General features: G+C 65.1%; 73 protein-coding genes and 1 other RNA gene (1 of these 74 cut by a window edge). 27 read left to right on the top strand and 47 right to left on the bottom strand.

Features of this window, described 5'->3' with window-relative positions:
* Positions 1 to 727: 727 nt before the first annotated feature.
* The 8 genes from FHY18_RS21510 to FHY18_RS21475 all read left to right on the top strand — a co-directional run bounded on the left by FHY18_RS21510 (position 728) and on the right by FHY18_RS21475 (position 10,396).
* The gene (locus FHY18_RS21510) at positions 728 to 1,513 is read left to right on the top strand and encodes a flagellar brake protein (protein ID WP_259159910.1); all 786 of its coding nucleotides are present in this window, start codon (positions 728 to 730) and stop codon (positions 1,511 to 1,513) included.
* Between the two features lie 121 nt (positions 1,514 to 1,634).
* A complete protein-coding gene (locus FHY18_RS21505; RefSeq protein ID WP_046962576.1) occupies positions 1,635 to 2,117 on the top strand; it encodes a chemotaxis protein CheW in 483 nt (160 codons plus the stop codon).
* Between the two features lie 313 nt (positions 2,118 to 2,430).
* Positions 2,431 to 2,814 (top strand): hypothetical protein, encoded by a 384-nt coding sequence (locus FHY18_RS21500; protein ID WP_003486337.1) that lies wholly within the window; start codon positions 2,431 to 2,433, stop codon positions 2,812 to 2,814.
* Between the two features lie 82 nt (positions 2,815 to 2,896).
* Positions 2,897 to 5,272: a methyl-accepting chemotaxis protein gene (locus FHY18_RS21495; protein WP_259159898.1), complete on the top strand. Its 2,376-nt coding sequence runs from the start codon at positions 2,897 to 2,899 to the stop codon at positions 5,270 to 5,272.
* Positions 5,273 to 5,487: 215 nt separating this feature from the next.
* Complete coding sequence (locus tag FHY18_RS21490) at positions 5,488 to 6,354, top strand: CheR family methyltransferase (RefSeq protein WP_259159895.1); 867 nt, start codon at positions 5,488 to 5,490, stop codon at positions 6,352 to 6,354.
* The gene (gene cheD / locus FHY18_RS21485; RefSeq protein WP_024937701.1) at positions 6,351 to 6,947 is read left to right on the top strand and encodes a chemoreceptor glutamine deamidase CheD; all 597 of its coding nucleotides are present in this window, start codon (positions 6,351 to 6,353) and stop codon (positions 6,945 to 6,947) included. Before FHY18_RS21490 ends, cheD begins: the two co-directional genes overlap by 4 nt.
* Entirely contained in the window at positions 6,944 to 8,020 is a 1,077-nt protein-coding gene (locus FHY18_RS21480) for a chemotaxis response regulator protein-glutamate methylesterase (protein WP_259159885.1), read from the top strand. Before cheD ends, FHY18_RS21480 begins: the two co-directional genes overlap by 4 nt.
* Before the next feature lie 6 nt (positions 8,021 to 8,026).
* Positions 8,027 to 10,396 (top strand): EAL domain-containing protein, encoded by a 2,370-nt coding sequence (locus FHY18_RS21475; protein WP_259159883.1) that lies wholly within the window; start codon positions 8,027 to 8,029, stop codon positions 10,394 to 10,396.
* A gap of 324 nt (positions 10,397 to 10,720) precedes the next feature.
* Here FHY18_RS21475 and FHY18_RS21470 read toward each other — a convergent pair whose 3' ends face one another.
* The 4 genes from FHY18_RS21470 to FHY18_RS21455 all read right to left on the bottom strand — a co-directional run bounded on the left by FHY18_RS21470 (position 10,721) and on the right by FHY18_RS21455 (position 15,072).
* Positions 10,721 to 11,566: an alpha/beta fold hydrolase gene (locus FHY18_RS21470; protein WP_259159881.1), complete on the bottom strand. Its 846-nt coding sequence runs from the start codon at positions 11,564 to 11,566 to the stop codon at positions 10,721 to 10,723.
* A gap of 194 nt (positions 11,567 to 11,760) precedes the next feature.
* On the bottom strand, positions 11,761 to 14,352 hold the full coding sequence (gene acnB, locus FHY18_RS21465) for a bifunctional aconitate hydratase 2/2-methylisocitrate dehydratase (RefSeq protein WP_259159879.1): 2,592 nt from the start codon (positions 14,350 to 14,352) through the stop codon (positions 11,761 to 11,763).
* Between the two features lie 64 nt (positions 14,353 to 14,416).
* Positions 14,417 to 14,827, bottom strand: coding sequence for a type II toxin-antitoxin system VapC family toxin (locus FHY18_RS21460; RefSeq protein WP_011259444.1), 411 nt, complete (start codon positions 14,825 to 14,827; stop codon positions 14,417 to 14,419).
* The gene (locus tag FHY18_RS21455; RefSeq protein WP_104535509.1) at positions 14,824 to 15,072 is read right to left on the bottom strand and encodes an AbrB/MazE/SpoVT family DNA-binding domain-containing protein; all 249 of its coding nucleotides are present in this window, start codon (positions 15,070 to 15,072) and stop codon (positions 14,824 to 14,826) included. The genes FHY18_RS21460 and FHY18_RS21455 overlap by 4 nt, the downstream gene beginning before the upstream one ends.
* A 147-nt stretch (positions 15,073 to 15,219) precedes the next feature.
* Here FHY18_RS21455 and acnA point away from each other — a divergent pair, with 147 nt between their 5' ends.
* Positions 15,220 to 17,988, top strand: coding sequence for an aconitate hydratase AcnA (gene acnA / locus FHY18_RS21450; protein ID WP_259159861.1), 2,769 nt, complete (start codon positions 15,220 to 15,222; stop codon positions 17,986 to 17,988).
* Positions 17,989 to 18,282: 294 nt separating this feature from the next.
* On the opposite strand, the gene FHY18_RS21445 is transcribed toward acnA, so the two are convergent.
* Complete coding sequence (locus FHY18_RS21445; RefSeq protein ID WP_259159859.1) at positions 18,283 to 18,729, bottom strand: nuclear transport factor 2 family protein; 447 nt, start codon at positions 18,727 to 18,729, stop codon at positions 18,283 to 18,285.
* 97 nt (positions 18,730 to 18,826) lie between these two features.
* Here FHY18_RS21445 and FHY18_RS21440 point away from each other — a divergent pair, with 97 nt between their 5' ends.
* Together FHY18_RS21440 and FHY18_RS21435 are read left to right on the top strand one after the other, a co-directional pair.
* Positions 18,827 to 20,509 (top strand): long-chain fatty acid--CoA ligase, encoded by a 1,683-nt coding sequence (locus FHY18_RS21440; RefSeq protein WP_259159856.1) that lies wholly within the window; start codon positions 18,827 to 18,829, stop codon positions 20,507 to 20,509.
* 472 nt (positions 20,510 to 20,981) lie between these two features.
* A complete protein-coding gene (locus FHY18_RS21435) occupies positions 20,982 to 21,851 on the top strand; it encodes a crotonase/enoyl-CoA hydratase family protein (protein WP_259159853.1) in 870 nt (289 codons plus the stop codon).
* A 53-nt stretch (positions 21,852 to 21,904) separates the two neighbouring features.
* On the opposite strand, the gene FHY18_RS21430 is transcribed toward FHY18_RS21435, so the two are convergent.
* From FHY18_RS21430 to FHY18_RS21410, 5 genes are all read right to left on the bottom strand, one after another.
* On the bottom strand, positions 21,905 to 24,085 hold the full coding sequence (locus FHY18_RS21430; protein WP_259159851.1) for an ATP-binding protein: 2,181 nt from the start codon (positions 24,083 to 24,085) through the stop codon (positions 21,905 to 21,907).
* Positions 24,086 to 24,089: 4 nt separating this feature from the next.
* The gene (locus tag FHY18_RS21425) at positions 24,090 to 25,226 is read right to left on the bottom strand and encodes a two-component system response regulator (RefSeq protein WP_005993831.1); all 1,137 of its coding nucleotides are present in this window, start codon (positions 25,224 to 25,226) and stop codon (positions 24,090 to 24,092) included.
* Between the two features lie 139 nt (positions 25,227 to 25,365).
* Entirely contained in the window at positions 25,366 to 26,883 is a 1,518-nt protein-coding gene (gene lysS / locus FHY18_RS21420) for a lysine--tRNA ligase (RefSeq protein ID WP_259159845.1), read from the bottom strand.
* Between the two features lie 194 nt (positions 26,884 to 27,077).
* Positions 27,078 to 28,203 (bottom strand): peptide chain release factor 2 gene (gene prfB / locus FHY18_RS21415; protein WP_104581439.1). Its coding sequence is split into 2 segments (ribosomal slippage): positions 27,078 to 28,127 and positions 28,129 to 28,203, totalling 1,125 coding nucleotides; the frame shifts between segments, so codons are not numbered across the junction.
* A 241-nt stretch (positions 28,204 to 28,444) separates the two neighbouring features.
* Positions 28,445 to 29,395 (bottom strand): LytTR family DNA-binding domain-containing protein, encoded by a 951-nt coding sequence (locus tag FHY18_RS21410; protein ID WP_259159843.1) that lies wholly within the window; start codon positions 29,393 to 29,395, stop codon positions 28,445 to 28,447.
* Between the two features lie 157 nt (positions 29,396 to 29,552).
* Here FHY18_RS21410 and FHY18_RS21405 point away from each other — a divergent pair, with 157 nt between their 5' ends.
* Positions 29,553 to 30,764 carry an acyltransferase family protein gene (locus FHY18_RS21405; protein ID WP_259159841.1) on the top strand — a complete coding sequence of 404 codons (1,212 nt, stop codon included), beginning with the start codon at positions 29,553 to 29,555 and terminating at the stop codon, positions 30,762 to 30,764.
* A gap of 245 nt (positions 30,765 to 31,009) precedes the next feature.
* On the top strand, positions 31,010 to 32,047 hold the full coding sequence (locus tag FHY18_RS21400; protein WP_259159839.1) for a DUF1176 domain-containing protein: 1,038 nt from the start codon (positions 31,010 to 31,012) through the stop codon (positions 32,045 to 32,047).
* A gap of 797 nt (positions 32,048 to 32,844) precedes the next feature.
* Here FHY18_RS21400 and recJ read toward each other — a convergent pair.
* From recJ to FHY18_RS21330, 14 genes are all read right to left on the bottom strand, one after another.
* Positions 32,845 to 34,584: a single-stranded-DNA-specific exonuclease RecJ gene (gene recJ / locus FHY18_RS21395; protein ID WP_259159838.1), complete on the bottom strand. Its 1,740-nt coding sequence runs from the start codon at positions 34,582 to 34,584 to the stop codon at positions 32,845 to 32,847.
* Positions 34,581 to 35,501, bottom strand: a complete 921-nt coding sequence (locus FHY18_RS21390) for a phosphoglycerate mutase (protein WP_259159836.1) — start codon at positions 35,499 to 35,501, stop codon at positions 34,581 to 34,583. Before FHY18_RS21390 ends, recJ begins: the two co-directional genes overlap by 4 nt.
* Positions 35,502 to 35,519: 18 nt before the next feature.
* Positions 35,520 to 35,984 carry a transcription elongation factor GreA gene (greA, locus tag FHY18_RS21385; RefSeq protein WP_181112888.1) on the bottom strand — a complete coding sequence of 155 codons (465 nt, stop codon included), beginning with the start codon at positions 35,982 to 35,984 and terminating at the stop codon, positions 35,520 to 35,522.
* Positions 35,985 to 35,992: 8 nt separating this feature from the next.
* The gene (gene carB, locus FHY18_RS21380; protein ID WP_259159833.1) at positions 35,993 to 39,235 is read right to left on the bottom strand and encodes a carbamoyl-phosphate synthase large subunit; all 3,243 of its coding nucleotides are present in this window, start codon (positions 39,233 to 39,235) and stop codon (positions 35,993 to 35,995) included.
* A gap of 8 nt (positions 39,236 to 39,243) precedes the next feature.
* On the bottom strand, positions 39,244 to 39,687 hold the full coding sequence (locus FHY18_RS21375) for a hypothetical protein (protein WP_259159832.1): 444 nt from the start codon (positions 39,685 to 39,687) through the stop codon (positions 39,244 to 39,246).
* Positions 39,687 to 40,811, bottom strand: coding sequence for a glutamine-hydrolyzing carbamoyl-phosphate synthase small subunit (gene carA / locus FHY18_RS21370; RefSeq protein WP_259159830.1), 1,125 nt, complete (start codon positions 40,809 to 40,811; stop codon positions 39,687 to 39,689). Before carA ends, FHY18_RS21375 begins: the two co-directional genes overlap by 1 nt.
* Before the next feature lie 238 nt (positions 40,812 to 41,049).
* Positions 41,050 to 41,766, bottom strand: a complete 717-nt coding sequence (dapB, locus tag FHY18_RS21365; protein ID WP_259159828.1) for a 4-hydroxy-tetrahydrodipicolinate reductase — start codon at positions 41,764 to 41,766, stop codon at positions 41,050 to 41,052.
* A gap of 288 nt (positions 41,767 to 42,054) precedes the next feature.
* A non-coding RNA gene (locus FHY18_RS21360) (sX9 sRNA) lies at positions 42,055 to 42,131 on the bottom strand.
* A gap of 64 nt (positions 42,132 to 42,195) precedes the next feature.
* The gene (locus tag FHY18_RS21355; RefSeq protein ID WP_259159827.1) at positions 42,196 to 42,915 is read right to left on the bottom strand and encodes an MOSC domain-containing protein; all 720 of its coding nucleotides are present in this window, start codon (positions 42,913 to 42,915) and stop codon (positions 42,196 to 42,198) included.
* Positions 42,912 to 44,114, bottom strand: a complete 1,203-nt coding sequence (locus FHY18_RS21350; protein ID WP_259159825.1) for a PLP-dependent aminotransferase family protein — start codon at positions 44,112 to 44,114, stop codon at positions 42,912 to 42,914. Before FHY18_RS21350 ends, FHY18_RS21355 begins: the two co-directional genes overlap by 4 nt.
* A gap of 222 nt (positions 44,115 to 44,336) precedes the next feature.
* Positions 44,337 to 44,837, bottom strand: coding sequence for a nuclear transport factor 2 family protein (locus FHY18_RS21345; protein WP_259159823.1), 501 nt, complete (start codon positions 44,835 to 44,837; stop codon positions 44,337 to 44,339).
* Between the two features lie 62 nt (positions 44,838 to 44,899).
* Positions 44,900 to 45,154, bottom strand: a complete 255-nt coding sequence (locus FHY18_RS21340; RefSeq protein ID WP_259159820.1) for a DUF6587 family protein — start codon at positions 45,152 to 45,154, stop codon at positions 44,900 to 44,902.
* Position 45,155: 1 nt separating this feature from the next.
* Entirely contained in the window at positions 45,156 to 47,015 is a 1,860-nt protein-coding gene (locus FHY18_RS21335; RefSeq protein ID WP_259159818.1) for a ferrous iron transporter B, read from the bottom strand.
* Positions 47,012 to 47,260, bottom strand: coding sequence for a FeoA family protein (locus FHY18_RS21330; RefSeq protein WP_259159917.1), 249 nt, complete (start codon positions 47,258 to 47,260; stop codon positions 47,012 to 47,014). Before FHY18_RS21330 ends, FHY18_RS21335 begins: the two co-directional genes overlap by 4 nt.
* 116 nt (positions 47,261 to 47,376) lie before the next feature.
* Here FHY18_RS21330 and FHY18_RS21325 point away from each other — a divergent pair, with 116 nt between their 5' ends.
* The 5 genes from FHY18_RS21325 (at position 47,377) to FHY18_RS21305 (ending at position 51,082) form a co-directional block, all read left to right on the top strand.
* Entirely contained in the window at positions 47,377 to 48,174 is a 798-nt protein-coding gene (locus FHY18_RS21325; RefSeq protein WP_259159915.1) for an enoyl-CoA hydratase-related protein, read from the top strand.
* A 46-nt stretch (positions 48,175 to 48,220) separates the two neighbouring features.
* The gene (locus FHY18_RS21320; protein WP_259159816.1) at positions 48,221 to 49,117 is read left to right on the top strand and encodes a hydroxymethylglutaryl-CoA lyase; all 897 of its coding nucleotides are present in this window, start codon (positions 48,221 to 48,223) and stop codon (positions 49,115 to 49,117) included.
* A gap of 139 nt (positions 49,118 to 49,256) precedes the next feature.
* Positions 49,257 to 50,027, top strand: a complete 771-nt coding sequence (locus FHY18_RS21315) for an SDR family NAD(P)-dependent oxidoreductase (protein ID WP_259159814.1) — start codon at positions 49,257 to 49,259, stop codon at positions 50,025 to 50,027.
* A 108-nt stretch (positions 50,028 to 50,135) separates the two neighbouring features.
* Positions 50,136 to 50,702 (top strand): elongation factor P-like protein YeiP, encoded by a 567-nt coding sequence (yeiP, locus tag FHY18_RS21310; RefSeq protein ID WP_005993551.1) that lies wholly within the window; start codon positions 50,136 to 50,138, stop codon positions 50,700 to 50,702.
* Positions 50,702 to 51,082: a hypothetical protein gene (locus tag FHY18_RS21305; protein ID WP_259159806.1), complete on the top strand. Its 381-nt coding sequence runs from the start codon at positions 50,702 to 50,704 to the stop codon at positions 51,080 to 51,082. The genes yeiP and FHY18_RS21305 overlap by 1 nt, the downstream gene beginning before the upstream one ends.
* A gap of 248 nt (positions 51,083 to 51,330) precedes the next feature.
* On the opposite strand, the gene FHY18_RS21300 is transcribed toward FHY18_RS21305, so the two are convergent.
* Genes FHY18_RS21300 through FHY18_RS21290 form a run of 3 tightly spaced genes read right to left on the bottom strand, consistent with a single transcriptional unit; the run spans position 51,331 to position 54,944 of the window.
* Complete coding sequence (locus FHY18_RS21300; RefSeq protein WP_259159804.1) at positions 51,331 to 53,202, bottom strand: DUF4105 domain-containing protein; 1,872 nt, start codon at positions 53,200 to 53,202, stop codon at positions 51,331 to 51,333.
* Positions 53,199 to 53,492 carry a DUF2388 domain-containing protein gene (locus FHY18_RS21295; protein ID WP_046962540.1) on the bottom strand — a complete coding sequence of 98 codons (294 nt, stop codon included), beginning with the start codon at positions 53,490 to 53,492 and terminating at the stop codon, positions 53,199 to 53,201. The genes FHY18_RS21300 and FHY18_RS21295 overlap by 4 nt, the downstream gene beginning before the upstream one ends.
* 33 nt (positions 53,493 to 53,525) lie before the next feature.
* The gene (locus FHY18_RS21290; protein ID WP_259159802.1) at positions 53,526 to 54,944 is read right to left on the bottom strand and encodes an FAD-binding oxidoreductase; all 1,419 of its coding nucleotides are present in this window, start codon (positions 54,942 to 54,944) and stop codon (positions 53,526 to 53,528) included.
* A gap of 208 nt (positions 54,945 to 55,152) precedes the next feature.
* Between FHY18_RS21290 and serA the strand changes: the two genes are divergently transcribed.
* Positions 55,153 to 56,394, top strand: coding sequence for a phosphoglycerate dehydrogenase (serA, locus tag FHY18_RS21285; RefSeq protein ID WP_259159800.1), 1,242 nt, complete (start codon positions 55,153 to 55,155; stop codon positions 56,392 to 56,394).
* A gap of 234 nt (positions 56,395 to 56,628) precedes the next feature.
* Here serA and FHY18_RS21280 read toward each other — a convergent pair whose 3' ends face one another.
* Positions 56,629 to 57,177, bottom strand: a complete 549-nt coding sequence (locus FHY18_RS21280; RefSeq protein ID WP_259159799.1) for an NUDIX hydrolase — start codon at positions 57,175 to 57,177, stop codon at positions 56,629 to 56,631.
* Between the two features lie 178 nt (positions 57,178 to 57,355).
* Between FHY18_RS21280 and FHY18_RS21275 the strand changes: the two genes are divergently transcribed.
* The 6 genes from FHY18_RS21275 to FHY18_RS21250 all read left to right on the top strand — a co-directional run bounded on the left by FHY18_RS21275 (position 57,356) and on the right by FHY18_RS21250 (position 64,587).
* Entirely contained in the window at positions 57,356 to 58,828 is a 1,473-nt protein-coding gene (locus FHY18_RS21275; RefSeq protein ID WP_259159797.1) for an amino acid permease, read from the top strand.
* A gap of 73 nt (positions 58,829 to 58,901) precedes the next feature.
* Positions 58,902 to 60,332, top strand: coding sequence for an amino acid permease (locus tag FHY18_RS21270; protein WP_259159795.1), 1,431 nt, complete (start codon positions 58,902 to 58,904; stop codon positions 60,330 to 60,332).
* Between the two features lie 741 nt (positions 60,333 to 61,073).
* Entirely contained in the window at positions 61,074 to 61,727 is a 654-nt protein-coding gene (locus FHY18_RS21265) for a methylthioribulose 1-phosphate dehydratase (protein WP_064508792.1), read from the top strand.
* A 35-nt stretch (positions 61,728 to 61,762) separates the two neighbouring features.
* Entirely contained in the window at positions 61,763 to 62,329 is a 567-nt protein-coding gene (locus FHY18_RS21260; protein ID WP_259159791.1) for an acireductone dioxygenase, read from the top strand.
* 2 nt (positions 62,330 to 62,331) lie between these two features.
* Positions 62,332 to 63,030, top strand: a complete 699-nt coding sequence (gene mtnC, locus FHY18_RS21255; protein WP_259159790.1) for an acireductone synthase — start codon at positions 62,332 to 62,334, stop codon at positions 63,028 to 63,030.
* Positions 63,031 to 63,546: 516 nt separating this feature from the next.
* Positions 63,547 to 64,587: a C13 family peptidase gene (locus tag FHY18_RS21250; protein WP_259159914.1), complete on the top strand. Its 1,041-nt coding sequence runs from the start codon at positions 63,547 to 63,549 to the stop codon at positions 64,585 to 64,587.
* A 485-nt stretch (positions 64,588 to 65,072) separates the two neighbouring features.
* Here the strand turns inward: FHY18_RS21250 and FHY18_RS21245 are convergent, their stop codons facing one another.
* The 11 genes from FHY18_RS21245 to hisS all read right to left on the bottom strand — a co-directional run bounded on the left by FHY18_RS21245 (position 65,073) and on the right by hisS (position 75,985).
* The gene (locus tag FHY18_RS21245; protein WP_259159788.1) at positions 65,073 to 66,659 is read right to left on the bottom strand and encodes a calcineurin-like phosphoesterase family protein; all 1,587 of its coding nucleotides are present in this window, start codon (positions 66,657 to 66,659) and stop codon (positions 65,073 to 65,075) included.
* Between the two features lie 160 nt (positions 66,660 to 66,819).
* Positions 66,820 to 67,440, bottom strand: coding sequence for a bifunctional phosphoribosyl-AMP cyclohydrolase/phosphoribosyl-ATP diphosphatase HisIE (gene hisIE, locus FHY18_RS21240; RefSeq protein WP_259159787.1), 621 nt, complete (start codon positions 67,438 to 67,440; stop codon positions 66,820 to 66,822).
* The gene (gene hisF, locus FHY18_RS21235; protein ID WP_259159786.1) at positions 67,430 to 68,206 is read right to left on the bottom strand and encodes an imidazole glycerol phosphate synthase subunit HisF; all 777 of its coding nucleotides are present in this window, start codon (positions 68,204 to 68,206) and stop codon (positions 67,430 to 67,432) included. The genes hisIE and hisF overlap by 11 nt, the downstream gene beginning before the upstream one ends.
* A complete protein-coding gene (hisA, locus tag FHY18_RS21230; protein WP_259159784.1) occupies positions 68,200 to 68,934 on the bottom strand; it encodes a 1-(5-phosphoribosyl)-5-[(5-phosphoribosylamino)methylideneamino]imidazole-4-carboxamide isomerase in 735 nt (244 codons plus the stop codon). Before hisA ends, hisF begins: the two co-directional genes overlap by 7 nt.
* Positions 68,931 to 69,533: an imidazole glycerol phosphate synthase subunit HisH gene (gene hisH / locus FHY18_RS21225; protein WP_259159782.1), complete on the bottom strand. Its 603-nt coding sequence runs from the start codon at positions 69,531 to 69,533 to the stop codon at positions 68,931 to 68,933. Before hisH ends, hisA begins: the two co-directional genes overlap by 4 nt.
* Positions 69,530 to 70,657: a bifunctional histidinol-phosphatase/imidazoleglycerol-phosphate dehydratase HisB gene (hisB, locus tag FHY18_RS21220; RefSeq protein WP_259159781.1), complete on the bottom strand. Its 1,128-nt coding sequence runs from the start codon at positions 70,655 to 70,657 to the stop codon at positions 69,530 to 69,532. The genes hisH and hisB overlap by 4 nt, the downstream gene beginning before the upstream one ends.
* Complete coding sequence (gene hisC, locus FHY18_RS21215; protein WP_259159779.1) at positions 70,654 to 71,742, bottom strand: histidinol-phosphate transaminase; 1,089 nt, start codon at positions 71,740 to 71,742, stop codon at positions 70,654 to 70,656. The genes hisB and hisC overlap by 4 nt, the downstream gene beginning before the upstream one ends.
* A complete protein-coding gene (hisD, locus tag FHY18_RS21210) occupies positions 71,739 to 73,034 on the bottom strand; it encodes a histidinol dehydrogenase (RefSeq protein WP_259159777.1) in 1,296 nt (431 codons plus the stop codon). Before hisD ends, hisC begins: the two co-directional genes overlap by 4 nt.
* The gene (gene hisG, locus FHY18_RS21205) at positions 73,031 to 73,945 is read right to left on the bottom strand and encodes an ATP phosphoribosyltransferase (RefSeq protein WP_259159776.1); all 915 of its coding nucleotides are present in this window, start codon (positions 73,943 to 73,945) and stop codon (positions 73,031 to 73,033) included. The genes hisD and hisG overlap by 4 nt, the downstream gene beginning before the upstream one ends.
* 9 nt (positions 73,946 to 73,954) lie before the next feature.
* On the bottom strand, positions 73,955 to 74,281 hold the full coding sequence (locus FHY18_RS21200) for a YerC/YecD family TrpR-related protein (RefSeq protein ID WP_259159774.1): 327 nt from the start codon (positions 74,279 to 74,281) through the stop codon (positions 73,955 to 73,957).
* A 294-nt stretch (positions 74,282 to 74,575) separates the two neighbouring features.
* The gene (hisS, locus tag FHY18_RS21195) at positions 74,576 to 75,985 is read right to left on the bottom strand and encodes a histidine--tRNA ligase (protein ID WP_259159772.1); all 1,410 of its coding nucleotides are present in this window, start codon (positions 75,983 to 75,985) and stop codon (positions 74,576 to 74,578) included.
* A gap of 247 nt (positions 75,986 to 76,232) precedes the next feature.
* Between hisS and FHY18_RS21190 the strand changes: the two genes are divergently transcribed.
* Complete coding sequence (locus tag FHY18_RS21190; protein WP_259159913.1) at positions 76,233 to 76,856, top strand: helix-turn-helix domain-containing protein; 624 nt, start codon at positions 76,233 to 76,235, stop codon at positions 76,854 to 76,856.
* A 212-nt stretch (positions 76,857 to 77,068) separates the two neighbouring features.
* Here the strand turns inward: FHY18_RS21190 and FHY18_RS21185 are convergent, their stop codons facing one another.
* Positions 77,069 to 77,812: a murein L,D-transpeptidase catalytic domain family protein gene (locus tag FHY18_RS21185; RefSeq protein WP_259159771.1), complete on the bottom strand. Its 744-nt coding sequence runs from the start codon at positions 77,810 to 77,812 to the stop codon at positions 77,069 to 77,071.
* A gap of 103 nt (positions 77,813 to 77,915) precedes the next feature.
* Positions 77,916 to 79,220: a threonine synthase gene (thrC, locus tag FHY18_RS21180; protein ID WP_259159770.1), complete on the bottom strand. Its 1,305-nt coding sequence runs from the start codon at positions 79,218 to 79,220 to the stop codon at positions 77,916 to 77,918.
* Positions 79,221 to 79,378: 158 nt separating this feature from the next.
* On the opposite strand from thrC, the gene FHY18_RS21175 reads away from it, so the two are divergent.
* Positions 79,379 to 79,693 carry an EthD family reductase gene (locus FHY18_RS21175; RefSeq protein WP_259159769.1) on the top strand — a complete coding sequence of 105 codons (315 nt, stop codon included), beginning with the start codon at positions 79,379 to 79,381 and terminating at the stop codon, positions 79,691 to 79,693.
* Positions 79,694 to 79,767: 74 nt separating this feature from the next.
* On the opposite strand, the gene FHY18_RS21170 is transcribed toward FHY18_RS21175, so the two are convergent.
* From FHY18_RS21170 to FHY18_RS21145, 6 genes are all read right to left on the bottom strand, one after another.
* Entirely contained in the window at positions 79,768 to 80,742 is a 975-nt protein-coding gene (locus tag FHY18_RS21170) for a homoserine kinase (protein WP_259159912.1), read from the bottom strand.
* A gap of 11 nt (positions 80,743 to 80,753) precedes the next feature.
* Complete coding sequence (thrA, locus tag FHY18_RS21165; protein ID WP_259159768.1) at positions 80,754 to 83,261, bottom strand: bifunctional aspartate kinase/homoserine dehydrogenase I; 2,508 nt, start codon at positions 83,259 to 83,261, stop codon at positions 80,754 to 80,756.
* Positions 83,262 to 83,946: 685 nt separating this feature from the next.
* Positions 83,947 to 84,447, bottom strand: a complete 501-nt coding sequence (locus FHY18_RS21160; protein ID WP_259159767.1) for a TspO/MBR family protein — start codon at positions 84,445 to 84,447, stop codon at positions 83,947 to 83,949.
* A gap of 144 nt (positions 84,448 to 84,591) precedes the next feature.
* The gene (locus FHY18_RS21155) at positions 84,592 to 84,885 is read right to left on the bottom strand and encodes a hypothetical protein (RefSeq protein WP_259159765.1); all 294 of its coding nucleotides are present in this window, start codon (positions 84,883 to 84,885) and stop codon (positions 84,592 to 84,594) included.
* A 113-nt stretch (positions 84,886 to 84,998) separates the two neighbouring features.
* Positions 84,999 to 85,412 (bottom strand): hypothetical protein, encoded by a 414-nt coding sequence (locus FHY18_RS21150; protein ID WP_259159763.1) that lies wholly within the window; start codon positions 85,410 to 85,412, stop codon positions 84,999 to 85,001.
* A protein-coding gene (locus tag FHY18_RS21145; protein ID WP_259159762.1) for a hemagglutinin repeat-containing protein crosses the window boundary here: on the bottom strand, positions 85,409 to 89,121 show its end. It continues 9,745 nt past the right edge of the window; the window shows 3,713 of its 13,458 coding nt (coding positions 9,746-13,458); its start codon lies beyond the right edge, outside the window; it ends in the stop codon at positions 85,409 to 85,411. Before FHY18_RS21145 ends, FHY18_RS21150 begins: the two co-directional genes overlap by 4 nt.

Genomic DNA, 89,121 nt, shown 5'->3' with positions numbered 1-89,121 from the left:
CGCTCGCGGGACACGCCGTGAACCCGTCCATGGGGGCTCGATGGCGGCATCCATGCCGCCAACGGTCCCGCAATCGGCGAGGACACCGCACCAGAAAGTTTGCAGGTCGCTTCGTTGAAAGCCTGCCCACTACCCAGACTGCATCGAGATGCTGATCGCACGCGCCGTTATCGAAACAGCGCAGGTCATTCACTGCTCGCAACCATGCACACCGACCATCATGACCGGTCTTTGCCCGCCCACCGTCGCGGGACCCTTGGCGGCATGGATGCCGCCACGGAGCTTACAAGGACGTACTTGCAGCGTGTCCCGCGATGGTGGGCGGGCAAGGGCCCTGCAGCAAAGGCGCAGCAGTGAGGGCACGGTGCCCTCGCCGCTCGCGGGACACGCCGTGAACCCGTCCATGGGGGCTCGATGGCGGCATCCATGCCGCCGACGGTCCCGCAATCGGCGAGGACACCGCGCCAGAAAGTTTGCAGGTCGCTTCATTGAAAGCCTGCCCACTGCCCCTGACTGCATCATGCTTGCCGAAGAACGAAGAGATCGCGCCAGAAGCTTGGTGATTGCTCCGTCGAATGCTCTGCCCACTGCCCATCGCGACCGCCCTCCCAGCGATAGGCAGACGGGTTGTGTCAGCGGCACTTAAAGATTTGGGTTTGCCGCCGATATCAAGGCGACGCCGGGACAACCCCCCGGGCGTCTTCCCGCTACCACTGTGCTTGTGCCCATGTCCCAAGGCGATACCTCCGAGCTGGACCACGACGCCGATCACCTTGCCGAAGGTGACGAACGCTATCTGCTGCGCAACAAGCGGCAGATCCGTGGTTTGCTGCGTCAGCTGCTCGATCAACGCGCCGTGGTGACCATGCACGTGGCCGGTCGCGACATGGCCGTCCCCACCGCCGTGCTCGAGGTGGACGAAGACGACGACTGCGTGATTCTGGACGGCAGCCACAACGACACTTCCAACCGCGCCATCGAAGACGCCAAGTATTTGCTCTGCTATGCGCAGCTGGAGCGGGTCAACGTGCGCTTTCGGCTGGAAAAGGCCGAGCGCATCGAACGCGACATCCATGTCGCCTTCCGCGCCGACCTGCCCGAGGCGATGTACCACATGCAGCGCCGCGAGTCGTACCGGCTGGAAACGCCGATCACCGACTCGCCGGTCTGCATCATCCGCCAGGACGAAGCCCAGGGCGGCAATCTCAACCTGCAGCTGCGCGTGATCGACATCAGCAGCGGCGGGCTGGCGGTCTCGCTCACTGCCGGCATGCCCTTGCTGGAACCGCAGCACACCTACCGCAACTGCACCCTGCAGCTGCCTGACACCGCGCCGATTTCGCTGCCGCTCACCGTCTGCAGCCAGCACAAGCAGACCCTGCCCAACGGCAGCGAAGGCTTCCGCGTGGGCATGCAATTCAGCGACCTGCCGCGTGGCGCCGACGAAACCATCCAGCGCTACATCTTCCGGGTCGACCGCCAGCGCAATGCGCGCAAGAGCGGCGTGTTCTGAACCCGACCGCACTGCGGCAGCCATGCACCTAAAGTTGCGCAGCGCCGCGCCGATGTTGCTATGGCAGCCTTTTCAACCTCGTGCCGCAACCTGACACTCAGCCGAAACGCCCGGAGTTTTCATGAACGACAAAAGCACTGCCACCGGCACCGGTGGTGAATTCCTCAGCTTCGCCCTGGGCGAAGAGCACTACGGCGTGGACATCCTGAAAGTGCAGGAAATCCGCGGCTACGACTCGGTCACCCGCCTGCCCGACGCGCCCGACTACATCAAGGGTGTGATCAACCTGCGCGGCACCATCGTGCCGGTGATCGACCTGCGCCTGAAGCTGCGCCTGAAAGAAGCGCGCTACGACGCCTTCACCGTGATGATCGTGCTCAACGTCGAAGACCGCGTGGTCGGCATCGTGGTGGACAGCGTCTCGGACGTGATCCCGCTCAACGACGACCAGATCCGCCCCACCCCCGAATTCGGTGCCTCGGTCGACACCCGCTTCATCTCGGGCATCGGCACCCAGGACGATCGCATGCTGATCCTGCTGGATATCGAGACCTTGCTGGACAGCACCGAGCTGGGCCAGCAGCTGACTGAAGAAGCCGCCTGATTCAGGGTGGTTGCGTGCGGCGACCTGCGGTCGTCAGAGGGATGCGGTGATCGGCAAGCGCGGCGATGCAACATGTATGCATCGCTGCGCTTGCATCTCCGGCAGCCATCTGACGGCCGCAATGATTTATGCCCTAAGCGCATACCACCATCCGGTGTCGGGAGCTTCCCGACACGCGACGCACCGCTAAATAGAAGTGCGATGCAATTCACGTTTTTTGGATTCAAGTTGAACCCCAGCTAGCCGATAGCTGAATAGAAGCCCGCGTTCATAAGCGGGTCACCGTTCGACTTTCGATTCTGGAGAATCCCCAATGAAGTTCCTGCTCTCGCTCCTCCCCGTCGCTGCTCTCGTGATCGTTGCTCCCACGCTGTCGGCCCAGTCGCAGGAAATGATTCCGCCGGAGATGGCCACCCGCTTCGTCGGCAAGGACGGCATGGTCTGCGGCAAGGTCGAAAAGGCCAAGTACGCGCAGAGCTCGGAGGGTGAGCCCACCTTCCTGTACATGGGCGGCATGTTCCCGCGCCACACCTTCTCGGCCCGCATCGACGGCGCCAACCGCGGCAAGTTCAGCTTTGCCCCGGAAACCCTGGAAGGCAAGGACGTCTGCGTCCTCGGCAAGATCCAGCGCGACAGCTCGCGCGCCGAAATCGAAGTCAGCTCGCCGGCCAGCCTGAAGCTCGCCACCATCAAGTAATCGCATCACACATCGCCACGCCCATGCGTGGCGATGTGCTGTCTGGATTATGCGGACTGACTTCTACGGGGGAATCGTGTCAATGCAATGGATCAATAATCTGAAATTGATGCCGCGGCTGATGCTGGCGTTCGGCATCGTGCTGCTGATCATGCTGGTGCAGGGAATCATCGCGTACTCGGGCCTGGCATCGCTCAACAACGTCACCCGCGACCTGGCCGGCAACACCATGTCCAGCGTGCGCGAAGCCGGCGACCTGCGCGGCATGCTCGGCGAATACCGGAATGCGTCTTATCAAAATCTGGTACGTGCCAGCGATGCGGTCAAGCAGGAAGCCAAGGTCCGCGCCAAGCGGCTGCATGGCGAAATCGAGGCGACGATCAAGGGCTACCCCCGTCTGATCGAAAGCCCGCAACAGAAGAAGCTGTTCGACGTGTTCGTGGCCGACTGGAAGAAGGCTTCGGCTTCGTACGCCAGCGTCGACGAAATGATCGAGCTCAATCTTCCCGACGATGCCATCGACACCTTTGTCGGCGAGACCCGCACCCTGCACAACAAGGCCAAGGATTCGCTGGCTGCATTGATCGCCGAAGACAACCTGCTGGCGCAGGCGGCCAAGACCAAGGCCGAAAAAGTCCACGCCACCTCCGTCTCGCTGACCGTGATGGTGTTGCTGATCGGCATCGCCGGCGGCCTCGGGCTGGCGTTCCTGTTCGCCCGTTCCATCGTCAAGAGCATGCGCGGCGCGGTCACCACCGCTACCGAGATCGCCGGCGGCAAGCTGGATGGTCAGATCAACGTGCAGGGCCAGGACGAAGTGGGTGAGCTGATGCGCTCCATGCAGCGCATGCAGCGCGACCTGAAGGAGCGCATCGAACGCGACCAGAAGATCGCCGACGAGAACCTGCGCATCCGTACCGCGCTGGACAAGTCTTCAACCGGCACTTTCATCACCGATCCAGATCGCGTGATGATCTACGCCAACGACGCCTTCAAGAAGATCGTGACGCAGTACGAAAGCAGCATCCGACTGGCATCGCCCGAGTTCGATGCGGGCAAGGTCATCGGCCAGCACATCAGCTACCTGGGCCTGTCGGATGCGACCGTGCGCAAGGCCATCGCTGCGCTGGAACGCGACGGCGTCACCAGCTTCGAAGAGCGCTTCGGCGAAGTCGTGCTGGCGCAGACCGTCACCGGCATCAAGAACGAGCAAGGCGAGACCACCGGCGAAGTCTGCGAGTGGCGCGATCGCACCATCGAAGTCCAGGTCGAAGAAGAAGTCGCCCGCATCGTGCGCGCCGCTGCCAGCGGCGACATGAGCGGCCGCGTCGAAACCGACGGCAAGCAGGGCTTCTTCCTGCAGCTGGCGCAGCAGCTCAACGGCTTGCTGGATGCAAACGCCGGCAGCCTGGAGCAGATCTCCGCGTTGTTGTCCGCACTGTCGCGCGGCGATCTGACCGTGCGCATGCACGGGCAGTTCAGTGGCGTGTTCGCGCAGATGCGTGACGATGCCAATGCCACCGCCGAACAGCTTGCCGACATCGTCGGGCGCATCAAGGTCTCTTCCAGCGCAATCAACTCGGCAGCCGGCGAAATCGCCTCGGGCAATAGCGACCTGTCGCACCGCACCGAACAGCAGGCCGCCAACCTGGAAGAAACTGCCGCCTCGATGGAGGAGCTCACCTCCACCGTCAAGCAGAACGCCGAAAGCGCACGTCAGGCCAATCAACTGGCCATCGGCGCGACCGGTGTGGCATCGCAGGGCGGCGAAGTGGTGTCGCAGGTGGTCACCACCATGTCCGGCATCGAAGCCTCGTCCAAGAAGATCGCAGACATCATCTCGGTCATCGATGGCATTGCGTTCCAGACCAACATCCTGGCGCTGAACGCCGCGGTGGAAGCGGCACGTGCCGGCGAACAGGGCCGCGGCTTTGCCGTGGTGGCCTCGGAAGTGCGCACCCTGGCACAGCGCTCGGCCGGTGCGGCCAAGGAGATCAAGGGACTGATCGACGACTCCGTGCACAAGGTGGCCGAAGGCTCGGCGCTGGTGCGCAAGGCTGGCGCGACAATGGCCGAGATCGTGGCCAGCGTGCAGCGCGTGACCGACATCATGGGCGAGATCTCTGCCGCCTCGCAGGAGCAGTCGGCCGGCATCGAACAGGTCAACCAGACCATCACCCAGATGGACGAAACCACCCAGCAGAACGCCGCGCTGGTGGAAGAAGCCACCGCCGCCGCCCGCTCGATGGAAGAGCAGGCCGGTCACCTGGCCGAAGCGGTGTCGGTGTTCAAGCTGGACGAGTCGGCCGCGGTTGCGCAAGCACGTGTCCGCCCGGTGGCCTCGCGTCCGGTTGCGGTCAAGACCGCGGCCAAGCCGGCCGTGCGTGCAGCTGCAGCGCCAGCGCGCACTGCCAAGCCACAGGCCGCACTGGCCGACGGTAACTGGCAAGAGTTCTAATAAGTTACCGCTGTCGCCCGCAACGCCCCGGCAATGCCGGGGCGTTGCGTTTCTGCCTCTCGCAACGACAGGCAGTCTTCATCCCGGCGCCTGGTCCCTGCACGCCGCCGCACCGCATCGTCGATGCGACACCGAGCCCAACCTTGGCGATCGACGGATTGGCGCTTCAGTTGCACCGCTACATGGCCGATATCCAGTGATAGCTCACGACGTGTATGGATATGACGACTACGACTCCCGCTTCAGACACGCGCGAATTCGACTTCGGCGACCGCGACTTCAAGCGCGTTTGCGACCTGATCTACCAGCGCGTCGGCATCTCGCTGGCGCCGGCCAAGCGCGACATGGTGTACGGCCGCCTGTCGCGCCGCCTGCGCGTGCTCGGGCTGCGCTCGTTCCGCGACTATCTGGACCAGCTGGAAGCCGGCAACGACGAAGAGGAATGGCAGGCGTTCACCAACGCACTGACCACCAACCTGACCTCGTTCTTCCGCGAGCCGCACCACTTCGACAAGCTGCGCGAAGAGCTGCAAAAGCGCGCTTCGCAGGCACCACTGAAGATCTGGTCGTGCGCCGCTTCCACCGGCGAGGAGCCCTATTCCATCGCCATCACCGCCTGCGAAGCCTTCGGCACGCTGACCCCGCCGGTGAGCATCGTGGCCACCGACGTCGACACCCAGGTGCTGGAAACCGCCTCGCGCGGCGTCTACGCCATCGACCGCGTCGCGTCCCTGGATGCGGCGATCAAGCGCAAGTACTTCCAGCGCGGCAGTGGCCCCAACGAGGGCAAGTGCCGGGTGATCCCGGCGCTGCGCCAGCTCATCGAATACCGCCAGTTGAACCTGCTGGCACCGCGTTACGACGTCGGCGGCCCCTACGCGGCGCTGTTCTGCCGCAACGTGATGATCTATTTCGACAAACCGACCCAGCGCGGCATCCTGTCGCGTCTGGTCAGCCACATGGGCGACGACGGTCTGCTCTACACCGGGCATTCGGAGAATTACCTGCACGCGGCCGACCTGATCCAGCCGTGCGGACGCACGCTGTATCGGCGCGCACCGCGTTCGGGAGCATCTGCATGAGTACCGCCGTGCAAGTCGACGACGTGATGCGCTACCGCGATTCGCGGTTCCAGACCATCACCGCCAAACTGCTGCCTACCCAGTATCTGGTGGTGGACGACGACACCGCGTTGACGACCACCTTGGGATCGTGCGTTGCGGCCTGCTTGCGCGACCCGGTGCTCAAGATCGGTGGCATGAATCACTTCCTGCTGCCCGAAGGTCAGGTCGGCGACGGTGCACCGGCGCGCTACGGCAGTTATGCGATGGAGTTGCTGATCAACGACATGCTCAAGCGCGGCGCGCATCGCAAACGCATCGAAGCCAAGGTCTTCGGCGGCGCCAACGTGCTCAAGGGCTTCACCAGCAACCCGGTCGGCACCCGCAACGCCGAATTCGTGCGCCAGTACCTGCAGGCCGAGCACATTCCCATCATTGCCGAAGATCTGTGCGGCATCCATCCGCGCAAGGTGTGGTTCTTCCCGACGACCGGCCGGGTGGTCGTGCAGCGTTTGCCGCACGCGCACGAAGCCGAAGTCGCCGCCGCAGAATCGGCCGTGCGCGCCCGTCTGTCCAAAGCACCGGTCACCGGTGGAGTGGAGTTGTTCGAATGACGCTGGAAACTCCCGTTCGTGTCCTGATCGTCGACGACTCGGCGGTCGTCCGCCAGATGCTCACCGAAATCCTCGCGCGCGATCCCGGCATCGAAGTCATCGGCTCGGCCGCCGACCCGATCCTGGCACGCGAAAAGATCAAACGCCTCAACCCGGACGTGATCACGCTGGACGTGGAAATGCCGCGCATGGACGGGCTGGTGTTTCTGGAAAACCTCATGCGCCTGCGGCCAACGCCGGTGGTGATGATCTCCTCGCTCACCGAGCGCGGCGCCGATACCACCTTGCAGGCCTTGTCGCTGGGTGCGGTGGACTTCGTGTCCAAGCCCAAGATCGACGTCGCACGCGGGCTGGAAGGCTATGCCGAAGAAATCGTCAGCAAGGTCAAGATGGCCGCCAAGGCCAAGGTCAGCGCGCTGCATCGCCCCAGCACGCCCAAGGTCACCCTGGACATGCAATCGGCACCGGTGCCCGGCAGCGCGCTGCGTTTCCGCACCACCGACCGCCTGATCGCCATCGGCGCCTCTGCCGGCGGCACCGAGGCGCTGCGCGTGGTACTCGAACACATGCCGGCCGATGCGCCGGCGGTGGTGATGACCCAACATCTGCCGGCCAGCTTCAGCACCGCCTTTGCCGAACGCCTCAATCGCCATTCGGCGATGTCGGTACGCGAGGCCAGCGACGGCGAAGCGATCCTGCCCGGCCACGCCTACCTGCCGCCAGGCGGCCAGCACCTGCGCATCATCCGCGACGGTGCCCGCTGGCGTTGCCGCATCGACGACGGCCCGCCGGTCAACCGCCACAAGCCGGCGGTGGACGTGCTGTTCCGCTCGGTTGCCGCCAACGCCGGCCCGAACGCGGTCGGCGCCATCCTCACCGGCATGGGCGACGACGGTGCGCGCGGCCTGCTGGAAATGCTGCAGGCCGGCGCACCCACGCTGGTGCAGGACGAAGCCAGCAGCGTGGTCTGGGGCATGCCCGGCGCTGCCTACAAGCTGGGTGCCGCCCAGGAAGTGGTGCCGCTGGACCGCGTCGCCGAACGCCTGATCGCCTTGTCGGCACAGGCGCGCTGATCGCCCATGCGCGTCCCGCCCCCGCATCCGACCGATCCGCCGCCGCACGCCGGTGCGCCGGACCTCGTCCCGAGCACGGCGACGGATGCGTGGGCGACGGCGGACCTGGTCGGTGACACTTCGTCGGTCAGCGCATTCGAGGATGCGCGCACGGCCGGGCCGGTCAGGCCCGGCCCGCTCACCGCCGGCATGGCCAAGCCCGGCGAAGCGCCCGACGACCGCCGTTCGCGCCTGCTGGCCGAAGCGCTGGACGGCAGCAGCAGCGCCATCCTCATCTGCGATCTGCAATCGCGCCTGCTCTACGCCAACGATGGCTTCCAGCGCATGTTCGGCTACACCGAAGCCGAACTGGTCGGCCAGCGCCCGTCGGATGTGTTGACCCGCGCGCAGAGCGACCAGAGCGAGGTTGCGCGCATCCGCGATCGCGCCGATGCCCTGCAGCAGACCCGTGCCGACCTGCTGGTCTATCGCAAGGACGGCTCGCCGTTGTGGATCTCGCTCAACTTCAACCCGATCTACGACGCCCGGCATAACCCATCGCATTACGTGGCGGTGCTGACCGACATCACCGACACCAAGATGCACGAGGTGCTGCAGCACCGCGTGCTGGAAGCGCTGGTGCAGGAGCGCCCGCTGATCGAGGTGATGACGCTGATCTGCAGCGAGGTAGAACGCATCGCACCGGAAGTGTTGGCCACGGTCATGAGCGCCGACAACCAGGGCTGCCTGCACTCGCTGGCCGCACCCAGCCTGCCGCCCGAATACGCCGATGCCGTCAACGGCCTGAAGATCGCACCCGGTGCAGGTGCCTGCGGCACCGCTGCCTGGCGTGGCCGTGCGGTGATGGTGGAAGACATCGCCACCGACCCGCTGTTCGCCCCCTACCGCGAGCTGCTCATCCCGATGGGTCTGCGCGCCTGCTGGAGCACGCCGATCCGCTCCAACAGCTCGCGCGTGCTTGGCACCTTTGCGCTGTATTACCGCAAACCCCAGCGCGCCGACGCCTGGCATGTGCGGCTGACCGAGCTATGCCAGCAGCTGTGCACGCTGGCGCTGGAGCGCGAGCAGATCCGTCAGCGCGTGCATCAACTCGCCTTCTACGACGCGCTGACCGGCCTGCCCAACCGCATCATGTTCAGCGCGCGCGCCGAGCAGGCGCTGACCCAGGCCGAATACGCCGCCGAACCGGCCGCGCTGATGTTCATCAACATCGACCGCTTCAAGCTGATCAACGACAGCCAGGGCCATTCTGCCGGTGACGGCCTGCTGCGCGACATCGCGCTGCGCATCGGCGAACAGCTCACCGCCACCGCCATGCTGGCACGCGTGGCCGGCGACGAATTCGCACTGGCCCTGCCGCAATGCAGCGCCGAACAGGCCAGCGCCGCGGCCGAGCGCCTGCTGGGCAGCATCGCCGGCCCGCTGTCGGTGGGCCACATGACCGTGCATCCGTCGGCCAGCATCGGCGTGGCGATGTTTCCCGAAGACGGACGCGACATCAACATCCTGCTACGGCATGCCGATCTGGCGATGAATCGCGCCAAGAAGGAAGGCGGCGGACGCTTCCGTTTCTTCAGCTCCGACATGAATCGCATGGCGCAGGAGCGCGTGGCGCTGGAAGCGGAGCTGCGTCAGGCCATCGGCCGCGACCAACTGCAGCTGCACTACCAGCCGCAAATGCATAGCGCAGCACCGCACGCGCTGTACGGCGTGGAAGCGTTGCTGCGCTGGAATCATCCGCAACTGGGCGCGATTTCGCCGGCACGGTTTCTGCCTGTCGCCGAAGAGCAGGGCATGATGCCGCAGCTCAACGCCTGGGTGCTGCGACGGGCCTGCGAGCAGGTGGCCGACTGGCGTCTGCGCGGCGTGCCGGTCACGCGCGTATCGGTCAATCTGTCGGCCAGCGGCTTCGAAAGCCCGCGCATGCTTCCCGACCTGCTTCGGTTGATCGCCGACACCGGCGTGCAAGCCTCCGACCTGACCCTGGAACTGACCGAGAGCGTAATGCTGTCCGGCCAGCCGGGCGTGCTGGAAAACCTGCACGCCATCCGCGAAGCCGGCATCTCGTTATCGTTGGACGACTTCGGCACCGGCTATTCCAGCCTGAGCCATCTGCATCGCCTGCCGATCGACGAGCTCAAACTGGACATGAGCTTCGTCCGCGATATCGAACACAGCGAAGACGCGCGCGCACTCACCACCTCGGTGCTGCGCATCGGCGAGCACCTGCGCAAGCATGTCGTCGCCGAGGGCGTCGAAAACGAAGCCCAGCGTCTGTTCCTGGCCGACCTGGGCTGCGAAGTCCTGCAGGGCTACCTGTTCTCGCGGCCCCTCCCGGCCCCGGCACTGGAAGCCTGGCTGGGCGCGCAACCCTGACAACACAATTGCCGAACGACCACAGCTGGGAGCTCCCTTCCAGCCAGGAAGGAAAGTCCATCGCGTGGCAAATAATGCGCCCTCCCCCTGCGGGGAGCGCTTCGAGCCCTCTACTGCGGGAGAGGGGTTGAGGTGAGGGTATGGCCACCCACACATCCTGCAGCGCACGTCCCCTCATCCGCCCTTCGGGCACCTCCTCCCGATGGGAGAAGGAAATATCGTCGCGGCAACTGCTGCGCTTCAAGCCCCTCTCCTGTCAGTAAAGAAGGCAGGAGTTGAGAAGAAACCACGTACCTCATTCCACGTCAGCCGAGGCCATTGCCCTCATCCCGCACGCCTCAGCTCCACCTCGGTCTCACCCACCGTCCGCTTCAACCAACCCAGCAACTGCGCGTTGACGAAGGCCGGATTCTCCAGCGATGCGATATGCCCGGCATCGGGCACCAGCTCGTAATCGCAGCAGATCGCCTCGGCCATCATCCACAACTCTTCCGGCGGCCGCGCAACATCTGCGTCGCCACCGAGCAGGAAGGTATTGGCCGGATCCAGCGCAGACATCGCCTCCAGGCGATCCGCACGCCCGAAGATCAGCCGCCCCAACGGCACGATGGAGGTGCGCAGCTGCTCGGCCGTCATCGCCGCCAGGCGCTGCGCAAACGCAGCCGGCAACGCCGAGGTCAGATCGATGCCGGGGCGGAAGAAGATCGGCACGATCGCGTCGATCAGCGCAGGCGTTACCTGCCCCGCCACCTCGATCGCATCCAGCATTCCAAAGTAGCGTGTACGCGTGGCCTGCGGCTCCGCGCCCAGGAAGGTGTCCATCAACACCAGGCTACGCACGCGCTTCGGCGCCATCAGGGCGAGCTCGGCGCCCCACATGCCACCCACCGACAGGCCCACCACCGCACACTGCGGCAGCTCCAGTGCGTCCAGCAGGCCAAGCATCTGCCGGGCAAGATCATCGATTGCCTGGGTGCCTTGCGGCAATGCGCCCGATTGCCCGTGCCCCCACAGCTCCGGAACAATCACCTGGTAGTGCTGCGAAAGCGCCTGGATCTGCGGCTCCCACATCGCTGCGTCCCACAGGTAGCTGTGGCCGAGCAGAATCGGAAACCCTTGACCGTGCTGCGTGTAGTGGAGTGTGTGACCTGCGATCGTGCAAGAGGGCATCGGCATCGAACGTGAGTGGGAAGCGGCGGACTCTAGCCCCCTCCACTTCAGATTTTTGTTGCAATGCGCCATGCCAGTCAGCTGGTATTTGCTTTAACGCCCGCCATCGTGACGACAACTCGAAGTCATCGCTCGAAAAGCGAAATGCCCGGCAGTGCCGGGCATTTCGTCCTACCAGTCAGTTGCCTGCCGGATCAGGCCGCGACGGTATCCGCCACGTCCTGATATTCCTGGATCTGATCGAAGTTCATGTAGCGGTAGATCTGGTCGCCACTGGTCTTGATCACGCCCACATCGGCCATGTACTCGTCCTTGGTCGGGATGCGGCCCAGACGCGAGCAGATCGCGGCCAGTTCCGCCGAACCCAGGTACACGTTGGTGTTGCGGCCCAGACGGTTGGGGAAGTTACGCGTGGAGGTGGAGAACACCGTGGCGCCCTCGCGTGCCTGCGCCTGGTTGCCCATGCACAGTGAGCAGCCGGGCATTTCCATGCGCGCGCCGGCCGCGCCGAAGGTGCCGTAATGGCCTTCCTTGGTCAGCTCGGAGGCGTCCATCTTGGTCGGCGGCGCGACCCACAAGCGGGTCGGGATGTCGCGCTTGCCTTCCAGCAGCTTGGCGGCAGCACGGAAGTGCCCGATGTTGGTCATGCACGAACCGATGAACACTTCGTCGATCGCCGCACCGGCCACCTCGGACAGCGTCTTGACGTCGTCCGGGTCGTTCGGGCACGCCACGATCGGCTCGTGAATGTCGGCCAGGTCGATCTCGATCACCGCCGCGTATTCGGCGTCGGCATCGGGCTGCAGCAGCTGCGGGTCGGCCAGCCACTCTTCCATCTTCTTGATGCGGCGGCCCAGCGTGCGCGCATCGGCATAGCCTTCGGCAATCATCCAGCGCAGCAGGGTGATATTGCTGGTCAGGTATTCGATGATCGGCGCCTTGTCCAGGTGCACGGTGCAACCGGCCGCCGAACGCTCGGCCGAGGCGTCGGACAGCTCGAACGCCTGTTCCACCTTCAGGTTCGGCAGGCCTTCGATTTCCAGGATGCGGCCGGAGAAGATGTTCTTCTTGCCCTGCTTGGCCACGGTCAGCAGGCCGTCCTTGATTGCGTACAGCGGGATCGCGTTGACCAGGTCGCGCAGGGTCACGCCCGGCTGCATCTCACCCTTGAAGCGCACCAGCACGCTCTCGGGCATGTCCAGCGGCATCACGCCGGTGGCGGCGGCGAAGGCCACCAGGCCGGAGCCGGCCGGGAACGAGATGCCGATCGGGAAACGGGTGTGCGAGTCGCCACCGGTGCCGACGGTGTCGGGCAGCAGCATGCGGTTGAGCCAGCTGTGGATCACGCCGTCGCCCGGACGCAGCGACACGCCGCCACGGGTGGAGATGAATTCCGGCAGGGTGTGGTGGGTCTTGACGTCGACCGGCTTCGGATAGGCGGCGGTGTGGCAGAACGACTGCATCACCAGGTCGGCCGAGAAGCCCAGGCAGGCCAGGTCCTTCAACTCGTCGCGGGTCATCGGGCCGGTGGTGTCCTGCGAACCCACCGAGGTCATCTTCGGCTCGCAATAGGTGCCCGGGCGCATGCCCTGGCCTTCCGGCAGGCCGCAGGCGCGGCCGACCATCTTCTGCGCCAGCGAGAAGCCCTTGCCGGTGTCCGGCGGGTCCATCGGCAGGCGGAACAGGTCCGAGGCCGGCAGGCCCAGGAACTCGCGCGCCTTGGCAGTCAGGCCGCGGCCGACGATCAGCGGAATGCGGCCACCGGCGCGCACTTCGTCGAACAGCACGTCCGACTTCATCGCGAACTCGGCGATCACCTGCCCGTTCTTCAGCGCCTTGCCGTCGTACGGACGCAGCTCGACCACATCGCCGTGCTCCATCTGCGACACGTCCAGCTCGATCGGCAACGCACCGGCGTCTTCCATCGTGTTGTAGAAGATCGGGGCGATCTTGCTGCCCAGGCACACGCCGCCGAAGCGCTTGTTCGGTATGAACGGAATGTCCTCGCCGGTCCACCACAGCACCGAGTTGGTCGCCGACTTGCGCGAGGAACCGGTACCGACCACGTCGCCCACATAGGCGACCAGATGGCCCTTGTCCTTGAGATCGGCGATGGCCTGGATCGGGCCACGCTTGCCGTCTTCTTCCGGCACGAAGGCCGCACCCTCACGGGCGTTCTTCAGCATCGCCAGCGCGTGCAGCGGGATGTCCGGGCGGGTGGTCGCATCCGGGGCCGGCGACAGGTCGTCGGTGTTGGTCTCGCCCGGCACCTTGAACACGGTGACGGTCATGCTCTGCGGCACTTCCGGCTTACTGGTGAACCACTCGGCCTCGGCCCAGCTCTGCAGCACCGCCTTGGCATGCGCGTTGCCGGCTTCGGCCTTTTCCTGCACGTCGTGGAAGGCGTCGAACACCAGCAAGGTGTGCTTGAGCGCTTCGGCGGCGGTGGCGCCCAGCTCGGCGTTGTCGAGCAGGTCGATCAGCGGCTGGATGTTGTAGCCACCCAGCATGGTGCCAAGCAGCTCGGTCGCACGCGTGGGGCTGATCAGCGCGGTCTTTTCGGTGCCGAAGGCCACTGCGGCCAGGTACGAGGCCTTGACCTTGGCGGCGTCGTCGACGCCGGCCGGCACGCGCTGGCTGAGCAGCTCGACCAGGAATTGTTCTTCGCCCGCCGGCGGAGCCTTCAGCAGCTCGATGACCTCGGCGGTCTGCTGCGCGGTCAGCGGCAGCGGCGGGATACCGAGCGCGGCGCGCTCTGCAACGTGGTGGCGATAGGCTTCCAACATGCGGGTTCTCCAAAAAGGACAGCAGTGAATGTGTAAAGGTCAGGCGTGGATCGGAAGACGTGGATCAGGCAACGGGCTTGGGGACGGTGATCTTCAAACCCTTGAAGTAGTCGCGAAAGAAGCCCTCGTCGCGGGTGATCAACCCGTCGCACTGGAGCATCGCGTGGGCGCCGATCAGAAAATCCGCCACCACCCGCTCGCGCTTGCCGCCGCGTGCGCGGAAACGCTTGTTCATATGGCCGGCGCGTACCGCCGCCGCTTCCTGGGTGGCTTCATAACGCACCCCGATCGAAGCCAGGGTTTCCATCAGGTCGACCTGGGTGTCGAGCATGGCCAGCACTTCGGCGACCACCGCATCGCAGACCACCACCTCGTCGCGCGCCAGTGCATCGCCAATGCAGATTTCCGACACCTCGCCATACACCGGGTCGCCGATGAGGATGTCCAGCAGCACGGAGGAATCCAGGGCGATCATGGGTCGAACGGATCCCCCGGCGCGCGGCCGCGAATGGCGCGCATGGCCTCGTCGGTGCTGGTCAGGCCATCGACAAGCCTGAACTTGCCGCGCACCTTGCGCAGCGCTTCGCTGACATCTTTACGCAAGATGATGCGCCCACCATCGAGTTCGATCTTGAGGGTGGTGCCCTTGGTCAGGCCCAGGGCATCGCGCACGGCCTTGGGCAGCGTGATCTGTCCGCGTTCGGCAACGGTGGCTTCCATGAGCATGCTCCAGAAAGTATGCACGTATGATACGTACTTCCCCGATCGTACTCAAGCCGGCAGATCGACCTGGACACACCGTGCGTACACACTGAATCGCTCAGAATAGGCCCCTACCTAAAGCCTTCGACGCCATAGGAGTGATGCATGAGCGATTCCTTTTCCACCCGCACCTCATTCGAGGTCCACGGCAAGCGTTACGACTATTACAGCCTGCCCAAACTGGGCGAGCGCTTTGATATCGCCCACCTGCCCTACTCGATGAAGATCCTGCTGGAGAATCTGCTCCGGCACGAAGACGGCGGCGTGACCGTCGGCAAGGACCATATCGAAGCGGTCGCCAAGTGGGACCCCAAGGCAGAGCCCGATATCGAAATCGCCTTCATGCCCGCGCGCGTGGTGCTGCAGGACTTCACCGGCGTGCCGTGCGTGGTCGACCTGGCCGCGATGCGCGATGCCGTGGTCAAGCTTGGCGGCAACGCCGACCAGATCAACCCGCAGATTCCCTCCGAGCTGGTCATCGACCACTCGGTGCAGGTGGATGTGTTCGGCTCGGCCGATGCGCTCGACCTCAACGGCAAGATCGAATTCCAGCGCAACCAGGAACGCTACGGCTTCCTGCGCTGGGGCCAGAAGGCGTTCGAAAACTTCAAGGTGGTGCCGCCCAACACCGGCATCGTCCACCAGGTGAACCTGGAAAACCTGGCGCGCGTGGTGATGAGCGCGGACAAGGACGGTACCCGGATCGCGTATCCGGACACCGTATTCGGCACCGACAGCCACACCACCATGATCAACGGCATCGGCGTACTGGGCTGGGGCGTGGGCGGCATCGAGGCCGAGGCTGCAATGCTGGGGCAGCCCTCGTCCATGCTGATTCCGCAGGTGGTCGGCTTCAAGCTCAGCGGCAAGCTGCCCGAGGGCGCCACCGCCACCGACCTAGTGCTGACCGTCACCCAGATGCTGCGCAAGGCCGGCGTGGTCGGCAAGTTCGTCGAGTTCTTCGGTGAGGGACTGCAGCACCTGCCGCTGGCCGACCGCGCCACCATCGGCAACATGGCACCGGAATACGGCGCCACCTGCGGCATCTTCCCGGTCGACGAGGAGTCGCTGACCTACCTGCGCCTGTCCGGCCGCAGCGAGGAGCAGATTGCGCTGGTGGAAGCCTACGCAAAGGCGCAGGGCCTGTGGCACGACGCAAATACCCCGCCGGCGCAGTACAGCGCCACGCTGGAGCTGGACATGGGCGAGGTCAAGCCGTCGCTGGCCGGCCCCAAGCGTCCGCAGGACCGCGTGCTGCTGGAAGACATGCAGTCCAATTACCGCGAGAGCCTCAAGCCGTTTGCCGAGGCGCGCAGCAAGCGGTTGGGCGACATCAAGCAGGAAGATCGCCTGAAGAACGAAGGCGGTGGCGGCACCGCGGTCGGCGCCAAGGCCTCGCAAGCCGAAGCGTCCAACGACAGCGGCGCCGGCTGGCAGCTGCGCGACGGCTCGGTGGTCATCGCCGCAATCACCTCGTGCACCAACACCTCCAACCCGGCAGTGATGCTGGGTGCCGGCCTGCTCGCGCGTAACGCGGCGGCCAAGGGGCTGAAGGCGCAACCGTGGGTGAAGACCTCGCTCGGGCCGGGCTCGCGCGTGGTCACCGATTACCTGAGCAAGGCCGGGGTGCTCGCCGATCTGGAAAAACTCGGTTTCTACGTGGTCGGCTACGGCTGCACCACCTGCATCGGCAACTCCGGCCCGCTGCCGGACGATGTGTCCGCAGCTATTGCCAAGGACGATCTGGTGGTGTCCTCGGTGTTGTCGGGCAACCGCAATTTCGAAGGCCGCGTGCATCCCGAAGTGAAGATGAACTACCTCGCCTCGCCGCCGCTGGTGGTGGCATATGCGATCGCCGGCACCACCGACATCAACCTCACCACCGACCCGCTGGGCACCGGTAGCGACGGGCAACCGGTGTATCTGCGCGACATCTGGCCGAGCAACAAGGAAATCGGCGACACCATCGCCGCCACCGTCGGCCCGGAGATGTTCAAGCAGAACTATGCCGACGTGTTCAAGGGCGACAGCCGCTGGAACACCATCGCCTCGCCCGATGGCGCGCTGTACGAGTGGGATGCCGCATCCACCTACATCAAGAACCCGCCCTATTTCGACGGCATGACCATGCAGGTGGGCAACGTGGACGACGTGCACGGCGCGCGCATCATGGGCCTGTTCGGCGACTCGATCACCACCGACCACATCTCCCCGGCCGGCAACATCAAGAAGGATTCGCCGGCGGGTCGCTTCCTGCAGGAGCGCGGCGTGCAGCCGGCCGACTTCAACAGCTACGGCAGCCGCCGCGGCAACGACGACGTGATGGTGCGCGGCACCTTCGCCAACATCCGCATCAAGAACCTGATGTTCGGCGGCGAAGAAGGCGGCAACACGCTGTACTACGGAAAGGACGGCGCGGCGCCGGAAAAGCTGGCGATCTACGATGCGGCAGTGAAGTACAAGGCCGACGGCGTGCCGCTGGTGGTGCTGGCCGGCAAGGAATACGGCACCGGCTCCTCGCGCGACTGGGCGGCCAAGGGCACCAACCTGCTCGGGGTCAAGGCGGTGATCGCCGAGAGCTTCGAGCGCATCCATCGCTCCAATCTGGTCGGCATGGGCGTGCTGCCGCTACAGTTCCTCGAGAACGAAAACGCGCAGACCCTGGGCCTGGATGGTTCGGAAGTGCTGGACATCACCGGCCTGCAGGACGGCGCCAGCCGTCGCGCCACCGTCGATGCCAGGAAGTCCGACGGCAGCGTCAAGCAATTCCAGGTCAAGGTGCTGCTGCTGACGCCCAAGGAAGTGGAGTACTTCAAGCACGGTGGTCTGTTGCAGTACGTGCTGCGTCAACTGGCTGCACGCAAGACGGCGTAATTCCGCCTCCCGTGTTGCTCCGATATTCCCGCCTGATGGCGGGAATATCGTTTTGGGAGCGGCACTGCGCCGTAGTGCAACGATGGCGACGTCTGCTCGCGTTCCGCAATGTGGCGACCATGCCCGAACCCGCAACCCAGCTTGCACGACGAAACGGACCCGACGCCGGGAATACGGGCGTGACTGATCGTCGCGATGCAAGTTCTGATCGCCGCACCGCTATCCGCAAGGCACGCCAGGCGCGAATGCGGGGTCGTCAGCGTCTGTCGCAGCGCCCCGCTCTCACCTACGGCCCTACCGGCCTGTCGGCACCCATTGCGCGTGGTAGAGCTGCCAGTCGCCGCCCTGCAGACGCCAACCGGTGGTCAGCTGATAGGTCTGCGCCTGCTCGGGCAGCCAGCGGCCATCGCCCCCGGTGACCAGCGCGGTGAAGCTGGCAGTGGCGGTTGTGCCTTGCAGTTGCACGTCCACCGGTCCCAGGGTGACGCCGATCTTGCGGTTGCTCAGCAGTTGCAGTTGCAGCAGGCGGCGCAGGCCGGCGGCATCCAGGCCGTGCTCGCCCACGAAATCAGCCGCTACCGGCTGCATCGCCTTGCCGACATCGCGCGCCTCGATCGCCGCCTGCATCTGCGCCACGGTCTGGCGCAACCGCTGCTCCGGCGCCGGCCGCGCGCACCCGGCAAGCAGCGCCATCCATGCGAGCACCAGTCCCCACTGCCACCAACGAATACTGCCCTGCATCACGCTTCGCCTTTTCCATTCATGACGGTATGCTGCCAGTTGTTGTAGTGCCGTGGAACACACCGCGTCACGTCGAGAACACCCTGGAGGGGGGCAGATGAATCAGGCACGTCCTTGGTTGCAAAGTTATCCGGCCGGCGTCGCCGCCGAAATCGATCTGGAGCAGTTCCGTACGGTGGCCGAGGTATTCGCCACATCGGTCAAGCGGTTTGCCGACCGCCCCGCTTATCACAGCTTCGGCAAGACCATTACCTACCGCGAAGCCGACCAGCTGGTCGAACAATTCGCCGCCTACCTGCTGGGCGAGCTGCAATTGAAGAAGGGCGACCGCGTCGCCTTGATGATGCCCAACTGCCTGCAGTATCCGATCGCCACCTTCGGCGTCCTGCGTGCCGGGCTGACGGTGGTCAACGTCAACCCGCTCTACACCCCGCGCGAACTGAAGCACCAGCTGATCGACTCCGGCGCCAGCGTGCTGGTGGTCATCGATAACTTCGGCACCACCGTGCAACAGGTCATTGCCGACACGCCGGTCAAGCAGGTGATCACTACCGGGCTGGGCGATATGCTCGGCTTTCCCAAGGCGGCGCTGGTCAATTTCGTCGTCAAATACGTCAAGAAGCTGGTGCCCGACTACCGCATCAACGGCGCGATCCGCTTCCGCGACGCATTGGCGCTGGGCCGCAATCACAGCGTGCCGGCGCTGCAGATCGAACCGGACGACATCGCGTTCTTGCAGTACACCGGCGGCACCACCGGCGTGGCCAAGGGCGCGATGCTGACCCACCGCAACCTGGTCGCCAACATGCAGCAGGCGCATCAGTGGCTTGCCGGCACCGGCAAGCTGGAAGAAGGCGCCGAAGTGGTGATCACTGCGCTGCCGCTGTATCACATCTTTGCACTGACGGCCAACGGGCTGGTCTTCATGAAGATCGGCGGCTGCAATCACCTGATCAGCAATCCGCGCGACATGCCCGGCTTCGTCAAGGAGTTGAAGAAGACCCGCTTTACTGCGTTTACCGGCGTCAACACGCTATTCAACGGCCTGCTCAACACGCCCGGTTTCGACCAGATCGATTTTTCCTCGCTCAAGATGACCCTGGGCGGCGGCATGGCGGTGCAACGCTCGGTCGCCGAACGCTGGAAAAAGGTCACCGGCCTGACCCTGGTCGAAGCCTACGGCCTGACCGAAACCTCGCCGGCCGCCTGCATCAACCCGATGGACCTGAAGGACTACAACGGTTCGATCGGCCTGCCGATTCCGTCCACCGATGCCTGCATCAAGGACGACGCAGGCGCGGCGCTGCCATTGGGCGAGATCGGCGAGCTGTGCATCAAGGGCCCGCAGGTGATGAAGGGCTACTGGAAGAAGCCCGAGGAAACCGCCAAGGTGATGGATGCCGACGGCTGGCTGCACACCGGCGATATCGCGCGAATGGACGAGCACGGCTTCGTCTACATCGTCGACCGCAAGAAGGACATGATTCTGGTGTCCGGCTTCAACGTCTACCCGAACGAGATCGAGGACGTGATCGCCGAAATGCCCGGCGTGCTGGAAGTGGCAGCGGTTGGCGTGCCGGATGAAAAATCCGGCGAAATCGTCAAGGCCGTGATCGTGAAGAAGGACCCTGCCCTCACCGCCGACGACGTAAAGGCGCATTGTCGCTCCAACCTGACCGGCTACAAGCAGCCGCGAGTGATCGAGTTCCGCAAGGAATTGCCGAAAACCAACGTCGGCAAGATCCTGCGCCGCGAACTGCGGGATGCGCCCAAGGCGTAACCCCGGCGCCACCGCAGGTCGACGGCCACCCGGCTGCCATCCAACGCCCGCACTGCCTCCAGGCCTTGCGGGCGTTTGCTTTTGCACGCTTCGGACGTATCACGCGTCTCAAACGAGTGGTATGCGACCGCGAGCGCGCCGGAATGATGGCCGGTTTGCACCTGGTTATATCCGCATTTTTGACGCCCGCAAATGCAGGCACGCACTTTGCGGTTGATAACACCGGCCAGGGGAGTCCTGCGGGAAACTATAGGCCAATTACCAAACAGATAATTTCAGCAATGGCTAATCCACAATAAACTGCATTTGTTTGCAGACATTCGCTGAAAGATTCAGCACACAGCGCTCACCGGGTAGAAAGGAAGCCCTCAGCGTTCATGGAGATAGTGCCGGTGTAGCATCGATTCGGAGTGGATCGCGCGCGCCCGCCGGCGTTCACTCTCCCACCGCGGGCTTTTCCAGGATCACGCCCATGAATACCGTTGAAAAGATTTCGATCGGCCGCCCCCACTCCACCATTCGGGTCGATGCGTCGGCCGCTGACGGCACCCACTGGTTGTTCATGCATGCCAATGCGCGCTTCGGCATCCGCCCCTGCTGCAGTCCCGAGTTGCTGGACGACATCTGGGATGTCATGGGTTCCATCACTCGCGCCCCGCATGAGCGTCGCAGTGGTGAACTACGCCACTTCGTACTTGCATCCGACTCCACCGCCTTCAATCTTGGGGGCGACCTGGACCTGTTTGCACGCCTGATCCGCGAACAAGATCGCGAGCAATTGATGCGCTATGCCATCCGCTGTGTGGAAGGCGTCCATCATCTGCATACTGGCTTTGGTGGGGACGTGCGCAGCATTGCGCTGCTGCAAGGCGATGCATTGGGAGGTGGGTTGGAGATGGCCCTGGCCTGCCATACCATCGTGGCCGAAGAAGGCATCGGCATGGGACTGCCCGAGGTCTTGTTCGGGTTGTTTCCGGGCATGGGAGCCTATTCGTTCCTGTGCCGTCGCGTGTCGCCCCAACTGGCAGAAAAAATCATTCTCGATGGACGCATCTACAGCAGCGAAGAAATGCATGCGATGGGTATCGTAGATGTACTCGTACCGAAGGGCCAAGGGGTCGTTGCCACCGAAACGCTGATTCGCCAGCAAAAGCGCATCTCCCACTCCTATCTGGCGATGAACGCCGCACGCAACCTCGCGCAGGCGGTGCCTTACGACGAATTGCTGCGCATTACCGAGGTCTGGGTCGACACTGCCCTGGCACTGAGCGAGAAATCACTGCGCACGATGGACCGTTTGGTCAAAGCACAGACTCGCCGCGCTGGCGCAAGTGCCGCCTGATTTGGTGGATCCAGTACTGGGGGAATCAGGCCCGGCCTATCGCCGGGCTTCACTTAGCCGCGGTCGCCATTCCCGCTGACTCCGCCGTCGGACTTGTTCCGTGCGCGTTGAGCAAGCGCCTCGCGCCCGAGCGTCAACCCCGTCTTCAGCTGCTCCAGTCTCTGACTCCATTCTGCGCGCAGCTGCGCTTCTGGCAGGCGCATCAACTCACCCCCCTGTTCGGCCAGCGTCACCAACCCGAGATTGCTGGAAACACCTTTTACCGCGTGAGCATGCTCGCGCAGACGTGCCCAGTCCTCGTCCGCCGCTGCCTTGCCGAGCTGGACAACGCATGCCGCGGCATCGCTGAGACATTGTTGAATGAACTCGCGTTCGAACTCATTTCCCATCCCCAATTCGGCCAGCTCGTCGAGGACGGCAGGGTCGAGGACTGCGCCACTGGGCGCCGGGCTGCGGATAGCGATGGTCGGATCGGACTGACGCAGTTTCTGGTTGACGGCGATTTCGGCCAGCGTATCCAGCAACTTGATCGCCGCCACCGGCTTGGCCAGAAATGCATAAGCGCCCGCTTGCTCGCAGCTGCGAATCGACTCAGGGGTGACATCAGCGCTCAACACCACGACCGGCGTCCCTGGCGTACCACCCGCCTGCATGACCCTGAGTTGCTTCAACATGTCCAGACCGCTGACACCGGGCATATGCAGGTCGACGATGGCCGCGTCGTAGTCTGCTTCGGCCAACGCATCCAGTACGGCTTCGCCACCATCGACGCAGGTAACGCGATGCCCCGCTTTTTGCAGCAACCGCTGCAGAACAAGGCGATTTGCCAGATGATCGTCTGCCACCAGAATGTGCATGCTACGCACACGGGCACGGTGACGTAGAAACGGATCGGCAAACGCAATCACGTTGCCAGGTATCGTGGTGGACTCCGCCTCATGCAGCACAGGCGATGAAGTTGCTGCAGGCTTGGCGACTGCCAGGCCAAACGGCAGTTCAAACCAGAACAAGCTGCCGCCTTCGGGATTTTCCTCGAACCCGATCGCACCACCCATCGACTGGACCAGCCCCCTGGCGATCGTCGTTCCGAGGCCGCTACCTTCAAACCGGCGCGCCAGTCCGGTGTCTGCCTGTTCGAACGCCTCGAACAAGCGCGGACGCATATCGACCGGTACACCAATCCCGGTATCAAGCACTTCAAAACGGAGCAGCACACCACCGCGGCCGCTGGCCTCGGTGGTCGCCACCTTCAACTGGACACTGCCGTGGTCGGTAAACTTGACCGCGTTGCCGACCAGGTTGAGCAGGATTTGCTGCAGATGCCCCGCATCCCCGTGCACGCGTGAAGGCACATCTGCAGCCACAGTTGTCTGATAATGCAAACCCTTGGCCTTGGCCTGCGGCTCCAGAATCAGACCGATTGCCTGCAAGGTGTCATGCAATGCAAAGTCGGAGGCGTTAATCCGCAATTTGCCGGCTTCGATGGCCGAGATGTCCAGCACCTCCTCTACCAGCGCCAGCAGACTGCGTGTCGATGCCTGAATGGTTTTCAGGCATTCGCGCTGCTCATTGTCCAGACGCGTCGTTGCCAATACCTCGGTCATTCCGGACAGACCATTGAGCGGTGTCCGAAACTCGTGACTCATGTTGGCCAGAAAGCGGCTCTTGGCCTCGCTGGCACGGCGCGCCTCGGCGGTTGCCCGGGTCAACTGTCGCAGAAGACTGGAGAAATACAGCGGAACGGCGGCCAGACCAACGGCAAGCCCGACACCAAGCCGATGGTTGCGTTGCCAATAGTCGGTCATTGACAGCGTCGTGGAAAAGCTCACCACCGCCATTCCCACCGCAAGATACAAATAGCGGTTGCCATAGCGCAGGCCGTTGCCAACGGTGACCCACATCACCACGACATAGACCCAGGCCAGCGGCTCGCCCATTTGGACCATACCGGCCGCCATCAATCCGTAATCGGCCAGCATGCCCAGAATGCGCCGCGCATCTGAGCGATCGGGTCGCCACAGCAGCCACCCGAACAACGCAAGACCAAGACCCAGGCCCGTCAGCACAATGGCCAAGACGCCCGTGTACTGGCCTAGCGGCAGGCTATGCCGGACACTCGGCAGCAGGACATACGACAGGATCAGGCTGATCAAAACGATGCGAACGATCGCCTGACCATGTTCGCTGTCAGGTCGATGCATCAACCGCTGCCGGATCCTTCCGAACGGATTCATCGCCTCACACCCCGGGTCGCGCCGATGCGGTGGAGAATTCACCGCAGATCTGGTCCAGCTGCGCACGGCCGCGCAGCAGCGCATCCACGCAGCGCGGGTCGAACAGGCGGCCGCGTTGCGCGTAGAGATAGGCCAGCGCGGCATCCATCGTCCACGCTTCCTTGTACGGACGCGGCGACAGCAGGGCGTCGAAGACGTCGGCGACCGCCACGATGCGCGCTTCCAGCGGAATCGCCTCGCCGACCAGGCCGTCCGGATACCCGGTGCCGTCGTAGCGCTCGTGGTGACGCAGCGCGATCAAGGCACCGACCTGGATGAAGCGGTTCTGGCTGCCGCTGAGCAGCTCGTAGCCGATGCGCGGGTGCCGCTTCATGATGCTCATCTCGTCATCGGTGAGCTTGCCCGGCTTGAGCAGCACCGAATCGGGAATGGCGATCTTGCCCATGTCGTGCAGCGGTGCGGCCATCTCGATGATGCGCACTTCTTCTTCCGACAGGCCCAGCTGCTCGGCGATCAGGCCGGCCACATGCGACATGCGCTCCAGGAACGCACTGGTGCCCGAATCGCGGTATTCGATCGCACGCGCCAGCCGCGACAGCGTCTCGCGTTCGCGCTCTTCGACCTCGTTCATGCTGGCCAGCAGGCGCTGTTCCAGCGACAGCGCACGTTGCTTGACGCTCTCGCTCTGCTGACGCAGCTGCAATAGATTGGAGCAGCGCGCCCGCAACTCGCGCGGGCGGATCGGCTTGACCAGGAAGTCGATCACCCCGGCTTCCAGCGCCGCCTGGCGGATCGGCTCGTCGCCGACGATGGTGATCAGGATGATCGGAATATCGCGATGGCTGGGCAGCCGGCGCAGGCGCCGTGCGAACTCCAGGCCATCCATCCCGGGCATGCGGTAGTCGAGCAGCAACAGATCCACGCGCCCAGCTTCGCACCATGCCAACGCGTCGAGCGGGTCGCCGAAGTCGTAGACCTTCAGCTCCGGCGCGATGTCTTCGATGACATGGCGCAGCATCGTTCGCGCAGACATCTGGTCATCGACAATGACGATGTTCAATCCCAGATCCGCCTTTTCCGCCCAGCTTCCCCATGTATCCGCCGACACCATGCCGTCCGGACTCCCTAAAACATCCTGCATAGCCGTTGCTCCTCTATCACGAGAACGGAAAAGCGTGACGTCGACCGCTGTGTCGACTTCCCCGGACATGACGCTGCCCGAAGCTCCGCCCTAGCATATGCAGTATCTGTGCCGTGAGCACGCGGTTCGCACAAAAAAGTCAGGCTTCCGGACGCATGTAGGGAAACAGCAGGACATCACGGATCGATGTGCTGCCGGTCAGCAGCATCACTAGGCGGTCGATGCCGATGCCCAGGCCACCGGTCGGCGCCATGCCGTACTCCAGCGCACGGATGTAGTCGGCGTCGTAGTGCATCGCTTCGTCGTCGCCGCCGTCCTTGGCCTGCACCTGCGCCTGGAAGCGTGCGGCCTGGTCTTCGGGGTCGTTGAGCTCGGAGAAGCCGTTGGCCAGCTCCTTGCCGTTGATGAACAGCTCGAAGCGGTCGGTATACCCCGGCTCGGTGTCGCTGGAACGCGCCAGCGGCGAGACCTCGACCGGATGGTCGGTGATGAAGGTCGGCTGCACCAGAGTGTGTTCGACGGTGGCTTCGAAGATTTCGAGCAGCAACTTGCCCCAGCCGTAGGACGGCTTGACGCGGATCTTCAGGCGCTCGCAATGGGCCAGCAGCGCATCGCGGTCGGTGCAATCGGCGGCGCTGATCTCCGGATTATGGTGACGAACGGCCTCATCCATGCGCCAGCGCCGGAAAGCCGGCGCCAGATCGATGTCGGCGCCATCCCAGCTCACCTGGGTGGTGCCCAGCACCGACTGCGCGGTGTCGCGGATCACCTGCTCGGTCAGGTCCATGATCTCGTGGTACGTGGCGTAGGCCTCGTAGAGCTCGAGCATGGTGAACTCGGGGTTGTGCCGGGTCGACACGCCCTCGTTGCGGAAGTTGCGGTTGATCTCGTAGACCCGCTCCAGGCCACCGACCACCAGACGCTTGAGGTACAGCTCGGGCGCCACGCGCAGGTACAGGTCCAGATCCAGCGCGTTGTGGTGGGTGGTGAACGGCTTGGCGGTGGCGCCACCGGGGATGTAATGCATCATCGGTGTTTCCACTTCCAGGAAACGCCGCGCATCCAGCCACGCGCGCATCGCGCGGATGATCTTGGAGCGCTTGATGAACACCTCGCGCGCTTCCGGAGTGACGATCAGATCCACATAACGTTGGCGATAGCGCTGCTCCACGTCCGACAGGCCGTGCCACTTGTCCGGCAACGGGCGCAGCGACTTGGTCAGCAGCCGCAGCGCGTTGGCCTTGACCGAGAGTTCGCCGGTCTTGGTGCGGGTCAGCCCGCCCTCCACCGCCACGATGTCGCCGACGTCCCAGCCCTTGAACGCGGTGTAGGCATCGCCCAGCGCGTTGCCCTGCAGGAACAACTGCACGCGCCCGGATTCGTCCTGGATCTGCGCAAAGCTGGCCTTGCCCATCACCCGCTTGGCCATCAGCCGGCCGGCCATCTTGACGGTGCGCCCGCCGGCTTCCAGCGCTTCCGGGGTCCAGGTGTCGGCATCAGCGAATTCGGCCTGCAGGTCGCCGGCGAACTGCTCGCGCACGAAATCGTTGGGATAGGCGATGCCCTGGCCGCGCAACGCGCCCAGTTTCGCGCGACGCTCGGCGATGAGGCTGTTCTCGTCGACGGGAAGGTGGGGCGCGGGGGTCTGCTCGGTCATGGCGGGAATCGGTCTGCTAGAGGTCGGGCGCGTGCCCGGTGGGGAGTGAGACACCGGCAGCGCCGGGCTCTCTTACATTGACGGTGTCGCGCGCAGGTCGCCTGAGATCTTTGCTGCCGCAGCGCAGGTTAGCGCTGCGGTGCCTGCGTAACATCGCGCGAGGCCGTCGCATCCGCTGCGACCTCGCGCGGGGGTCAGGCGTCCAGGCGTTTGGAGCCTGCCGCCAGACCGGCCTTGAGGCTGGCCTCGACGAATTCGTCCAGATCGCCGTCCAGCACTTTCTGCGTGTCGCTGCGTTCGATGCCGGTGCGCAGATCCTTGATGCGGCTCTGGTCGAGGACGTAGTTGCGGATCTGGCTGCCCCAGCCGATGTCGGACTTGGTGGCTTCCAGCGCGTCGCGCTCGACATTGCGCTTCTGCACTTCCAGTTCGTACAGCTTGGCTGCCAGCATCTTCATCGCGTTGTCGCGGTTCTGGTGCTGGCTGCGGCCGGTCTGGCAGGCGACCACGGTATTGGTCGGGATATGCGTGATACGCACCGCCGATTCGGTCTTGTTGACGTGCTGACCACCGGCGCCCGAGGAGCGATACACGTCGGTACGCAGATCGGCCGGGTTGATGTCGATCTCGATGTTGTCGTCCACTTCCGGCGACACGAACACCGAAGTGAAACTGGTATGCCGGCGGTTGTCCGAATCGAACGGCGACTTGCGCACCAGCCGGTGCACGCCGATCTCGGTCTTCAGCCAGCCATAGGCATATTCGCCTTCGATGCGCACGGTGGCCGACTTGATGCCAGCGACTTCGCCGCCGGACACTTCCATCAGCTCGGTCTTCCAGCCGCGCGACTCGGCCCAGCGCAGATACATGCGCAGCAGGATTTCGGCCCAGTCCTGCGCCTCGGTACCACCGGCGCCGGCCTGGATGTCGACGAATGCGTTGGCGCCGTCCATCTGGCCGGAGAACATGCGCTGGAATTCCAGCTTTTCGACATGGGCCTGGTACTTGTCCAGATCGGCGATCACCGCAACGGCAGTGTCCTCGTCCTGCTCGCTGTCGGCCAGCTCCAGCAGATCGCCGGCATCGGTGAGGCCGGCCAGTACATCGGCGATGCCGATGACGGTCTTTTCCAGCATGGAGCGCTCGCGACCCAGGGCCTGGGCACGCTCGGCATCGTTCCACACGTCCGGGCTTTCCAGCTCCCGGCTGACTTCCTCTAGACGCTCTTTCTTGGCGTCGTAGTCAAAGATACCCCCTGAGCGAGAGCACGCGATCGTTGAGATCGGTGATGCGCTGGCGGATCGGATTGGTTTCGATCATGACGGATTTCCGGCAAACAAGCTGGCTAGTTTAGCAAGCGGGCGACGGTGGCGGAACGCGCCCGCCTCGGCACTGTGCGCTGAATGACGATTGTCCAGACGACGCGTCCCTGCCGCGCTCGACCGCAAGGATTCCCGTCTCGACACATCGCGCGCGCGACTCGCGGCAACCGTGCCAACGGTGCGATGGCGGGGATGCAGTGACGTCGGCCAGTTCGCCCGCCAACAGCGTCGCAGCGGCCTCAGACCGTCAACGTCTCTCCCTGCGGCGCAGCGGTACCTCGCCCTGCCCGCGCGCGCAGATCTGCCAGATGGCTGCGACTGCACGGCAGCACAGTGGCGTCGTGCAGATGCACGCGGGCATCGCCGGAATCGACCGGTTCTATCGCCTGTACCTGGCTCAAATTCACAAGGTAGCTACGATGGATCCGCACGAACACCGCCGGGTCCAGCCGGGCTTCGATCGCCGCCATCGTGCTGCGCAGCGGGTAATCGTGGCCGCGTACGCGCAAGTTGACATAGTTGCCGGAGGCCTGGATCCATTCGATATCGGCCGTGGCGACCAAAAAGTCGCGGCCGAGCTTGCGCACCAGAAAGCGTTCCGGTCGGTCCAACGGCTCCTCTGGCGGGCCCTCGTCCGGTGCCGCAAGCAGATGCGCCTCGCCCTGGCGGCGCCGCGCGTACCACGCCAGCGTGTGCTGCAACGCCACCAGCATCGCAAAGGTGCGCAGATCCTTGGACAACTCATAGAACCACTGTAGCGGCCAACCACCGAAGTCGTAGTGGCTGCCAGCCAGCGCGTAGACCAGTTTGCGCAACAGCACCATGCCGGCGACGTGCGCCAGCCACCAGCCCAGCGCAGCAGCCAGGTACAGCGGCACACGTCGACGCCAGACGTCGGCATGCAGCGGCCAGCGTGCGCAGAGCCAGAACATCGCCGGCAGCAACAACAGCGACGTCGTGGCGCTGCTCAGCTCCCAGCTCAGCAACTGCCACAGCACGATCGCCTCGCCATCGCGCCGCCCCGCCAACCATGCGGTCAGCGTGTTGCCCAATGCGCTCAGGTAAAACACCAGCGACCAGATCATCACAGCCCAGCGCGTGGCGAAGTGACCCGCACCGTCCTGAGGTGTCGGCGGGCGCGGCCCGATGGTTTCCATTGCAGGCGTCCGCAGTTGGCAGCTGCCGATCATAGAGTCCTGCGCAATGGCGCGACAACGTCATCTCGCCGCCCCATTCGTCACTGGTAGGATGCAATTGGTCACCGCGCCGGGGCATCTCCACCCCTGCCCCCTTTATCCATCGGGGTCAGCGGGCAGGATGGGTGCACTTCCTCGACCGCCCCCCCCCATGACCGAACGCCGCCACGATATCGATGCCTTGCGCGTCTTCGCCTTCGCCCTGCTGATCCTCTATCACGTGGGCATGGCCTACGTGGCCGGCTGGGACTTCCATTTAAAGAGTGCCTACACCGCCGAGTGGCTGCAGCCGCCGATGATCGCGCTCAACCGCTGGCGGATGCCATTGCTGTTCATGATCTCCGGCATCGCGATCGGCCTGGCGCGTGCGGAACGTGCCCCGTGGCAGTTCGCCTGGCGGCGTTGTGGCCGGCTGCTGCCCCCGCTGCTGTTCGGCATGTTCGTGGTGGTGGCGGTGCAGGCGTACTGCCAGGGCGTCAGCAATGGCAAGGTCGTGCCCGGCTTCGGCAACTTCCTGCTGCGCTATTGGCAGGTCCGGCCGTGGCCGGCCGGCAGTTTCGATGGCTGGGAACACGGCATCACCTGGAACCATCTGTGGTACCTGGCCTATCTGCTGCCTTACACCGGGTTACTGATGGCCATGCTCGCGCTGGGCCGCAAGCTGCCGGCGAGTCTGCCGGCGTTGCCGGCGGCCATCGCGCTGCCTGCCCTGCTGCTGGCACCCATTCTGTGGGAGGCCGTTTGCGTGCTGTGGGTACTGCCGCGCCACCCACCGACCCACGCCCTGGTCGGCGACTGGTTCGTGCACGCCGAGTCGTTTCCGTTAGTCGTGCTGGGATATGCACTGGCCAACAACGCACGCTTCTGGACATGGGCCGTGCAGCTGCGTTGGCCAACCCTGATCGCCGCGCTGCTGGCGATCGCCACCGAGCTGAGCATCCGCCAGTTGGGCCGATCGCTCGATCCTGCGCAGTTGTCGGAGATGTCGGGGACAATTCGCTGGGACGTGGTCGAGCGGCTGGCGCGCGCAGCCTATACCTGGCTGGCACTACTGACCCTGTTCGGCTGGGCGAGGCAGGGCCTGAACCGCCCGTTCGCGTGGCTGCCGTACTGCACCCAGGCCGTCTTCCCCTGGTACATCCTGCATCAGAGCCTGATCATCCTGGCGCTGTACTGGTTGGCGCCGTTGCAGCTGGGGCCGTGGCTGGAACCGGTGCTGGTGTTGGCCGCCACCGTCGCCGGTTGCCTGCTGTTGCACGAATACCTGATCCGACGCGTGCGCTGGCTGCGCCCGCTGTTCGGGATGCCGATGCGCGAATCGCCGATCGGCACGCGCACCGCGGCCACGCTGACGCAGGGGTGATCGCTGAGAGCGACAGGCCGGCAGAGAAGACCGGCCAAACGATGCCGCCAGCGCATCGTCGCCGGGGCGCCTCGGGCACCGCGGCGCGCGTCATTGTCCATTGGCAACAACGCTGCCGATGCACCGCAGTGCCCGGACGCACCTGCACACCATGAATGGCAGTCGCCGCCTGCCGACGATTCGCCTGGACGCCCTGCAGTGCGCATCGCAAGATGCCGGCCCCGACCTGCGATGAAGAAACTACGATGCGTTACGAGCTGCTTGCCGCAGTCTTGCTGTGTAGCCCCGCAATCACACTTGCCGCGCCTGCGACCGGTGTCGATTTCAGTCACGACGACTGGACCATCGCCTGCGACAACACCCGCACCTGCCGCGCCGCCGGCTATCAGCCGGACGAAGGCGATCACCTGCCGGTATCGGTGCTGCTGACGCGCAAGGCCGGTGCCGGCCAGGCGGTGACGGCCGAGCTGATGCTGGGTCAGTACGACGAGATCAAGCTGCCGGCATCGCTGAAGCTGCAGATCGATCAGCGCGATCTGGGCAAGCTGGCGCTGGATGGCAAGAGCGGCACCGCCGTTCTGAGCAGCCCGCAGGTCACCGCACTGCTGGCGGCACTGACCCGCAGCAGCAAGATCGTGGCGATCGGCAACGATGGCCGCCGCTGGCAGCTGTCCGATCGCGGTGCGGCGGCGACACTGCTGAAGATGGACGAGTTCCAGGGCCGGCTGGGCACGCGCGGCGCACTGGTGCGCAAGGGCGATCGCGACGAGGCCAGCGTGCTGCCGGCATTGCCGGTGCCGCAGGTGCGCGAGGCCAAGCTGGCAGCAGCGCAGGCGGGCGACGCTCGTCTGGGCAGCTTGCCGGCGCTGTACCAGGCGCTGCGCGCCACGCTTCCGGCCGATGAAGAATGCAAGGGCCTGGATGCCGGCGATGCCGCCGAACCGCTGACCGTCACCCGCCTGAGCAACGACAAGCTACTGGTGTCGACCGATTGCTGGATGGGCGCCTACAACATCGGCACCGGCTTCTGGGTGGTCAACGCACGCGCGCCGTTCGCGCCGACCCTGGTCACCACGCACGCCAGCGATCTGGATGGCTCCACCATCCTGGAGTCCCAGAAGGGCCGCGGCCTGGGCGACTGCTACAGCCAGGCGGCATGGACCTGGGATGGCCGCCGCTTCGTGCAGACCTCCAAGTCCAGCTCCGGCCTATGCCGGCTGGTGGCTGCTGGTGGCGCGTGGGAATTGCCGACCTTGGTGACCGAGGTCAAGAAGTCGCCCTGATCCAGGCGAGGACGGCGCGAGTGCGTGCGAGCGCCGGTATGTGCTTGCACTGCCTTGCAAGATGCCTTGAACCGCGAACTGGACCAGCTTGCGGCCGTCAGGCACGGAACACAGAAAGCATGTAGCAGCGCGTATATGCCACCCGTGAGCGTGCCGTCCAGGGTAGAGCGGCTGATCTGCAGCCTGGCTGCAGGGCCCTTGCCCGCCCACCATCGCGGGACACGCTGCAAGTACGTCCCTGTAAGCTCTTACGCGGCATCCATGCCGCGTAAGGTCCCGCGACGGTGGGCGGGCAAGGGCCTGTCGAGATGGTCGGTGTGCATGGATGCAAGCGGAGCATGACGCGTGTTGCCTGGATCACGGCGCGTCCGATCAGCCTCCCGGTACACGCCGAACAACACAGGCTTTCAGGAAAGTTCCTGCAGCGTCGTCATGGCGGATCTGCAGAAAAAGATGACGAATTGGCGTGCCTTGATCAGGTCATGGAAACGACACGCCGAGGCAGCAGCGTGGCCGGGGATTGGCGGAGAGCGGCACTCAGGATGTGCCGCGGCGGCGAGTCAGACAGGATGTCTGACCGAGCCGAGGAGCCGATCCCCGGCCGCGCTGCCGCCCTCTCCCGAAGCCAGAGACTGGCAGCCATGCGCCTGAGACCCCTACAGCTCCCTCTGCGGACGGATTCACAGCGCGTCCCGCGAGCGGCAGGACACCGCGTGCCCTCGACCAACGCGGCTTGGATCATCCAGATGACGCCAGGTGCGGCCTACAAAAGCTAGAGAGAACGCTGAGCCCGCAGATCAGCCGGTGACTATCGCCGGCTCGCAATGTTCGACGATCAACTGCACCGCGGTGCCACCGCGATAGTCGTCGCTGACCAGACGGTATGCCAGGCGCACCAAGCGTGCCGGTTCGCTACCGTGCCAGCCGTTGAAGTGGATGGCATTGAGCGGCTCGGCGCGGCCGGCGCAACGCAGGGTCAGCTTGAGGTGGCGCTCCTTGAGCACCCGGTACTGCAGCACTTCGAACTGACCATCGAACAGCGGCTCCGGAAAGCCCTGCCCCCACGGACCGGCCACCCGCAAGGCTTCGGCGTGCACGTGATCGAGTTCGTGCGCGGCGAGCTCGCCATCGCTGTGCAACTCGGCATGCAGCAGCGACGCATCCACCATCGCGTGAACCTGCGCCTGAAAGGCCTGCTCGAAGGTCGCCAGCGCGGCGTGATCGATGCTCAAGCCCGCCGCCATCGCATGGCCGCCAAACTTCTGCAGCAAACCCGGATGACGCGCATCCACCGCCGCCAGCACGTCGCGGATATGCAGGCCGGGAATGGACCGCGCCGAACCGCGCAACTGGGTGCTGCCCGGCTCGGCCGGCGCCAGCGCGATCACCGGGCGATGCAACCGATCTTTCAATTTGGAGGCGACCAGGCCGATCACGCCGGGGTGCCATTGCGCATCGAACAGGCAGGCAGCGATCGGCAAGGCGCCCTCGGCGTCCAGCACCACCTTGGTGACCAACTGCTCGGCATCGTCGGTCATAAACTGCTGCACCGCGCGGCGCTCGGCGTTGATCTCTTCCAGGGTGACGGCGATCTCGCGTGCGCGGTTCCAGTCCTCGCTGAGCAGCAGCTCGATGCCAAGCGCCATGTCTTCCAGCCGGCCGGCCGCATTCAAGCGCGGCCCGAGCGCGAACCCGATATCGCTGGCGCTCAGACGCGCGACATCGCGGCCGCTGGCATCGATCAACGCGCGCAACCCGATGCAGCCGCGGCCTTCGCGCAGGCGGCGCAACCCGGCCGACACCAGCGCGCGATTGTTGGTGTCCAGCGGCACCAGATCGGCCACCGTGCCGACGGCGACCAGATCCAGCAACACCGACAGATCCGGTTCGGCGCGGCCGGCAAAGGCGCCACGCGCGCGCAGGGCACTGCGCAGCGCCAGCAACACGTAAAAGATCACGCCTACGCCGGCCAGCGATTTGCTCGGGAAGCTGTCGTTGGCCAGATTCGGATCGACGATCGCATCGGCCGGCGGCAACACTTCGCCAGGCAAGTGATGGTCGGTGACCAGCACCGTCCAGCCGCACGCCTTGGCCGCCGCCACGCCCGCGTGGCAGGCGATGCCGTGGTCGACGGTGACCAGCACATCCGGCTGCAGCACGGCCAATTCGTCCACCAATGCGGGCGACAGGCCATAGCCGTGCACCATGCGATTGGGCACCGCGTGGTGCACATCCAGCGCGCCAAGCATGCGCAAACCGCGCACGCCTACCGCGCAGGCGGTGGCGCCATCGCAGTCGAAGTCGCCCACCACCAGGATGCGCCGTTGCCGGGCGATCGCATCGGCCAACAGGTTGGCGGCCACGTCGCTGTTATGAAGCAACTCCGGCGAGAGCAACTGCCCCAACCGCGGCTGCGCGCCCTGCGCATCGCCGACACCGCGCGATGCGTAGATGCGACGCAGCAGCGGCAACATGGCATCGGGCCAGCTTCCGGCCTGCCCGGGTGGGCGCCGGACGATCCGGGGAGTGGAGGTCATTGCGCCAGTTGCTGCCGTGGCTTGCGCCAGAACCGCCAGCGTTGCGAGCGCGCCAGCGACAGCGTTTCGCCGTCCTGGAAATCCAGCACCAGCCGATCCAGCTCGCCACGCGCCATCGCCGCCAGCAGCGGTGCCACTGCGTCATCGCCGAACTGCTGCAGCGAACGCAGATGACGCAGGTCCACCAGCGCATCCACGCGTTGTTCGCCCTGCGCATCGGCACCGGCCGCCAAAGCCAGCGCACGCAGCAGCGACTCGCGGCTGCGCACCTGCCGATGCGGCGATGTCACTGCATGCGGCAGCACGCCGCCGCCCCAGAACCACAGCGAATTGATCGCCGGTTTGCCGCTGGCCACGCGGCCCTCGTTCCAGGGATGTTGATGCAGCAACACCTGCGCTTCGGTCAGCAAGGCACGCCAGCGTCGGCCCGCGTCGCCGGCCGGCAAATGCTCGAACAGGTCGTCGCCGATCGCCACATCTGGCGGCGCGAACTCCGGCAACTTGGCATCCGGCGACAGACGTAGATACCACCGCGATGGCGTCGGTGCATCGAGCAAAAATCCCGCATCGCCGAACATCGGCTTGAGGATCGGCAACAACACGGCCAGGTCCTCGGCCGTGGCGCCGAGCGCCTCGCCATAGCCCATCAAGCGCGCGCCCTGCATGTCCGGCACCACATAGGCCGGATCGGCACGCACCCAGGTCGCGCCCGCGGCATCGCCGGCATCCAGTTGCCGGGTCAATGCCGCCACCGGCCACTGCGCCGGCGTCAGCGTGAAATGCCGCTGCAACTGCGCCACTTCGCCGGCATCGGCGGCGTGCAGATCGGCGCGCGCCAGGGCGCTGGCCACCACCGTGTTGTCCAGCGTTCCGGGCAGACGGCGTTTTTCGGGCAGCAGCAGCGTTGCGGTCGTCATCGCTCAGGCGTCAGTGGGTCAATCCAGGTACGCGACGCTGACCACTTCGTATTCGCGCTGGCCGGCCGGCGCATCGATGGTGACCGAATCGCCTTCCAGCTTGCCGATCAACGCGCGTGCCAGCGGCGAGGAAATCGCGATCAGGCCCAGCTTGATGTCCGCTTCCAGATCGCCAACGATCTGGTAGCGCTTCTCTTCATCGGTCTCGGTGTCGGCCAGCGTCACCGTGGCGCCGAACACGATCTTGCTGCCGGCCGACAACTTGGTGATGTCGATGATCTCGGCATGCGACAGCTCGCCTTCCAGCTGCTTGATGCGGCCTTCGATGAAGCTCTGCTGCTCGCGCGCAGCGTGATACTCGGCGTTCTCCTTCAGATCGCCGTGCGCACGCGCTTCGGCGATCGCGGCGATCACCGCCGGGCGCTTGACTGACTTCAGCTGATCCAGTTCCTCGCGCAGACGTTGCGCGCCCTTGGATGTCATGGGTGCTCTCATGCTTGAAGCTCCTTGTGCAGTTCCTGCAGCGACCAGACGGGGCCGGTGCCGCGGAATTCCAGCGAATGCACCAGCGCCTTGGCGCCGGCGACAGTGGTCGAATAGGTCACGCGATGCTGCAGCGCTTCACGCCGGATCGAGAACGAGTCCGAGATGGCGGCGCGACCTTCGGTGGTGTTGACGATGTAGACGATCTCGCCGTTCTTGATCGAATCGACGATATGCGGGCGGCCTTCGGCCACCTTGTTGACGATCTCGCAGTTCAGCCCGTTCTGCTGCAGCCAGGCGCCGGTACCGCGCGTGGCGACCAGCGTATAGCCGCGTTCCACCAGCGCCTGCGCCACCGGCAGCACGCGCTGCTTGTCAGGGTCGCGCACCGACACGAAGGCCTTGCCCACCGGCGGTGCCTTGATGCCGCCGGCCTCCTGCGCGCGCGCAAACGCGGCGCTGAAGCTGCGGCCCACGCCCATCACCTCGCCGGTGGAACGCATCTCCGGCCCGAGGATCGGGTCCACGCCCTGGAACTTGGCGAACGGGAAGATCGCTTCCTTCACCGAGTAATAGCCCGGCACGATTTCCTTGGTGGCGCCCTGCTCGGCCAGCGTCTTGCCGGCCATGCAGCGGGCGGCGATCTTGGCCAGCGGGATGCCGATCGCCTTGGATACGAACGGCACGGTGCGCGAGGCGCGCGGGTTCACTTCCAGCAGGAACACCACATCGTCGCCGGCCTCGTTGACCTGCACCGCGAACTGGGTGTTCATCAGGCCGACCACGTTCAGGCCTTCGGCCAGCATCACCACCTGGCGACGCAGCTCGGCCTGGGTCTTGGGCGAGAGCGAATACGGCGGCAGCGAGCAGGACGAGTCACCCGAATGCACGCCGGCCTCTTCGATGTGTTCCATCAGCCCACCGATCAGCACATTGCCGTCCTTGTCGGCGATGATGTCCACGTCCACTTCCACCGCGTTGTCGAGGAAGCGGTCCAGCAGCACCGGCGAATCGTTGGAGACCTTGACCGCGTCGCGTACATAACGCGCCAGGTCGGATTCGCCGTAGACGATTTCCATCGCGCGGCCGCCGAGCACATAGCTCGGGCGCACCACCAGCGGATAGCCGATCTCGCGCGCCAGCACCAGGGCTTCCTCGGCATTGCGGGCAATGCGGTTCGGCGGCTGCTTCAGGCCCAGCTTGTCGACCAGCTGCTGGAAACGCTCGCGGTCTTCGGCCAGATCGATCGAATCGGGCGAGGTGCCGATCACCGGCACGCCGTTGGCTTCCAGCGCGCGCGCCAGCTTCAGCGGGGTCTGGCCGCCGTACTGCACGATCACGCCCTTGGGTTTTTCCAGCTCGACGATTTCCAGCACGTCTTCCAGCGTCAGCGGCTCGAAGTACAGGCGGTCGGAAGTGTCGTAGTCGGTGGACACGGTCTCCGGGTTGCAGTTGACCATGATGGTTTCAAAGCCGTCATCGCGCAGCGCCAGCGCCGCATGCACGCAGCAGTAATCGAACTCGATGCCCTGGCCGATGCGGTTGGGGCCACCGCCGAGGATCATGATCTTGTCGCGATCGGTCGGCAGTGCCTCGCACTCGTCCTCGTAGGTCGAATACAGGTACGCGGTGCTGGTGGCGAATTCGGCCGCGCACGAATCCACGCGCTTGTAGACCGGGCGAACTTTCAGCGCGCGCCGTAGCGTGCGCACCGATTCCTCGTTGGTGCCGGTCAGCTCGGCCAGGCGCGCATCGGAGAAACCGGCGCGCTTGAGCGTGCGCAGACGCGCCGCATCCAGTGCCTGCATGCCGTCGTCGGCCAGCTGCTGTTCGTGGCTGATCAGTTCTTCGATCTGATCCAGGAACCAGGGGTCGATGAACGACAGCGCGTAGACATCGGCCACGCTCATGCCGGCGCGGAACGCATCGGCGACATAGAACAGACGCTCCGGGCCCGGCGCCTTGAGCTCGCGCTTGAGCGCGGCGATATCGTCTTCGCTGCCCAGGTCCAGGCCGGTCGGGTCCAGCCCGATCTTGCCGGTTTCCAGGCCACGCAGCGCCTTCTGCAGCGATTCCTGGAAGGTGCGGCCCATCGCCATCACCTCGCCCACCGACTTCATCTGGGTGGTCAGGCGCGCGTCGGCCTGCGGGAATTTTTCGAACGCAAAGCGCGGGATCTTGGTGACCACGTAGTCGATCGAGGGCTCGAACGAGGCCGGGGTCAGGCCACCGGTGATCTCGTTGCGCAATTCGTCCAGCGTGTAGCCCACCGCCAGCTTGGCGGCGACCTTGGCGATCGGGAAACCGGTGGCCTTGGACGCCAGCGCCGAGGACCGCGACACGCGCGGGTTCATCTCGATCACCACCACACGGCCAGTGGTCGGGCTGATGCCGAACTGCACGTTGGAGCCGCCGGTATCCACGCCGATCTTGCGCAGCACCGCGATCGAGGCATCGCGCAGGCGCTGATATTCCTTGTCGGTGAGCGTCTGCGCCGGCGCCACGGTGATCGAGTCGCCGGTATGCACGCCCATAGGGTCGAGGTTTTCGATCGCGCAGACGATGATGCAGTTGTCCGCGGTGTCGCGGACCACTTCCATCTCGAATTCCTTCCAGCCCAGCACCGATTCTTCCACCAGCACTTCGGTGGTCGGCGACAGTTCCAGGCCACGGCCGACGATCTCGATCAGCTCTTCGCGGTTGTAGGCGATGCCGCCGCCGCTGCCGCCCAGCGTGAAGCTGGGGCGGATGATGGTCGGATAGCCGACGCGGGTCTGGATATCCAGCGCCTCTTCCAGCGTGTGCGCCACTTCGGCGCGGGGGCAATCCAGGCCGATCTCGCCCATCGCCACGCGGAACAGCTCGCGGTCTTCGGCCATGCGGATGGCTTCGCGCTTGGCGCCGATCAGTTCGACGTTGTACTTCTCCAGCACGCCGTGGTCGGCCAGGTCCAGCGCGCAGTTCAGCGCGGTCTGCCCGCCCATGGTCGGCAGCAGGGCGTCGGGCTTTTCCTTGGCGATGATCTTTTCGACCGTCTGCCAGTTGATCGGCTCGATGTACACCGCATCGGCCATGTCCGGGTCGGTCATGATCGTGGCCGGATTGCTGTTGACCAGCACCACGCGGTAGCCCTCGTCGCGCAGCGCCTTGCACGCCTGCGCGCCGGAGTAATCGAACTCGCAGGCCTGGCCGATGACGATCGGGCCGGCGCCGATGATCAGGATGGTTTTTAGGTCGGTGCGCTTTGGCATGGGGGTCCTCAGTAAAGTCGGTCCTGCCACGCCGCGGGGGCGCGCCAGGTAATCTGGTCGGGCGATCGGGCATCGATCGCGCCATGGTCGACCGCGGCGCGAACCTCTCGCTGCATCGCGGCCCAGCTCGGAGCGGCCGCGCCGATGCGCGCGCCGATCATGTTGTTGTGGGCATCCATGGCCCGGCTGGCGTTACCCTGCCCGCCGCGTTCCATCACCGCGGTCACCAGATCCACGCAGCGCGGGGACAAGGTATAGGCGACGATGGCGCTGGCAAGGCTGTGCCGATACGCATCGGCGGGGCCGTTGCGTCCACCTTCCAGGCCGGCGCCGAGCCATTGCGAATACACCGCAATCAGCACGAATGCCGGATAGGCCGCCAACACCAGCGCCGCCAACACGTACACACGCCAGCGGCGCAGTCGCGACGGCAGGGCCAGCGAGGCCATCATCAGGCTTTGGCCGCCATCAACGCGGTAAACCGATCGAACAACGGCCCCACGTCGCGCGGGCCCGGCGAGGCTTCCGGGTGGCCCTGGAACGAAAACGCCGGCGCGTCGGTGAGAGCGATGCCCTGGTTGGTGCCATCGAACAGCGAACGATGCGTCACCCGCACATTGGCCGGCAGCGAGGTTTCATCCACCGCAAAGCCATGGTTCTGCGAGGTGATCATCACCCGCCCGCCATCCAGATCCTGCACAGGATGATTGGCGCCGTGATGGCCGGTGGTCATCTTCACCGTCTTGGCGCCAGCGGCCAGTGCCAGCAACTGATGCCCCAGGCAGATGCCGAAGGTGGGCACCTTCCTGGCGATCAATTCCTGGATCGCGGCGATCGCGTAATCGCAAGGCTCCGGGTCGCCCGGGCCATTGGACAGGAACACGCCGTCCGGATTCATCGCCAGCACCTCGGCCACCGGCGTGCGGGCCGGCACCACGGTGACGTCGCAACCACGGTCGGCCAGCATGCGCAGGATGTTGAGCTTGATGCCGTAGTCATAGGCCACGACTTTGTGTTTCAGCTCGGTGCGCACGAAAGTGTCCGAATTCAGATCCAGCGAGCCTTCCTGCCAGCTGTAGCTGGTCTCGGTGGAAACCACCTTGGCCAGGTCCATGCCCTTCAGGCCGGGGAAGCTGCGCGCCGCTTCCAGCGCCTTGTCGACATCGATCTCGCCGGCCATCAGCGCGCCGTTCTGGGCGCCCTTCTGCCGCAGCAGGCGGGTCAGCTTGCGCGTGTCGATGCCGGAAATGGCCACCACACCGCGGGCCTGCAGCCACTCCGGCAGTGCGACTTCGCTGCGCCAGCTGCTGGGGCGACGCGGCACATCGCGCACGATCAGGCCGGCGGCCCAGATCTTGCGGGCCTCGTCATCCTGGTCGGTAAAGCCGGTGTTGCCGATATGCGGATAGGTCAGCGTGACCATCTGGCGGGCGTAGGAGGGATCGGTCAGGACTTCCTGGTAACCGGTCATGGCGGTGTTGAACACCACTTCGCCGACGGAAAGCCCGTTGGCGCCTACGGATTCGCCCTCGAACACGGTGCCGTCTTCGAGGACAAGGATTGCGGGTTGGGTCACGTGGGGTCTCGCTCTGGCTGCCTGGGACTCCGATGCGCTTCCGGCCAAATTCCGGTTGCAGCAAAGCGCGGACGCGGTGCTGAGGACCGGTCCGACGCTGGTTCGGGCAAGCGAGAATTGTAAAGGCAAGTGCCTCTGCTTGCCAGCCTGCAACGCACCTCCTGCGGCAGGAGCGCTGCAACGGCGGCATGAATAGGCTGCGCAACCGCGCAATTGTTCATGCGCGGTTGCGCGCGGGCTATAGCACCAGGTCGCGCACCCGGTAGCTGCCGGCCGGCCGGCCGATCAGGCGTTTGGCCGCGTGCAGCGCACCGCGCGCGAAGATGTCGCGGTTGGTGGCGCGATGCACCAGCTCGACACGCTCGCCCAGCCCGGTGAACTGCACGGTGTGCTCGCCGACGATGTCGCCGGCACGCAGGCTGGCAAAGCGCGGCTGCGCACCGCTGCCGGTGGCTGCCTCGCCCAACGTCAGTGCGGTCCCGGATGGCGCGTCCTGCTTGTGCACGTGATGCGCTTCGATGATGTCGCAATCCCACCCGGGCAAGGTGCCGGCAGCGCGCTCGACCAATTCGGTCAACACCGCCACACCCAGGCTGAAGTTGGAGGCCCACACCAACGGAATCTGTCGCGCGGCATCGAGCAGCGCGGCGCGCTGCGTCTCGTCCAGCCCGGTGGTCCCGGACACCAAGGGCTTACCGCGTTGCGCGCACAACGCCAGGATCGGTGCAAAGCCCTGCGGCAGGCTGAAGTCAATCGCCACATCGAAGGCAGGCGCACCGCCCAGCTCGCTGGCGGCAAAGAACGGCACGCCGTCCACCACGCGCTGCGACGGCGAGCGCCCCACCACTGCGCCGACGACCTGCAATGCGTCGTCTTCGGCCGCCAGGCGCAGCAATGCCTTGCCCATCCGCCCGGAGGCGCCGTGGATCAGAACTTTTACAGGAGACGTTGTCATACCCGCAGGCTAGCGAGGCGGTGGGGGTTGCACAAGGTGCGGGGATTGGGGAGTTGGGATTGGGGAGTCGTCACGGCGGCGCGCGGGTCTGAGCGTTTGCTGAGGTTGACGTGGTTTGGTGGAGATGGTGTGGCTTGTCGCCTGCAGTAGCGCTACCGCTGGTCGAGCGCATCTGTGGATGCCGCGCATGCGCGGCGCTTGGGCCGCTGACGCTGTGAGCGAGATTGTTGTGCGCGGTGACTACGGCCGGTGCATCAATGACCGCAGCGCGCGCCCCCTGCCTGGAACGGCTAACACGACGCAGCGAGCAAGCGTCGGATGGGCGTGGACGGCGCGCCCGGAACCCGAGGGTACGCGCGGTACATGACGCACCGAGCAGCGGCCGCGCCCGCCTGGCGGTGGTGAGCACGGTCGTTTTGTTCGCTGCCCTTAGTCGTCGTGACCGGTCAGGCGTCTGCTCCAGCTTTCCACTTCGCTGCGTTGCAGACGGCGTTCGAACAGGGCCTGCCACGACGGCACCAGCGGAAGACGCAGCAACTCTGTGATGGCCGCAACGTCGACCTCGCGTGCATACAGCACCTGCTGCAACCGCGACAGGCTCCACTGCGGATGCGGTCGCTCCTGCAATGCCAGCGTGTCGCCAGACGCCACCGCGCCGGGCTGCAGCACGCGGTAGTACCACCCGGTGCGGCCGGTTTCCTGCACGCGGCGCGCCATGTCGCGCACACCGAAGCGATCGGACAACTTCCAGCACGGCTGGCGCAGCTGCGAGACCTCCACGACGGCGGTGCCCAGGGTAAAGCGGTCGCCAAGGCAGACCGTGGCCTCGGTCAGGCCGGTGCTGCTCAGGTTCTCGCCGAACGCGCCGGCCGCTTCCAGCAGCGCATGCGCGCCAATCTCGTTACGCCAGGCCGCGTAGTGGTCGCGCGGATAGTGATGGATCGCCTTGTCCGGCCCGCCATGCACGCGCCGGTCGCCTTGCTCGTCGCCCACCAGCCCTTCGACACCGATCGCGACCGAACCATCGACGGCACGCTTGTCGATCGCGCTGCGGCTACCGGGGCGGGTGAAGTCGCGCGCGACGCCGGTGGCGACGTGATCGATGCGCGTGGCAACCGGCGCTTGCGGCACCGCGGCCGGCGATGTCATGCGCCCTGCCCTGGCAGTTCGGCCAGCGCTTCGCGCAGCACGTCCCCAAGCACCTGGATGCCGGCATCGATTTTCTCGCCCGGCACGGTGACGAACGACAGCCGCAGCGTATTGGCTTGCGGCAAGGTCGCAAAGAACGGCGCCCCCGGCACGAACGCGACATTGCGTGCGATCGCGCGCGCCAGCAATGCAGTGCCATCCAGCCCGGGCGGCAGTGTCACCCACAGGAACATGCCGCCTTCCGGACGATTCCACTGCACCTGCGCCGGGAAGTGCCGATCCAGCGCTTCCAGCATGAGACTGCACTGCCGCGCATACAGCGCTCGGATCTGCGGGATATGCGTGTCGAGAAAGTCGTCCTGCAGCGTCTGATACACCACGCGCTGGGTGAACGACGGCGTATGCAGATCTGCCGCCTGCTTGGCCTGGATCAACTTGCCAAGCACGGCCTCGGGCGCGACGACGTAGCCCAACCGCAGCCCGGGCGCCAACACCTTGGAGAACGACCCCATGTAGATGACCCCGTCGGGGTTCATCGACAGCAGGCTCGGCAAGGGTTCGCCGCTGTAGTACAGCTCGCCGTACGGGTCGTCTTCGACGATCGGCACGCCGGCCTCGGCCGCGCGTGCGACCAGCGCCTGACGTCGCGCCAATGGCAGACGCCGCCCGGTGGGATTCTGAAAATTGGGCAGGCAATACAGAAAGCGCGCATCGGCCAGCAGCGCCGGATCCAGTGCATCCACCACCACGCCATCATCGTCGGACGGCATGCCGACAAACGCGGGCTGGAACAGCGAGAACGCCTGCAACGCACCGAGGTAACTCGGCGTCTCCACCAGCACCTTGCTGGCTTCGTCGATAAACACCTTGCCGAGCAGGTCCAGTCCCTGCTGCGAGCCGGTGGTGATCAGCACCTGGCTGGGCCGGATGCCGGCGCCGTCACGGCTCAGCCGCGCAGCCACCCATTCGCGCAGCGGCGCATAGCCTTCGGTCGGGCCGTATTGCAACGCCGCTTGCGGCGCCTCGCGCAACACCTGGTCGCTGGCCGCGCGCATGCGCTCGACCGGAAAGGTCGCCGGCGATGGCAGGCCGCCGGCGAAGGAAATCACCTCCGGCCGCTCGGTCACCTTGAGGATTTCGCGAATCGCCGAACTGGTCAGCGCCTGCGCACGTCGGGAGATCTGGAAGGAGGTCGTCATGCTGCAAGCATACCCAACGCCCGCGACCCCGGCGCTGTGCACCGCAGCGCGCGCGCGTCGATGCAGGGCAGCCAGCAACGCCTGGCGAGCAGTCGTCAGGCAGATGCGGACGGCTCACAACCGGAGCATGCAAGTGGCCAACGCCGTGCCCGCCCGGCGGTGCGCACAGTCGCGTTGCTGGACGCTGCTGGCGGCGGCGCAGAAAGCCCCGCCGCCTTGCGGCTACCGATACGCCGGACCAACCCAGGCGGTGCCTTCGCTCCGCGTGATCAAGGTCTTCCAGCGCTTGCGCACGATCTTGTCGCGCGAACGGAAGGTCATGCGCAAACCGGGCAAGCCGAGCGTGGCCCGTGTTTCGACCATCGCTGACTGCTCATCAGGGGCGATCTCGATCTTGGTAATCGAGTGCTTGTAGTCGATCAGCTCTTCCGGCTCGGCCACATGGCGCATCTGCTGCAGCACCTGTGTCCACTCGCCGTTGGACTTGCAGTATTTGGCGCGATCGGCAGTCTCGCGCTTCTGCTGGGAATCCATGCGGTACAACACCACCATTTCGAAGTCCGGCGCGGTCATGGCGCAGAGCGCCTCCCCATCCTGACTGACCATCGCCTTGTCGTGCGCCGCGTAGAAGTCGCGCACTTGCTTCTCGTCGAGCGAGTTGCCGCCATAGCTGTACAAACCTGCAATCGCGGCCAAGACCGCCAGCAACACCAGCAAACGCATGCACTTACCCCCCTGTCACGCCGCTTCCTGCGGCCGTGCAAGTGTAGCCGAGGCGAAGGGTCTCAGTGCTTGCGCGTTGGCGCGGGGCCGCAACTGTCGCACCCACCGCAGGCCGCATTGCCCTGCGCCGCCGGCGGCGCCACGCGCCGGCCCAGCGTGCGCATCCAGGCCGGCCGCCCGTCGCGCAGCAACGCGAGCGCAAGCGCGCCACGCATCGTTCGCAAGACGCCCGGAAATTGCTTCTTCATCACCACCCACAGGCTGACCAGCACCGCGATGGCGATCACCACGTATTGCAGGGTGAGCGAAAGATCCATGTCAGCCGGCGCCAGACAACACGGCCAACTGGTAGGTCACCAGCGAGGCCAGGTAGGCCAGTGCGAACAGATAGACCGCGCTGATGGTCATCTGCTTCCACGAGTTGGTCTCGCGCTTGATCGTGGCCAGGGTGGAGATGCACATCGGCGCGTAGATGTACCAGACCAGCAGCGACAACGCGGTGGCCAGCGACCAGCCATCGCTGATCAGCGGCGACAAGGCCTGCGCCGCTGCATCGTCATCGGCAGCCGACAGCGCGTAGACGGTCGCCAATGACGCCACTGCCACTTCGCGCGCGGCCAGGCCGGGAATCAACGCGATGCAGATCTGCCAGTTGAAGCCCAGCGGCGCGAAGAACACCGCCATCGCGTGGCCGATGCGGCCGGCAAAGCTGTAGTCGATCGGCGGCAAGGTCGCATCGGCCGGCGCGGCCGGGAACGACAACAGGAACCACAGCAGAATGGTCAACGCCAGGATGATGCCGCCAACGCGCTTGAGGAAGATCCAGGCGCGCTCCCACAACCCCAGCGCCAGATCGCGCGGGTGCGGCACGCGGTAGGACGGCAGCTCCAGCATCAACGGATGTTCGCTCTTGTCGCGACGCCACTTCTTCATCGTCCACGACACCAGCAGCGCACTGACGATGGCCGCAGCATACAGCGCGAACAGGATCAGCCCTTGCTGGTTGAAGATGCCCCACACGGTTTTTTGTGGAATGAAGGCGCCGATCAGCAGCGCATACACAGGCAAGCGCGCCGAGCACGTCATCAGTGGTGCAACCATGATGGTGGCGAGCCGGTCGCGCGGGTCCTGGATGCTGCGCGTGGACATGATGCCTGGCACCGCGCACGCAAAGCTCGACAGCAACGGAATGAACGAGCGCCCGGACAGGCCAGCCGCCGCCATCATGCGATCGAGCAAAAACGCCGCGCGCGGCAGATAACCGGATTCTTCCAGCGCCAGGATGAAGGCGAACAGGATCAGGATCTGCGGCAGGAAGACGATCACCCCGCCCAGGCCAGTGATGATGCCGTCCTTGAGCAGGCTGTTGAGCGGGCCCTCCGGCAGCGTGGTGCCCACCCACTCGCCCAGCATCGCGGTGCCGGCATCGATCAGGTCCATCACCGGGGTGGCCCACGCATACACCGCCTGGAAGATCAGGAACATCACCACTGCCAGCGTCACCAGCCCCAAGATCGGGTGCAGCAGCCAGCGGTCCAGCGCATCGTCCACGCGCGAGGTCCGCGTCGGCATGGTCACCGCCGCACTCAGGATCTGCCGCACCTGCGCATGGTAGTTGCCATCGGCAGGCGGCGTGGCGCTCGGTGCCGCCAGGCTCGCGGCCTGCGCGTCGATGCGCTCGACCAGCGCCTTGGCGCCGCCGCGTCGCACCGCCACGGTCTCCACCACCGGCACGCCGAGCGCCTGCTCCAAGGCCGGCAGATCGATGACGATACCCCGTCGCTGCGCCGCGTCGACCATGTTCAGCGCCACGATCATCGGCCGCCCCAGCTCGCGCAGCTCCAGCGCGAAGCGCAGGTGCAGGCGCAGGTTGGTCGCATCCATCACGCACACCAGCACGTCCGGCGCAGGCTCACCGGGATAGAAGCCGCGGCACAGGTCGCGGGTGATCGCCTCGTCCAGGCTGGCTGGCTGCAGGCTGTAGGCGCCGGGCAGATCGAGCACCGCAAAGTCGCGGCCGGACGGCGCACGAAAATGCCCCTCCTTCCGTTCGACAGTGACGCCGGTGTAGTTGGCCACCTTCTGGCGGCTGCCGGTCAGCTGGTTGAACAACGCGGTCTTGCCGCTGTTGGGGTTGCCCACCAGCGCCAGACGCAACGGCACGGCGGCCGCCGTCATGCCGATGCTCCGTCTTGCCGCACCTGCACGCGCGCGGCCTCGCTACGACGCAACGCAAAACGCGTGTAGCCAACCTGCACCAGCAACGGTTCGCGGCCGACCGGCCCGGTCGCCAGCACCGTGACCTCCTCGCCTGCGACAAACCCCAGCTCACGCAGACGCCGGGCGATCGTGTCGTTGGGAAGACGATCCTCCACGGAGTCCACGATGGCGGCGCAACGCAAGGGCATGTCGGACAGCGTCACAAAGACGGCCTGCTTGTTAGGAATGGTTCTCAATTCTAGCATCGACGCACCGCGTCATGGCGCCAGCGACCCGTGCCGCTATCATGGTTCGCATCCCATTCATGGACGTTGACGCAATGCAGGACACCGGCTTGATCGTGGAGGACCTGGGAGCGGTCCGCACGTTGCGACTGAACCGCCAGGCGGTGCACAACGCCTTCGATGCGACCTTGATCAGCGCGCTCACCGACGCCTTGCGGCAGGCTGGCCAGGCAGCGCAGATCCGGGTGGTGGTGATCACCGGTGCGGGCGCGGCGTTCTCTGCGGGCGCAGACCTGAACTGGATGCGCGGCATGGCCGGCGCCAGCGAAGCCGACAACGCGGCCGATGCGTTCGCCCTGGCGCGCCTGATGCGCACGCTGGACGAACTGCCCAAGCCGACCATCGCGCGCGTCAACGGCGCGGCGTTCGGCGGCGGCGTGGGCCTGGTGGCGTGCTGCGATATCGCCATCGGCTGCACCGAGGCGCGCTTCGGGCTGACCGAGAGCAAGCTCGGCTTGTTGCCGGCGGTGATTTCGCCGTACGTGATCGCAGCGATCGGCGCACGCCAGGCACGCCGCTGGTTCGCCACCGGCGAGATCTTCGACGCCGGTACTGCGCAGTTATTGGGGCTGCTGCATCAACTGGTGGCAGCCGATCAACTGGATATCGCGGTGGAGCGGCAGGTGCGCCTGCTGCTGGCCGCCGCGCCGCTGGCCGCCAGCACTGCCAAGTCGTTGGTCCGCTCGGTGCTGCCGGCCGCCGACCGCGATGCCATCGATGCCGCCAACGCCGCATGGATCGCCCGCTTGCGCGTCTCGCCCGAAGGCCAGGAGGGCCTGGGCGCATTCCTGGACAAACGCTCCCCGGCCTGGGTGCCGGAGAACGTGGCATGAGCACCCGGGCGGTTGCCCGCACCGCTGCAGGCAGCGGGGCCCGGACATGAGCGACTTCGTGCGCATTGTCGAGGTCGGCCCGCGCGACGGGCTGCAGAACGAGGCGCAACCGATCGCCACCGCCGACAAGATTGCGTTGATCGATCGGCTGTCGGCCACCGGCCTGCGCACCATCGAGGCGACCAGCTTCGTCAGCCCGCGCTGGGTGCCGCAGCTGGCCGACGCGACCGAGGTCTTTGCCGGCATCACACAGGCACCTGGCATCGCCTATCCGGTGCTGGTGCCGAACCTGCAGGGCTACACCCGCGCGCAGGCGGCCGGCGCGCAGGAGGTGGCGGTCTTCACTGCGGCGTCGGAGGCCTTCAACCGCACCAATACCAATGCCGGTATCGACGAATCGCTCGAGCGCTTCCGGCCGATCCTTGCGCAGGCCGCCCTCGACGGTGTGCGCGTGCGCGGCTACGTCTCCACGGTGCTGGGTTGCCCGTATCAAGGCCAGGTGCCGGTGGCGGACGTGGTGGATGTCGCGCAGCGGCTGTACGCGCTGGGCTGCTACGAAATTTCGCTGGGCGACACCATCGGCGTCGGCACCCCGCGCAAGGCGCGCCAGATGCTGGCCGCAGTGGCAGAGGCGGTGCCGATGCACGCACTGGCCGTGCATTTCCATGACACCTACGGGCAGGCGCTGGCCAATATCGCGGCCTGCCTGGAACAGGGCGTGCGCGTGGTCGATGCGGCGGTGTCAGGCGCCGGTGGTTGCCCGTATGCCAAGGGCGCCAGCGGCAATGTGGCCAGCGAAGATGTGGTGTATCTGCTGCACGGCTTGGGCATGTCGAGCGGGATCGACCTGCCCGCCCTCGCCCACACCGGCCGCTGGCTGGCGCACCTGCTGGGCCGCGAGACCGGCAGCAAGGTCGGCAGGGCGCTGGCTGCAGCCGGCTGACACAGCGCCGCTGCCGTTGCAGCGCAAGCATCCACCGCCACGATCGCGCAAAGGCTTCGGCTAGAATTGCCGGCCGTCTCGGTCACCGCCCCGTGCCGGCTTCCGTCGGTCGTCGTGTCTTTTATCAGGGAACCACCGCATGCAGTCATCCTCTGTTCTTGCCGTCATCACCGGCGGCGTGTCCGGCCTGGGCCTGGCGGTGGCGCAACGCATCGTGGCCGATGGCGGCAAGGTCGCGTTGTTCGACGTCAATGCCGACAAGGCCGATGCGGCGCTGGCCTTGCTGGGTGCCGGCAATGCGCACTACCTGCCCACCGATGTCACCGACGAAGAACAGGTGGCCGCCAATGTCGCGCAGGCCGCGCAGGCGCTGGGCGGACTGAATCTTGTGGTGAACTGCGCCGGCATCCTCGGCGCAGGCCGTGTGCTCGGCAAGGAGGCGCCCATGCCGCTGGCGACCTTCCGCACCACCGTGCTGGTCAACCTGGTCGGCAGCTTCAATGTCGCCAAGGCCGCGGCCGATGTGATGCAGCACAACCCCGCCGGCAACGATGGCGAGCGCGGGGTGATCATCAATACCGCGTCGGTGGCCGCCTTCGAGGGCCAGATCGGCCAGGCCGCCTATGCCGCCAGCAAGGGCGGCGTGGTCGGCATGACGCTGCCGATGGCGCGCGAGCTGGCGCGCTTCGGCATCCGCGTGATGACGATCGCACCCGGCGTGTTCTGGACCCCGATGGTGGACGGCATGCCCGAGGCCGTGCAGCAATCGCTGTCGGCCTCGATTCCGTTCCCCTCGCGCCTGGGCCAACCCGACGAATATGCCGACACCGTCGCCTTCATCCTGCGCAATCGCTATCTCAATGGCGAAGTGATTCGCCTGGACGGCGGCGTGCGGCTGGCACCCAAGTAGCCGGGATTGGTGAGTCGGGATTGGGGATTTGCAACGGCAACCGCCGATTGCAACCCAACCGCACTTGCCAATCCCAAATCCCCAATCCCCAATCTCCGACTTACACCCATGAAAGCCAACGACATCAAGAAAGGCAACGTCGTCGAATACAACGGCGGCATCTACCAGATCCGCGACATCGAGCGCAGCTCGCCGCAGGGCCGCGGCGGCAATGTGCGCTTCCGGTTCATCATGTACAGCGTGCCGGGCGGGGTGAAGACCGATGCCAGCTTCGATGCCGACGACAACCTGCCGGAAGTGGAATTGCTGCGTCGCCTGTCCACGTTTTCGTACAAGGATGGCGAGGCATTCGTGTTCATGGACGACGAAGACTTCACGCCTTACACCCTGGACGCCGATGTGATCGGCACCGATGCCGGCTACATCACCGACGGGCTGACCGGCATCTATGTGCAGGTGATCGACGACCAGCCGGTGGCGGTGCAGCTGCCGCAGACGGTGACGCTGGAAGTGGTCGAGACGCCGCCGGAACTCAAGGGCGGCACCGCCACCAAGCGCCCCAAACCGGCCAAGCTCAACACCGGCATGGAAATCATGGTGCCCGAGTACATCACCAACGGTGAGCGCGTGCTGGTCAACACCACCACCGGCGAGTTTGCCGGCCGCGCCGACTGATGCGTCGCCTGGCCGTTGCCCTGACCCTGGGGCTGCTGGCTGCCTGCACCGCGGAACCGGCGCCTGCGCCGGCCTCCGCAGCGGCCCCCTGCACCGACCCCAAGGTGGAAGACGAATGGCTGCAACATCCGGCAGGCCTGTGCGGCATGCCGGAGGATGTGCGCAAGCTGGTAGAGGACTACGACACCTGCGAACACTTCGCCGGCGAAGAACCCTACGACGCCGACCGCCGCCACGAAATCGAGGTGGCGGTGGCGCAATTCTGCACACCCGCACCGGCGCGCCTGGCCAAGCTGATGCAGCGCTACCGCAACGATGCGCATGTGAGCCAATGGTTGCGGCAGTATGCCGCCCAGGCGGATTTGCAGCCAGCGACCTGAGCAGTGCATTCACCGGTCTGACGGCTTGTTGCAGCTGCGACTGCAGCAAGCCGCTCACTCACGATGGAAACGGAAAGTGCCGAGTGCCGGGTATCCCGGCCACTCCTTCGCAGTGCAATGCTGCAGACGCGCCATTGGTCGGCGTCGACTCACCAGCAATCGTCTCAACGGCATTCAAGTCGCGGGCCTGTCCGTCTGCCGGCTGCACTGGCGATGTCTGCAACCTGGCCATCAACCGACGCGCCACCTCAGCGTTCAGTTGCCACCCGCTGCTCCGGCACTGACGCAACTGCCTGCACCGGCTGCGCAAGCATCCGCAAGCGTGCCCGCAGCGTCTCGACGTTCGCCTCGGCCTGCTCCAGATCGGCACGCAACCCGGCCGACAGCTGCTGGCGACCCAGGGCCTGCAATTGCCTCCACCCTTCGGCCAGGCCGCCGCTCGCCTGCGCAACCTGCACACTGACGCGCTGCTGCTCGTCGGCCTGCGGTAGTCCGTAGCCGGGGCCGTCGAGCAGCGCAGCCGGGTGACTGAGTTGCGCCTGCCGGGCGAACAGGCTCTGCAGCTGATCCTGCACGGCTGCACGCTCGGCAATGCCGGGCCGCAACAGGCGCTTGAGTGCATCGCGCGCGACCAGTTCCTGTCGCCGTAATGCGGCTTGCTCCAGCAGCAGTGCGGCTGCGGTTTCGCGCAGGCCGCCGCGGTCCAACCACTGCGCGCGTGCGCCAGGTGCGGCATCCAGCCATTGCGCCACGCTGGTTTGCGGCACCGGGATGCCACGCCGAAGCACGTCGAACATGGCCTGATAATGCGCCGCCGCCGATTCGAAGTAATAGCCCTGACGTGTTGCCTGCGCGCGGTCGTCCAGCACGTGCAGATCGGCAAGGCCCGCGCGTTCCAGGCGCTGGCGCACGCCGCGCGGGGTGATCGATGACAGGCCGGCGGCAGCCAGGCGTGACACGCCGTCATGCAGCAACTTGTAGGTTTCCACCGCGCAATTGTTGCTGATGAAGTAATAGCGCCCGTCGTAGCTCCAGTGCACCTGCGCGGCGCGCGTCAGCAGCGCGGCGATCTCATCCGGGCTCAGCGCCAGCGGCACCGACGACAGGGCACGCAGCTCCACCTTGGTGTACTCGTCGATGACCTGGTTCAGCGGCAGCACGAATAATCGCGACGGGTACGACCCGGTCAGCCCGCGCCAGCTGGAAATCTGCACATCGCCGACGAATGCACGAAACGACAGCACGCGGTGATACTGCAGATCCAGCCGGCATGCTGGCCCTGGCACGCGACCGGGCGCGCAGATCACCAGGCGCAACATGCTGTGGCCCCAGCGGCTCATCGGCTGCTCGTTGCCTTCGGCAAGCAGGTAGTCCACCGCATAGACCCGCGCCGGATCCAACGTCAGCAACGACATCGCACCGGCATCGTTGTCGGCCTGCAGATACGGCAAGGTCGGCGCGCACGCGGCGACAGCCTGCGGTGGCCCTAGCCGCTCGGAAAACCACGCCGCAAGCGCCGGACGGCGGCAGGCGTAGTCCGCATCCAGCACGTAATGTTCAAGATTGACCGCGAAAAATTCGGCCGGGCTATGCCGCTCGTAGGCATCCGGGCTGCGGTCGCTGAAGCGGTTTGCGCCGCGTCCGACCCGCCACGGACGCACCTGCCAGCCGGCAAGATCGCGCAGGCGTGGGTCGCGCGACAACGCGCTGCCCGCTCCACGGTCGCGCACATGCGCCAATTCGTGCACCAACGCCGCCATCGCCGCGCGTGTGGCCGGCGCGCCGATATCAGTGCGTGCGCTGGCAGGCTGCATGCTCCAGGCGTGCAACAGCGCATGATCGAGCAGGATGCGATTGCCGATGGCGCGGCCATGCACCTGCGCCGGCAGGTCGCGGCGCCACTGCAATTGAATGGCTGCCGCATCGCGCTGTCCCCACCCTGTCGGCAACCGGTGTTGAACCTGCTGCACCAGCGCCTGGCTGGCTGCGCGTTCTGACGGGGTCAGCTCCGATGCGACAACCGACACCTGCAGCGTGGGCGAACGCTGCGATTGGGCGTGCGTCGCCGGTGCGATCGCTGCGGCCAGCCACAGCCCTACGCACCGGCGGCGACGAGTCACTGCGCCAGGATGGACTGAGCCAGTTCCAGGTCGCTGGACGCGCGCGCCGCATCGCTGCGACTGCGCAACTGCAGCAATGCCGCTTCCAGACGCGCGCCGCGGATGGCACCGTCGCTGGCCACGAAGCCGGCTGCATCTTCGCGCGCGTCGGCAACCACCTTGTCGTCGCCGGAACTGCTGCTGTTGGACGAACCGGCCGACGACGCGCCGGCCGAGGTTCCCGCAAGACTGGATGCGGCGGCTGCCAGCGGCAACAGGGTCAAAGCACAAAACACCAGGGAGCGCATCATCGGCGTGTCATTCCATGTGAGGTGGTGAAAAGACTACCCGGCAGTCGCTGCGCCGGGCACCTCGTCCATGTCGAACAGCTTGCCGGGATTCAGCAAAAGATGAGGATCGAGCACATGTTTGACGCCGCGCATCACCGCGATTTCAGCGGTAGAGCGCGTGCTCCACAGGTAGGGCTTCTTGACCAGCCCGATACCATGCTCGGCAGAAATGCTGCCGCCAAAGCGCTGCAGCGCATGTGCCAGCACCTTGGTGACCTGATCGCAGGCCGTCACGAAATCGGCCTGGCTGGTGGCGTCGGGCTTGAGCACGTTGATATGCAGGTTGCCGTCGCCGATATGGCCGAACCACACCACATCGAAATGCGGGTACGCCTCGCCGAGCAGTGCCTGGGTTTCGGCCAGAAACGCCGGCATGGCCGAGATGCGCACCGATACGTCGTTCTTGTAGGGGGTGTAGCGCGCCACCGCTTCGGTGATGCCCTCGCGCAGCCGCCACAGTTGCGCGGCCTGCGCATCGCTCTGGCTGATCACCCCGTCGCTGACCCAGCCCTGCTCCATGCAGGTTTCGAACGCCGCCATCGCCGCGGCTTCCTGCGCCTCGTCGCCGGCGGCGAATTCGGTGACCACGTAATACGGATGGACCTCGGCAAAGGGAGCCTGCGCGCCGTGCGCGAGCACGTGTTCCAGTGCGCGGTCGGTGAAGAACTCGAACGCTTCCAGCCGCAGTTGCGCGCGGAATGCGGCAAACACCTGCATCAACACCTCGAACGAGGGCAGCGCCAGCAGCATCACATTGCTCGGCGGCGGCGGGTCGGTCAGCCGCAGCGTCGCTTCGACCACGATACCGAGCGTGCCTTCGGAACCGATCATCAGATGACGGAAATCGTAGCCGCTGGAATTTTTCACCAGGGCATTGTTGAGCGCGAGCAGCTCGCCGCCGCCGGTGACCACTTTCAGGCCGGCAATCCATTCGCGGGTGTTGCCATAGCGGATCACGCGAATGCCGCCGGCATTGGTGGCGATGTTGCCGCCGATCGAGCAGGAACCACGTGCGGCGAAATCCACCGGATACACCAGGCCATGTTCGCGCGCGGCGTTGTGCACCGCTTCCAGCGGCATGCCGGCCTGCACTGTCAGCGTGCGATCCACCGCATTGAAATCCAGCGGCTTGTTCAGGCGCTCCAGGCTGAGCACCAGCTCGCCGTTGGCGGCTACCGCGCCGCCGGACAGACCGGTGCGCCCGCCCGATGGCACCACTGCCATGCCTTGCGCGTTTGCCCACTGCATCACGGCCTGCACTTCCTCGACCGAGCCTGGAAGTGCGATGGCTAACGGGTTCGGCGTCCAGCGCCGGGTCCAGTCGCGGCCGTAATGCTCCAGGTCGGCCGGATCGGTTTTCAGACGCAGTGCCGGCACGGCCTGTTGCAACGAAAGAATGCGGGGATCGGTCATGGCACACGGCGCTGCAGTAGGAACCACACAGCGTGCCAGTGCGCGCCGGCCTCGTCCAGCCGCACCGCCAGTCGCCGCGAACCCGTTCGATTCAGCTGAAACCGTTGCGGCGCAAGGGCTGCGCGACTGCGAACAGTGCGTTGCGGGCGCCCCATCGGGCACCCCATCTGGCATAGTTGCCGACCCGATTGCTGCATTGCGCTCCCCCATGTCGCCGAAGAGAACCTCGTTTCCCAAGCAGGACATCCGCGTGCTGTTGCTGGAAGGCATCAGCCCGACCGCGGTGGATGTGTTCCGCGCCGCCGGTTATTCGCAGATCGAACTGCACTCCAAGTCGTTGCCCGAAGACGAACTCATCGCGCGCATTGCCGAGGCGCATATCGTGGGCATCCGCTCGCGCACGCAGTTGAGCGCGCAGGTACTGGCGCATGCCAAGCGCCTGATCGCGGTGGGCTGCTTCTGCATCGGCACCAATCAGGTCGACCTGGACGCGGCCGAGCTGGCCGGCATTCCGGTGTTCAACGCGCCCTATTCCAACACCCGCAGCGTGGCCGAGCTGGTGATCGCCGAGGCGATCCTGCTGTTGCGCGGCATTCCGCAGAAAAACGCCGAATGCCATCGCGGCGGCTGGTCCAAGTCGGCCGCTGGCAGCCACGAAACGCGTGGCAAGGTGCTGGGCATCGTCGGTTACGGACACATCGGCACCCAGGTCGGGGTGCTGGCCGAATCCTTGGGGATGCAGGTGATCTTCCACGACATCGAAACCAAGCTGTCGCTGGGCAACGCGCGCGCGGCGATCGACCTGGACGACCTGCTGGCGCGCTCGGACGTGGTGACCCTGCACGTGCCGGAGACTGCGTCCACCAAGGACATGATCGGCGCGGCTGAAATCGCGCGCATGAAGCCCGGCGCGCATCTGATCAACGCCTCGCGCGGCACCGTCATCGATATCGACGCGCTGGATGCGGCGCTCACCTCCGGTCAGATCGGCGGCGCGGCGGTGGACGTGTTCCCGGTCGAGCCCAAGGGCAATGGCGATGTCTTCGAATCGCCGCTGACCGCACACGACAACGTGATCCTGACCCCGCACGTGGGCGGCAGCACGCTGGAAGCGCAGGACAATATCGGCATCGAAGTGGCCGCCAAGCTGGTGCGCTACAGCGACAATGGCAGCACCTTGTCGGCGGTGAATTTCCCCGAGGTCACCCTGCCCGAACACCCCGACAGCCTGCGGTTGCTGCACATCCACCGCAACGTGCCGGGCGTGCTGTCCAAGATCAACGAGCTGTTCTCGCGCCACAACGTCAACATCGACGGCCAGTTCCTGCGTACCGACGCCAAGGTCGGCTACGTGGTGATCGACGTCAGTGCCAGCGAGGCGCAGGCCACCGCGCTGAAGGAAGGCCTGGCCCTGATCGAAGGGACCCTGCGGACGCGGATCTTGTACTGATCCGTTGGTGCACGCGCGGCCCTCATCCGGCGCTTTGCGCCACCTTCTCCCGCACGCGGGAGAAGGCAGTGCAGGTCGTCCTTCTCCCTCTTTCAGGAGACAGAGAGTGCAGGTCGCCTTCCCCCACTTGCGGGAGACAGTGGGTGCAGGTGGCCCTTCCCCCGCTTGTTCCCTTCTCCCGCAAGCGGGAGAAGGTGCCCGCAGGGCGGATGAGGGCGCGCACCTCAGCCCCCATCACACGCCTCGGGCCATCCACTTCTCAGCCATGCGCCGCATCGACGGATCCAGCTCAGGCTCGGCCAGCAGCTCGGCGATCGGGCGCCACGCCAAAGCGAGCGACTCTTCGCTGACAGTGAAGGTCTCATCCGCACCCGCGACCACCACATAGCGCGCGTCGTAATGCCAGTGCCCGGCCACCTCGCCACGTGCGGGGATCCAGTGGCGGTCCAGGTCTAACAACGCGGCGTCTGCCAACCGCAAACCGGTCAGACCAGACTCTTCTTCAGCTTCGCGCAAGGCCACCTGCGCCAGATCGCGGTCGCCGTCGGCGTGTCCGCCCAGCTGCAACCAGCGCTGCAACTTGCGGTGATGGGTCAGCAGCGTGCGGCTGCCGTCGGCGCTGACCACCCAGGCCGAGCCGGTGAAATGACCTTCGACACGCTCGCGCACGAACGGATCGGTGGCATCGTCCAGCAGCTGCATGAACTGGTCGACCACGTCGGCCTCGTCCGGCCAGCGGGCGCGGTAGGCAGCCAGGTGCTGCCGCAGGGTTGCATCCACCATCTGTCGTTCTCGGTTGCGCATGGATCAGCGACCATTATCGCCATTCATGCTGCGTACGCGCTTGTCGTGAGCGTGTAGCTTTGGCAAGGTAGGCCGCTTGCCTGTCCCATTGGGATGCGGCGCACACCTTTCGCCCAGGCGCGCGCGCCTTCTGTTCTGCCACTTAGGGATGTACCGAATGCTGAAGTCTCTGTTGAGGGTCAAACCGATCGAGCCCGCTGGACATGTGGATGCGGGCGAACCGGTCGAAGGCAGCCTGCAGGGCGAAGCGACGCTGCAACGGACCCTCACCGCCAAGCACCTGATCATGCTCGGCATCGGCGCGGTGATCGGCGCCGGCATCTTTGTCCTGACCGGCCAGGCCGCGGCCAATCACGCCGGCCCGGCGGTGATGTTGTCGTTCGTCTTCGCCGGCATCGCCTGCGCCTTCGCCGGCCTGTGCTACGCCGAGTTCGCGGCGATGATGCCGGTCTCCGGCAGCGCCTATTCCTACTCGTACGCCACTCTCGGCGAAGGCATCGCCTGGTTCATCGGCTGGTGCCTGGTGCTGGAGTACCTGTTTGCCGGTTCCAGCGTCGCGGTCGGTTGGTCGGCCTACCTCATCAGCTTCCTGACCGGCACGCTCGGTTTGCCGTTCCCGGCAGAGCTGGCGGGCGCGCCATTGACCTGGGACGGCCACGGCTTTGTCAGCTCCGGCAATCTCGTCAACCTGCCGGCCGTACTGATTGTCGGCGCGGTGAGCATGCTGTGCTACGTGGGCGTCACCCAGTCGGCATTCGCCAACGCGATCGTGGTGGCTATCAAGGTGGTGGTGATCTGCCTGTTCGTCGGCTTCGGCATCGCCTACATCGACCCGGCGAACTGGCACCCCTTCATCCCGGAGAACACCGGGCCGGGGCAGTTCGGCTGGGACGGGGTGTTCCGCGCGGCCTCCATCGTGTTCTTCTCCTATATCGGCTTCGACGCGGTCTCCACCTCCGCCGGCGAGACCAAGGACCCGCAGAAGAACATGCCGATCGGCATCCTGGTGTCGTTGGCAATCTGTACCGTCATCTACATCATCGTCTGCGCGGTGTTGACCGGATTGCTCCCGTATACCCAGCTCGGAACCGCCAAGCCGGTGGCCACCGCGCTGGAAGCGCACCCGCAATTGAGCTGGCTCAAGACGGCGGTGGAGATCGGCGCGATCGCAGGCCTGTCCTCGGTGGTGCTGGTGATGCTGATGGCGCAGCCGCGCATCTTCTACACCATGGCCAAGGATGGGTTGATGCCCAAACTGTTCGGCAAGGTGCACCCGAAATTCCGCACGCCATACGTCGGCACCATCTTCGTCGGTGTGGTCGCGGCGCTGTTGGCCGGGGTGATCCCGCTGAACGTGCTGGGCGAACTGGTGTCGATGGGCACCCTGCTTGCCTTCGCCACCGTCTGCGCCGGCGTGATGGTGCTGCGCTTCACCAAGCCCGAGCTGCCGCGCCCGTTCCGGGTGCCGTTGGCGATGGTGATCTGCCCGCTTGGCGCATTGGCCTGCCTGTTCCTGTTCTTCCAGGCCTTCCAGGAACACTGGAAAGTGTTCGTGGGCTGGACCGTGATCGGCCTGTGCATCTATTTCGGCTACGGCATCCACCATAGCCGTCTGGCCCGCAAGGCCTGACCCTCTCAAGACCGGCGTCCGCGCCGGTCTTCTCGTTCAACGATCGCGCGCAGCGCCAAGCCGGAACCGCTCCATGTTCAAACAACTTTGGGCCACCAAACACCCGCACGCCAGCCATGAGGCGGCCGACGGGCTGGGCCTGCAACGCGCGCTCGGTCCCTGGGGGCTGACTGCCCTGGGCATCGGCGCGGTGATCGGCGGCGGCATCTTCGTGATTACCGGGCAGGCCGCAGCCGACCATGCCGGCCCGGCGATCGTGCTGTCGTTCGTGCTTGCGGCGATCTGCTGCGCGTTCTGCGCCATGGCCTACGCCGAATTCGCCGCCATGGTGCCGGTGTCCGGCAGCGCCTACACCTACACCTACGCCACCTTCGGCGAATTGGCGGCCTGGTTCATCGGTTGGATGCTGGTGCTGGAATACGGCGTCTCCGCCTCTGCGGTGGCGGTCAGCTGGACCGGCTATTTCCTCAGCCTGCTGGAACACTTCGGCATCCATTTGCCGGCCGCCCTGGTCAGCGCACCGCTGGACGGCAAACTGCAGCGCACCGGCGCGATCGCCAACCTGCCCGCTGCCGGCATCGTGCTGTTGCTGACCTGGCTGTGCTATGTCGGCATCCGCAAGTCGTCGGCGATGAACATGGCGATGGTGATCCTCAAGACCGGGCTGATCATCCTGGTCATTGCGGCCGGCTGGAAGTACGTGGACCCGGCCAACTGGCATCCCTTCATCCCCGCCAACGAAGCACCGGGCAAGTACGGCATGGAAGGCGTGCTGCGTGGCGCGGCGATGGTGTTCTTCGCCTATATCGGCTTCGAAGCGGTATCGGTGGCGGCGCAGGAATCGCACCGGCCGCAACGCGATCTGCCGATCGGCATGATGCTGTCGCTGGTGATCTGCACCGTGCTCTACATCGCCATGGCCGCGGTGATGACCGGCCTGGTGCCATTCACCCAGCTTGGCACCGATGAGCCGGTGGTGACGGCGGTGGCCGCGCACCCGCAGCTGGCCTGGTTGCGGGTGGTGGTGGAAGTCGGCGCGCTGATCGGCTTGTCGTCGGTGGTGCTGGTGATGATCATCGGGCAGCCGCGCATCTTCATGATCATCGCGCGCGACGGCCTGCTGCCGTCGATCTTTACCCGCATCCATCCCAAGTACCGCACCCCGCACATCAACACCGTGATCACCGGCGTGGGGATCGCCCTGCTGGCAGCGGTGTTCCCGCTGGACGTGCTGGGCGAGCTGACCTCGATGGGCACGCTGATCGCCTTCGCCGCCGTGTGCGCAGGCGTGCTGATCCTGCGTTACACCCATCCGGAACTGCCGCGTCCGTTCCGCATTCCGTTCGCCTGGCCGATCTGCATCGCCGGTGTGCTGAGCTGCCTTGCCTTGCTGTCGGCCATGACCCTGCACAACTGGATGCTGATGGGGGTGTGGACGCTGGTCGGGCTGGTGGTCTATTTCGGCTACGGCTACCGCCACAGCCGTTTGCGCGACGGTCGCTGAGCACGCGCGCGCGTCAGCAGCCACTGACAAAACGACCGCCCGCCGATGTATGGCAGAGCGGGTGACAGGTCTTCGGCTCCTGGGCGGCTGATCTATGACTTGGCTGCAGGACCCTGATCTGCGGTTTGGTTGCAGGGCCCTTGCCCGCCCACCATCGCGGGACACGCCGTGAATCCGTCCATGGAGGCTCTTACGCGGCATCTATGCCGCGTAAGGTCCCGCGACGGTGGGCGGGCAAGGACCTGTCGAGATGGTCGGTGTGCATCGTTGAAAGCAAAGGATGAGGTGCGATGGTCGAGCCACCGTGTCTCGACCCGCTTCTCGCCACCTTCCCATCGCAAGCCGAGCAGCAGGCAAGCGTTTAAACGCGCAACCTGCAAACGTCTCGCCTGCCGCCGCAGGCCGAGCGACATGCTTTCAAGAAAACAGCCGACCAATTGTCTGGTGCGGTGTCCTCGCCGGTTGCGGGACCGTGTGGCGGCATGGATGCTGCCACCGAGCCCCAGGGACGGGTTCACGGCGTGTCCCGCAAGCGGTGAGGGCACCGCGCCCTCGACCGACTCAGCGTTTCACCTGGCCCTCTGACTGCCTCCGACAAGAGGCGGCTAACAAAAACCATTGCGTTCACCGCCTGACGCGCGCTCTTCATCGTCTGTCAGCCATTCGCGACCCGGGCGTGGCAGCAACAAACCCTGCTGCGCTGCACCTGACCGTAATCCGGCGGGGCAGTAGAATAGGTCCATGAATGCGACCACTGCCCCCCTGCCCTATAGCGCCGCCCGTCTGCACGAGCTGGCGCAGTTGCTGATCGGCAACATCCGCGAGCTGGCCCAGGCCGGCTGGACGCCAGCCACCAGCAGCAATTTCTCCCATCGCCTGGACGAACAGCACGCCGCGATCACCGTCTCCGGCCGCGACAAGGGCCGCCTGGTCGAAGAAGACATCATGGTGGTGGACTTCGATGGCCAGGCCGTTGGCCGCCCGTTGCGCCCGTCCGCCGAGACCCTGCTGCACACCCAGCTGTATCGCCGGTTCCCGGAGATCGGCTGCGTACTGCACACGCATTCGCCGGTGCAGACGATTGCGTCCCGCCTGTATGCAGGCAGCGGCGTGATCCGCCTGGAAGGCTACGAACTGCTCAAGGCCTTCGAGGGCAATACCACCCACGAAACCGCGGTGGACGTGCCGGTGTTCGCCAATACCCAGGACATGCAGGTGCTGGCCGCGCAGGTGGAGGCCTTGCTGGACAAACAGAGCATGTGGGGGTATCTCATCGAAGGACACGGCCTGTATGCCTGGGGCCGCAACATGGCCGAGGCACGCCGCCATCTGGAAGCGTTCGAATTCCTGCTGCATTGCGAACTCGAACTGCTGAAACTGCGCGGCCCGCGCTGAGTACCGTCCGCCCCCCATTCGTGAGCCAGACCGCCATGAGCCGACTGCGTATCTTTGCCGACACCAACCCGACCACCCCTGAATTCGACAGCCGCGACGGCGAGGCGATCGCTGCCGAGCTGGTCAAGATCGGCGTGACCTTCGAGCGCTGGAAGGCCAGCCAGCCGGTGGAACCCGGTGCCACGCCCGAGCAGGTGATGGCTGCGTACCGCGCCGACATCGACCGCATCAGCGCAGAGCGCGGCTTCAAGACCGTGGACGTGGTGAGCATCGCCCCGGATAACCCCAAGCGCGACGAAATGCGCGCCAAGTTCCTGGACGAGCATTTCCACAAGGAAGACGAGGTGCGCTTCTTCGTGGCCGGCTCGGGCCTGTTCACGCTGCACGTGGAGGCCAAGGTGTACGAGATCGAGTGCGTCAAGGACGACCTGATCGCGGTGCCCGACAGCACCTTGCACTGGTTCGACATGGGGCCGGAGCCGCACTTTGTGGCGATCCGCTTCTTCACCGAGCCGGACGGCTGGGTCGGCCACTTCACCGGCACCGAAATCGCCAAACAATTCCCCCGCTACGCCCCCGAGAAACCTCACAAGGCCAGCTGACGATGACACGACCGCAAGCGATCCTCACCGATATCGAAGGTACGACCAGCAGCATCTCGTTCGTCAAGGACGTGCTGTTCCCGTATGCACGCCGTGCCATGCCCGCCTACGTGCGCGAGCACGGCAACCACCCGCAGGTGCGTCACTGGCTCAACCAGGTGGCCGACGAGATTGGCGAAGACGTGCCGGACGAGGTGTTGATCGCCACGCTGCAGACCTGGATCGACGAGGACCGCAAGCACACCGCGCTGAAGGCCTTGCAGGGGCTGATCTGGGGCGACGGCTACAAGACCGCCGACTTCACCGCGCACATCTATGCCGATGCGGCGATCCAGCTGCAGGCCTGGCACGCGCAGGGCATCCCGCTGTACGTGTATTCGTCCGGCTCGGTGCCGGCGCAGAAGCTGTTCTTCGCGCATAGCGATGCGGGCGATCTGAGTGGCCTGATCACCGACTGGTTCGATACCGAAGTCGGCCCGAAGCGGGAGAGCGCCAGCTATCGCCGCATTGCCGAGCGCATCGGCGTGCCGGGCGCGGAGATCCTGTTCCTGTCGGACGTGATCGAAGAACTCGACGCAGCCCGGCGCGCCGGCCTGCGCACCGCGCTGCTGGACCGCCGCGAGGATTATCCGACCCCGCGCTCGGCCGAGGACGTGGGCAACCACCAGCGCGTGGAAAGTTTTTCGCAGCTGGTGTTTTGAGCCGGCAGGTTCGCTGAGACATCGGCTGTCGCGGCGCGGCAGCCGATGAGGGTGCAGGAGCGATGCGTCTCACGCGCCGGACTCGGCACCAGCGAGCCTTCGAGCCAGGCCTGATGCGAGTGGTCGACTCGTCTGCGACCACCGATCGCGGTCGCACGAGGACATCGCTTGCAGGCAGCAAGGCGGTGTCGAAGCCACTGCAGCGAGCTCGCCCGGCGCACACTGATTGCCAACGCATGCGTGCGTCAGTGGAGCTGACCGTTCGCCAGCTCCTGCATGCGCCAACGGGTTGGGCGACGGTGCGCAGCGTCTCGCAGGTCTGGACGTTGCCTTCTGGTCCGCGCATCGCCGCTGCCGGCTTGCGCAGTCGGCGCATCTGCCTGCGGGCAACCGCAGTCGCCTGACGGCAAGGTTCGTTCGATCGCTCCACGTACTCCCCTTCCCACCATCATCGAGGCATCGGCGTTGTCCCCATCGCTCCAATCACCCTTGGCGTCGCACGTGTTGGTACGCCGGATGCTGGTGCTGCTGGCCGTGGTCTTGCTGGTTGCCGGCTGTCATCCCGATGCGGGCGCGAGCTTGCCGGCGCAGACCGCGGACGACGCGGCGCAGGTGGACCCGGTCGACCAGGCCGCATTGAAGAAGGCACTGGTCGCGCTGCAAGCGCAGCGCCCCGGCGTCACCGACCTGTATGTCGTCGGCTTTGCCGGCGATGCCAGCGACGACGTATTTCGCAACGAAACGCTGTACCTCAGGCAATTGTTCGAACAACGCTTCGATGCGCGCGGCCGCGTGGTCACGCTGGTCAACAACCCGGACAACCTGGGCGAGCAGCCGTACGCACCGCTGGCGACTTACGACAATCTCTACGACACGCTCGCTGCGATCGGCAAACGCATGGATCGCAAGCAAGATGCGCTACTGCTGTTCGTCACCACCCACGGCACCGAGGACCACACGCTCTACGTCCAGGTGGATCAGAACGAAGAGGATTTCATCAGCCCGCAGGACTTGCGCAAGGCGCTGGACGATGCCGGCATCGACAACCGCATCATCGTGCTGTCGGCCTGCTATTCGGGTGGCTTCATTCCGGCGCTGCGCTCGCCGGACACGCTGATCCTGACCGCAGCACGCGCGGATCGGCCATCGTTCGGCTGTGGCAATACGTCCAATGCCACCTACTTCGGCCAGGCCTGGCTGATCGACGGCATGAACCACAGCGACGATCCGCTGGCCGCCTTTGCCATGGCCAAGACCGCGATCACCGCGCGCGAGAAACAGGACGGCGAGCTGCCGTCATTGCCGCAACAATCGCTGGGCCGGCGCATTGCGCCGGTACTGGCACGCTGGCGCGCCGGGCTGCACATCGGTCCGGCAGTTGCCTACCCGTACCCGCCGCTGGAGAACGCCCCCAACGCCGATGTGGACACCGACGCGCACGGCACAGCTGACGCCGAACCGGCAAGCGATACGGCCGAATCAGCGACGCCGGCACGGCCTGCGTCCCGACGGGAGGCCTCGCCCGACCAGACATCTGCAGCGCCGCCACAACGCTGAGCACTGAGACTAATTCTCATTTCGTCAGCGATGACGCCGCGTCGCTACACTCGCGCAGCCAGCCAGCATTGCGCCAGCCAGCACCGATCTTCGCCAGCGCGCCTTCGCCTGCCAGCCCGGATCTCAAGACGCCTCCTTCGTGGAGGCGTTTGCGTTTGTGGAACCCGACAAGGATTCCCTAGCAGCGCGCCGGTGCACGACGGGCCTCACCGCCACACACTGCAACACCGCCTTCCCGTAGGAGCGCACTTGTGCGCGAGGGCCTTACCGCAAGACACAGCCGCACCACCTTCCCGTAGGAGCGCACCTGTGCGCGACGGGCCTTACCGCAAGACACAGCCGCACCACCTTCCCGTAGGAGCGCACCTGTGCGCGACGGGCCTTACCGCAAGACACAGCCGCGCCACCTTTCCGTAGGAGCGCACTAGTGCGCGAGAGGCCTTACCGCAACCCACTGCTGCACCGCCTTGCACGCCCGCATCCGCTCAAGGGTCGGCACGCTGCAGACGGTACACCGCGCGTGCGCTGTACTGCCCTGTCGGCAACGTAGCGCGCACCTCGATCGCATGTTCGCCAACGTCGAGCGTGGTGGGCAACGCGCTACGCCACAGATGCGTCGACACGGTGGCCTCGGGCGAGCGGTCGTAACCACGCAGCCCGGGCGCTGCATCGTCGCGCGCGTTCTCCGCAAGCAGGCCCGGGTCCGCGCGCTCGACACGCTTCATCGCCTGCCACGGCCCACCGTCGATACGCGACTCCACCACGGTGGTGTCCTGCCCCATGAACACGTTTGCGTACACCCCCCAGGCCGGATACGCGCCCTGCCTCAGCACCTTGGGCGCAGACAGCGACAACTGCGCATCGTCGGCCGCGCGTGCGACGTGATAGGCCAGCGTGTAGTCGCCGCTGGGCGCAACCTTCAGCACCGCATACCCGTTGGGCGTGCCGTCGCTCATCGTCGCATCGGGAATGCCGTCGGCGTCCTTGACCCCGGACCAGAACGCACCGCAGGCCGCGCCGACATTGTATTCGTGCAGCGGGCGCGCGCCCTGCCAGCCTTCGTCCGCGCCATGATCCACCTGCCGCTGCGTATGGCTGTGTGCGCTGAGCACCAGCACATGCGGGAACTCGCTCAGCAGCGCGAACAGCCGGCTGCGGTCGGCATGCCGGAAGGTCTCCTGCCCCGGGGCCGCATCGAACAACGGAATATGCATGCCCAGCACCAGCAGGCGCTCGCGCGGCAGCTGCGCCAGATAGCTCTGCAGAAACACGAACTGGTCCTCGCGCAGGCCGCCCACATACGCCGGCTTGCCGCCCGGCATGTAGATCACATCGTCCACAAACACGAAACTGGCATTGGCTTCTTCCACCGCGTAAGTGTCCGGCCCGTACACCGCACGCCAGCTGTCGAGCGACTGCAGGTCGTCGCCGGCATCGACATTGAGATCGTGATTGCCGGGCACATGGAACCACGGCACGCCAAGCTGCGTGGTGACCTTGTTCAAGGCCGGATACAGGCTCAGATCGTCGCTGACGATGTCGCCCAGCGTGGTGCCGAGCCGGGCGGCAGTCTTGCCGACCAGCGGCGCCACGATATCGCGCTGGTAGTAGCCCACATCGGTCAGGCTGGCGGTCTGGCTGTCGGCGAATACCAGCATGTCGAACCCGGCGCCCGACGCCTCCGCACGCGGCGTCAGCGCAAAATCCCAGTCGTGCGTCTTGCGGCCAGTGGCGGCGATGCCGCGGTATTTGTGCTTGGCAGAGCCGCGCGGTGCGTAATGTCGCCAGAACCCCGGCAATCCGTCAGCGGTTGGCACAAACCGGCGATCGCCCGGCTTGATCACGAATACCGTCTGCCCGTCGCGCACCGGCAGGCGGTAGCGGCCCTGCGCATCGGTACGCACGATCTGCTCGCCGTTGGACACCGCCACATCGGCAAGGCCAGGCTCATCGGCAGCGCGGCCGGCACGCCCGTCGCGCTCTTCGTAGACGATGCCATCGACCACCGCATCGCGCGCATAGGCGCTGCCGGCGAACCCCACCAGGGCTAGAAGAGCGAAGCGAAGCTGCATGCGTGTTCCCGCGCCAAGACCAGCGGAAATTGTACCTGCCAGGGCAACCGGCACGGCGCAGGCGTGCAAATCGCACCACACCACATCGCAAGAGCCCACCCGGGCGCGACGGGGCCTTATCGGTAAAGCATCGCGCCCAGGTGCGTTCCTGCCGACCCACTTACTTGTGCCGCGACTCCAGAAGTGCCACCGCATCGGTCAGGCCAAGGCCGCGTGCGCGCAGCAGCACGATCAGGTGATACAGCAGATCGGCCGATTCGCCGAGCAGTTCCGCATCGCCTTGCACCACACCAGCCAGCGCGGTTTCCACGCCCTCTTCGCCCACCTTCTGCGCAATGCGGCGGATGCCTTGCTCGAACAGTTTGGTGGTGTAGCTGCCATGCGGGCGCTCGCGCTCGCGCGTGGCGATCAATGCATCCAGGCTACCGAGGAACTGACCAGGCGCGCTCGGAAAACAACTGGTGCGGCCCAGATGACAGGTTGGCCCGTGCGGACGCGCCAGCACCAGCAGTGTATCGGCGTCGCAGTCGGCCTCGATGGAGACCACGCGCAGCACGTTGCCAGAGCTCTCGCCCTTGGTCCACAGACGCTGCTTGCTGCGGCTGAAGAAGGTGACATTGCCGCCCTGCTGCGTTACTGCCAAGGCCTCGGCGTTCATGTAGCCCAGCATCAGCACGCGCAGGTTGTCGGCGTCCTGCACGACGACCGGCAGCAAGCCGTCGCCCTTGCTCCAGTCCAGCGCCTGCAGCGCGTCGTCGGTTGCCACGGTGTCACTGCCCATCACGTACCTCGATCTGTTGCGCACGCAGGAATTGCTTGAGTTCCGGGATCGGAATCGCGCCGCTATGGAACACGCTGGCGGCCAGGGCGCCATCCACATCGGCCTGGTCGAACACATCGGCAAAATGCTGCATCTGCCCTGCACCGCCGGAGGCGATCAACGGCACGCGACACAGCGCACGCACCTGGCGCAATTGCGCGATATCGTAGCCGCGCCGCACGCCGTCGTTGTCCATGCAATTGAGCACGATCTCACCTGCGCCCAGACGCTGCGCTTCGGCCACCCAATCCAGCGTGCGCATCGGCAGCGCCTGGGTCTTGCTGGGGTCGCCGGTGTAGCGACGCACCCGCCATTGGCCGTCTTCTTCGCGAATGGAATCGATGCCGACCACCACGCACTGCACCCCGAAGGCATCGGCCAGTTCGGAGATCAGTTGCGGGCGGCCCAGTGCCGGGGAATTGATGGAAATCTTGTCGGCACCGGCATGCAGCACCGCACGCGCGGTTTCGACATCCCGAATGCCGCCGGCCACGCAGAACGGAATGTCGATCAGCCGCGCTACCCGCTCCACCCAGGTGTAATCGACCGAACGCCCTTCCGGGCTGGCGCCGATGTCGTAGAAGACCAGCTCATCGGCGCCCTGCGCGCGATAACGCAATGCGAGTTCGACGATGTCGCCCATGTCGATGTGGTCGCGGAACTTGACGCCCTTGACCACGCGCCCATCGCGCACGTCCAGGCACGGGATGATGCGACGGCTCAACATGCCAATGCGTCCTTGAGATCCAGGTGACCTTCGAGCAAGGCCTTGCCCAGCACGATGCCGGCGCAGCCCGATGCCTTGGCCGCGGCGACGTCGGCCAGATTGCGCGCACCGCCGGACACCTGCACCTGCAGCTGCGGCGTCAGTGCACGCAGATGCGCGTACAGCTCCATGTTCGGCCCGGACAACATGCCATCGCGTGCGATGTCGGTGCACAGCAGGTGTTGCAGGCCGGCCTGCGCATAGCGCACCGCCAATTGATCCAGGGTGGCCTCGGCCGCTTCGGTCCAGCCATGCACCGGCAACTGCCACACACCCGCTGCATCCTGGCGCGTGTCCAGCGCAATGGTCAGGCGGTCCGCACCAAATTCCTGCAACCAAGCAATGACCGTATCGCTCTCACGCACCGCCAGCGAGCCGATCACCACGCGTGCCGCGCCTGCGTCGAGGATGCGTGCCACGTCGTCGCGCGAACGCACGCCGCCACCGGTCTGCACCTGCACGCCGGTGGCGCGCGCGATCTCGCCCAGCGTGCCGGCCAAGGTGTAGCCGCCAGCCTTGGCCGCATCCAGATCCACCAGATGCATCCACTGTGCGCCGGCATCGGCAAACGCCTGCGCACGCGGCACTACATCGTCGCCATACTGGGTTTCGCGCGCGTAATCGCCCTGCAACAAGCGCACCACGCGCCCGTTGCGGATATCCAGCGCCGGGTAGACGGTAAAACTCATGGGAAGCTCATCTCAAGAAAATTGCGCAGGATGCGGGCACCGGTGTCGGCCGAGCGCTCCGGGTGAAACTGCGCGCCGCAACGCAGGCCCTGCTGTACCACGGCAGTGAACAGGCCGCCGTGGTCGCAGGCGGCCACGGTGTCCGGCGTGACCGGCGCGGCGTAACCATGCACGAAATAGGCGCTGGCGCGTTCGGGCAGGCCGGCCAGCAGTGCCGATTCGCGCATCGGCACCAATTGGTTCCAACCCATGTGCGGCACGCGGATGCCGAGCGCCGGCGTCATGTGGCGCACCACGCCCGGCAACACGCCCAGGCATTCCACATCGCCTTCTTCGGAACGCTCGAACAGCAGTTGCATGCCCAGGCAGATGCCGATCAACGGCACCTGCAACTGGCGCAGCGGCTCGATCAACCCCTGTGCGCGCAGCCGTTTCATCGCTTCCGGTGCAGCGCCGACGCCGGGCAGGATCACCCGATCGGCGCCCCGCAAACCGGCCGCATCGCGTACCAGCCGTGCTTCCACGCCCAGCCGCTCCAGTGCGTAGCGCACCGAGCCCAGATTGGCGCCGCCAGCGTCGATCAGCGCAAGATCGGTCATAGCGCGCCCTTGGTCGACGGCAGCGCCGTGCCTTCGCGACGGATCGCCTGGCGCAAGGCGCGTGCAAGCGCCTTGAAACACGCCTCGACCTTGTGGTGATCGTTCTCGCCACGCACGCTCAGGTGCAGGTTCAGTCCGGACGCATCGCAAATGGAACGGAAGAAATGCGGCACCAGCTCGGTGGGCATATCGCCGACGCGTTCGCGCTTGAATTCGCCATCGAACACGAAGTAGGGCCGGCCACTGAAATCCAACGCAGCGCTGGCGATGGTTTCATCCATGGGCAGAGTGAACCCATGTTGCGCACCCTCGCCCGCCGCAAGCCACGGGCTTTCAGGCGGATCGAACCCGTAACGGCCAATCCCGCGCTTGTTGCCCAGGGCTTCGCGCAGTGCCTGGCCCAGCGCCAGGCCAGTGTCTTCGATGGTGTGATGCTCATCGATATGCAGGTCGCCGTCAGCGCGGATATCCAGCGCAAAACCTCCGTGCTTGCCGATTTGCTCCAGCATGTGGTCGAAGAACGGCAGACCGGTGGCGGTATGCGGTTCGGCCACGCGATCCAGGTCCAGCTCGACGCGTATCCTGGTTTCTTTGGTATTGCGCTGCACCGTTGCGCGCCGTGGCGCATCGGCCAGCTCGTGGGCGATGCCGGGCCAGTCCCACTCGCCGCCGAACTCGTCGGTGCGCAGCTGAAAGCCGCGGATGTTGAGGTTCTGCGCGAACTGGATATCGGTCAGGCGGTCGCCCACCATCGCCGAACGTGACCAGTCGATGTTGCGGTCCTGCAGGTAAGGCACCATCAGGCCAACGCCGGGCTTGCGCGTCGGCGCGTTGTCGGCCGGCCAGCTGCAGTCGATCAGCACCTCGCGGAACTCGATGCCCTGGCTGGCGAAGATCTGCAGCATCAGGTTGTTGGGGCCATCGAACGCGGCGCGCGGATAGCTCTCGCTCCCCAGACCATCCTGATTGGTGACGATAACGAACTGATAGCCGGCATCGCGCAGCTTGAGCATTGCAGGGATCACGTTGTCGACAAAGCGCAGCTTCTCGTAGGCGTCGATCTGGTAATCGGCCGGCTCGGCGATCAGCGTGCCGTCGCGGTCGACAAAAAGAATCGGGGTCATGCGGCCTCCTGCTTGCGCTGCAGCGCGCCGAGCACGCGTTGGTTCTGTTCGACCGTACCCAGCGTGATGCGTAGTGCATCGGACAGGCGCGGCACTGCGCGTTGATCGCGCACTACCACCCCAGCTTCCAGTAGCGCCTGGAAAGCGGCCTCGGCGTCGTCGAAACGCACCAGCAAGAAGTTGCCTTGCGACGCGTACACCTGGCGAACGCCGGCCAGCTGCGTCAAAGCCATGCGCACGCGTTCGCGCTCGCTACGTACCTCGGCAATGCGCCGGCGCGTGACTTCCAGTGCCGGTGCAGACAGCGCCTGCTCGGCCATCGCCGCGCACGGCGTCGGCACCGGATACGGAGCCTGGCAGCGCCGCAACAACGCGATCAGCTCTGCATTGGCGATCAGGCTGCCGATGCGTGCGGCCGCGAGCGCATGCGCCTTGGACAAGGTCCGCAGCACGGCAAGATTGTCGTAGCGGCCCAACAGCGCAACCGCAGACGGCACGTCCGAAAATTCGCCATAGGCTTCATCCACCACCACCAGCGCCTTGCCCTGCAGTGCCTGCAATGCGACTTCGATGTCCTGCAACGAAATCGCCGACCCCGCCGGGTTGGACGGCGAACACAGGAACACCAGCTTCGCCTTCGAGGCCAGTGCCGCCTCGACGATGGCGCCGATGTCTGCGTGGAATCCATCGCGACCATCGACCAAGGGCACTTCGACCAGCGGCGCATTCTGCAAGCGCGCGCACACCGCATACATGCCGAACACCGGCGGCGTGACCACCACCGCATCGCGCTCGGGCACGCACAGGCCGCGCACCAGTAGGTCGATCGCCTCGTCGCTGCCGCGCCCGATCAGCAGCTGCTCGGGCGCGCAGCCATACAGCTCGGCCAGCGCCACGCGCAGCCCTTTGGGTTGCGGATCGGGGTAGCGCCGCGTGCTGCCATGGGGATCGGCCGGATTGCCCCAGGCCGACTCGTTGGCATTGAGCCAGACATCGCCCTGCAGCGCGCTGGTGCGGGCCGACGAATAGCCGGCAAACGCACGCAGGTCTTCGCGTACCAGTTCAAGAATCGATGGCGTGCTCATGCTGCCACCCCCATGCGCAATGCCACCGCATTGGCGTGCGCATCCAGGCCTTCGGCGCGCGCCAGGATCAGCGCGCATTCGCCTATGCCGGCGATACCGGCCTTGCTCGCCGCCTGCACGCTCACCATGTTCTGGAAGCTGGCCACGCTCACCCCGCTGTATGCGCGCGCCGCACCGCTGGTCGGCAGCACGTGGTTGGTGCCGCTGCAATAATCGCCCAGCGCTTCGGGCGTGTAGTCGCCGAGAAAGACCGAGCCGGCCGCTTCCACCTGGTTCAACCAGGCGCGCGGTTCGCGCAGCGCCAGGATCAAGTGCTCGGGGGCATAACGGTTGCTGATCGCAAATGCCTCGTCCAGCGACTGCACCTTGATCAGCCGCGACTGCGCCAGCGCCTGACGGGCGATATCGGCACGCGACAGCTGCGCCAGTTGCGCATCCAGTTCGACTTGCACGGCTGCAATCACCGCATCGCTGTCGGACAGCAGCAACACCTGCGAATCCGGGCCGTGTTCCGCCTGCGATAAAAGATCGGCAGCCACGAACGCCGGCTGCGCGCCGGCATCGGCAATCACCAGCACCTCCGACGGACCGGCCGGCATATCGATCGCCGCCGCGCCGGATTGCGCCACCTGCTGCTTGGCTTCGGTGACATAGCTGTTGCCGGGCCCAAACAACTTGTCGCAGCTCGGCACCGATTCGGTGCCATAGGCCATCGCCGCAATCGCCTGCGCACCGCCGAGTTTGAACACGCGGCGCACGCCAGTCAGCTGCGCGGCCACCAGCACCGCTGGATCCACGCTGCCATCCTTGCGCGGCGGCGTACACAGCACCACTTCGCGGCAGCCGGCCAGACGCGCGGGAACCCCGAGCATCAACGCAGTCGACGGCAACGGTGCGCTACCGGCCGGCACATACAGCCCCACCCGGCCGATCGGCCGCACGATCTTTTCGCAGATCACGCCGGGCGCGGTTTCCACTGCGTAGCCGTCGCTCATGCCGGCACGATGAAAGGTGTCGATGCGCGCGACGGCGTCCTGCATCGCCTGGCGCAGTTCCGGCGCCACGGCGGCTTCGGCGGCGGCGAATTCGGCCGCGCTCACTGCAAAGCTGTCCAGCGACACGCCGTCGAAACGCGCGGTGATCTCGCGCAATGCCGCATCGCCACGGGCGCGCACATCGGCGATCAAGCTGGCGACCGCCTCGCGCGTCTGTGTGGCCACGGTCTGTACCGGGCGCGTCAATGCGTCGGTGCGCGACGCGCCATCGAGTTGGGACCAATCGAGAATGTTCATGCCAGCGAGCGCTCCACCGTCAATACCATCAAGCCTTGCGCACCTGCGCGTTCGAGCTCTTCCAGCCGCTGCCAGGTCACCGCGCCATGGCACATGGTCTGCAAGCGCAGCGCGCCGTTGCCATCGTCGGGTAGTTGCACCAGCGGGTCGGCATCGGGCAGCAGGCGGCGCAGCGCATCCACGTTGTCGTGCTCGGCGCGGAACATCAGCAGCTTGCTGTCGCGCAGCTTGAGCACGCCATCCATGCGCCGCAGCAGCATCGCCAGCAATGCCGCGCGTGCATCGGCCGGCTCGCGCACGGCGCCGGCCAGCACAGCCTCGCTTTCCATGACCAGCTCGACCGGCTTGAGCTGGTTGGCCGCCAGCGTGGCGCCACTGGACACCAGGTCGCAGATCAGATCGGCGGTACCCAGACGCGGGGCGATTTCCACCGAGCCGGAGAGCTCGACCACCGTCGCGTCGATGCCCTGCCGCTCCAGCCAGTCGGCCAGGATCGCCGGATAGCTGGTGGCGATGCGCTTGCCGGCCAGTTGCGCCACGCCCTGCCAGTCCCATTCCTCCGGCACTGCCAGCATCAGCCGGCACTGGCCGAAACCGACCCCACGCACCGCGTGGTACGCGGCCGGCAAGCCGGCGCGGCGACGCGCCGATGCCTGCTCGTCCAGCTCGTTCTGGCCCACTATCCCCAAGTCGCAGACGCCATCGGCGATCAGGCCAGGAATGTCGTCGTCGCGCACCAGCAGCAGGTCCACCGGCAGCGATTCGCCGTAGCAGAACAATTTGTCGCGGCTCTGCCGCCAGCTAAGCCCGCAGGCGGCCAGCAGGCTGCGGGCCGGCTCGGCCAGGCGGCCGTTTTTCTGGATGGCAATACGCAACCGGTCACGTGCCGGCGCTGCCGTGGAAGCACTCATCTTGTTCTCTCAGTGGGAATCGACAGGGCGCGCGGCTTGCTCGCGCAGGGCCGCGGCATAGCCGCCGGCGCCGTGTTCCAGCGTGCGCGCAACGCGCCCGATGGTGGTGACGCTGACCTGGGTCAGCTCATGGATTTCGCGGTACGGCACACCCTTGATCAGCAACGGCACCACCCGCCAACGGTCGGACATGGCCTCCAGCTCGGCAGGCGTGCACAGGTCGCGCAGGAAGGCCTCGACCGCAGCTGGTTCTTTCAGGCACGCCAGGGCATCGGCCAGCATCTTGAGGGAGGCAGCGACATCGGTGGTTTCGCGGGGGGCGGGTCGTTGTTTCATTGCGTTAATGTAATAGCGTGTTAGTACATTAACGCAAACGACATGAATTGTCACCGGCTGGACGCGGTGTTTGAGTGGTTACCTGAGCTGAGGCGGCGGAACGCCCCTCATCCGGCGCTGCGCGCCACCTTCTCCCGTCAACGGGAGAAGGACATCATTCCTGGAATTAGGACTCTCACTGGCCTGTCCCGCTCAGCAGCTGACGGGCGTAGCTCGTCCAAGCCAAGCCCTCCCCCTCTCCCGCCTCGCGGGAGAAGGTGCCCCGTCAGGGCGGATGAGGGGTGGCAGCGCCGCTCACATCACCTTGGCCTGCTCCAGCTCCACCTGCAGCGTACTCGCCAACTCCTCGCGCGCCACATCGAACTGCTGCTCACGCACGAGGTCCTTGACCGCAACCACGCCGCGCGCCAGTTCGTCGTCGCCGGCCAGCACCACAAAGCGGATGCCCGCGCGGGCGGCGTACTGGAACTGCTTGCCGACCTTCTTCGGCTCCATCTGCACTTCAGTGTTGATGCCGCCGATACGCAGGCGGCGCGCGATATCCAGCGCGTCGTCCAGGCGGGTTTCGTCCATCAGCGCCACCATGGCCTGCACGCTGCTCTCGGCGATGCCCTGGATCAGGCCGGCCTCGCGCAGCTGCCAGAACAACCGGGTCAGGCCGATCGAGATGCCCACGCCCGGCAGCCTGGACTTGGTGTAGTGGCTGGCCAGGCTTTCGTAGCGGCCGCCCGAGCAGATCGAGCCGATCTGCGGGTGATCGGTCAGCGTGGTTTCGTAGACGGTGCCGGTGTAGTAATCCAGCCCGCGCGCGATCGAGAAGTTCAGGCAGTACGCCGTCTCCGGCACGCCCAAGGCCTTGACCAGTTCCAGCACCTCGCGCAATTCGGCAATGCCCTCGCCCAGCGTCGCGCTCGCGCCTACCGAGGCTTCCAGCGCCTGCAGCTGCGCCAGCGCATCGGCATGCCCAGTCGAGCGCACCGCCACGAAGGCCAGGATCTTGTCGACCTGCTCGGCGGCGATGCCGAAGCCCTCGCCCACCAGCGTGTCGCGCACGTAATCGGCGCCGCGCTTGTCGATCTTGTCGACCTCGCGCAGCACCGCCAGCTGCAGCTCGCCCTCGGCCACGCCCAGGCTTTCGAAAAAGCCGCGCAGCAGCTTGCGGTTGTTCAACTGCACCTTGAACGCGCCGATGCCCAGCTCGGCAAACACCGCGTGGATCACCGCCAGCACTTCGGCGTCGTAGCGGATGCTCAACGCATCCTTGCCGATCACATCGATATCGCACTGGTAAAACTCGCGGAAACGCCCGCGCTGGGCACGCTCGCCGCGGTACACGCGCTGCATCTGGTAGCGGCGGAACGGGAAGCTCAGGTCGTGCTCGTGCTCGGCCACATAGCGCGCCAGCGGCACGGTGAGGTCGAAACGCAGCGCCAGCTCCGGCAGGCCGCCGCTCTCGGCACCCTCGTCGGCTGCGGCGGCGGCATTGGCCAGCGCGCCGGTGGACTGCACGAAGTACACCTGGCGCTCGGTCTCGCCGCCGGATTTGGTCAACAGCACGTCGGACAGCTCGAACACCGGGGTTTCGACCGGCAGGAACCCGAACCGCTCGTAATTGCGGCGGATGACGTCCAGCATGCGCTGGAACGCGATCTGCTCGCGCGGCAGCAATTCCATGATGCCGGGCGGCGTACGGGGCTTGATCACGAGCGAAACTCCTGCAGGACGACTGGGCGAGCCGGCAATTCTACCGGCTGGGCGGCCATGCTGACCGCATGGCGTATCATCGATCTGCGTCCCAGGCAGTGCGTGACTCATGTACCGGCAGCTTTCAGACCCCAGCACGACCTGTCCGGCGCCCGGCATGGCAGCGGGCAGCGATGCGCCCAGCTCCGATTGCGCGCTATGCGCGGTCCGCGGCCGCGCGATCTGCGCGGCACTGTCGCCACAGGAAATGGACGCGCTCGATCAGGCCACCACCGCGTCCAGCTACGCACCCGGCAGTACGCTGGTGCGTGCCGGCGATCTGCGCCAGCATGTCTACACCGTCACCTCCGGCGCCTTGCGCATGGTGCGCACGCTGGCCGACGGCCGCCGCCAGATCACCGGTTTCGTGCTGCCCGGCGACTATGTGGGGCTGACCGAAACCGCGCAGCACCGCCACGATATCGAAGCCATCGTCCAAACCCGCGTGTGTCGCACGCCGCTGGCGCAGATGCGCCAGTTGCGCGACCGCTCCCCGCAGCTGGGACGCAAGCTGCTGCAACGCGCCAGCATGGAACTGGCTGCCGCGCAGGACACTGGCCTGCTGCTGGCGCGGCTGCAACCCAGCGAACGGCTGGCGCACTTTCTGTTGCGTCTGGCCGCCCGCTCCACCGAGCCCGGCGCCAGCGGCGACACCGTGGCGCTGCCGATGAGCCGCAGCGATATCGCCGACCATCTCGGCCTGACCATGGAAACGGTGAGCCGCACCTTCACCAAACTCAGGCAACAGCAGCTGATCGCGCTACCGCAGCTGCAGTTGGTGCAGATCCTGGATTACGCCGCCCTGCGCCGCCTGGCAGGCGATACGGCCTGAGCGCTGTCTGGCCGATGGCGGTCGAACGGCTGGCTGGATTGCATGACCGCCCCGCTGCGCGGTGGCAACGCCGCAATGTCAGCAGTGGCGTTGAACACCCCCATGCGCCGCCCCGGTGGCGGCACCCAACGCGGCAGCCGCGCAGAGGCGCTCGAATCACGCCAGTTGCGGTCTCAACTGCAGTCCCGCATCAACCCGCCGCGCACCACGTATCAGCGGCCGCCCACCGCACTCGCCACCGAGGCACCGCAGCCGCTACTGAGTAGTTGCGACTGCCGCAGCCAGGCGCGGTCCGGGTAATAGGCGAAGACGAAGGCGCCTTCGCGCAAAGTATCGATCAGCTGCCTGGCCACGGCCGGCCGCACTGCGGGGCAACCCAGGCTGCGCCCGAGCCGGCCCTGGGTGCGGATGATGGCCTCACTGACATAGGGCGCGCCGTGGATGACGATGGCGCGGTCGCGTGCGTGATCGTTGAAGCCCGGCTCCAGGCCTTTGAGCCGCAACGAGTAGCCGTTGTGACCGGTATACGACTCCTGCGCAGTGAACGCACCCAGGCTGGACTGGAAGCTGCCGTCGGCGTTGGAGAACTTCGCGGCCAGGTTCTCGCCCGTGTTGCGCCCGTGCGCCACCCATTCCTGAAACAACAAACGCTGCTTAGCCAGATCGAACACCCAGAGCCGACGCTCGGTCGACGGCCGGCTGTAGTCGATGACGCTGAGCACACGCTCGGCGCCCACCTGCTGACGCTGACGCGCGCATTGCAGCGCCTCGGCCGCCAGCGCCAGCACTTGGCGGTCCAGCGACGGCGCCTGGCGTGCCAAGGCATCGATCAACCCCGCACGCGGCGCGCCCAAGGGCGACACCGGGGACGCAACCATGGCGTCGGCCGCCATGGCCGCACCCGCCACTACGCAGCCGCACAAGGCGGCAGCAACGGCAATCACTCGATAAGACATGCAGCAACCCACATCGAACGCGGCGCCACGCCGGGGCCGCACCCCGATAGAGATAGCCCCATGCGCGGCACTTTCCAACCCCGGCTGGCTGAACGCGTTTGGCTCAGACCGCATCCGCAAGCAGACGCCGCCGGAATGCCGCGTAGTCCGGCGCCAGCGCTTCGGCATGTGCGGGACGCTGCAACAACGCTGCCAGCGCCGGCGGCACATCGACCGCCCGGCCGATCAACGGCTCCACCACGCCCTCGAACTTGGCCGGGTGCGCAGTGGCCGCCACGGCCCAGTCCCCGGTGACGCCCTCGGCACCTTCGGCACGCAGTTGCTCCAGCACATGCACTGCGGTGGCGGTGTGCGGGCAATGCACCTCGCCGTAGCGCGCATACCGCTGCCGGATGGTGTGGCTGATGGCCGCATCGTCAACCGACAACGCCCGGAACGCCTCGCGCAACGCCGCATCGTCGCCTTGGTACAACCAGCGCAGCCGTTCGAAATTGCTCGGTGCGCCCACGTCCATGGCATTGGCCAGGGTCGCCACGCTGGGCTGCGGCGCGTAATCGTCGCCGGCGAAGTAATCGGGCAACACGTGGTTGGCATTGGACGCCAGCGCGATCTTGCCCAACGGCACCCCGAGCGCACGCGCCAGGATCGCCGCCAGCCCGTTGCCCAGATTGCCGGTAGGCACCACCAGATTCAGCACACTGCCTGTGGCGGCCTGGTGCTGCAGGCCCGCGTGCGCGTAATAGCTCATCTGCGGCAGCAGCCGGCCAAGGCTGATGCTGTTGGCCGAACTCAGCGGCAGCTGCGCCTGCAGCGGCGCATCGTTCAGGGCCTGCTTGACCATCGCCTGGCAATCGTCGAACGAGCCGGCCACGCGCAGGGCCTGGATGTTGTCGCCAAAGCAGCCCAGCTGATGCGCCTGCCGCGGTGACACGCGGCCATCCGGATACAGCACCACCACGCGCAGGCCGGGCTGGCGATGGAACGCCGCCGCCACCGCAGCGCCGGTATCGCCGGAGGTGGCCACCAGGATGGTGAGCGGGCGGTCTTCGGCCCGGCGCAGGCGGGTCAGGCAGGCCGCCAGGAAGCGCGCACCGAAATCCTTGAATGCGGCAGTGGGGCCATGAAACAGCTCCAGCGCGTAGTCGCCGGGCGTGGCCAGCGGCACCAGCGGCGCGGGGAAATCGAACGCTTCGGCGCAGATGGCCGGCAACTCGGGTGCCAACGCATCGCCTTCGAAAAACGGCTGCAGCAAGGTGGCGGCGGTCGCAGCCAGATCGGCACCGGCGGCCAGCATGCGCGCCGGCGGCAAGGCCTGCGGCACATACAGTCCGCCATCGGGGGCCAGGCCGGCGGCAATCGCCTGACTCAGGCTTGCGGCGGGTGCGCCGCCACGGGTGGAGATGAACATCAACGTGACTCCAGGCAAAGACAGGACCGGGTGTTACCCGGCAATGAAATGAGCGAAGGAATGGACATGGTTGGCACGGTCGCTGCGTTCCGCCGGATGGTCCCCTGCACCCACTGGCACGGCGCTATGCTGCGCGCACCTTTCCGTGGAGTCGGCAGATGATCAAGGTCAGCGTGATGTACCCCTACCGCGACGGTGCCCGTTTCGACCACACTTACTACCGCGACCAGCACATGCCGCTGGTGAGCGCGCGTATGGGCGCGGCCTGCCTGCGTTACACGGTGGACAAGGGACTCAGTGGCGGCGACCCCGGCAGCACGCCGGCCTTCATCGGCATGTGCCATATCTTTTGCGACTCGGTGGAAGCGTTCAACGGCAGCTTCGGCCCGCACGCAGCGGAGATCCTGGGCGACATCCCCAACTACACCGACCTGAGTCCGGTAATGCAGATCAGCGAGGTCGTCGTGGAATGAGGTACGTGCAGCGTGTTGCATGGCCCACACGCCGCACGCTGCATCGTTCCGAACTGAGAGGTGCAGATGCCGGGTCATTCGATCAGCCGCGCGGCCGGGCTGGCGATCGGCGATACCCAGAACTGGCTATCGAACCCGGCAGCGGCAAAGGCAGCCTGTACCGCAGGCGCGGCGGCGTGCGCGGCGGCGCGCGTTTCGAACCAGGCAAACACGCTGGGGCCGGCACCGGAAATGCTTGCACCCATCGCGTCATGCGCCAACGCCGCCTGCTTGGCGGCTGCAAAGCCGGCGATCAACGGCGCACGGCGTGGCTCCACCAGCACATCGCGCAGGCCCGCGCGCACCAACCCGGCATCGCCGGCATGGCAACCCGCCAGTACCAACGCAAGATTGGTGCTCTGCGCGACGAACTCGCGCAACTGGTAATCGCCGGCCAGGGCCTCGCGCGCGCGCCGGGTTTCCAGCACCGCGTCCGGGTGCACCAGCAAGCTGTGCCAGGCCGCCGGCACTGCGACCGGCACCAACCGCTCCAGCGTGCACACCACCAGACCGCCTAAAAACAGCGGCCCCAGATTGTCGCCATGCCGGCTCCCGCTGGCGACGGCTTCGCCATCGAGCGCATGCTGATACAGCTGCGCATTGCTCAGCGGCGTATCCAGCAGCGCGTTTGCCGCCACCAGCGCAGCCACACACGAGGCTGCCGAGCCCCCCATGCCCGAGCTCAGCGCAATGCCCTTGTCGATCTCCACCTCAAAACCGTATGGCAGATCCAACGCAGCGCGCAGCGACATCAAGGCCGCACCGGCGGTGTTGCGCTCGGCATCCAGCGGCAACGCGACGGTTGTGCCGCGAATGGCGGCGATGCGTACCACTGGCGCATCGACACGACGCACGGTCACCGTGTCGCCCACGCCATCGACCGGATATCCCAACAGGTCAAAGCCCACGGCCACGTTGGCAACCGATGCCGGGGCGAAGGCGCGCGCCTGGTGTAGAGCGTGCGCGCCGCGCGACGCACCTTGCGCATGCGCGACTGCCGATTGACCGATCACCGCCTGGCTCACAACCGCGCCCCCTCGCCGGCCGCCACGCGCAGTAGGTCGGCGAACACACCTGCTGCGGTCACTTCCGGCCCGGCGCCCGGGCCCTGCACCACCAACGGGTTCTCGCAGTAGCGACGCGTAGTGAACTGCACCACGTTATCGGTCAGGCGCAGGTTGGCGAAGGCATGATCGGCAGGCAGTTCCACCAGTCCCACGCTCGGTGCGCGATCCGGCGGCAGCTGCGCGACATAGCGCAGCACGTTGCCGCGCGCGCGCGCGTCGGCCAGGCGCTGCGCGAACGTGGCATCCACTTCATGCAGGCGCGCCATGAAATCCTCCACGCTGGCCCGGCGTAATGCTTCGGGCACCAGGCTTTCGACCTGCACGTCTTCCAGGCTGATCGCACGCCCTGCTTCGCGCGCCAGGATCACCAGCTTACGCGCCACATCCACACCCGACAGATCGTCGCGCGGATCCGGCTCGGTATAGCCCATGCCACGCGCCTGCGTCACCAACTCGGCGAACGGCACGCTGCCGTCGTACTTGTTGAACAGCCACGCCAGCGTGCCAGAGAAGATGCCCTCGATCGAGGTCACCGCATCGCCGGTATCGACCAGGTCGCGCAGCGTGGTGATCACCGGCAGTCCGGCGCCCACGGTGGCTTCGTAACGGAAGCGCGCGCCGCTGGCATCGGCCGCCGCACGGATCGCCTGATACCGCTGCAACGGGCCGGAGCCGGCCTGTTTGTTCGGCGTCACCACGTGGATGCCGGCAGCCAACCAGTCCGCATAGCGGTCGGCCACTTCCGCGCTGCCGCTGCAATCGATGATCACCGTGTGCGGCAGATGCGCGGACAACAGGTGCGTGGTGAAACGTTCCAGATCGGTCGCGGTGGCTGCGCCGGCGAAGGCATCGCGCCAGTTGCCGACCAGACCGCGCTCGTCGAGCAACATGCGGCCGCGCGAGACCACTGCGCGCAGGCGAAGATCGAGATTGGCCTTGCCCAGCAATTGCGGCTGCGCAATGCGCAACTGGTCTAGCAACGCCGCGCCCACATTGCCTGGCCCGATCACGCCTACCGAGAAGGTCTGCGGCGACAACCAGAAGCCGGCATGCGCCGCGCGCAAGGCCTTGGTCGCATGCGCCGCGTCGATGGCCACCGAGATGTTGCGCTCGGACGAGCCCTGCGCGATCGCCAGGATATTGACCTGCGCACGCCCCAGCGACTCGAACAACCGTGCCGCCACGCCCGGCTGGCCGGCCATGCCATCGCCCACTGCCGCCAGCACGCTGATGCCGGTGGTCAGCTGCACACGCTGCACCTGGCCAACAGTGAGTTCATGCGCAAACGCCTGCAGCAAGGCGTTGCGCGCGCGCTCGGACTCATGCTGTTTGACCACGCAACAGATCGAATGCTCCGACGAGCCCTGCGAGATCATCACCACCGAGACCTGCGCCGTGCGCAGCGCCGCGAACACGCGCTCGGCCGTACCCGGCACGCCGATCAGGCCGGTGCCTTCCAGATTCAGCACGGCCAGGTCGGGGCTGAGCGTCAGCCCCTTGATCGGCCCGCTCACCGCGCTGCTGGCAGTGATGCGCGTACCCGGATGTTCGGGCTGGAAGGTGTTGCGGATGATGATCGGCAAGCCGCGTTCGATCGCCGGGGACATGGTCTGCGGATGCACCACCTTGGCGCCGAAGTACGCCAGTTCGCAGGCCTCGTCGTAGCTCAATGTTTCCAGCTGCACCGCTTCGGGTACCACGCGCGGGTCGGCCGAGAGCACGCCGTCCACGTCGGTCCAGATATGCAGCTCATCGGCATCGAACAAGGCCGCGAAGATCGCGCCGGAATAATCGCTGCCGTTGCGCCCCAGCGTGGTGATGCGGTCGGCGCGGTCGCGCGCCACGAAGCCGGTCACCACCACGCGCGTCTGCGGATGCGCCTGGCGCCAGGTCGCAAGGCGCTGCGCGCTGACGTCCCAATCCACATCCACACCCAACTCGCCGCGATTGACCACCAGCACATCGCGCGCATCAAGCACCGCGCAGTCTTCGCCGATCGCGCGGAAGTGATCGCCCAGCAACTGTGCCGAATACACCTCTCCCAGGCCTTGCACGCGGTCGAGCACCTCGCGCGGCAACTCGCCGATCACCGCCAATGCGCCGAGGATTTGCGACAGGTGCTCGAAGCGCTCGTCCAGCCACTCCACCGTCGGCCCCGAATGTTCGCCAAGCAAGGCCACCGCCGCACCGCGATGACGCGCGCGCGTCTCATGCCAGCGCTCGCGCCACTCCGGGCGGTTCTGTGCGGCCAGCTCGGCCAGTTCGATCAAGGCATCGGTCACCCCCTTCATCGCTGAGACCACGGTGACCTGCACCGACTCTTCGCGTGCCAGCAACAGCTGCGCCACGTGCCGGTAGCGCTCGGCATCGGCCACCGAGGTGCCGCCGAATTTATGCACGACGGTGCGTGCGGACAATGCGGCAACAGCAGCGGGTTCGAGCGAAACGACAGACGATGACATCGACAGACCTCGTTAGGGAGGCCCCGTCCGCATCAGATGAGGGAGGAAAGCCCCCGCATCCTGATCCGGGTGCGGGGCCGTTGTTTTCGGAAGTTACGCGAAGACGACGGGCCGCACCGGGCGAATGGTGACGGTGGTAATGGTGGTGGTAATGCCGGCCACGCCCGCACCCGGCCGCAGGTGCGGCTGGCAGAGAAGCGAAACGGTGGCGGAGGCGTTATCCATGCATGCAAAAGACATCAGCGGGCCGAGGCCTGTCAAGCATTGCGTGAATGGGCAGGCGCGCGCGCGCGACACCGGCAACAGAAAACCTTGCCGCTCAGGGATTTAGGCGCCGCGCCCACAAGTAATTGATTGCCATGGAAACTTTTATCGCAACCTCGGCGGACCGCCGTGCGCAGCCTTGGAACATCTGCCAGCGCCGCGAGACAGGAAGGTTCAACTCGCATCGTTAGCGCCCATGCACGGTTGGCGCCCATCTACGCGTGTGCACCTGCATGGTCAGCGCAGACATCCGAGGCAGCTCGGAGGCCGTCATTCCCTCTGAACACCCCGCCCCCCTTCGCGCTGCCGACTTACCGCTTTCCAAACGAATTCTCATCGCACCGCTCAGATGAGCGTCGTCCTGCGTTCCGAGCCAGCAAACAAGGCAGATCCAGCCAACTGCCTGTTTCGCACCACAGGATCAGCCGAGCACCTGAGGATTGAGTTGCCAAACCGAAAAATTAAGCGCCGCCGCAAGGCTCACCCATGCCTGATACGGCACCAGCAACCACGCCGCCAGCGCTTGCCTCTTCGCAAATTCCGCGGTCGTGGCCGCCAGCACCAGCCAGAGCGCCACGATGTCGGCAAACGCCCAGGCTCCCATGTGCCATGCGAAGAACAGCCAGCTCCACAGACCATTGAGCGCCAGCTGCACCACGAACAGAGCTAATGCCACCCGCACCTCAGTCCAGCCGCCGCGTCGCCACACCAACCACACCGATACCGCCATCATCCCGTACAACACCGTCCATACCGGCCCGAACAACCACCCCGGCGGCGCCCACGCGGGCCGGTCCAGTGCTGCGTAAAAGCTGGCATTCTGGATTGATGCCGCAGCGCCCAGCCCGGCGATTGCGTAGCACAGCGCCAGCCAGCCGAAAAGGCCGAGCCATTGCGATTTTTTTGACAGACGGTGCGTCATGAGAGTTGTGGCGAGTTATCAACGCTCGCCACCTTGCCAGAGCATCTGTGCAAGCCGTGACTACGCAAACAAGCGAGCTTGCGGTCAGCTAGTGCCGTATCGACTCCTGCCGTCATGTCCAATTTCCTGGGGTAGGGACTTGGACTACAAACTGATGTGCTGCTCAAATTTGGGGCACGTCGCAGGCAAACGAGTTACTTTTAATAGCGCAACTTCGCCGACTAGGCTTGCAGCAGTGGCGACGAGTAGATAGGCACACTCTTCCGCCGTCATTGTCAATGACCCACTGATTCCGTACTGCATATAAAATCCGAGTAGCGGCACTTGCAAATAGTTTCTCGGTGCGCCGCCCGCGTTTAACATTCCGTTCCAGGTAATTTTTACAAAATCCGCAGTCACATCGACACCGGCCCTCGCAAATAATGCGGAAAAAATCAAGAGCACTATTCACTACGCTGCGAGTCAGGCAATCCAACTCCTGAACAAGGCCCTATCCAGAAAATATCGCCTGATCTTCCGCATTCGCCATGAGCCAGATTACTTTAATAATATTAACGTGAACAAGCAATCGACTTCGGGTATTTCCTACAATATCCACTATTAATTCTGACCTCAACACTTGGCTCGCGAACTTTAAATCCATATTCACAAGGAAGCAGCCCTCTTCTAAATCCATCACAAACAGGCGAAACCTTTCCATTTACATATTTCACATAGCCCATTTTCTGAATGCAGAGCATAGATTCGGTGACTTGCTCTTCAGTACGATATCCATCAGCAAATTTCTCTCGCGGCCTAAAAGGACTAGCGTAACCACACTCAAGCATAACCTTCCAAACATCCAAATTATTAGATCCAGCCTTTTTCCATGTCTCGTAATCATCAGGAGGAGGCGAAAGATCAGCCAACGGAATGCAGCCGACCAAAATAAAAATTAAATTCAATAAAATAAATGCCCTCATCATTTTAGAGACCCTCTTAAAATCTCAATTTTCCGTATAAAATTATCGATGCCGGTAGTTGGAACTTTGTTAATAGGAATGGGCACGGAACGATTTTCCGGCGATCCAACCCAGAGTGGCGAACATTCCGCCGGAGCTGCACCATAACAATTATGTGGAGTATTTTTACCACCCATGACTCTAAGGAGTTCCCAGAGTGAATTTCCACCTTGAGGAGTTACACCTCCGGTAACAGGATTTAGCCCACTGAATATTCCAACAAAATCATTGGAATGATTTTGAAGTGTAAGAACAGCATCTTGGGGATTTGGCAATGAATCACGATTCTGCAAATAACCCAATAAATGATCTGCCGCCCCCGCATTATAAGCAGGCCCAATGAAGTTAATTTTTGTCTCCCGAAGCAGCCCAGAAGAACCAGGTAAATTATCAAGGGATTCCATTGCATTCCCAACCGTTAGTGAACCACGACTATGGGCATCAAGAACCAAGCCCTCTTGACCGTACTGCAGCATATAGCCACGAGTCACTTCAGTAGCATTAGCCAAGCCAAGAAAATCACTTTCCATATATTTCTGGTAGCCAGCAATTAAGATTTCAGAGAAAGCATCACTTGCCTTTGGAAAGTGCACAAAATATTGAGGACCATCAGCTGAAGAATGTTGATTCGCATATTTGTTAGCACCACTAAGGACGTTATTTATTCCATTGTCAGCTATGTGCACCATTCCATCAGCAGATGGCTCTAAATTATACTTCTCATCAAGACTTAATTCTCGCGGATCGAGCAGCTTTCCATTTTCGTCTTTTTCAACCACATAGACTTTTGCCTCTTTTAAAAACATAGTCTTATAAGCTTCGTCTGTATATTTAACCGCTTGATCATAGACCAGCTTTTTTGCTTGCTGCTTAAATTCAACTCGCTCTTGCAGATCAGCGGTGTCTACCTTCTCCAGGCCGACATCACTCAGACCTAAAGAACTCCTATCCAAAGCATGCAATCCTGAGTAGTCACCATTACGCACATCAATAAATCCTGCAGCGACACTACTGTGCGTACTACTTGAGTGATTTTCTTTCGCACTCCCATCACCCAGCATGTTACTCACAATCCCTTTGGCTGCAGCATATTTACTGCCACTTAAAATTTCTGAATCCGCGGACAACGCCAATCCAGAAGCATTCCCCTTTGAAATATTATCAATATTCTCAACAACCAGGCCATTGGTTGACAACCGATTAAGCGCCTCATCACCCTTGCTTGCAATAGCGCCACCAACCAGTTTTGTATCTGCGCCCACCTTAATATAAAATCCGCCATTCCCGGCTTGAATTCCACTTTGCTCATTAACACTCGTGTAGCTGTTATTGACCTTCTGCTGACTGTAGTTCGCGCTACTTCCACTAAAGCCCCACACCAACGTCATGCCCGCCTGCTGCTGCTTGCTCTTGTAGTCGCTGGTGTCTTGCTCACTTTGGATCAGCAGGTCACCGCCAACATCGGCCAGTACTTTGTCGCCGATTGCTTGTGCGCCCTTGATCGTGGTGTCGTTGCCACTGATCAACGTCAACCTGTCGTTGGCGGTCACCACGCTCTCAGCGTGCACGTCGCTATTGCCCTTGGCGCTGCCTTTACCCGCATAAGCAGTCAGATACACACCCGTCGTTGTACCAACGCTTACACCAATCTCGCCACCGGCGTTCTTGTTCTCCGACTTGTTGGTGTTGGTCTCCAAATTGCTCAGCAAGTTCAGATCGTTCGCTGCCGAGAGCGCGACGTTTTCACCATTGATCTTGCTACCGATGACATTCAGGTCGCCGCCGGTCGCTGCGATGGTGACGTTGCCACCGCTCAGGATGCGGCTACCGCCAGTGGTTTCCTCATGCGTGGTCGTCTTGCTCGACGCACTGCTAGCGCCGATCCCGATGCGTAGACTCACGCCCCCCATACTGCTGCCAGCGGCCGCAGCTGCCTGATACTCGGCCACGCCATCGCTGACTGCATATCCCGCCTTGGCGGCATAAAGTGCCTTTAGACGGTCGTCTTCTACCTCCGAACCACGTTTGGTCGCGCTATAGGCCGCTTCCGCCGCAGCCACTACTCCACCGGTCAATCCCAACGTAATGCCCGCACTCTGCTGCTTGGACGTCTGCACCGTATCTACGGTGTTTTCCGCTGCAGCAATGGTGACGTCCTTGCCCACGATGGTGGTGCTAGTGGCACTCAGCACATCGCTACCGGTAATGGCCACCTTGTTGCCGGCAGTCATCGTCACCGCGCCGTCAGTGCTGCCGACCAGGCTGCCGGTGTTGGTGACCTCGGTAACGTCCAGACCATCGGTTTTCTTGGTGACACCCAGGGCGACGCTGAATCCGCCACCGCCGTATAGACCGGACTTCTTGACGGTCTTTTCGTGTTCCTCGCTGTGCGTGTTCTGCGCCGTGTCCAACGTGAGGTTGTTGCCAGCGGCCAACACCACATCGCCGGTGCTGGCGACCTGTGCACCCTGCGACAGCAAGTCGTTACCCGCCGCGATCTGCACCGTGTCGCCACTGAGCGTGGTGGTGACCGCCACGTTGTCGTGCCACTCATCATGCGTGGTCGTGGTCTTGCTGGAGAACGTGCCCTTCTTCTTCTTGGTCATGTCCTGCACGGCGTCGTGCTGCTCGCTGGCGGCGAGCAGGTTGACGTCGTTGCCGGCGGCCAGGGTGATGCCGCCGTCCTTGGTGGCGGCCGATGCGGCGGTCAGGGTGATGTCGTTGCCCGCCTGCATGGCGAGGTTGCCACCGGCACTCAACTCGGTGCCGTGGACGGTTTCGTCGCGGGTAGCGGTGGTTTGCTTGAAGCGCTTGCGCGTTTCCAGGACATCGCTGGTGTCCACCGTGGTCAGCGTGCTGGCGTTGATGTCGTTGCCGGCGCTGATGCCCAAACCCTTGCCGGCGTCCAGCTTGGCAGCGACCAGGTTGACGTCATTGCCGGCGCTGAGGATCAGGTTGCCGCCGGCAGTGAGCGCCTGTTGGTCGATGGTTTGCGTAGTGGTCGTGGTAGTGACACGGGTCTTGCCATTGCGCGAGTTGTAGCTGTTGGTCTCGCTGTCGTTGAGCACCGACTCGACATTGAGGTTGTTGCCCGCTGCAGCGATCAGATCACCGCCCGCCTTCACCTCGGCCTGGCGAATGGTCAGGTCGTTGCCGGCGGTCAGCTGCAGGCTGTCGCCGGTGCTGATGCTGGTGCGGGTGGCGACCTTGCCGTCCAGACCGGTGGTCGGGGTCAGCGAAAGATTGTTGCCTGCCTGCAAGGCGGCGCTGCCGCCCGCGTTGATGCTGACGCCATGCAATTGCAGGTCGTTGCCTGCGGAGACGATCAGGTCTTTACCCGTGACGAGTGACACGGCATCGCCGCCACGCAGCAGGCCATTGTCGTTGCGCAACGCGCTGGGCGTGAGGCTCAGATTATTGCCTGCAATCAGCGCCGCACTGCCGCCGGCCTGCACGCGGGTGCCAGTCAGGGTCATGTCGTTGCCGGCGAATAGCTGCAGGGTATTGCTGGCGCTGATGCCGGACAGGATGCCGACGCCGTTGATGGCCTTGGCCGCTTCGCTGACCAGATTGTTACCGGCCGCCAGCCCAACATCGCGACCCTCGATCTGGCCCTGGTTGAGCAGGTCGTTGCGCGCTTCCAATGCCACGGTGCCGGTGCCGCTGATACGGC

Source organism: Xanthomonas sp. 3793 (assembly GCF_024806835.1).
In the GTDB taxonomy this organism is placed as follows: domain Bacteria; phylum Pseudomonadota; class Gammaproteobacteria; order Xanthomonadales; family Xanthomonadaceae; genus Xanthomonas; species Xanthomonas arboricola_F.
Note: the sequence above shows the minus strand (reverse complement) of the source record. Positions and strands in the feature narration are given on the sequence as shown.

What these genes read in the sequence shown, in the direction of transcription:
- FHY18_RS21500 (WP_003486337.1), top strand. Translation starts at nt 2,431, where the DNA reads ATGAAGTTCCTGCTCTCGCTCCTCCCCGTCGCTGCTCTCGTGATCGTT.
- FHY18_RS21435 (WP_259159853.1), top strand. Translation starts at nt 20,982, where the DNA reads ATGAATACCGTTGAAAAGATTTCGATCGGCCGCCCCCACTCCACCATT.
- FHY18_RS21390 (WP_259159836.1), bottom strand. Translation starts at nt 35,501, where the DNA reads ATGACGACCGCAACGCTGCTGCTGCCCGAAAAACGCCGTCTGCCCGGA.
- FHY18_RS21320 (WP_259159816.1), top strand. Translation starts at nt 48,221, where the DNA reads ATGAGCGACTTCGTGCGCATTGTCGAGGTCGGCCCGCGCGACGGGCTG.
- FHY18_RS21275 (WP_259159797.1), top strand. Translation starts at nt 57,356, where the DNA reads ATGCTGAAGTCTCTGTTGAGGGTCAAACCGATCGAGCCCGCTGGACAT.
- FHY18_RS21425 (WP_005993831.1), bottom strand. Translation starts at nt 25,226, where the DNA reads ATGCAGGATGTTTTAGGGAGTCCGGACGGCATGGTGTCGGCGGATACA.
- hisG (WP_259159776.1), bottom strand. Translation starts at nt 73,945, where the DNA reads ATGAGTGCTTCCACGGCAGCGCCGGCACGTGACCGGTTGCGTATTGCC.
- hisB (WP_259159781.1), bottom strand. Translation starts at nt 70,657, where the DNA reads ATGACCCCGATTCTTTTTGTCGACCGCGACGGCACGCTGATCGCCGAG.
- FHY18_RS21510 (WP_259159910.1), top strand. Translation starts at nt 728, where the DNA reads ATGTCCCAAGGCGATACCTCCGAGCTGGACCACGACGCCGATCACCTT.
- FHY18_RS21290 (WP_259159802.1), bottom strand. Translation starts at nt 54,944, where the DNA reads ATGACCGATCCCCGCATTCTTTCGTTGCAACAGGCCGTGCCGGCACTG.
- yeiP (WP_005993551.1), top strand. Translation starts at nt 50,136, where the DNA reads ATGAAAGCCAACGACATCAAGAAAGGCAACGTCGTCGAATACAACGGC.
- FHY18_RS21150 (WP_259159763.1), bottom strand. Translation starts at nt 85,412, where the DNA reads ATGATGAGGGCATTTATTTTATTGAATTTAATTTTTATTTTGGTCGGC.
- FHY18_RS21375 (WP_259159832.1), bottom strand. Translation starts at nt 39,687, where the DNA reads ATGATGGCCTCGCTGGCCCTGCCGTCGCGACTGCGCCGCTGGCGTGTG.
- FHY18_RS21355 (WP_259159827.1), bottom strand. Translation starts at nt 42,915, where the DNA reads ATGACATCGCCGGCCGCGGTGCCGCAAGCGCCGGTTGCCACGCGCATC.
- FHY18_RS21260 (WP_259159791.1), top strand. Translation starts at nt 61,763, where the DNA reads ATGAGCCGACTGCGTATCTTTGCCGACACCAACCCGACCACCCCTGAA.
- FHY18_RS21455 (WP_104535509.1), bottom strand. Translation starts at nt 15,072, where the DNA reads ATGGAAGCCACCGTTGCCGAACGCGGACAGATCACGCTGCCCAAGGCC.
- FHY18_RS21480 (WP_259159885.1), top strand. Translation starts at nt 6,944, where the DNA reads ATGACGCTGGAAACTCCCGTTCGTGTCCTGATCGTCGACGACTCGGCG.
- lysS (WP_259159845.1), bottom strand. Translation starts at nt 26,883, where the DNA reads ATGACCGAGCAGACCCCCGCGCCCCACCTTCCCGTCGACGAGAACAGC.
- cheD (WP_024937701.1), top strand. Translation starts at nt 6,351, where the DNA reads ATGAGTACCGCCGTGCAAGTCGACGACGTGATGCGCTACCGCGATTCG.
- thrC (WP_259159770.1), bottom strand. Translation starts at nt 79,220, where the DNA reads ATGTTCATCTCCACCCGTGGCGGCGCACCCGCCGCAAGCCTGAGTCAG.
- FHY18_RS21345 (WP_259159823.1), bottom strand. Translation starts at nt 44,837, where the DNA reads ATGCGTTTGCTGGTGTTGCTGGCGGTCTTGGCCGCGATTGCAGGTTTG.
- FHY18_RS21335 (WP_259159818.1), bottom strand. Translation starts at nt 47,015, where the DNA reads ATGACGGCGGCCGCCGTGCCGTTGCGTCTGGCGCTGGTGGGCAACCCC.
- FHY18_RS21490 (WP_259159895.1), top strand. Translation starts at nt 5,488, where the DNA reads ATGGATATGACGACTACGACTCCCGCTTCAGACACGCGCGAATTCGAC.
- acnA (WP_259159861.1), top strand. Translation starts at nt 15,220, where the DNA reads ATGAGCGATTCCTTTTCCACCCGCACCTCATTCGAGGTCCACGGCAAG.
- recJ (WP_259159838.1), bottom strand. Translation starts at nt 34,584, where the DNA reads ATGACCTCCACTCCCCGGATCGTCCGGCGCCCACCCGGGCAGGCCGGA.
- FHY18_RS21270 (WP_259159795.1), top strand. Translation starts at nt 58,902, where the DNA reads ATGTTCAAACAACTTTGGGCCACCAAACACCCGCACGCCAGCCATGAG.
- FHY18_RS21315 (WP_259159814.1), top strand. Translation starts at nt 49,257, where the DNA reads ATGCAGTCATCCTCTGTTCTTGCCGTCATCACCGGCGGCGTGTCCGGC.
- FHY18_RS21410 (WP_259159843.1), bottom strand. Translation starts at nt 29,395, where the DNA reads ATGATCGGCAGCTGCCAACTGCGGACGCCTGCAATGGAAACCATCGGG.
- FHY18_RS21160 (WP_259159767.1), bottom strand. Translation starts at nt 84,447, where the DNA reads ATGACGCACCGTCTGTCAAAAAAATCGCAATGGCTCGGCCTTTTCGGC.
- FHY18_RS21185 (WP_259159771.1), bottom strand. Translation starts at nt 77,812, where the DNA reads ATGTCTTATCGAGTGATTGCCGTTGCTGCCGCCTTGTGCGGCTGCGTA.
- hisA (WP_259159784.1), bottom strand. Translation starts at nt 68,934, where the DNA reads ATGAGTTTTACCGTCTACCCGGCGCTGGATATCCGCAACGGGCGCGTG.
- FHY18_RS21475 (WP_259159883.1), top strand. Translation starts at nt 8,027, where the DNA reads ATGCGCGTCCCGCCCCCGCATCCGACCGATCCGCCGCCGCACGCCGGT.
- hisH (WP_259159782.1), bottom strand. Translation starts at nt 69,533, where the DNA reads ATGACCGATCTTGCGCTGATCGACGCTGGCGGCGCCAATCTGGGCTCG.
- hisIE (WP_259159787.1), bottom strand. Translation starts at nt 67,440, where the DNA reads ATGGGCAGTGACACCGTGGCAACCGACGACGCGCTGCAGGCGCTGGAC.
- FHY18_RS21400 (WP_259159839.1), top strand. Translation starts at nt 31,010, where the DNA reads ATGCGTTACGAGCTGCTTGCCGCAGTCTTGCTGTGTAGCCCCGCAATC.
- hisF (WP_259159786.1), bottom strand. Translation starts at nt 68,206, where the DNA reads ATGTTGAGCCGTCGCATCATCCCGTGCCTGGACGTGCGCGATGGGCGC.
- FHY18_RS21340 (WP_259159820.1), bottom strand. Translation starts at nt 45,154, where the DNA reads ATGGATCTTTCGCTCACCCTGCAATACGTGGTGATCGCCATCGCGGTG.
- greA (WP_181112888.1), bottom strand. Translation starts at nt 35,984, where the DNA reads ATGACATCCAAGGGCGCGCAACGTCTGCGCGAGGAACTGGATCAGCTG.
- FHY18_RS21505 (WP_046962576.1), top strand. Translation starts at nt 1,635, where the DNA reads ATGAACGACAAAAGCACTGCCACCGGCACCGGTGGTGAATTCCTCAGC.
- FHY18_RS21250 (WP_259159914.1), top strand. Translation starts at nt 63,547, where the DNA reads ATGCTGGTGCTGCTGGCCGTGGTCTTGCTGGTTGCCGGCTGTCATCCC.
- FHY18_RS21295 (WP_046962540.1), bottom strand. Translation starts at nt 53,492, where the DNA reads ATGATGCGCTCCCTGGTGTTTTGTGCTTTGACCCTGTTGCCGCTGGCA.
- FHY18_RS21200 (WP_259159774.1), bottom strand. Translation starts at nt 74,281, where the DNA reads ATGAAACAACGACCCGCCCCCCGCGAAACCACCGATGTCGCTGCCTCC.
- serA (WP_259159800.1), top strand. Translation starts at nt 55,153, where the DNA reads ATGTCGCCGAAGAGAACCTCGTTTCCCAAGCAGGACATCCGCGTGCTG.
- FHY18_RS21325 (WP_259159915.1), top strand. Translation starts at nt 47,377, where the DNA reads ATGCAGGACACCGGCTTGATCGTGGAGGACCTGGGAGCGGTCCGCACG.
- FHY18_RS21405 (WP_259159841.1), top strand. Translation starts at nt 29,553, where the DNA reads ATGACCGAACGCCGCCACGATATCGATGCCTTGCGCGTCTTCGCCTTC.
- FHY18_RS21460 (WP_011259444.1), bottom strand. Translation starts at nt 14,827, where the DNA reads ATGATCGCCCTGGATTCCTCCGTGCTGCTGGACATCCTCATCGGCGAC.
- FHY18_RS21470 (WP_259159881.1), bottom strand. Translation starts at nt 11,566, where the DNA reads ATGCCCTCTTGCACGATCGCAGGTCACACACTCCACTACACGCAGCAC.
- hisC (WP_259159779.1), bottom strand. Translation starts at nt 71,742, where the DNA reads ATGAGCACGCCATCGATTCTTGAACTGGTACGCGAAGACCTGCGTGCG.
- FHY18_RS21280 (WP_259159799.1), bottom strand. Translation starts at nt 57,177, where the DNA reads ATGGTGGATGCAACCCTGCGGCAGCACCTGGCTGCCTACCGCGCCCGC.
- FHY18_RS21245 (WP_259159788.1), bottom strand. Translation starts at nt 66,659, where the DNA reads ATGCAGCTTCGCTTCGCTCTTCTAGCCCTGGTGGGGTTCGCCGGCAGC.
- FHY18_RS21190 (WP_259159913.1), top strand. Translation starts at nt 76,233, where the DNA reads ATGGACGCGCTCGATCAGGCCACCACCGCGTCCAGCTACGCACCCGGC.
- carB (WP_259159833.1), bottom strand. Translation starts at nt 39,235, where the DNA reads ATGCCAAAGCGCACCGACCTAAAAACCATCCTGATCATCGGCGCCGGC.
- thrA (WP_259159768.1), bottom strand. Translation starts at nt 83,261, where the DNA reads ATGTCATCGTCTGTCGTTTCGCTCGAACCCGCTGCTGTTGCCGCATTG.
- FHY18_RS21350 (WP_259159825.1), bottom strand. Translation starts at nt 44,114, where the DNA reads ATGACGACCTCCTTCCAGATCTCCCGACGTGCGCAGGCGCTGACCAGT.
- FHY18_RS21495 (WP_259159898.1), top strand. Translation starts at nt 2,897, where the DNA reads ATGCAATGGATCAATAATCTGAAATTGATGCCGCGGCTGATGCTGGCG.
- FHY18_RS21305 (WP_259159806.1), top strand. Translation starts at nt 50,702, where the DNA reads ATGCGTCGCCTGGCCGTTGCCCTGACCCTGGGGCTGCTGGCTGCCTGC.
- dapB (WP_259159828.1), bottom strand. Translation starts at nt 41,766, where the DNA reads ATGACAACGTCTCCTGTAAAAGTTCTGATCCACGGCGCCTCCGGGCGG.
- FHY18_RS21440 (WP_259159856.1), top strand. Translation starts at nt 18,827, where the DNA reads ATGAATCAGGCACGTCCTTGGTTGCAAAGTTATCCGGCCGGCGTCGCC.
- FHY18_RS21265 (WP_064508792.1), top strand. Translation starts at nt 61,074, where the DNA reads ATGAATGCGACCACTGCCCCCCTGCCCTATAGCGCCGCCCGTCTGCAC.
- FHY18_RS21445 (WP_259159859.1), bottom strand. Translation starts at nt 18,729, where the DNA reads ATGCAGGGCAGTATTCGTTGGTGGCAGTGGGGACTGGTGCTCGCATGG.
- mtnC (WP_259159790.1), top strand. Translation starts at nt 62,332, where the DNA reads ATGACACGACCGCAAGCGATCCTCACCGATATCGAAGGTACGACCAGC.
- FHY18_RS21430 (WP_259159851.1), bottom strand. Translation starts at nt 24,085, where the DNA reads ATGAATCCGTTCGGAAGGATCCGGCAGCGGTTGATGCATCGACCTGAC.
- FHY18_RS21175 (WP_259159769.1), top strand. Translation starts at nt 79,379, where the DNA reads ATGATCAAGGTCAGCGTGATGTACCCCTACCGCGACGGTGCCCGTTTC.
- hisD (WP_259159777.1), bottom strand. Translation starts at nt 73,034, where the DNA reads ATGAACATTCTCGATTGGTCCCAACTCGATGGCGCGTCGCGCACCGAC.
- acnB (WP_259159879.1), bottom strand. Translation starts at nt 14,352, where the DNA reads ATGTTGGAAGCCTATCGCCACCACGTTGCAGAGCGCGCCGCGCTCGGT.